Annotated in this window: 92 protein-coding genes, 2 tRNA genes and 1 pseudogene; 49 read left to right on the top strand and 46 right to left on the bottom strand. The window is 68.4% G+C overall.

Annotation, left to right across the window (positions count from 1 at the left end):
- Positions 1-217: 217 nt before the first annotated feature.
- Positions 218-538, bottom strand: coding sequence for an undecaprenyl diphosphate synthase family protein (locus G4D83_RS47330; protein ID WP_163869390.1), 321 nt, complete (start codon positions 536-538; stop codon positions 218-220).
- 317 nt (positions 539-855) lie between these two features.
- Here G4D83_RS47330 and G4D83_RS35485 point away from each other — a divergent pair, with 317 nt between their 5' ends.
- Together G4D83_RS35485 and G4D83_RS35480 are read left to right on the top strand one after the other, a co-directional pair.
- Positions 856-1,338: a hypothetical protein gene (locus tag G4D83_RS35485; RefSeq protein WP_163869324.1), complete on the top strand. Its 483-nt coding sequence runs from the start codon at positions 856-858 to the stop codon at positions 1,336-1,338.
- A gap of 244 nt (positions 1,339-1,582) precedes the next feature.
- On the top strand, positions 1,583-2,290 hold the full coding sequence (locus G4D83_RS35480; RefSeq protein ID WP_163869323.1) for a hypothetical protein: 708 nt from the start codon (positions 1,583-1,585) through the stop codon (positions 2,288-2,290).
- 99 nt (positions 2,291-2,389) lie between these two features.
- Here G4D83_RS35480 and G4D83_RS35475 read toward each other — a convergent pair whose 3' ends face one another.
- The 3 genes from G4D83_RS35475 to G4D83_RS35465 all read right to left on the bottom strand — a co-directional run bounded on the left by G4D83_RS35475 (position 2,390) and on the right by G4D83_RS35465 (position 4,572).
- Positions 2,390-2,692 (bottom strand): hypothetical protein, encoded by a 303-nt coding sequence (locus tag G4D83_RS35475; RefSeq protein WP_163869322.1) that lies wholly within the window; start codon positions 2,690-2,692, stop codon positions 2,390-2,392.
- Positions 2,693-2,900: 208 nt separating this feature from the next.
- Positions 2,901-3,713 (bottom strand): protein kinase domain-containing protein, encoded by an 813-nt coding sequence (locus G4D83_RS35470; RefSeq protein ID WP_163869321.1) that lies wholly within the window; start codon positions 3,711-3,713, stop codon positions 2,901-2,903.
- Between the two features lie 178 nt (positions 3,714-3,891).
- Positions 3,892-4,572, bottom strand: coding sequence for a DNA-binding protein (locus G4D83_RS35465; RefSeq protein ID WP_163869320.1), 681 nt, complete (start codon positions 4,570-4,572; stop codon positions 3,892-3,894).
- Between the two features lie 223 nt (positions 4,573-4,795).
- On the opposite strand from G4D83_RS35465, the gene G4D83_RS35460 reads away from it, so the two are divergent.
- Positions 4,796-5,260: a hypothetical protein gene (locus G4D83_RS35460; RefSeq protein ID WP_163869319.1), complete on the top strand. Its 465-nt coding sequence runs from the start codon at positions 4,796-4,798 to the stop codon at positions 5,258-5,260.
- An 88-nt stretch (positions 5,261-5,348) separates the two neighbouring features.
- Here the strand turns inward: G4D83_RS35460 and G4D83_RS35455 are convergent, their stop codons facing one another.
- On the bottom strand, positions 5,349-6,281 hold the full coding sequence (locus G4D83_RS35455; RefSeq protein ID WP_163869318.1) for a type VI immunity family protein: 933 nt from the start codon (positions 6,279-6,281) through the stop codon (positions 5,349-5,351).
- 136 nt (positions 6,282-6,417) lie between these two features.
- Here G4D83_RS35455 and G4D83_RS35450 point away from each other — a divergent pair, with 136 nt between their 5' ends.
- From G4D83_RS35450 to G4D83_RS47110, 3 genes are all read left to right on the top strand, one after another.
- Positions 6,418-7,713 (top strand): AHH domain-containing protein, encoded by a 1,296-nt coding sequence (locus G4D83_RS35450; RefSeq protein WP_240356996.1) that lies wholly within the window; start codon positions 6,418-6,420, stop codon positions 7,711-7,713.
- 46 nt (positions 7,714-7,759) lie between these two features.
- Positions 7,760-8,485 carry a hypothetical protein gene (locus G4D83_RS35445; protein WP_163869316.1) on the top strand — a complete coding sequence of 242 codons (726 nt, stop codon included), beginning with the start codon at positions 7,760-7,762 and terminating at the stop codon, positions 8,483-8,485.
- Positions 8,486-8,736: 251 nt separating this feature from the next.
- Positions 8,737-10,050, top strand: coding sequence for a M57 family metalloprotease (locus tag G4D83_RS47110; protein ID WP_338041959.1), 1,314 nt, complete (start codon positions 8,737-8,739; stop codon positions 10,048-10,050).
- A gap of 274 nt (positions 10,051-10,324) precedes the next feature.
- Here G4D83_RS47110 and G4D83_RS47325 read toward each other — a convergent pair whose 3' ends face one another.
- On the bottom strand, positions 10,325-11,428 hold the full coding sequence (locus G4D83_RS47325; protein WP_420826684.1) for an FG-GAP repeat domain-containing protein: 1,104 nt from the start codon (positions 11,426-11,428) through the stop codon (positions 10,325-10,327).
- A gap of 51 nt (positions 11,429-11,479) precedes the next feature.
- Positions 11,480-12,460: pseudogene (locus G4D83_RS47320) on the bottom strand (trypsin-like serine peptidase); the annotation flags it as partial.
- 482 nt (positions 12,461-12,942) lie between these two features.
- Between G4D83_RS47320 and G4D83_RS35430 the strand changes: the two are divergent.
- The 4 genes from G4D83_RS35430 to G4D83_RS35415 all read left to right on the top strand — a co-directional run bounded on the left by G4D83_RS35430 (position 12,943) and on the right by G4D83_RS35415 (position 18,019).
- Positions 12,943-13,671: a hypothetical protein gene (locus tag G4D83_RS35430; protein WP_163869313.1), complete on the top strand. Its 729-nt coding sequence runs from the start codon at positions 12,943-12,945 to the stop codon at positions 13,669-13,671.
- Positions 13,672-13,759: 88 nt separating this feature from the next.
- Positions 13,760-15,040 carry an alpha/beta fold hydrolase gene (locus tag G4D83_RS35425; RefSeq protein ID WP_240356994.1) on the top strand — a complete coding sequence of 427 codons (1,281 nt, stop codon included), beginning with the start codon at positions 13,760-13,762 and terminating at the stop codon, positions 15,038-15,040.
- A gap of 143 nt (positions 15,041-15,183) precedes the next feature.
- Positions 15,184-17,067: a hypothetical protein gene (locus tag G4D83_RS35420; RefSeq protein ID WP_163869312.1), complete on the top strand. Its 1,884-nt coding sequence runs from the start codon at positions 15,184-15,186 to the stop codon at positions 17,065-17,067.
- A gap of 325 nt (positions 17,068-17,392) precedes the next feature.
- Positions 17,393-18,019, top strand: coding sequence for a hypothetical protein (locus G4D83_RS35415; protein WP_163869311.1), 627 nt, complete (start codon positions 17,393-17,395; stop codon positions 18,017-18,019).
- Between the two features lie 141 nt (positions 18,020-18,160).
- Here the strand turns inward: G4D83_RS35415 and G4D83_RS35410 are convergent, their stop codons facing one another.
- Positions 18,161-19,030 carry a DUF1003 domain-containing protein gene (locus G4D83_RS35410; protein WP_163869310.1) on the bottom strand — a complete coding sequence of 290 codons (870 nt, stop codon included), beginning with the start codon at positions 19,028-19,030 and terminating at the stop codon, positions 18,161-18,163.
- 171 nt (positions 19,031-19,201) lie between these two features.
- Positions 19,202-19,627: a hypothetical protein gene (locus G4D83_RS35405; RefSeq protein WP_163869309.1), complete on the bottom strand. Its 426-nt coding sequence runs from the start codon at positions 19,625-19,627 to the stop codon at positions 19,202-19,204.
- Positions 19,628-19,802: 175 nt separating this feature from the next.
- Here G4D83_RS35405 and sitA6 point away from each other — a divergent pair, with 175 nt between their 5' ends.
- The 4 genes from sitA6 (at position 19,803) to G4D83_RS35385 (ending at position 23,162) form a co-directional block, all read left to right on the top strand.
- On the top strand, positions 19,803-20,522 hold the full coding sequence (sitA6, locus tag G4D83_RS35400) for a SitA6 family polymorphic toxin lipoprotein (protein ID WP_163869308.1): 720 nt from the start codon (positions 19,803-19,805) through the stop codon (positions 20,520-20,522).
- Positions 20,522-21,274, top strand: coding sequence for a SitI6 family double-CXXCG motif immunity protein (gene sitI6, locus G4D83_RS35395; RefSeq protein WP_163869307.1), 753 nt, complete (start codon positions 20,522-20,524; stop codon positions 21,272-21,274). The genes sitA6 and sitI6 overlap by 1 nt, the downstream gene beginning before the upstream one ends.
- 52 nt (positions 21,275-21,326) lie before the next feature.
- Positions 21,327-21,935, top strand: coding sequence for a hypothetical protein (locus G4D83_RS35390; protein ID WP_163869306.1), 609 nt, complete (start codon positions 21,327-21,329; stop codon positions 21,933-21,935).
- A 333-nt stretch (positions 21,936-22,268) separates the two neighbouring features.
- Complete coding sequence (locus G4D83_RS35385) at positions 22,269-23,162, top strand: 1,4-dihydroxy-2-naphthoyl-CoA synthase (RefSeq protein WP_163869305.1); 894 nt, start codon at positions 22,269-22,271, stop codon at positions 23,160-23,162.
- A 69-nt stretch (positions 23,163-23,231) separates the two neighbouring features.
- Here G4D83_RS35385 and G4D83_RS35380 read toward each other — a convergent pair whose 3' ends face one another.
- Positions 23,232-23,621, bottom strand: a complete 390-nt coding sequence (locus G4D83_RS35380) for a VOC family protein (RefSeq protein WP_240356993.1) — start codon at positions 23,619-23,621, stop codon at positions 23,232-23,234.
- Positions 23,622-23,700: 79 nt separating this feature from the next.
- Between G4D83_RS35380 and G4D83_RS35375 the strand changes: the two genes are divergently transcribed.
- The 4 genes from G4D83_RS35375 to G4D83_RS35360 all read left to right on the top strand — a co-directional run bounded on the left by G4D83_RS35375 (position 23,701) and on the right by G4D83_RS35360 (position 30,825).
- Positions 23,701-24,651 carry a hypothetical protein gene (locus tag G4D83_RS35375; protein WP_205522798.1) on the top strand — a complete coding sequence of 317 codons (951 nt, stop codon included), beginning with the start codon at positions 23,701-23,703 and terminating at the stop codon, positions 24,649-24,651.
- A gap of 160 nt (positions 24,652-24,811) precedes the next feature.
- A complete protein-coding gene (locus G4D83_RS35370; protein ID WP_163869302.1) occupies positions 24,812-28,129 on the top strand; it encodes a C45 family peptidase in 3,318 nt (1,105 codons plus the stop codon).
- 199 nt (positions 28,130-28,328) lie between these two features.
- The gene (locus tag G4D83_RS35365; protein ID WP_163869301.1) at positions 28,329-30,458 is read left to right on the top strand and encodes a M13 family metallopeptidase; all 2,130 of its coding nucleotides are present in this window, start codon (positions 28,329-28,331) and stop codon (positions 30,456-30,458) included.
- Between the two features lie 145 nt (positions 30,459-30,603).
- Positions 30,604-30,825 (top strand): hypothetical protein, encoded by a 222-nt coding sequence (locus G4D83_RS35360; RefSeq protein ID WP_163869300.1) that lies wholly within the window; start codon positions 30,604-30,606, stop codon positions 30,823-30,825.
- A gap of 6 nt (positions 30,826-30,831) precedes the next feature.
- Here G4D83_RS35360 and G4D83_RS35355 read toward each other — a convergent pair whose 3' ends face one another.
- Both G4D83_RS35355 and G4D83_RS35350 read right to left on the bottom strand, forming a co-directional pair.
- On the bottom strand, positions 30,832-31,305 hold the full coding sequence (locus G4D83_RS35355; RefSeq protein WP_163869299.1) for a GNAT family N-acetyltransferase: 474 nt from the start codon (positions 31,303-31,305) through the stop codon (positions 30,832-30,834).
- A 9-nt stretch (positions 31,306-31,314) separates the two neighbouring features.
- Positions 31,315-32,949, bottom strand: a complete 1,635-nt coding sequence (locus G4D83_RS35350) for a fumarate hydratase (RefSeq protein ID WP_163869298.1) — start codon at positions 32,947-32,949, stop codon at positions 31,315-31,317.
- Positions 32,950-33,159: 210 nt separating this feature from the next.
- On the opposite strand from G4D83_RS35350, the gene G4D83_RS35345 reads away from it, so the two are divergent.
- From G4D83_RS35345 to G4D83_RS35335, 3 genes are all read left to right on the top strand, one after another.
- Positions 33,160-34,485: an OmpA family protein gene (locus G4D83_RS35345; RefSeq protein ID WP_240356992.1), complete on the top strand. Its 1,326-nt coding sequence runs from the start codon at positions 33,160-33,162 to the stop codon at positions 34,483-34,485.
- Positions 34,486-34,550: 65 nt separating this feature from the next.
- Positions 34,551-36,002: an SPFH domain-containing protein gene (locus G4D83_RS35340; protein WP_240356991.1), complete on the top strand. Its 1,452-nt coding sequence runs from the start codon at positions 34,551-34,553 to the stop codon at positions 36,000-36,002.
- Between the two features lie 84 nt (positions 36,003-36,086).
- Entirely contained in the window at positions 36,087-36,914 is an 828-nt protein-coding gene (locus G4D83_RS35335) for a zinc metalloprotease (protein ID WP_163869296.1), read from the top strand.
- 21 nt (positions 36,915-36,935) lie between these two features.
- Here the strand turns inward: G4D83_RS35335 and G4D83_RS35330 are convergent, their stop codons facing one another.
- Genes G4D83_RS35330 through G4D83_RS35310 form a run of 5 tightly spaced genes read right to left on the bottom strand, consistent with a single transcriptional unit; the run spans position 36,936 to position 43,377 of the window.
- Positions 36,936-37,697 (bottom strand): L,D-transpeptidase family protein, encoded by a 762-nt coding sequence (locus tag G4D83_RS35330; RefSeq protein WP_163869295.1) that lies wholly within the window; start codon positions 37,695-37,697, stop codon positions 36,936-36,938.
- A 25-nt stretch (positions 37,698-37,722) separates the two neighbouring features.
- Entirely contained in the window at positions 37,723-38,748 is a 1,026-nt protein-coding gene (locus G4D83_RS35325; RefSeq protein ID WP_163869294.1) for a DUF2071 domain-containing protein, read from the bottom strand.
- Positions 38,745-39,359, bottom strand: a complete 615-nt coding sequence (locus tag G4D83_RS35320; protein WP_163869293.1) for a hypothetical protein — start codon at positions 39,357-39,359, stop codon at positions 38,745-38,747. Before G4D83_RS35320 ends, G4D83_RS35325 begins: the two co-directional genes overlap by 4 nt.
- Positions 39,356-42,496, bottom strand: coding sequence for a tetratricopeptide repeat protein (locus G4D83_RS35315; RefSeq protein ID WP_163869292.1), 3,141 nt, complete (start codon positions 42,494-42,496; stop codon positions 39,356-39,358). The genes G4D83_RS35320 and G4D83_RS35315 overlap by 4 nt, the downstream gene beginning before the upstream one ends.
- Positions 42,497-42,501: 5 nt before the next feature.
- The gene (locus tag G4D83_RS35310; protein WP_163869291.1) at positions 42,502-43,377 is read right to left on the bottom strand and encodes a sigma-70 family RNA polymerase sigma factor; all 876 of its coding nucleotides are present in this window, start codon (positions 43,375-43,377) and stop codon (positions 42,502-42,504) included.
- 326 nt (positions 43,378-43,703) lie between these two features.
- Here G4D83_RS35310 and G4D83_RS35305 point away from each other — a divergent pair, with 326 nt between their 5' ends.
- The 3 genes from G4D83_RS35305 to G4D83_RS35295 all read left to right on the top strand — a co-directional run bounded on the left by G4D83_RS35305 (position 43,704) and on the right by G4D83_RS35295 (position 47,631).
- Positions 43,704-45,284: a right-handed parallel beta-helix repeat-containing protein gene (locus G4D83_RS35305; protein ID WP_163869290.1), complete on the top strand. Its 1,581-nt coding sequence runs from the start codon at positions 43,704-43,706 to the stop codon at positions 45,282-45,284.
- Positions 45,285-45,404: 120 nt separating this feature from the next.
- The gene (locus tag G4D83_RS35300; protein WP_163869289.1) at positions 45,405-46,064 is read left to right on the top strand and encodes a hypothetical protein; all 660 of its coding nucleotides are present in this window, start codon (positions 45,405-45,407) and stop codon (positions 46,062-46,064) included.
- Positions 46,065-46,155: 91 nt separating this feature from the next.
- Positions 46,156-47,631 carry an amino acid permease gene (locus tag G4D83_RS35295; RefSeq protein ID WP_163869288.1) on the top strand — a complete coding sequence of 492 codons (1,476 nt, stop codon included), beginning with the start codon at positions 46,156-46,158 and terminating at the stop codon, positions 47,629-47,631.
- A 12-nt stretch (positions 47,632-47,643) separates the two neighbouring features.
- Here the strand turns inward: G4D83_RS35295 and G4D83_RS35290 are convergent, their stop codons facing one another.
- On the bottom strand, positions 47,644-48,114 hold the full coding sequence (locus G4D83_RS35290; protein WP_163869287.1) for a carbonic anhydrase: 471 nt from the start codon (positions 48,112-48,114) through the stop codon (positions 47,644-47,646).
- Between the two features lie 205 nt (positions 48,115-48,319).
- Here G4D83_RS35290 and G4D83_RS35285 point away from each other — a divergent pair, with 205 nt between their 5' ends.
- From G4D83_RS35285 to G4D83_RS35275, 3 genes are all read left to right on the top strand, one after another.
- Positions 48,320-50,689 carry an arylsulfatase gene (locus tag G4D83_RS35285; protein ID WP_163869286.1) on the top strand — a complete coding sequence of 790 codons (2,370 nt, stop codon included), beginning with the start codon at positions 48,320-48,322 and terminating at the stop codon, positions 50,687-50,689.
- A gap of 83 nt (positions 50,690-50,772) precedes the next feature.
- Entirely contained in the window at positions 50,773-51,849 is a 1,077-nt protein-coding gene (locus G4D83_RS35280; protein ID WP_163869285.1) for an MBL fold metallo-hydrolase, read from the top strand.
- 108 nt (positions 51,850-51,957) lie between these two features.
- Positions 51,958-52,554 (top strand): hypothetical protein, encoded by a 597-nt coding sequence (locus G4D83_RS35275; protein WP_240356989.1) that lies wholly within the window; start codon positions 51,958-51,960, stop codon positions 52,552-52,554.
- Between the two features lie 90 nt (positions 52,555-52,644).
- Here the strand turns inward: G4D83_RS35275 and G4D83_RS35270 are convergent, their stop codons facing one another.
- The 7 genes from G4D83_RS35270 to G4D83_RS35240 form a co-directional block, all read right to left on the bottom strand.
- Positions 52,645-56,046, bottom strand: a complete 3,402-nt coding sequence (locus tag G4D83_RS35270) for an Ig-like domain-containing protein (protein WP_163869284.1) — start codon at positions 56,044-56,046, stop codon at positions 52,645-52,647.
- Positions 56,047-56,294: 248 nt separating this feature from the next.
- Positions 56,295-56,948 carry a tetratricopeptide repeat protein gene (locus tag G4D83_RS35265; protein WP_176435504.1) on the bottom strand — a complete coding sequence of 218 codons (654 nt, stop codon included), beginning with the start codon at positions 56,946-56,948 and terminating at the stop codon, positions 56,295-56,297.
- Between the two features lie 519 nt (positions 56,949-57,467).
- Entirely contained in the window at positions 57,468-58,199 is a 732-nt protein-coding gene (locus G4D83_RS35260) for a DUF7873 family protein (protein ID WP_163869283.1), read from the bottom strand.
- Between the two features lie 76 nt (positions 58,200-58,275).
- Positions 58,276-58,914, bottom strand: a complete 639-nt coding sequence (locus G4D83_RS35255) for an immunity protein Imm33 domain-containing protein (RefSeq protein ID WP_240356987.1) — start codon at positions 58,912-58,914, stop codon at positions 58,276-58,278.
- A 41-nt stretch (positions 58,915-58,955) separates the two neighbouring features.
- A complete protein-coding gene (locus tag G4D83_RS35250; protein WP_163869282.1) occupies positions 58,956-59,747 on the bottom strand; it encodes an enoyl-CoA hydratase/isomerase family protein in 792 nt (263 codons plus the stop codon).
- A gap of 76 nt (positions 59,748-59,823) precedes the next feature.
- Positions 59,824-60,732 (bottom strand): hypothetical protein, encoded by a 909-nt coding sequence (locus G4D83_RS35245; RefSeq protein ID WP_163869281.1) that lies wholly within the window; start codon positions 60,730-60,732, stop codon positions 59,824-59,826.
- A 218-nt stretch (positions 60,733-60,950) separates the two neighbouring features.
- The gene (locus G4D83_RS35240) at positions 60,951-61,157 is read right to left on the bottom strand and encodes a hypothetical protein (protein WP_163869280.1); all 207 of its coding nucleotides are present in this window, start codon (positions 61,155-61,157) and stop codon (positions 60,951-60,953) included.
- Between the two features lie 107 nt (positions 61,158-61,264).
- On the opposite strand from G4D83_RS35240, the gene G4D83_RS35235 reads away from it, so the two are divergent.
- Together G4D83_RS35235 and G4D83_RS35230 are read left to right on the top strand one after the other, a co-directional pair.
- Positions 61,265-62,089, top strand: a complete 825-nt coding sequence (locus G4D83_RS35235; RefSeq protein WP_163869279.1) for an SDR family NAD(P)-dependent oxidoreductase — start codon at positions 61,265-61,267, stop codon at positions 62,087-62,089.
- Between the two features lie 33 nt (positions 62,090-62,122).
- Entirely contained in the window at positions 62,123-63,592 is a 1,470-nt protein-coding gene (locus G4D83_RS35230) for a pyridoxal phosphate-dependent decarboxylase family protein (protein WP_163869278.1), read from the top strand.
- Here the strand turns inward: G4D83_RS35230 and G4D83_RS35225 are convergent, their stop codons facing one another.
- The 3 genes from G4D83_RS35225 to G4D83_RS35215 all read right to left on the bottom strand — a co-directional run bounded on the left by G4D83_RS35225 (position 63,593) and on the right by G4D83_RS35215 (position 67,254).
- Positions 63,593-63,979 carry a hypothetical protein gene (locus tag G4D83_RS35225; RefSeq protein ID WP_163869277.1) on the bottom strand — a complete coding sequence of 129 codons (387 nt, stop codon included), beginning with the start codon at positions 63,977-63,979 and terminating at the stop codon, positions 63,593-63,595. It lies immediately after the preceding gene.
- 23 nt (positions 63,980-64,002) lie between these two features.
- Positions 64,003-66,177: a methyl-accepting chemotaxis protein gene (locus tag G4D83_RS35220; protein WP_163869276.1), complete on the bottom strand. Its 2,175-nt coding sequence runs from the start codon at positions 66,175-66,177 to the stop codon at positions 64,003-64,005.
- Positions 66,178-66,465: 288 nt separating this feature from the next.
- Positions 66,466-67,254, bottom strand: a complete 789-nt coding sequence (locus tag G4D83_RS35215; RefSeq protein WP_163869275.1) for a hypothetical protein — start codon at positions 67,252-67,254, stop codon at positions 66,466-66,468.
- A gap of 309 nt (positions 67,255-67,563) precedes the next feature.
- Between G4D83_RS35215 and G4D83_RS35210 the strand changes: the two genes are divergently transcribed.
- From G4D83_RS35210 to G4D83_RS35200, 3 genes are all read left to right on the top strand, one after another.
- Positions 67,564-69,531, top strand: a complete 1,968-nt coding sequence (locus G4D83_RS35210) for an APC family permease (RefSeq protein ID WP_205522797.1) — start codon at positions 67,564-67,566, stop codon at positions 69,529-69,531.
- A gap of 428 nt (positions 69,532-69,959) precedes the next feature.
- Positions 69,960-71,519, top strand: a complete 1,560-nt coding sequence (locus G4D83_RS35205) for a DUF6923 family protein (protein ID WP_240356985.1) — start codon at positions 69,960-69,962, stop codon at positions 71,517-71,519.
- Between the two features lie 13 nt (positions 71,520-71,532).
- A complete protein-coding gene (locus G4D83_RS35200; protein WP_163869273.1) occupies positions 71,533-72,057 on the top strand; it encodes a hypothetical protein in 525 nt (174 codons plus the stop codon).
- Positions 72,058-72,108: 51 nt separating this feature from the next.
- On the opposite strand, the gene G4D83_RS35195 is transcribed toward G4D83_RS35200, so the two are convergent.
- From G4D83_RS35195 to G4D83_RS35175, 5 genes are all read right to left on the bottom strand, one after another.
- Positions 72,109-73,482: a serine/threonine-protein kinase gene (locus tag G4D83_RS35195; protein WP_163869272.1), complete on the bottom strand. Its 1,374-nt coding sequence runs from the start codon at positions 73,480-73,482 to the stop codon at positions 72,109-72,111.
- A 209-nt stretch (positions 73,483-73,691) separates the two neighbouring features.
- Entirely contained in the window at positions 73,692-74,312 is a 621-nt protein-coding gene (locus tag G4D83_RS35190; RefSeq protein WP_163869271.1) for a hypothetical protein, read from the bottom strand.
- Between the two features lie 325 nt (positions 74,313-74,637).
- On the bottom strand, positions 74,638-75,705 hold the full coding sequence (locus G4D83_RS35185; protein WP_240356983.1) for an endonuclease: 1,068 nt from the start codon (positions 75,703-75,705) through the stop codon (positions 74,638-74,640).
- 296 nt (positions 75,706-76,001) lie between these two features.
- Complete coding sequence (locus tag G4D83_RS35180; RefSeq protein WP_163869269.1) at positions 76,002-76,538, bottom strand: DUF4833 domain-containing protein; 537 nt, start codon at positions 76,536-76,538, stop codon at positions 76,002-76,004.
- Positions 76,539-76,758: 220 nt separating this feature from the next.
- On the bottom strand, positions 76,759-78,210 hold the full coding sequence (locus tag G4D83_RS35175; RefSeq protein WP_163869268.1) for a hypothetical protein: 1,452 nt from the start codon (positions 78,208-78,210) through the stop codon (positions 76,759-76,761).
- Between the two features lie 187 nt (positions 78,211-78,397).
- Here G4D83_RS35175 and G4D83_RS35170 point away from each other — a divergent pair, with 187 nt between their 5' ends.
- Positions 78,398-79,159 (top strand): hypothetical protein, encoded by a 762-nt coding sequence (locus G4D83_RS35170; protein WP_163869267.1) that lies wholly within the window; start codon positions 78,398-78,400, stop codon positions 79,157-79,159.
- A 288-nt stretch (positions 79,160-79,447) separates the two neighbouring features.
- The gene (locus G4D83_RS35165; protein WP_163869266.1) at positions 79,448-80,704 is read left to right on the top strand and encodes a glycosyltransferase family 4 protein; all 1,257 of its coding nucleotides are present in this window, start codon (positions 79,448-79,450) and stop codon (positions 80,702-80,704) included.
- A 138-nt stretch (positions 80,705-80,842) separates the two neighbouring features.
- Here G4D83_RS35165 and G4D83_RS35160 read toward each other — a convergent pair whose 3' ends face one another.
- The 4 genes from G4D83_RS35160 to hrpA all read right to left on the bottom strand — a co-directional run bounded on the left by G4D83_RS35160 (position 80,843) and on the right by hrpA (position 86,853).
- Positions 80,843-81,190: a hypothetical protein gene (locus G4D83_RS35160; protein ID WP_163869265.1), complete on the bottom strand. Its 348-nt coding sequence runs from the start codon at positions 81,188-81,190 to the stop codon at positions 80,843-80,845.
- Between the two features lie 193 nt (positions 81,191-81,383).
- On the bottom strand, positions 81,384-82,178 hold the full coding sequence (locus G4D83_RS35155) for a tetratricopeptide repeat protein (protein ID WP_163869264.1): 795 nt from the start codon (positions 82,176-82,178) through the stop codon (positions 81,384-81,386).
- A 66-nt stretch (positions 82,179-82,244) separates the two neighbouring features.
- A complete protein-coding gene (locus tag G4D83_RS35150) occupies positions 82,245-83,087 on the bottom strand; it encodes a class I SAM-dependent methyltransferase (protein WP_163869263.1) in 843 nt (280 codons plus the stop codon).
- Positions 83,088-83,142: 55 nt separating this feature from the next.
- Positions 83,143-86,853 (bottom strand): ATP-dependent RNA helicase HrpA, encoded by a 3,711-nt coding sequence (gene hrpA, locus G4D83_RS35145; protein ID WP_163869262.1) that lies wholly within the window; start codon positions 86,851-86,853, stop codon positions 83,143-83,145.
- Between the two features lie 150 nt (positions 86,854-87,003).
- Here hrpA and G4D83_RS35140 point away from each other — a divergent pair, with 150 nt between their 5' ends.
- Positions 87,004-89,337 carry a DUF1588 domain-containing protein gene (locus tag G4D83_RS35140; RefSeq protein ID WP_163869261.1) on the top strand — a complete coding sequence of 778 codons (2,334 nt, stop codon included), beginning with the start codon at positions 87,004-87,006 and terminating at the stop codon, positions 89,335-89,337.
- A 5-nt stretch (positions 89,338-89,342) separates the two neighbouring features.
- A complete protein-coding gene (locus G4D83_RS35135) occupies positions 89,343-90,740 on the top strand; it encodes a DUF1552 domain-containing protein (protein ID WP_163869260.1) in 1,398 nt (465 codons plus the stop codon).
- A gap of 113 nt (positions 90,741-90,853) precedes the next feature.
- Here the strand turns inward: G4D83_RS35135 and G4D83_RS35130 are convergent, their stop codons facing one another.
- From G4D83_RS35130 to G4D83_RS35110, 5 genes are all read right to left on the bottom strand, one after another.
- On the bottom strand, positions 90,854-91,621 hold the full coding sequence (locus tag G4D83_RS35130; protein WP_163869259.1) for an immunity 52 family protein: 768 nt from the start codon (positions 91,619-91,621) through the stop codon (positions 90,854-90,856).
- A 12-nt stretch (positions 91,622-91,633) separates the two neighbouring features.
- The gene (locus G4D83_RS46995) at positions 91,634-92,890 is read right to left on the bottom strand and encodes a Tox-REase-5 domain-containing protein (protein ID WP_275902412.1); all 1,257 of its coding nucleotides are present in this window, start codon (positions 92,888-92,890) and stop codon (positions 91,634-91,636) included.
- Positions 92,891-93,439: 549 nt separating this feature from the next.
- Positions 93,440-94,804: an IS701 family transposase gene (locus G4D83_RS35120; RefSeq protein WP_163869257.1), complete on the bottom strand. Its 1,365-nt coding sequence runs from the start codon at positions 94,802-94,804 to the stop codon at positions 93,440-93,442.
- 457 nt (positions 94,805-95,261) lie between these two features.
- A tRNA-Glu gene (locus G4D83_RS35115) sits at positions 95,262-95,334 on the bottom strand.
- 13 nt (positions 95,335-95,347) lie between these two features.
- Positions 95,348-95,420 (bottom strand) — tRNA-Lys (locus tag G4D83_RS35110).
- Between the two features lie 193 nt (positions 95,421-95,613).
- On the opposite strand from G4D83_RS35110, the gene greB reads away from it, so the two are divergent.
- The 5 genes from greB to G4D83_RS35085 all read left to right on the top strand — a co-directional run bounded on the left by greB (position 95,614) and on the right by G4D83_RS35085 (position 99,776).
- A complete protein-coding gene (greB, locus tag G4D83_RS35105; RefSeq protein ID WP_163869256.1) occupies positions 95,614-96,156 on the top strand; it encodes a transcription elongation factor GreB in 543 nt (180 codons plus the stop codon).
- 8 nt (positions 96,157-96,164) lie between these two features.
- Positions 96,165-97,112 carry a deacetylase gene (locus G4D83_RS35100; protein WP_163869255.1) on the top strand — a complete coding sequence of 316 codons (948 nt, stop codon included), beginning with the start codon at positions 96,165-96,167 and terminating at the stop codon, positions 97,110-97,112.
- 157 nt (positions 97,113-97,269) lie between these two features.
- Positions 97,270-98,589: a PhoH family protein gene (locus G4D83_RS35095; RefSeq protein ID WP_163869254.1), complete on the top strand. Its 1,320-nt coding sequence runs from the start codon at positions 97,270-97,272 to the stop codon at positions 98,587-98,589.
- A 33-nt stretch (positions 98,590-98,622) separates the two neighbouring features.
- Positions 98,623-98,928, top strand: a complete 306-nt coding sequence (locus tag G4D83_RS35090; RefSeq protein ID WP_163869253.1) for an HP0495 family protein — start codon at positions 98,623-98,625, stop codon at positions 98,926-98,928.
- A gap of 86 nt (positions 98,929-99,014) precedes the next feature.
- On the top strand, positions 99,015-99,776 hold the full coding sequence (locus G4D83_RS35085) for an SAM-dependent methyltransferase (protein ID WP_163869252.1): 762 nt from the start codon (positions 99,015-99,017) through the stop codon (positions 99,774-99,776).
- A 49-nt stretch (positions 99,777-99,825) separates the two neighbouring features.
- On the opposite strand, the gene G4D83_RS35080 is transcribed toward G4D83_RS35085, so the two are convergent.
- Entirely contained in the window at positions 99,826-100,920 is a 1,095-nt protein-coding gene (locus G4D83_RS35080) for a diacylglycerol/lipid kinase family protein (protein ID WP_163869251.1), read from the bottom strand.
- A gap of 397 nt (positions 100,921-101,317) precedes the next feature.
- On the opposite strand from G4D83_RS35080, the gene dnaK reads away from it, so the two are divergent.
- The 6 genes from dnaK to G4D83_RS35050 all read left to right on the top strand — a co-directional run bounded on the left by dnaK (position 101,318) and on the right by G4D83_RS35050 (position 110,246).
- Positions 101,318-103,222, top strand: coding sequence for a molecular chaperone DnaK (gene dnaK, locus G4D83_RS35075; protein ID WP_163869250.1), 1,905 nt, complete (start codon positions 101,318-101,320; stop codon positions 103,220-103,222).
- A 367-nt stretch (positions 103,223-103,589) separates the two neighbouring features.
- Positions 103,590-104,351: an SRPBCC family protein gene (locus G4D83_RS35070; RefSeq protein WP_240356981.1), complete on the top strand. Its 762-nt coding sequence runs from the start codon at positions 103,590-103,592 to the stop codon at positions 104,349-104,351.
- A gap of 28 nt (positions 104,352-104,379) precedes the next feature.
- The gene (locus G4D83_RS35065) at positions 104,380-104,784 is read left to right on the top strand and encodes a thiol-disulfide oxidoreductase DCC family protein (protein WP_163869248.1); all 405 of its coding nucleotides are present in this window, start codon (positions 104,380-104,382) and stop codon (positions 104,782-104,784) included.
- 27 nt (positions 104,785-104,811) lie between these two features.
- Positions 104,812-107,343, top strand: a complete 2,532-nt coding sequence (locus tag G4D83_RS35060) for an AAA family ATPase (protein WP_163869247.1) — start codon at positions 104,812-104,814, stop codon at positions 107,341-107,343.
- A 40-nt stretch (positions 107,344-107,383) separates the two neighbouring features.
- Positions 107,384-109,663, top strand: a complete 2,280-nt coding sequence (locus tag G4D83_RS35055) for a vWA domain-containing protein (protein WP_163869246.1) — start codon at positions 107,384-107,386, stop codon at positions 109,661-109,663.
- A 16-nt stretch (positions 109,664-109,679) separates the two neighbouring features.
- Positions 109,680-110,246, top strand: a complete 567-nt coding sequence (locus tag G4D83_RS35050; protein WP_163869245.1) for a hypothetical protein — start codon at positions 109,680-109,682, stop codon at positions 110,244-110,246.
- 68 nt (positions 110,247-110,314) lie between these two features.
- Here G4D83_RS35050 and G4D83_RS35045 read toward each other — a convergent pair whose 3' ends face one another.
- Positions 110,315-111,196 carry a DNA integrity scanning protein DisA nucleotide-binding domain protein gene (locus tag G4D83_RS35045; protein WP_163869244.1) on the bottom strand — a complete coding sequence of 294 codons (882 nt, stop codon included), beginning with the start codon at positions 111,194-111,196 and terminating at the stop codon, positions 110,315-110,317.
- 125 nt (positions 111,197-111,321) lie between these two features.
- Between G4D83_RS35045 and G4D83_RS35040 the strand changes: the two genes are divergently transcribed.
- A complete protein-coding gene (locus tag G4D83_RS35040) occupies positions 111,322-111,684 on the top strand; it encodes a TraR/DksA family transcriptional regulator (protein ID WP_163869243.1) in 363 nt (120 codons plus the stop codon).
- Positions 111,685-111,756: 72 nt separating this feature from the next.
- On the opposite strand, the gene G4D83_RS35035 is transcribed toward G4D83_RS35040, so the two are convergent.
- Positions 111,757-112,524, bottom strand: coding sequence for an FHA domain-containing protein (locus tag G4D83_RS35035; RefSeq protein ID WP_176437580.1), 768 nt, complete (start codon positions 112,522-112,524; stop codon positions 111,757-111,759).
- Between the two features lie 113 nt (positions 112,525-112,637).
- Here G4D83_RS35035 and G4D83_RS35030 point away from each other — a divergent pair, with 113 nt between their 5' ends.
- Positions 112,638-114,326, top strand: coding sequence for a serine/threonine-protein kinase (locus G4D83_RS35030; RefSeq protein ID WP_163869242.1), 1,689 nt, complete (start codon positions 112,638-112,640; stop codon positions 114,324-114,326).
- A gap of 42 nt (positions 114,327-114,368) precedes the next feature.
- Here G4D83_RS35030 and G4D83_RS35025 read toward each other — a convergent pair.
- Positions 114,369-115,343, bottom strand: a 975-nt coding sequence (locus G4D83_RS35025; protein ID WP_163869241.1) for an FHA domain-containing protein, incomplete at its 5' end; no start/stop codon positions are given.

The following is a 115,343-nucleotide window of genomic DNA, read 5'->3' as shown; positions in this document are numbered from 1 at the left end:
TCTTGGTTTCCGGTCTTCTTGATGTCAGGGTGTTCCGCGACGCACAGGGGCAATTCCATGTCACCGCCTGATTCGCCGACATCGAAATACATCTACATGCCAAGCGATCTGCGCCGCAGTGGGAAGAAAGTTGTACTCCATGAGGCGCTGAAGGCTCATCTCGTCACGGACCAGGCCCATTTGTCGGAGCCATGCGACATGTTCGGCGCGAATCAGGTCAAGCTGGGAGTATGTCTCCGATGGAAAGTGGTGTGCCTGCCGCGGCGTGTTCTGCCAGCAGTGCACGCATGGCGCAGGCAATCTCATCTCGTCCACTAGAGGCGACCGCGATATTCACATTCATGCGGATGGCCTGTTCCGTGCGTTGTGTCGCCGATGTCAGTGAGTCCGCGACAGTGGCGGGCCGCATCGAGATGTCGCCAAGAAGCCGTATGCGCCAGCGCCCATCGGCTGCCAGCTCATCAATCAGGTTCGTGATCGAGACGAGCAGCCCGCTGAGTTCGGTGGGATCTCGACGCAGGTTCTCTAGCGATAGAATCGGCTGGACCCAGTGGGTCTGCCCCTATGAAGGTCGCACGAACCTGCGGAACGGCCCGGAAGAGGACGGGACGGCAGGGGACGCGGAGGGATGCCGCAGTGGAGTCGTTCCGGGCGGGTGCGAGGTAAGGGCGCGAATCTACTGGGCTTCTGCACCGTCCATACGAGGGCTCGGTTCCTTCTGCCCCCCATCCAGCGATCAGCGTCGCGAGGAGCGCTCGGCCGCGAGGAGGTCGAGCGCGCGGTCGACTTCCGCGGGGCAGAGGAAAGCGCATTCTCTGCTCCGGCAAACGGCCGTCGAAGGGTATGAGGAACACCATGAGCGCCGAGAGCACACCTACCGAGCCCGAAGTGATGGAGCCTACGTTCTGGCGGAAGAATGGCTGGTCGGCCCGGGTCATCAAGTACGAGGATGATGACGGCTGGGCCGTGGAGATCCGCAAGCAGGGGATCGCCGAGCCCGTCCTCATCAGTCCGTGGGTGATGGGCCGCGACAAGAAGAACCCCAAGCCCTTCGATGCGCCAGCGTTCGCGACCTTCGTGAAGACGGCCTCGGAGGTCCTCGACCGGTCCGCGCGACAGCGCGACCAGGCCATGACGCGGAAGCTCTCCATCGCCTGGGAGGGCCGCTGGTACGAGGTCCGGCTCGAGCTCGTGGCCGATGAGTATGATCCCCACGCGCTGCTCCTGGCCATCGACAACGCGGGCGCGACCGTCGCGAAGCATCGCGTGCCCACGAACTTCAAGTTCAGCAGAGACGTCGCCAACGAGTGGGTGCGCGAAGGCTTCCCCGAGCCCTGAGCTGGCTGTCCTCGACGCCCGGAGTGGTCCCCGGCCACTTCAGGGCTCCGGCGGGTAGAGACTCGCGCGTGGAGGAAATGGCAGTGCGATTTCCGCAAAACATGCGGAATCCGCATCCACGCACTTCCCCGCAGCACGGTCTGTCATGAGGACACGCGGCGCGGACGCGAGGTTCCGGGGGCCCCTCCGCTCGAAAGCCTGACGTGCGACGAGCCTGGAATGACAAATGCTAGGGAAACCTCCCATGAAAATCCAAGCATGGGCCCTGGCGGGCATGGTGATTCTGGGCAGCGGCTGCATCTCCAGCATTCGGACCAGCAGCCACTCATTCCTGGATGCGAAGGAGTCCGAGGCGCTCCTCCAAGGAGGCACGGATGACGCCGCGCGGCGCATCACGGAGTTGATGAGCAAGCGCGGCTTCCCGGTGACGGAGAAGCAAGTCCGCAAGGACAGGAGCGTCGTCTATGTCTTCAAGGGACAGCGCACGGCGTTGACCACGGTGTCGGGGACCAAAATCGTCAGCGGCTCCACGAACACGGTGGGGTCCGTGTTCTTCGTGCTGCTGACGCCCCGCGAGGACGGCGTCACCCGGATGGACTTGATTGGCAAACCCACCATGGACGGCCGCGCGGTGTGCAGTGACGCCCCGCCCGCCTGGGTGCCGAGCTGCGACAAGAATGTCATTACCGGCTCGCTCTGGCACGGCCGGGACCAGATGACCGGGAAGGAGGAGGCGGAGGCCATCCGCGGCATGCTGCTGGAGCTGGGGTTGGGACAGACCAGCGGCCCTGGTGCGTTGATCGCCAGGCCGGAGGCTCCGCCCGAGGCCCCCACCCAGCCGACCTGCGTCGCCTCGGAACATCCGGATTGGGCGAGCGCCTCGGCCGTCGAGAAGAAGAAGCTCCTGGAGATGTGCCGCGCGCCGGCCGCCCAGTCCGCCGACGCGACCTGACACCCGGTCAGTTGAGCGCCGACAGCTCCGCGGTGCTTCACCTCGCCCTCGAACTCCGGGCGCCACGCGCACCTTGCGCGCGTGGCCCCGGGGACCTCCCTACCGCGCGGAGTCGTCCTGCTCGGAGCACGCCGAGGACGCGTCGACGTCCTCGGAGGACATCAGCTCCTCCTCGATGTCCTCGGCCGTCAGCGTGGGCACGCACGTCGTACCCGAATGATAGAGGTCCGCCCACATTCCGCAGGTGATGACTCGCGAGGTCCAGGGCACTGCACACTTGAGGCTGCACGACTCGAACTCTTCACAGGCGATGTCACAGTCCAGCGGCAGCGCCGACGCGGACAATGGAGCCAGCACCAGCGCCAGGACACCCGCGAACGACGACTTCGAGATGAGTTTCATGTGGTCTCCGCGACAGGACTTCGGGTTGAGCAAGCCGTGCCACGTCACACGGCGGCGCAATTATCCAGCTTAAGCCGGAAAACATCAAAGTCAGTCATGCCGGGTCGGGCGCCACTCCCCATGAATGGACGGAACACCGGGCGACGCGCACGCGAGCGCCATCGGCGGTGAGTCGCTCGGGATGTGGCCCGCCGGGCGCGGCGGTGGCTCACGGCGCTTCCAGCACCGTCTCCTGGTTCGGGAGGCCCGCGCGGGGTTCTCCCATCGCGGTGCGCACCCACCGCGCCAGCTCCAGCGGGCCTGCGTCCGGGCGTGCGCGTCGCGGTGGGGTGAGCATCCGGTGCAGGGCCTCGGCGGAGGCCACGCGGTCCTCCGGTCGCCTCGAGAGGCAGGTGTGGCGCACGGGCCTCAGGTCCTCGTCCACGTCGGCCAGGGCGCCGAGCTTCGCCTCGCGGATGTTCTCCAGGGTCTCGAAGGGCGTCTCCCCGTCGAAGGGCCTGCGCCCGGTGAGCAACTCGTGCAGGAGGATTCCGAGCGAGAACAAGTCACTGGTGGCGCCCAGCACTCCGCCGCGGGCCTGCTCCGGGGACATGTAGCCGTAGGTTCCCTTGCGCACGCCGGAGCGCGTCTGGTCCTTCGGCAGGGTGGCCTTGGCGATTCCGAAGTCACCCAGGTCGTGCACGCCCACGAGGTTGCGGTGGCTGAGCCTGGCGCCCAGCCTGCGATGTGCCCCACGGCCGCGCCTCGGGGACTCAGGGCGAGCGCCACCAGGGTGGAGCTCATTCCACGCAGGGCCCCCACGCCGCGCGCGCACGGTGCGCGGGGCAAGTCGTGCGCAGCCGAGCAGCAGGTTCTCCTCGGAGCTGAGCTTCGGGAGCGGCCGGTGGGGCCATGTGGTCTCCGAGTCGCGGGCCACCCCGTCCGCGACGACGAACAACCCCAGGTCTCCCCGGCTCACCCAGGCATCCTCGTTGTGCGCACGGCGCCCCACGTGCGTCCATCCCGCGCTGTCGATTCGCATGGCCTGCTCCTCCAGTGCCCCGCTGCATGGGCAAGAAGGAGTCCGCCGCCAGGGCCCCGAAACGACGTGGGCGCCTGGGGTGTGCGGTCCCCAGGACGCCCGTTCGGCGCTCCCTTCACTGGGGAGCCTGGACCCCAGGGGGGGCGCCGGAAAAGGCAGACGCCGTTGATCGTCGGAATCAGGGCGCGACGGTCAGGTCCCCGGGAGACCGGGGCGCCACCTCGTAGGTGGTCTCGTACTGGGCGGCCAGTCCCACCACGGTGAGGGTGTCTCCCAGCTTCAGCGCCTGCAGCCCGCTCGCGTCGAAGCCGGCCGAGACGTGGACGAACACCTGCACCTCACCCGAGCCGTCATTCACGTAGAGCTTGTAGCCGTAGGGCGAATCGTCCTGGAACGTCTGCGTCACGTCGCCCGTCACCTTGATGATCTGACCCTCGACGGACTCGTTGACGGCGCCGGTGGTCACCGTCTTGGCGGAGACAGTCTGCGAGCCGCTCAGCAGCTCCACGTCCTCGGGATTGGCCTTCAGGATGCGCAGCTTGTTCTGCTCGTCGAGCGTCCCGGTGACGCGGACGCGGGAGCCCAGATTGAACGACTGCTTCTGCTCCATCTTGACGTAGACGCCGCTCGTGGCGTCCTGCAACGCGAAGCCCTCGTCGCCCAGGGCCGAGGCGAACGCTCCGGGCTGGACGCTGACGTAGCCCTCGATGGTGGCCTGCGTCCCTGTCGCCTGCGCGCGCGCCTCGGCGATGGGAGTCGAAGTCGACTCGTCCGAGTCGTCACAGGCGGCAATGAAGACGCACAGCGCGGTGAACAACGCACGGGAGAATCGCGGAAAGCTGCTTTCGAATGGGGTCATGCCGCCCCTTAACGCGGAGCGGCTCTCGTGAGCAAATCAACAATCAAAAGGATTCCGCGCGGCTTTGGCGGGCTCGGTGGGGACAGCCCGGGCGGATGCGTGAACAGAACGCATGTGAAGCACCTTACAGTCGGCGCCAGCATGGCATGGAGCCCTCCCAATGTCGGGATGTTTGGACTGAACTTCCCGACGTTGCCATTCACTCGTCTGGGAGGACGACGCCATGAAGAACTCCATGACCCTGGATGCGGGGCTCGAAGCGATGGGCGAGGCCACCGCGGCTCGGCTGAAGCTGACGCCCGAGCAGCGGGTGCTGCTCGCGAATCATGTCGACGCCGAGGGAGATGAGGCAAAGGCCTCCATGGTGCTCGGCGAGGCCGTCGACATGCCCTTCAGCATGCCCATCGTGGGAGGGATGGGCTCGCTCACGACCGAGAGGCAGATCACCGCCTGGGTCAGCCTCTCGGGCTATTTCCAGGTCGCCGCGCCGCCGGAGGGGACGTGGAGCATCCGGGTGACCGACATGGCCCGGAGCGGTCGACTCGTCCTGGCCGCCCAGGGAATCCCGTGCGGCCAGCAGGTCCCTTTCTCATACAGGACGGGAATCACGTGCCAGCTGAGGTTCTCCGTCCAGTGGAGCCAGGCGGACGACACCACGCTCCAGGGGCAGGTCCACACCCGCTACTGAGCCACCTTCAACGGGCGGCTCGCCGGAGCGCGGTCTCGAAATGGGCGGTCACGCAGCCGGAGCTGCTCGCTCGGGCTGCCGCGTCTCATCATCCGCCCAGCCTTCGATACCATGCGTCGGTCCGGGCAATGGCATCCTTCCCGATTCTCAACGCCATTGACTGCTCCGCCGCGATTTCAATCCAGGGTGCCAACAGCCGATGGACCTCCCGGTAGAGAGGGAGCGTGTCCCCTTGGCCGACATCTCCGAACAGGGGCCTTGGCCCCGCCTGGATGAGGGTGCCATGGCGACACTCAATCAGCTCGATGTCGCTCGGAAGCAGGCGCCGTAGGACCATGGCGCCGCCGAGCTGCTTCAATCTCTCGGAGTCGATCATCGTCAGCCAATTCACTCCGGGGATGCCATCACCGCCGGCCGCCTTGGCGTCGAAAGGGATGCGGACGATGTTGATCCCTGGATGACGCATCGACATGTCCCACGCATGTGTTTCGCTCGCCTGCTTGTCGTAGCGCGAGCACTCGAAGGTGAAGCCCGCGAGTCCACTGCGGAAGGGAAACACATCAGCCAGTTGCCGCACGAACGCGAGCATCTCGCCCGGCGTTTCCTGGGCGGCTCCCGCTGGGAGCGCCAGTGACAAGATGTTGGCCTGGTTGCTCGCGTCCACGTTCCAGATTTCATACTTGGCGACAGGCGCCTCCTCGGGGCCCTGGCTGGCCTTGAGTTCCAGCGCGAGGTAGTTCTTGCGAGGCGTCGTCGGCGCAAGCCACGCGCCGAGCAGGCCGAGCACCCGCTTCGTGACGGGCTTGTGGGCCTTCATGGTTTCGGTGGCGTGAAACGTCAGCCTCTCGGGCGGACACCGGGCCAGGAACAAGTCCCAGGTGGACAGCAACCCGGCGGCCTCGTCATAGAACGAGCGATGGGTGTACAGGTTGATGCCGAAGACCAGTGAGGTCAGCCTGATGTCGCCCTGAATGAGTTCGAGGCCCTCGGGCATGAGGGTGGGGGGACGTTCGGTGACCATGGAGTTCCGGGAGGCTGGTGCTGGGGTGGCGTGACGCGGGAGCATAGCCCCTGTCTACCTCCCGGGAGGTAGAGCCAATCCACACCGACTCCTGAGATGAATGGCGTGTCGAAGGCCTTCATCTCCAGGAGTTGGCGTGAACGTTCCATGGGTTGCCGTGCTGCTGATGCTGCCGGCCGGATGTGCGACAGCGCGTGAGGTGCGGCTCGACGTCGGGCGGGGCGAGCCCATCGTCTACACTCCTGTCGAGTCCGACCCCATCGAACTGGATGCGGACGCCTTTGGAAGCGCGCTCACCCGCCTCGCGCTCGAGCTGCAATGGGAGTCAGCGCACCAGGAAGCGGGGCCTGGCCGTGCGGCGGGTCCCTCCGCGGCCTCATCCCATGAGCGCACCTGTCAGCGGCAAGGCTCTCCGACGAGGTGTCTCGGGCTGCTGGCGAGAGGATTCGCGGTGGGCCCCCGGGAGCGACACATGCTGGCCCTCGCGTTCTCCCTCGACCCGGTCTGGAATGAAGTCGAGGATGCTCTCGGCGAGGCGGTGAACCCCCTCGTGTGGCGAGCCATGGTGGCCAGCCTGGTGGAGGCGGTCCTCTCCAGGCCCGAGGAGCGTGAAGCCATCGCGACCGTGGCGACCCTCATCGCGTATCTGGGCACGGGGCCGGTGTGGACGCTCCAGCGGGGCTTCCAGCGCCTCCAGGAGGAATCCCGGGACGCGCGGAGCCTCGAGGAGCTCGAGGGCGCGGGGCACCGCTTCGGGCGCATCCTCGGCGACAGCGGCACGCGGGTCCTGGTGCTCGTCGCGCTGTCGATGCTGGGCGGCGAGAGCGGCATGGCGACCGAGGTGCACGCGCTGCCACGCTTCGCACGGGCGGCCGCGCGAGCCCAGATGGAAGGCGGCTTCCTGCTCCCAGCGGCCTTGCTGGGCGAGGTTCAGTCGCTCTCACTTTCCTCGGCGGGGGAGCTGAACGTGAGGCTTGTGCCCACGGCCGTCGCCGCCGTGGCCCTGGGCTCGGGTATCGGCGTGGAGGCCTGGCCCGCCGCGAGTGTCGTGCAGGGGGACCCGGAGGGTGTCGTCCATCACATCTGCGCGGACGTACACGACGTCGCGGAGATGGCGGGCGACGCATGGGCGCCGGAGTTCGAGGAGCTCTTCGCGAAGGCGGAGATGAAGCTCAGCGCCCCCGAGAATCAGGTCCGCATCCGAGGGCACCGGGGGCCGCACTCCCGCGAGTACCACAACGAAATCTTCAGGCGCGTGGCCCTGGCGACAGGGGGCTGCCGCAACCCCACCCAGTGCCGGCTCGCGCTGACGGACGAGCTGGCGAAGATTGCCCGGGACCTCGTGCATGAGAAGTCCGTCCTGCGGAAGCTCGTGACGAACAAGAGCGTCTCGTCGAGCGTTCAAACCGAGCTGTTGGACGCCATGCGATAACGCGCATACTGCTCTCGTCAGCCGCACATCGGCGAGAGGTGGTTCCGTGAAACATGCGTGCTGGGCCCTCGGCGCCATGCTGGTGATGACCGCTTGCGCGGCGCCCTCGACGCTGAGCCCCATGGCCATCCGGCTGGCGCCCGGGAGCGCGCGGCACGTCACGACGCGCGGCGGGCTGCGCACCGGGCCCCGGTTGACCGTGCCTCTCCAGGAGCCCGAGTCCTTCGAGGGCAACGACAAGCCCTTCTCGTCGCCCCAATGGGCCGTGGCCTACGACTTCGACGTCATGGTGCCCGTGGACGGGCCCACCACCCAACTCCACCTGGGCTTCCAGGGCGAGCTGGGCTGCGGCGCGGACACGGACATCAGCTGTCCCGTGCCCGTGCCTGGCTACGGCCTGTCCATGGGCCTGTCACACCACCTGCGCTGGGGCCGCTGGAGTCTCGCCCCCGCGTTCATTCTCCGCGGTGCCACGGACTTCGGTCTCGGCAGCGAGGGTGGGCCCGGCAGCATGTTGGGCGTGGAGGGGTCCCTCTCCCTGGGCGTGGACCTGGGCGGCGCGACCGTGGGCGTGGTGCCCTTCTTCGGCGTGCACCGACTCATCGTGTCCGAGCGGACCGTCAGCGCCACCTACACGGGTCTTGCCCTGGCGGGACATTTCGCGATGGAGGATGGCTCCTTCCTCGAACTCACCGCGGGGGCTGGCCACGTCAAGGTTCGCGGAGTGGAAGGCTGGTGGGCGCCCATTTTCGGCCTGCGCGGGGGCCCGTGAGCAGAAATTTTTGACAGTGCATGATGTCTTGAATCCCGAGATTCGAGACGGATTGCTCATCCAGAGTTGTCGCTGAGGGTTTGGGGTGGGGGCGCGCTATGAGACATGGCGCGCGGCCACGGTGGGAAGCCCACGCCGGGCGGCGCGTTCCCTCGTAGTCAGATAGACGAGCATTCATGTTCAAGCAGGCAGCAGTCCTCGCGGTGACCGGTGTCGCATGGCTGGTTGGTTGCGGCGGTATGGACCCGCGGATGGAGAACGAGGAGATCATCTCCAACCTCATCGAGGCCGGCTATCCGGCCAGGGACATCCGGGTCATCGACGAGGCTGTTTTCGTGGGCGGAGACACGCGTGTGACGCTCCAGGCCTCCCGAGAGATGCTTCAGGCCCCCCCGGGGAGCGCCGAGCAATACAGCTCGACCAACGTCGTCGGTCCCGGAGTGACGAAGATCTGCATCAACCCCACGGCCGGATACAACAGCTACTCCAATTTGAGCCAGGGGCTCGACCTGGCCATCGCCAACTACAACGAACTCGGTCTGCGATTCACGTTCGTGCGCGGTTCGACGATCGGCTGCTCCGCGACCATCGTCGCGGCGATCTCCATCAAGGAGAACAACTGGGCGGACTTCCCTGCGTTCGGCCTGCCCGGCGGGTCCATCAACATGCTCCCCGCGCTGGACACCTACAACCTCGACATCAACGAGCACATCATCACGCACGAACTCGGCCATACCCTCGGCCTGCGCCACACGGACTACTACAACACCAGCATCAGTTGCCTTCGCCCATACCCCGACCCCGAGTCAGATCCGGAGAATGTGGGCGCCATCCACATTCCGGGGACGCCGACCACCGCCGTCTACGACGGGTCCGTCATGAACGCCTGTTCCAACCTCGGCAGTACCGGCGAGTTCACCAGCACCGACGCCACCGCGCTGAGAGCCCTCTACGGCCCGAGCGAGGTCCCGAACTGCTTGAACGTCGACCTCACGGTCTTCCGAGGGCAGACGGGGGCCCAGGGTCGCTGCACCTGCTCCTCGGGGGGCTCAGGGCCTGTCTGGGGAACGAATCTCTACACCGATGATTCGAATATCTGCACCGCCGCGGTGCACGCGGGTGTCATCTCCACCAGCGGTGGGACGGTGGTCGTCGAAATCCAGCCGGGCCAGAGCACCTACGTGGGGACCACCCGCAACGGCGTCACCACGAACTCCTACGGCGCCTGGGCGGGGAGCTTCCGCCTCATCGGTGCTCAGACGCCTCAGCCGCCGCCGATCTGCTCCAGCTTCAACTTCATGTCCTATCGTGGGCAGAACGGGACGCAATTCCGGTGCAACTGCCCGACGGCGAGCCTCGGAGCCTCGATCTGGGGGACGGACCTCTACACCGATGACTCGGATGTCTGCACGGCGTCCGTGCACGCGGGCGTGATTGCCTCCACTGGTGGACAGGTGACCGTCACCATCCAGCCGGGGCAGGGCGGCTATGCGGGCGCCACCCGCAACGGTGTCACCTCGTACGCCTACGGTTACTGGCCGGGGAGCATCTCCCTCAGCCCGTAATCGCCCCGTCGGCGATGGGCGGCCCGGAAAGCAGTGCTCCGGGCCGCCGCGTTCAATTCGTCCCATTCAATGACAGACTCTGGAAGACCCACGAGGGTTTTCGCCCACCCGGGCCACTTCGAGCCGTGTTGTCCTGCCTGATGGAGCAGGAGCGCCCGCAGACGCCCGCGACCTTCGCGGCTCCGCGCTCCTATTGGAGGCGACAGGACCCGGCTCCTCAAACGGGGCGAGGCCCCTTGAGGGCTCCCGCACCGAAAGCCCCTCTAACCAGCTGTCACCTCGAGAGCCACGCGTCGAAGTAGCCGTTGGCCGAGAGGAAGTCGGTACGGCCATCGCCGTTGAAGTCTCCCACCACCACGCCGTTGCGCGCCTGGCTCAAGCAACTGGAGGCGGAACTGCACCAGCTGGGTGGATGGGCTTGGAAGACAGACGGGAACGAGCCATCCGCGTCGGCCATCCACGTGTCGAAGTAGCTGTTGGCCGAGAGGAAGTCGGTACGGCCATCGCCATTGAAGTCTCCCACCACCACGCCATTCCGTGCCTGGCTCAAGCAACTGGCCGCGGACCCGCACCAGTTGGGTGGTGGCACACCGTAGACGTAGCGGCTATCTCCACCAGGGTTGGCCAGGAAGATGTCGAAGTGCTGATTGGCCGAGAGGAAGTCGGTACGACCATCACCGTTGAAGTCCCCGCTCACCACGCCATTCTGCGCCGAGTTCAAGCAGCCGGACGCGGAACTGCACCAGACCGGGGGTGGCACACCGTAGACATAGCGACTATCTCCACCAGGGTTGGCCAGAAAGGTGTCGAAGTGCTGATTGGCCGAGAGGAAGTCGGTACGCGCATCGCCGTCGAAGTCCCCCACCACCACGCGGTTCAGTGACTGACTCAAGCAACTGGCCGCGGACCCGCACCAGACCGGGGGTGGCACACCGTAGACATAGCCGATAGTTCCATCAGGATTGGCCAGGAAGGTGTCGAAGTACTGATTGGCCGAGAGGAAGTCGGTACGGCCATCGCCGTTGAAATCCCCCACCACCACCCCGTTCTGCGCCTGGCTCACGCAACTGGCCGCGGAACTGCACCAAGGCGGTGGTGGCACACTGTAGGCATGACGGACAGTTCCATCCGGATTGGCCAGCCAGATGTCGAAGTTGCCGTTGGCCGAGAGGAAGTCGGTACGGCCATCGCCGTTGAAATCCCCCACCACCACCCCGTTCTGCGCCTGGCTCACGCAACTGGCTGCGGAACTGCACCAAGGCGGTGGTGGCACACTGTAGACATGACGGACAGTTCCATCCGGATTGGCCAGCCAGATGTCGAAGTTGCCGTTGGCCGAGAGGAAGTCGGTACGGCCATCGCCGTTGAAGTCTCCCACCACCACGCCATTCCGCGCCTGGCTCAAGCAATTGGCCGCGCTGCACCACGAGGGGGGCGGAGATGAAATGGTCGTGAACTTCAGGCAGAGCCGCTGGCTGTCCGCGACGTCGCAGTACGCGTCGATGGCCGGGCGCACGTAGGTGATGTCCTCGCCACGGCAGCCCGTCTCCGTGCAGGTGTTGACGATGTTGCAGCTCCCGTTGGTGACGTAGTCGGTCTCGCCACGAACCAGGATTCCGGCCACCGTGTAGCCCGACGTTTCGTACACGCCCGAGCCGGAGTTGCCACCAAAGGTGTCGGTGTTGGCCACGAAAAAATCCCGCACACCCGCGCGTGCATCGCGGACCGAACCGCCTGAATCAATCTTGAACGGGATGCCACTCCCAGACCCGATGACGGCCAGGCCTGCGCCCACGGCAAGCGCGCCATGGCCCGCGCGAATCGGCGCAGGCGTGAAGCGCGGAGTCGCCGGCCGGTCCAGTCGGATGACAGCGTAGTCCAGATTCTGCCCGCTCACGGTTCCCTGCTGGCGCACGACGATGGATTGACAGGAGAAGACATCCGCCGTGGTGATGGTCTGAATCGAGGTGGCACCTGTCCGGTAGAAGTTGAAGACGAAGCGGGTGTTCGCACAGGCAGAAGAACTGGTGATGCAGTGCCCAGCCGTGAGCACCAGGTCGTCATCGATCAGCGTGCCAGAGCAGAAGGCTGGCGTCGGGTCATTCCGGAATCGCTCTGTCGCGCAGAGGTTCGCGGCCTGGCCCAGCGACGGCGCGTTGAAGGTGACGTTGTTTGGATTGGAAGTGTTGATTCTGGCTGGGCTCATCAGCGCGACGGTGGACTGTTGTGCCCGGGCGCGCAGGACAGTGTCCGCATGTGCGAATACGTCCGTACGGTTGTCGGAGCCATATACCACCGGAGCCTTCTGGGAATTCATCGTGGCGCCAGCGTCCTCATCACCAGGCGCACAACCCCAGGACGTTATCAGCGAGAATGCAAGCAATGCCGCATATGTGCGTCTATTGTTCATGTTCAGCCCCAATGCCAAGTTTATTGGCGGCACATAGACTGGCCCACCTCGCTGTGAGTGGCAAATCTGTTCGCAAGCGTGTCTAGGAAAGGCAAGGACTCGGCACCCAGGACATCCACCCCGGGCCAAGAGCCCGTGCGCATGTGATCCAATGCGGTCATAAATAATCAATAGTAGCTGAATTGCATGTGCGCGAGACAGGCGCACTCGTAGCCTGGCAGGGTGGTCACCATCCGTCTGACTGCCCATGCAGACTTCAGGTACTTCCGCGTCGACCACGTGGGGAGTGCCGGGTCTTGGGTGGTGAGCACCATACCCGTCGCTCCTCATCACCTGGACGAACGGCGATTGACGCGCCCGCAGGACGAGGATGCGGGCGCCGTACGTCACACCCACGCCGAGAAGCGGCCGCCCGTGTCCGCGCCGCGAGACCGGAGGCGCTTGCTCGCGTAGATTGGCGTCCCTTCCGCTGGAGCCGCCACATGCGCAATCTGGATTTCAGTTCCTGGCAGGCGCTCCTGTCGACGCTGCTCGGCCTCGCCATCTTCACGCTGCTCGGCGTCGGCATCCGCCTGCTCGCGATGCAGACGATTCAGCAGCGCCGCGAGCGTGAGAACCGGCAGATCAACGAACGCCTGCGCACGTTGATCGCCGCCTACAAGACGCTCGGCGGCTCGTTCACCGGAGACCTCGCCGTCGACCCGACGCACTTGCGCGAGCTGCGCCAGCGCGCCGCGCTCGCTGGCGCTCCCGCCGCGGCCGTCGCCGAGTCCGTACCGGCGGTCGAGAGTCTTCGTCCAGGCGATGACCGCTCGCGCCGCGTGCGGGACGCAGTCGAGGCGGCCCTGTCGGACATCATCCTGCTCGGGACCGAGGACCAGGTGCGGCTCGCGGCCAAGGCCGCCACCGAGCTCGCCGAAGGTCGCCCGATTCACACGCACGACCTCGTCGTGTCACTGCGCGACTTCATCCGCACGGTGCTCGATCTCGAGCCAGTGCCAGCTTCGCTGGTGATTCCGAAACAAGGCCCAACCCGTCCCTCCGCGGGCGGCGCACGTGGCAAGGGCGAAGGCGCGGGGAAGGACGACGCGCGACAAGGCGGAGGCAAGGGCACGGTTGGAGGGGGTGGTGGCGGCATGGGGTTGGGCATCGGCGCCGGCGCGGGTCTCGGGCTTGGCGGCCACCTGTCTGATGACGACGAACATCGCTAGGGACGCACTGCCCATCCGGGCATCGCTTCGATGAAGGCCTGCATTGGCGCGTCGCCCTCGACCTGTGGTTCGAGACCGTCCCAGCCTGATGTCGTGGCTGCCGGAAATCACCCCTTTGGGGCAGCTCCTCGGCGGCACCCCGTGCAATAGGTGGAGGCGAGCGACGTTGAACCGTCGTGGTTCGGATTTCGGGCTCAGGGGTCCTCACAGGCAACCCGAGCGGAATCGAGGGGATATCGTGAGCAAGGCATCGTGGCTGCCACTGGCGGCGCTGTTTCTGGGGAGCACTCCGGCACAGGCACAGGAGGCGCCGGGTCCGAACAACCGGGCCGAGGCCATCAAGATCATCGCGGGGCTTCGCAGGATCGTGGCGCCGGAGGGGCTGGAGCGCACCGAGAAGCTCCGCATCGGAGGCATCGACCAATGGGTCTCGGTCCGCAGCCGCGACCCGCGCAATCCCGTGCTGCTCGTGCTCCATGGCGGCCCCGGCTGGGTGGCGATGCCGACGAGCTGGTATGTCGCGCACGGCTGGGACGAATTCTTCACCGTCATCCAGTGGGACCAGCGCGGCGCGGGCAAGACGTACGTCGCGAATGACCCGACCACGGTCGCCCCGACGCTCACCGTCGAGCAGATGCACGCCGACGCCGAGGAGGTCGTCACATGGGCGCGAAAGACGTTCCGGAAGGAGAAGCTGTTCGTCCTCGGCCATAGCTGGGGGAGCATCCTCGGACTCACCCTCGCGGAGAGGCACCCCGAATGGCTCCACGCCTATATCGGCGTCGCCCAGGGCATCGACGCACGCGAGAGCGAGCGGCGCGGCTGGGCCTGGACGTTGAAGCAGGCGCGCGCGACGAAGAATGAAGAGGCGATCCGCGACCTCGAATCGATCGCGCCCTATGCCATCGGCAAGACGCCGGTGCCACTGAAGGACATCCAGCTCCAGCGGCGCTGGCTCAACTTCTTCGGAGGGGCTGCCTATCGGCGTCCCGATGCGAGCTTCGAAGGCGCGGCGGTGAATCTGTCGCCCGAATACACCGACGAGGAGGTGCGCCAGGTCTGGAAGGCGGGAGACCTCTCGGCCGAGAGCCTCCTGTCTCCGATCCTGACGACGGACCTGACGCAGGTGAAGCGGCTGAAGACGCCGCTGCTCCTGTTCCTCGGACGCCACGACTACAACGTCTCGGCGACGGTTGCCGCCGAATGGTTCGCGAGCGTCAAGGCGCCATCGAAGCAGCTCGTCTGGTTCGAGCAGTCGGCCCACGAGCTGATGGCCGAGGAGCCGGGAAAGATGCTGCTCTCACTCGTCCGCCATGCCCGTCCGCTCGCCGAGCGCGCCGGCGATGTCGCGTCCGCCAGCCCCCCTTAGCGCGGGACTGTGTCTCCGTCGCGCCGGGTCCGCGCGGAACTTCTCTTGCACGAGTGGTTTTCGTCCTCGGCCGCCGACCTTTATCTCCTCCCTCCGTGCAACCGAGTGGCACCATCCACTCCGCGTCCCGGGGGAGCCCACCGTTGAGAACCTTGCCCTTGCTTTTCGTCGCCACGCTCGCGGTCTCCACGGTGGCCCACGCTGGAGATCCTCGGGGCATGCTCTCGATGTGCCGCGACGACGCGCGCACCGCGCTGCGTCGCATCCGGGAGCGAGGCCGCGCCGAGGGGGCATCCCTGCTCCGCACCGTCGATGAGGTGTGCATCCGGGGGAAGATGGCCCCGGAGATGCGAGGGCTGCCCGGCTACGAGGAGGTCGTCCGCGACTACGAGGAGGCCAGGCGCCTGTCGCAGGCCGCGGTCGACTCGGTGGCGGCGACGAGCCCGGGTGGAGACGCGCAGTCGGTCCGCGCTCGCTGGGAGGCGCGGCCCAAGCGCTGTCAGAACACGCTCGACTGGGACGCGGCGCTGGGAATCAAGCGCGAGGCGTCCTGGAGCAATCCCAGTCGCATCGGGGGGAATCAGCCCATCGCGCCCGGCAGCCTCGCGTTTGGAATGTTCTCCCAGAACAGCGCGCCGAGAGAATCATCCCCCTACATCGGCCCGGACGACCACCTCGTGAGGCTGGCCTGCGGTTACGACGTCGGGGGCGTGGACCCCTCTGCCGCCAGGCGGCCCCGACCTTGGGACGGGGCGCTCCCCGATGGGGACCCTCGCTGGCTGTTCACCCGGGCACTCCAGAAGGGCATGGCTGACCCGGCCCGAGCCACGCTCTACCGCTTGTCCTTGGGCTTCCACTGCTACGACGCCACCGCATGGAAGGTGCCGGCCTTCTACCGTGCGTACCTCCACTGTGACGAAGCCAATGACAAGACAGTCCCCACGCCGGAGGAGGTCGGAGCCGCCGCCGAGGCGGTCTTCCCGGGGCGCTCCTGGGAGAAGGCCAACCTCGTGTTCGCCGCGCAGCGCGCGCTCGAGGCCCGGAAGCGGGTGGACGCCGCCTTCCTGGAGGCCGAGGCCCGGTCGCCTCGGATGAAGGCCCTGTTTCGCGACTCGGCCGACGCCGCGCGGCGCGAGCACGCCGAGTTCCTCGTGCGCTACGAAGCGGAGCTGCGGACGCTTGCGCCCATGACCGCCGAGGCGCTGCGGCCCGGGGCCCACGAGCAGATGCCCGCCGACTGCGCGGAGACCCTGCTCACCCTGCGCTCCAGGCTCGAGGCCGAACTCCAGCCCAAGGACGCCGAGGGTGTGCGGTTCCTGCGCGGCGGCCATTCCCTCGGATTCCAGCTCACCGAGGCGCTCGCCGCCTGCTACCTGGTGCGGGGAGACGTCGCGCGGGCGGAGCTGGAGTCAATGAGCCTGCTGAAGAGCTCGCGCCGGGTGACCGAGGAGGAGAAGGTCTTCTACGCGCGCCTGGATGCGCAGATGCAAGCCCGGCGAGACCTCCCGACGCAGGAGCAGCGCCAGCAGGCCATTCCCAACTGGGAGTCACTCGAGGAGCTGCCCCAGGTCCCCCTGACGCAGAGCGCGTCGTCCGCGCTGATCACCCAAGTGCGCGGCATGGAGGCCTCCACGCTCCTCATCGGCAGCGTCGAGAGCATGCCCGCCGTGGTGGTGTCGAAGCGTGAGTCTCCGGAGGGCGTGTGGATCACCGTCAAGAAGTTCACGAACTCCTATCGTGAGCTCGAATGCCAGGACACCCGCGAGCTGCTGCACTTCAGCGTCGTGGGGCGCACCCTCAAGCCTGTCTTTCGTCAGGAGTGCAGGAACGTAGGTCCGGTGAAGAAGCAGACCCTCCAGGCGCAGCCCGTGCTCCTCTCCAAGGAGGAGGCCAGCCTCGTGAAGCAGGGCATGCAGCTCGAGGTGCTGGTCACCTCGAACGAGCCGGCGGACTCGGTGCTCGTGAACCTCTGGAAGAAGCAGGGGAAGAAAGAGGCGCTGGTCGTCGACGGCATCCGGCTGCGGTGAGCCGCGGCGACCCGGAATGTGGCGAGGGCTCCGTCATCGTCGTCGAGGGCGGCTCCGACCGCATGCTGCTGCACCAGGCAGGACTCCTCGAGCGTCTGTCTCATCTCCACCGTCCTGAGCACGACCCGCCTCGCCCTACTGGTCGCGGCGGGGCACGGGAGCGGGTGCTCATGCTGTCCCCGGACCTCAGGGGCTGCCGCGGCATCCCACTTCGGGTACGTTGGGCCACTGCATTCCGCTTTGCCTCCCAACAGCGCGAGGCGCGCTAGAGTCTCATGGCATTCATTGGGGGCAGGCGAGGCGAATCCAGGAGGAATTCAACGCCATGCGCAACAAGGGACTCGTCTTGCTCGGGCTGGTGCTCGGCTGTGGCATCACGGCCTCAGTCCTCTGTCACAACCTCTGGGGTTACTACATCACGCCGCCGAGTGGCGCGAGCGTGATTGCCGCTTCACGCCGGCTCGAGGCTTTGACCCATTTCAGGGTCGATCCAGAGGGAAGGGTGGAACGCGTTGATGGCTACGCCATCGTTCCGAGCGAATTCGTGGGGTGCACCCTGTTCGATTTCGAGACGCGGTGCATGAACGACAGACTGATGGCCGCTGTATTGACGTTGCCTGGAGATACCGCCCGAACTGAACCGTTGGAATCTCTTCGTCCTCAGATTGAGCGTACCTGTGGCGAATGGTCCACGGCTCGCTGGGGTGTGGCAATCGCGGTGCGGGATGCCGAGGGGCCGGCGCGCCTGATCAGCTGCACAGCCGGCGAAGTGACCAATGATCGCTACGCCCATCGGGAGATACTGTTCTCCGAGAGAGGGGAGCGGGAGGTGGCATTCTTCTGGTACGAAGTCTCGGGTCTTGAGTTCCTCACGGTGACGTTTCTCTTTATCACGCTGATGTTCGCGAGTTGTGGCCTGCTCGCGTGTGGTTGGGTCGCGTGGGGAAGCTGAGGCAGCCCCTCGCCGAACCGACTTGAGAGTGGGTTCCCACATGGCTGGTCCGCCTCGCGTCCCATTGCTGGGCACAGGCTGTCAGCACCGCGCACCAGCCGTCGTGTCGGGGGGACGTGGCCCGCAGGCGCCGCGATGGAATCAACCGGGCTTGGAGGCGACCGGAGCCGAAGGTGCGCGTCCGCGCTCGACGGCGTCCAGGCGGGCCATGGTCTGCGCGTAGAGGTGGTCCAGCTTGGAGTGGAGCTGTGTCACTTCCATGCCGGCGCGGATGTTGGCTTCGTATTCGACGTCGGAGCGGATGCGGTCCTTGGCGGCCTGCCGGCTCTGGCTGATGAGCACGAAGCAGGAGAGGAAGATGGCCTCCAGGCTGACCACCATGGTGAGCAGGCCAAAGGGGAACGGGTCGAACGCGTGGAACGTGGGGACCCAGCCCAGGTTGATGGTGATCCACACCGCGAACCACACGGCGTGCAGCATCATGAAGGTGAAGGTACCGCTGAAGGCGGCCAGTCCATCCGCGAGCCGCTGGATGGTCGTCAGCCGCTCCTCGACCATCTCGTTGGGGCTGAGCGATGGCCGGCTGTGCAGCATCTTGTCCGCTTCGCGCAGTCGCCGGCCGATGGCGGTCAGCACGTCCATGGCGCTGGAGGGGTGGCGCCGGAAGAGGAGCTCGAGGTCCGCGCGGTCCACCTTGAGGGCGGACGTGTCCTGGATGGCGCGGGCATCCGCGCTGCGTGGATCTCCATCCAGCAGGGACAGCTCGCCGAAGAAGTCTCCGCGTCGTGCGGTCTCGAAGACGATGACCTGCCCGGTGGTGTCCTCGACGGAGATTTGAACTTCACCGGAGCTGACGATGTAGATGGCGCCGCCGGGGTCTCCTCGGCTGAAGACCTTCTCTCCGGCGGACAGGCGCACCTCCTCGAGCTGGTTGGCGAGCAGCGCGCGTTCCTCGTCATCGAGGGCGGCGAAGAGGGGCACTTCCTTGAGCAGGGCGACGTCGGCGGGCATGACGCGGAGTTCCTCGCGAAGGGCTGCACCGTGCGCTCCGCAGGCTGGCACCTTCCGCGCCATTCGCCCAGCGTCACCGCGTCACAAGTCGTGGGTTTCTCCGGGGCCGAAAAGTGAGGCCCGGCCGGATGACTGTGGCTCCAACGAGTCGCCGTGCTTCCGCGACGTGGCTCACGGCGAGGGAGGCGCTCGGGAGGCTTTCGGCTCGACGGTGGAGGCGACGTTCTGCGGGGTGCCGTCGGAGAAGGGCCTGACGTCGAACTGGACGCGGACGGAGCGGCCGGGCTTCAGGTGCTCGCGCAGATAGGTCTCGATGTCTTGGTCTCGGGGCACAGTCATGCCGGCGATGCGTGTCTGATGTGTCACGCGGATGGGAATCGCGGCGCCGCTGGGGCCGGTGACGAAGAGTGTTCCGGGTGCGGCTCCCAGCACCGGGCCGGAGAAGGCGCTGAGTGTTCCGGGCGTGCCCTCGGCGTCCGGGGACGGGGCAGGGGAGGGACGGGCCGAGTCCCCGCCCGCCTGCGTGTCCACGGCCAGGGCCATGGGGGGCGTGCTCAGCAGGAGTCCGAGGAGCAGGTGCTGGGTCCATCGTTTCATCACGGGCCTCCTGGGCCGGGCGGAGCAGCTACACGGGGAAACGATGGTCATGGCCTCGCGTGAAGGCAGGGCCTGCTTGGACTGACGGGGGGCATATCTAGAGATGGTAGGGTCGGCTCGGTGCCGGGATGGAGCACGGTGATCAGTTGCTGGCGTCCGAGTGGGGAAGGTCCGCATGCGAATGACAAACTGGGTGACCTGCCTCGGGGTGATTCTGTGGTCCTGCGCGACGCCATCGAGCGTGGAGCTTAGCGGTGCCGCGCCGTTGCCAGTCGATGACGTGTCGGCCGAGGAGTGTGCCGCGACGGCCGGGGACGACAGTGCGTGTGTCGATCTGTCGTGCGTGAGCGGCGAATGCGGGCTGTACCGGTGCGAGGACCTTGCCTCCGCACCGGTTGCCTTCCGTGGGCCGATCCCGGCGCCTGCGGCATCCTCACAGCAGCGACTGTGGGGCATGGCCCAACCGCTCCCAGGTCGAGGCCCCGTTCTCGTCATCCCGTGGAATCGTTCCGAGGAACTGCCGAGCCAGGCGCGACTCCGAAAGGCCTATGCCGAGTGGGCCAGCGTCCCGAAGGAAAAGCACCATATTTTCCCCCGAGCGCTCGAGCAGTACTTCGCCGAACGCGACATCAACGTGCACGAGTTCGCCCTCGCTATCGACGTTCGCCGTCACAGGCAAATCCATGACGGAGTTGACGGCGGTCCGTGGAACGAAGATTGGCGCGCCTTCATCGAGAAAAAGGAGAAGGGGCGACGGAAGGCGAGGAAATGGGAACTGATGGAGCACGCAGGCTTCATGATTCAGAAGTACCATCTGGTGGGGATGCCCATGTCCTACTGGACGAAGCTCGATGAGTTGTTCGCCGTGCCGGTGAGCGGAGCTGGAGGGAAGTGATGCGCTACTACGAGTTGCGTCGTTCGCCGGGGCATCGCGATCCGACCTACTCAGGCGGCTATGAAGGCCGGCACCAATGGGGGCTGCCAGGTGCGGTGTGTCCCACCTGCCATGGCGAGTGGGCCACGCTGGGGCTCGACTATCCAGCAGTCGATCTGAGCTCACTGCCGATTGAACGCGAGTATCGTAAGGCACGGCAGACGATGTGGGACGAGTACGCGCGGCTCCGTGATGCCGTGCTGCCATTGCTGCCAGCGGGTGCGTTGGTGGCGCCAGGTACTCACCTGGGGCCGCTGGTGGGCAGGGCCCGCGGAAACCTGCCGCCTGTCGTCCTCCAGGAATCGTGGAGGCTGCTGGTGCACGGTGACGTGCTCAAGCAACTCGAGGACGCGCGGCTCACGGGAGTCACGCCCGTTGAGGCGCGTATCAGCGGGAGCAAGCGTGGCCCTTTGTACGAACTCGCACTCATGCCGCAAGGGCGCCTGGCGCCAGAGTGCCAGCTGCGGTTCTACGGCAGTGGTCCCTGTGCGACGTGTGGCGAGCAGGAGTACGATATCCCCGAGCCATGGTGGATCGACGCGACGAACCCTCCATCCCTGGATCTGGTCCGCTTCGCAGTGATGCCGACCTTCATCCTGGCGAGTGAGCGGTGTGTCGAGGTCCTCGGCGAGTTGCTGACTCTCAGCGGAGTGATCGCGGTGGAGGTTCCGACGGCGCCCCCGCTTGGTCCTCATCGAGGAGTGCAGCCGTAGACGTCTGCCTGTCGGCGAGCAGCCAGCGGGCTCAATCCTCCGGTGCGGCACCATGGACGCCAAACGACTCGAAGCGCTCTCGCGACAACCCCTGCACGTCGCCGCGCTCGGATGGGCAGGCAGCGAGTGCCTCACCGCGAGGGCCAACTACGTGCGGCTTGAAGTGCGTGACGAGGCCGGTCAGCTCCGACTCGAGCACGACACGTGGCGGAAGGATGGTCGGATCTTGCGCGACATGCGCTTTGCCGGCGCTCACCTCGTCGCTTCGATCGGCGACATCTTCGCCGACGGGCTGCGAATCTGGGACGTGCAGAGCTCGGTCGAGACCTCTCGCGTCGGCCCTTCTTGGCACGTCGAGAGTAGTGGGGTGTTATGGAGTGACCCGGTGCAGCCGCGTGCGCTCGTTCGCAATCGCGCAGGTGTCGCGATACTTGACGCGACGACGTTTGACCTCACTCGCACCGCTCGGTGCGCCGTCGACGGCGGCCCTATCGCTTACGACGCTCTCCACGACGTGCTCGCAGTCGGCGATGGCTTTGATCCGACACAGCTCACGCTGCGCGACTTCGATGGGCATTTCCTCCGGACACTCTTGCTCGAAGGCAGTGAGGTGGATGACCTGCGGTTCTCGGGTGACGGTCGCTTCCTGGCGGTCCAGTAGGTCGGAGGAACATTCGTCGTGAGGGACACGGCGACGCTCGACGTGCGCTGGGAGAGCGCGAGTGAACGGATCTTCGCGGCATCTCCTTGTGGACGCTGGCTCGCCCTTGACCAGGTTCTGGTCGACCTCCATTCGCTCGCCACGGTCCCCCTGCCAGCCGCTGACGGTGCATTGTTCGACCCTCGCGCCGGCGAGCTTGTCCTGGCCGATCCCCAGCGCACCTGGCGCGTACCTCTCCCATGAGCCCATGGGGCCGTGCCGGAGGGATGGACGCTCCCACCGGGCCGGCGTAGGGTCCGCGCCCGTTCCCCCTTTCTCCCGAGTGAGAAACCCATGGTCTCGGCCATCTTCAATCCGGCCCGCTGGACGCCCGTCGAGGGCCACAAGTTCAAGGACATCACCTTCCACCGCGCGGTGGACCAGGGCACGGTGCGCATCGCGTTCAACCGCCCCGAGGTGCGCAATGCCTTCCGTCCCCGCACCGTCGACGAGCTCTCCCGAGCCCTGGAGGCCACGCGCTTCATGACGGACGTGGGCTGCGTCCTCATCACCGGAAACGGCCCGTCCCCCAAGGACGGCGGCTGGGCGTTCTGCTCCGGGGGAGACCAGCGCATCCGTGGCAAGGACGGCTACAAGTACGAGGGCGAGGACGGCGAGTCGGACCCGGCGCGACTCGGCCGGCTGCACATCCTGGAAGTCCAACGGCAGATCCGCTTCCTGCCCAAGGCCGTCATCGCCGTGGTGCCGGGCTGGGCCGTGGGCGGTGGACACAGCCTGCACGTCGTCTGCGACATGACCATCGCGAGCCAGGAGCACGCGGTGTTCAAGCAGACCGACGCGGACGTGGCCAGCTTCGATGGGGGCTATGGCTCGGCGCTGCTGGCTCGGCAGATTGGCCAGAAGCGGGCGCGCGAAATCTTCTTCGTGGGCGCGAACTACTCGGCGCAGGAGGCCTTCCAGATGGGGATGGTCAACGCCGTGGTGCCGCACGAGAAGCTGGAGGACTTCGCGCTCGAGTGGGCGGCGGAGATCAACACCAAGAGCCCCACCGCCATCAAGATGCTGAAGTACGCCTTCAACCTGCCCGACGACGGCCTCGTGGGACAGCAGCTCTTCGCGGGCGAGGCCACGCGCCTGGCCTACGGCACCGACGAAGCCCAGGAAGGCCGCGACGCCTTCGTCCAGAAGCGCAAGCGCGACTTCAAGCGCTTCCCCTGGAGCTACTGAGCCGCGCGCGGTTCCGAGTGACTCGGCCCGCTTCGGAGACACCGGAGCGGGCCGTTCAATGTTTCGTCCCTACGCGGTGAACACCACCGACGGGGCCGAGCGCTTCGCGGGGCCATGGTAGACGGCCTCGATGTTGTTGCCGTCCGGGTCCAGCACGAAGGCCGCGTAGTAGCCCGGGTGGTAAGGCCGCTCACCTGGTGCTCCGTTGTCCTTCCCACCCGCCTTGAGCGCGACCTCGTAGATGCGCTTCACCATCTCCGGGTCCTTCGCCTGGAAGGCCAGGTGGACGCCACGCCCGGCAGGCGCGCCGGGGTCCGCGGTGCTGACGAACAGCTCGTCCGCGAAGAAGTTGTCGGGCCCATGTGAGCCGAGCGGGATGCCCAAGACTTCGAGAATGGCCTGGTAGAACCGCTTGCTCGCCGCCATGTCCCTGGCGCGGAGGTGGACGTGGTCAAGCATCCGGCCTCTGTGAAATTCCATGGTGCTCCTCGCGAAAGTATGCGCCCCTCGGGGGTACGCGTGGAGGCGCGAGGCTGCCATGAAACCCCATTTCCTGACCTTCTTTTGCGAGCTGGCACCAGAGCCGCTTCGCGAACTGTTCAACACCGAAGGCGTCGTCGACGACCTCCAGGCGATGCGCGCCGGGGTGAGCCTGGGCCTCCTCGACTTGAGCGCCGAGCGCGCCGAAGTCGTGCGCCTCCTCAACCGTGCTGGCATCCCCGTCACCGCGTGGCTCCTGCTCCCTGTCGAGCAGGGCTACTGGTTCCATGCGGGCAACGTCCCGCAGGCACGTGCACGCTACGAAGCCTTCAGGACGTGGACGGCCGACGAGAAGCTCCAGTGGGCCGGCGTGGGGTTGGACATCGAGCCCGACATCCACGAGCTGCGCAGGTGGGCGGAGGCGCCGCTGCGGAGCCTCCCCGAGATGGTGTCGCGGCTTCTTCTCCGGGGCGGGCGCACCCGTGAGGCGCGAGCGGGCTACCACGCGCTGGTGGAGCGCATCCGCGCGGATGGATACCGCGTGGACGCGTACCAGTTCCCCTTCATCGTGGACGAGCGACAGGCTCGCTCCTCGGTGCTGCGGCGCGTGGCGGGCGTGGTGGACGTGCCCGCGGACCGCGAGGTGCTGATGCTCTACACCAGCTTCGTGCGCCCCCGAGGGGCCGCGCTCCTGTGGAGCTATGCGCCGGGAACAGGCTCGCTCGCGGTGGGCAGCACGGGCGGCGGTGTGGAGCTGCCGGGCATCCTCGCGTCGCCGCCACTGGACTGGACGGAGCTGTCGCGTGACTTGCGGCTCGCGGTGCGGTGGACGCACGACCTGCATGTGTTCAGCCTGGAGGGCTGCGTGAAGCAGGGCTTCCTGTCCCGGCTGCGCGTGTTCGACTGGGATGCGCCCGTGGACCCGCCGTGGGTGGAGTCGCGGCGCGTGGATGCGGTGCGCCGGGCCGCGCGCGGAGTGCTCCAGGCGTCGGGTCGGTTGCTGCGCTGACAGGGGAGGGGGCGCACGGAGTGTCGGGGCGACCACGGAAGTCGCCTCGCGTCATGGTGCCTTCGCGGGTTTGAAGGGTTGACGCTCGACAGGCGCGGCAGTGTCATGCGCCCGGATTGCCCCCGAGCTGATGCCCCGCCCTGCTCGGGAAGGGAACGACATGACCGACCGCCCCCAGACGTCGAAGCTCCTCGGCGCGCTGCTGTTGTCCGCGAGCCTGCTCCAGGCCGCGCCCGCCGTGGCCGCCACTCCCGTCAACTCCTCGGCGGTGCCGAACGGAAACTTCGAGGTGGCCGGAGGTTCCTCCTCGGTGCCCGCGTTCTGGCGCTCGCAAGGCCCCGGCAAGGTGGCCTCCAGCGCGGAGGGCAAGGTGGAGGGCTCGCGCGGCATGCTCATCGAGAGCCCGCAGGGCGGTGGGGAGACCACCGTCGAGTCCGAGAGCCTCAAGCTCCAGGTGGGCCAGCTCTACCGGCTCAGCGCCTGGGTGCGCACCAAGGGCGTCCAGGTGGACCCGGAGGCCCGCTATCCCACGGCCCACGGTGCCTGCTTCTCGATGAAGAGCTTCCCCTTCACCAACTGCGCGACGGCCCCGGGCGGTGAGGCCGGCACCCGCGCCTCCGTCCTCTTCTTCGCCACGCAGTCCACGGACCGCGTGCAGCTCCACCTGGGCCGCAACGGCAAGGCGACGGGCTCCGTCTGGTACGACGACGTCCGCCTGGAGCCCGTGGAGGATATCACCGCCTATGTCCCCATGGAGTCGGTGCGCTGGGCCGGCAAGGGTTTCCGTTACGACGACGGCGGCTGGATCTACGTCCACATCGAGGGCGAGCCCTACGAGCGCGGCGTCCAGTTCGGCGAGCTGACCTCGCAGGAGATTGTCCGCTACATCGAGAAGCTCGGCATCCAGAAGGACAAGTCGGACGCGGCCAAGGGGTGGAGCCACCAGCGGCTGCTCGCGGACTCGCTCTTCCTGCGCAAGTTCGACGCCGAGTACCTGGAGGAGATGAAGGGCATCGCCGACGGCGCGAACAAGGCCGGCGCGAAGTTCAAGGACCGCGAGCTGGACGTGCTGGACATCGTCACGCTCAACACCGCCGTGGACGCGGGCCAGCTCGAGGAGGCCAACCGCGCCACCTCCACCTCGCTGTCCGGCCGCACCTTCCTCAAGGCCGACGAAGAGGCCGAGCGCGGAGGCAAGGGCGACCACTGCTCCTCCTTCGTCGCCACCAAGTCCGCGACGAAGGACGGCCGCGCCATCATCGGCCAGATTTTCATGTGGAACGGCTACACGGGCGTCCACTGGGACGTGGTGCTGGACGTGCAGCCCACCCGGGGCCACCGCTTCGTGATGCAGACCTTCCCGGGCGGCATCCACAGCGGCGCGGACTGGTTCATCAACTCCGCGGGCATCGTCATCGGCGAGACGACGGTGGGGCAGACGCCGTTCGATATGAATGGCTCGCCGCAGAGCAACCGCATCCGCAAGGCGGCGCAATACGCGTCCTCCATCGATGACGTCGCCCGCATCATGAAGGACAACAACAACGGCCTGTACACCAACGACTGGACGCTCGCGGACACGAAGACGGACGAGGGCGCGTGTCTGCTGCTCGGCACGAAGAAGACGCGGCTGTGGCGCACCGGCAGCAAGGGCAACGCCTCCGACACGCCGGGCAACCTCAAGGACTTCATCTGGGCGAACAACAACAACCGTGACTTGGAGGTCCGCAAGGAGTCCGTCTCCAACCCGGACAACGCCCCCGCGGACCTGGCCTTCAACACCTGGAACCGCGACATCGCCTTCTGGGAGTACTACTCGAAGCTGGGCAAGCAGGGCTTCGACCTGGACTCCGCCACGCGGATGCTGGCCTCCAGCCCCATCAACCGGCCGCACGCCTGCGACGGCAAGGTGACCACGTCGGAGATGGCCGAGAAGCTGATGTTCCTGGCCCACTACGGCAAGACGACGCTGCGCGAGAAGATGATTGGCAGCCGCTTCATGCCGGACCTGCCCGGCGCCACGCCGCACCTGTCGCTGGGCTACACGACGTTCAGCCCCATCTACGTCGCCGCCAAGCTGAAGGAGGCGCGCAAGACGTGGAAGGCGCCGGAGGAGCCCCAGACGACGAAGCGGGACTTCTCGCGGGTGAAGGACACGGTCGGCTTCGACAAGTCGCTCCTGTGGGCCAACACGCTGTTCCCCGCGTCGGATGGAGAGAACTGGCTCATCAGCGGCACGTCCGCGTACTGGAAGCTCTTGCGCGACGTGTCGGCGCACGAGGACAAGCCGGAGAAGGCCTTCGATGCGCAGCGGGACGCGCTCGCGGACCTCAATGACCGCTACCTCTTCACCACCTCGCGCGAGGCGGACGTGCTGCCTGCCTCCGTCAAGACGGAGTACGGCCGCTATGGAACCTACCTGGTGCCGCGCATCAAGGGCACCTTCGCGCTGCACCAGCTCCGGCTGCTCCTGGGCAACGCGGACTTCTCCAAGGTGATGAACGCCGTCCACACGCGCTACGCGAACAAGGACATCTCCACGGCGGACTTCAAGCGCGCCGCGCAGGAGGCGGTGGGCAAGGACGTGGGCCCCTTCGTCGGCCAGTGGCTGGAGCGCACGGGCCTGCCGCAGCCGCGCTTCCGCGCCACCGCCGCGCAGGTGAAGGACGGGTACGAGGTGACGCTCAAGGTGGAGCAGCCCGGACCGAAGCCCTGGCACTTCGTCACGCTGGTGGAGGTGCACACGGCGAAGGGCTCCACGTTGGAGCGCGTGGAGGTGAAGGGCACGGCGAGCGAGACGTTCGTCCTGCGCACCACGGAGGCGCCCGTGCGCGTCGTCTTCAACGCGGGCAACGACGTGCCGGTGCCGCGTGAGCGCTACCAGGTCCTGGCCAACCAGACGGATGCCTGGGAGAAGCTGCTCATGGTGCACGGCACCGCCCGGCAGACGGAGTCCATGCGCACGCTGGTGCTCGGCTACCGCGAGGCGCTGGCGGATGTCTTCACCGAGCGGCTCGTGCCGGTGTCTCCTGACTTCGAGGTGACGGACGCGCAGCTCGCGGAGCGCGACCTGGTCGTCTTCGGCGGAGCGGAGGACAACGCGCTGCTCGCCCGGCTGGCCGCCGAGAAGAAGCTCCCCGTGGAGCTGGGCCGCCGCTTCTTCCGCTGGCAGGGCAAGACGTATGGCCGCCCGGACGACGGCATCGCCTTGGCGCTGCCCAACCCCTGGAACCCCAAGCGCGCCCTGTACCTCTTCGTCGCCAACAGCGGCATCCAGCTCTGGCACATGACGCGGACGTACCAGCGCAACCTCCAGGGCTGGGCCCTGTTCCGAGGCGGCGACGTGTCGACGAAGGGTTTCCATGACCTGGAGGCGTTGTCGCAGGACGTCACGGTGACGCCCGCGCCCGCGCCCGCCGCGCCCGCGGTGCCGGCCCCCGCCGCCCCCGTGCCCGCGCCCGTCATGGGCCAGCGCTGAGCCCAAGGTGGGCGCTCGCGGCCTCGCCTCCTGGACGGGGGCGGGGCCGGAAACGGCTGTTTCCACGGGATTGCAGGGAGGCTTGGGGCCTCACCTGAGGAATAGGGCGCGCGCGCGGGTGTTTTTCCTGCCTGCCCGGATGGACGACGACCATTCGGGTCCGGCAGCATCCCCCGTCCCTTTTTCCTCTCGGAACCTCATGAGCCCCAAGAAGTCCATTGCCCACCGCGCGTGGGCGACCAGCGCCCTCGGAACCCTGTTGCTGACCGGCTGCGCCAGCGCGCCGCGGCCCGCGCCCACCGAGGCGCCCGCGCCTCCCGCCGCGTCCGCATCCTCGACGACGCCCGTCGCGGAGGCCGTGTCGGAGGAGACCGTGCGCGCGCTCGGCGTCGAGCTGAAGAACCTGGACCGCACCATCCGTCCCCAGGACGACTTCTACCGGTTCGTCAACGGGACGTGGCTGAAGAACACGCCCATCCCCGCGGACCGCGCCCGCTATGGCTCGTTCATCGAGCTGGCGGACAAGTCCGAGCTGGCCCTGCGCGCCATCATCGAGGAGTCCGCCTCCGCGAAGGAGCGCGCGCCGGGCTCCACCGCGCAGAAGGTGGGCGACCTGTACAACAGCTTCATGGACACCGAGCGCATCGAGTCGCTCGGCATGAAGCCGATCGCCCAGGAGCTGGCGCGGGTGAAGGGGCTGAAGGACAAGGCCCAACTGCCGGAGCTGTTCGTGGAGCTCCAGCGCAGCGGCCTCCAGACGCCCTTCACGTTCTTCGTGGGCCAGGACCAGAAGCAGGCCACGCGCTACATCGCGTACGTCAGCCAGAGCGGCCTGGGCCTGCCGGACCGGGACTACTATTCCAAGCAGGAGCCGCGCTTCATCGAGATTCGCGCCGCCTACGTGGCGTACATCGAGAAGCTCTTCACCCTCGCGGGGGAGAAGGACGCGAAGAAGGCGGCCGAGGCCATCCTCGCGCTGGAGACGACGCTGGCCGACAAGAGCTGGGACCGGGTGAAGAACCGGGACCGCGAGGCCACCTACAACCTCAAGAGCGTCAAGGAGGTCGAGGCGCTCACCCCCGGCTTCTCGTGGACGCGCTTCCTCAAGGCGGCGGGCGCCCAGGCGACGCCCGGCGTCATCGTCCGTCAGCCGGCGTACTTCGAGGCCGTGGCGGGGCTGTTGAAGACGACGCCGCTGCCCGTGCTCAAGCAGTACCTGACGTTCAAGGTGCTGTCCGGCCGCGCGCCCATGCTGTCGAGCGCCTTCGAGCAGGCCTCGTTCGACTTCTACGGCAAGACGCTGCAGGGCCTTCAGGAGAACCGTCCGCGCTGGAAGCGTGGCGTGGGCGCGGTGGAGGACTCGCTGAGCGAGGCCGTGGGGCAGCTCTACGTGGAGCGCCACTTCAGCCCCGCGTCCAAGCAGCGCATGGTGGAGCTGGTCAACAACCTGCGTGAGGCGTTCCGTCAGGGCATCGACGGGCTGGACTGGATGAGCGCCGAGACGAAGGCGCAGGCCCAGGCGAAGCTGTCGAAATTCAACGTCAAGATTGGCTACCCGGACAAGTGGCGGGACTACTCGCGCCTGGAGATTGTCGCGGGCGACCTGTTGGGCAACGTGCGTCGCGGTGATGCGTTCGACTTCCAGCGGATGGTGGACAAGCTGGGCAAGCCGATCGACCGCGAGGAGTGGGGCATGCCGCCGCAGATGGTGAATGCCTACTACAGCTCCACGATGAACGAGATTGTCTTCCCGGCCGCCATCCTCCAGCCGCCGTTCTTCAACCCGGACGCGGACGACGCGACGAACTACGGCGCCATCGGCGCGGTGATTGGTCACGAAATCAGCCACGGCTTCGACGACCAGGGCAGCCGCTCGGACGGCGACGGCAACCTGCGCAACTGGTGGACCCCGGAGGACCAGGCGGGCTTCAAGCAGCGCACCGCCGTGCTGGTGGAGCAGTACGCCGGCTTCAGCCCGCTGGAGTCCATGAAGGTCAACGGCGAGCTGACCCTGGGTGAGAACATCGGCGACGTCAGCGGCCTCGCGGTGGCCTACAAGGCCTACGTCCAGTCGCTCGGAGGCAAGACGGCGCCGTCCATCGCCGGCTTCACGGGCCCGCAGCGCTTCTTCCTCGGCTGGGCGCAGGTCTGGCGCGGCCTGTACCGCGACGACGCCATGCGGCAGATGCTGCTCACCGACACCCACTCGCCGCCGCAGTACCGCGTCAACGGCGTGGTGCGGAACATGGCGGAGTTCTACGAGGCGTTCGGCGTCAAGGAGGGCGACGCCGGCTGGCTCGCCCCCGAGAAGCGCGTGAAGATCTGGTAGTTCCCTGACGCTCCCACCGTCCGACGTGGACGGTGGGACAGGGTGGGGCGCTTGCTTGGCCCCTCCCTGAAGGGCCTCGTGAGGCTGGCTGGACAGGGCCCGGCGGATGTTTACGCTGGGCCATCCCGTCACCGAGGTCCCTCGCGTGAACTCTCTGTTGCTTCGGTTGGTCTGTGGTCTGCTGTTCGCCGCGCTGGTGCTGGGGGCCGTCGTTCATCCTCCCGACAACCTCACGCAAGGACTGGGGATGATGCTCCCCGCGAGCATGCTCCTGGGCGTGGCCCTCAAGGGCCCCCGGCGCAACCTCATCCCGAAGAAGAAGTCCGCCGTCCCGGTGCCCGCGTCAGAGGCGCCGCCCTCCGTCTGACACGCGTCAGGCGCGCCACTCCAGCTCGATGTCCGCGCGCTCGTAGCCCGCCTCGCGCGACACCTCGTCTCCCAGGCGCGTCGTCACGAAGCCGTGCTTTCGGTACAGCCCGAGCGCGGGCGCAAGCTTCGTGTTCGACACCAGGTACACGCGCCGGGCGCCCTTCTCGCGAGCGACGCGCAGCACCGCCTCCATCAGCACGTCGCCCAGCCCGTGTCCCCGCGCCTGGGGAGACACGGCCATCTTGCACAGCTCGAACGTGTCCGGGTCCTCGCGGCGCAGCGCGCACGTGCCCAGCACCTGGCCGTCGACGAGGGCGAACAGCACCTCGCCGCCGGGCGCGACGAAGGTGCCGTGCGGGTCCGCGAAGGAGGCCAGGTCCTCCGGCTCCAGCCGGAAGTGCGTCTCGATCCACTCGCGATTGAGCCGCGCGAAGTCCTCGCGGAACCGCTCCTGGTAGGTCAGCACCTCGGCTGGCATGGCGCGCGCTCAGCCCTTCTTCGCGGAGGGCTTGTTGAGGTGGGCGAAGAAGTCGTTGCCCTTGTCATCCACCACGATGAAGGCCGGGAAGTCGACCACCTCAATCTTCCACACCGCCTCCATGCCCAGCTCCTCGTACTCGAGCACCTCCACCTTGGTGATGCAGTCCTTGGCCAGACGCGCCGCCGGGCCGCCGATGGAGCCCAGGTAGAAGCCGCCGTGCTTCTTGCACGCGTCGGTGACGGCCTGGGAGCGGTTGCCCTTGGCCAGCATCACGAAGCTGCCGCCCTCCGCCTGGAACTGGTCCACGTACGCGTCCATGCGACCGGCCGTCGTCGGACCGAATGAGCCAGAGGCATAACCCTCCGGCGTCTTCGCGGGGCCCGCGTAATAGACCATGCGGTCCTTCAGGTACTGCGGCATGCCCTCGCCCCTGTCGAGCCGCTCCTTGAGCTTGGCGTGGGCGATGTCGCGCGCCACCACCATGGGCCCGGTGAGCGACACGCGCGTCTTGATGGGGTAGCGCGACAGCTCCGCGCGCAGCTCGCTCATGGGGCGGTTGAGGTCCAGCTTCACCACCTCGCCGGCCAGGTCCGCCTCCGTCGGCTCCGGCAGGTACTTCGCCGGGTCCGCCTCCAACTGCTCCAGGAAGACGCCGTCGCGGGTGATTTTTCCGAGCACCTGCCGGTCCGCGGAGCACGACACGGCGATGGCCACCGGGCACGAGGCGCCGTGGCGCGGCAGCCGGATGACTCGCACGTCGTGGCAGAAGTACTTGCCGCCGAACTGCGCGCCGATGCCCATGCGCTGCGTGAGCTTCAGCACCTCCTGCTCCAGCGCCACGTCGCGGAAGCCCCGGCCCAGCGCGTTGCCCTCGGTGGGCAGCGTGTCCAGGTAGCGCGCGGAGGCGTACTTGGCCGTCTTCAGCGCGAACTCCGCCGACGTGCCGCCCACGACGATGGCCAGGTGGTACGGCGGACACGCCGCGGTGCCGAGCGCGCGAATCTTCGCGTCGAGGAAGGCCATCAGGCTCGTCGGATTGAGCAGCGCCTTGGTCTCCTGGAACAGATAGCTCTTGTTGGCCGACCCGCCGCCCTTGGCCATGAACAGGAACTTGTAGGCGTCACCGCCCGTCGCGTAGAGCTCGATTTGCGCGGGCAGGTTGTTGCCGGTGTTGGCCTCCTTGTACATGTCCAGCGCCGCCATCTGCGAGTAGCGCAGGTTGGACGTGCGGTAGGTGTCGAAGACGCCGCGGGACAGGGCCTCCTCGTCGTGGCCGTCGGTGAGGACGTGCTGGCCCTTCTTGCCCATGATGATGGCGGTGCCCGTGTCCTGGCAGGACGGCAGCACGCCACCGGCGGCGATGTTGGCGTTCTTCAGGAGCTCCATCGCGACGAAGCGGTCATTCGCGGAGGCCTCCGGGTCCTGGAGGATGGCCGCGAGCTGCCCCAGATGGCCGGGGCGCAGGAGGTGCGCGATGTCCCGCATGGCCTCCCGGGTGAGCAGGGTGAGCGCCTCGGGGGCCACCTGGAGGAAGGTGCGTCCGCCGGCCTCGAAGGTGGAGACGTGGTCCTTCGTGAGCAGCCGGTAGGGCGTCTCGTCCTTGCCCAGCGGAAGCATTTCCTGGAACTGGAAGTCGTTCATCGCGCGCGGCCTCTTCGGGGGAGTCTTCGGCGCCCAGGACTAGCGCCCTTGGCGGCGGGATGGGAGCCAAAAACGTGGCGGGGCCACACGCAAGGGCCCTGTAGCGCCGGGACATGGGGTGAGGGGAGGGGGGGCGACGGTCGGATGGTGGTCAGCTCGCCCGGCTGACAACTCGCGACGGGCCCAGGTTGTGCGATGCTGTGAACCCCCGTGGCTTCTTCCTCCGTACAAGCACTGTGGCTCTGCATCCTGGCCCTCGTCGGCGCCACGGCGCGGGCGGCTGAACCCTCCACCGTCGAGCAGCGGGCCCGCGAGGACCTGGACCGCCAGCTCCAGGCCCTGGTCAAGACGCCTCCCCCAGAGGTCGTCATCACCTACGAGGGCCTGCCAGGAGAGGGCACCGCGCGGCCCTACAAGCTGCTGGAGGTGGACTTCATCCTCAACGGTCAGCCCCTGGCGGTGCCGGGGTTGGACGTCATCTCCGGCCCGGGCATCCATCGCCTCGCGGCGCTGAAGGTGGAGGAGGGCTCCTACACGCTGGTGTCGCGCGTCACCTATACGAACAGCGACTCGTGGAGCCTGTTCAGCGAGGAGAGCGGCTTCCTCTGGAAGATGACGGCCTCCGTCACGTTCCAGGCGCAGAAGGGGCTGCGGATGCGGGTGAAGGTGGTGCCCAGCATCAACCCCAACGCGCCCGACCCCCGGCTCAAGCTGAAGCTGTCTCACGATGTCTCGGCGGAGATGACCGCGCCGCTCGCGGACGCCACGCTGGCGGAGGGCCAGGACGCGGGCCCCCCTCCCGTCGTGGTGGCGCAGGTGCCGCCTCCCGTCACGGCTCCGCCTGTCACGGTGACGCAGGTGCCGCCGCCCACGAAGCCCCCCGACCAGGGCCCGGTGGCTCCGGGACGACTGCTGTTGAAGGTGCTCGCGGGGAAGAAGCCCGTGGCCGCCACGGCATACGTGCGAGGCGGCCGGGGCGCGCCGCAGCAGGTCCTGTTGGACAAGGCCGCGCGCAAGCCGGCGGCGGTGATGCTGCCTCCGGGTGAGTACACGGTGGACGTGCTCTCCAAGGGATTCCTGGCCCAGACGCGTCAGGTGAAGGTGAGCCGCGAGCGCGAGGCCACGGTGGACTTCGTCCTGGCGCCCGCGCCGGCGAAGAAGGACCAGCAGGCGCAGGTGAAGGACGAGCGCGTGGAGCTGCCCACGCCTCCGGGCTTCGAGGAGAAGCAGGCCGCGCCGCGCAAGGCCTCCACCTCGGACCTGGCCCTGCTGGTGGACATGATGGTGCGGGACGAGACGCTGCGCCTGCGCCTGGAAGGTCACACCGACAACCGCGAGGCGCCGGCGCCGGCGCGACAGGCGCTCTCCGAGGCGCGCGCGAAGGCCGTCGCGGACCTGCTGGTGAAGGCGGGGCTGAACCCGTCGCGCATCGACGCCTCCGGGCTGGGAGACACCCGTCCCAAGGCCCCCAACCTGATTCCGCGCGGGCGCGAGCTGAACCGCCGCGTGGAGATCGTGCTCGTCAAGGGCAAGTAGAGGGCCCGGCCTCCTCGGGGCTCCTGACGTGTGCTTGGATGAGCCTCCTTTCAGGGGGAGCGTCCATGTCGTCCCAGGATCCGGTGAAGAACACGTATCTCGACCAGGTGCAGGAGCAACAGCAGCGCCTGGAGGTGGACCTGCGGGCCCGCAAGCAGATGGTGGCGCCACCCACGGTGCAGGCGGCGCGCGCGGCCCGCGCGGGGCCGCTCCAGGGCAGAGGAGGCGGAGGCGGTGGTGGTGCGCCTCAGGGCAACGCCGTGGACGTGCGCATCACCGGCTTCTGGCGCTGGAAGACCGTCGTCGTTCCGCCCAATGCGTACGTGGTGCACACGCGTCGCGGACACGCGCAGCCGCTGACGCTCGGGTTGGGGGTGTCGTTCGGTTATGACCCGGCGAAGGACTCGTTCCTGGTGGTGCCGGGGGCGATGCAGACCATCCTCATCAACGCGCACTGCATCTGCCGCGAGCTGCAGGGCCTGCTGGTGCAGGGCTACGTGCAGTGGATCATCGAGGACTTCGGCACGGCCTACCGCAAGCTGGACTTCACTGACGTGGAGGATCCGATGCGCGTGGTGAACGTGCAGCTTCGCGAGCAGGCGGAGGCGGCCATCAAGGACAAGGTGGCCACCATGACCATCGACACGGTGCTGTCCGACAAGCAGCCCATCATCGAGGAACTCACCGCCCGGCTGCGGCACGTGGCGGAGGGCGGCGGAGGCACCGACAAGGGCCTGGGGTTGCGCATCGTCACGGTGCAGATCAAGGAGGCGGTGGTCAGCTCCGCGCGCCTGTGGGAGAGCCTCCAGACGCCGTTCCGCGCCGAGCAGGAGCGCATCGCCCGGCTGGCCTCGCTGGGGAAGGAGGAGTCGCTGGCCCAGCGCGAGCTGGAGGTGGAGCAGACCCGCGAGCGCATGCGGCTGGAGAGCGATGGCGAGCTGTCCGCGCTGAGGGCGAGCAAGGACGCGCAGGCGTATGACCGCGAGCAGTCCGAGCGACTGCGGCGACAGCAGCGCGAGGAGGAGGACGAGCGCAGGCTGGCCACGGAGCGGCAGCAGACGGTGCTCCAGTCCGCGGAGCTGGAGAAGGCCCGGCTGGCCGGTGAGGCGGAGCTGGCGCGGCTGCGGCAGGAGGTGGAGGCGGCGAAGCTCAAGCGCACCGCGTTGGCGAACACGGACGCTCGCGACGTGGAGCGCGCCGCGGCCAACCGTCAGGCCCGCGCCGAGCTGGAGCACCTGGAGTTGCGCCAGCAGATCCTCAACGGCCTGAGCGCGTCCAACGTGCAGGCGCGGCTCGTGGAGCTGCTGCCCGCAATCGCCGAGAAGCTGCCGCAGCCTCGCGAGCTGCGCTCGGTGTCCATCGGCGGCACCGGGGGCGTGCAGGACGGGCAGGGGCTGACCACGCTGGTGGCGCAGATGATGGCCCTGGTGAACGTCCTGAAGACGGAGCCGCCCGTGGCTCCAGTCGCCCGCGCCCCCGGCCTCACGCCGGACGTGGAGCACCCCACGCCTGATTGAAGTTCGGCCCCCGGCTCCCATCCTTTATCCTGATTTGCTATTATTTCAGGTTGGGCGGCTTTGGGAGCCACCAGAGGGGGAGTCATGCGAAATGTCTGTTTCGTGGGGTTGTGTTTCGGAGTGTCCGTCGTGCTCTCGGCGTGCGGCAGCGTCGAACTGGAGTCGGGAGGTGCTCCGTCGAGCACTCCTGATGCGTCCTTCGAGGAGTTCAAGGCGCGGGCGTACAAGGAGCCCGACTCGAACGTCCATGTCGTGCCGCCAGATTTGGCTTTCGAGGGCGACGCGGCGCTGCGCGCGTATCACGACCGCTACGTGCGACAGGACGGACTGGGGACTCGCGAGGATGCGCTGGCCGTGGGGTGCCCCAACGGGGTCCTCGTCATGTGGAATTCGACCGAGGTGCGCGACCTGCGGTACTGCGTCAGCACGGCGTTCGGTTCACGCCATGCCGCCGTCGTCGCGGCGATGAACGGCGCGGCGGCGGACTGGGAAGCCATCGCGGGCGTGAACTTCATCCATGAGAGCTCGTTCGACGGGGCCTGCAGTGCCTCCCAGACGGGCGTCGTCTTCGACATCCGTCCGATCAACTCGAGCGGCAGCTATCTGGCTCGCGCGTTCCTCCCGAATGCGTCCCGTGCCTCGCGCAACCTGCTCATCGACAACACCGCGTTCGGGACCATCGCTCCACTCACCCTCAGGGGCATCCTCCGGCACGAGCTGGGACATGTGCTGGGCTTCGTGCATGAGCCGGTTCTCATCGGGCTCTGCCCGAAGACCACGGGCGCGTGCCTGCTGACGGACACCGCGGATACCAACTCGGTGATGGCCAACTACGCGTGCGGCCGGCGGGCGGGAGACCTGGTGTTGAGCGCCCAGGACCAGACGGCGGCGGCGTTCCTGTACCCGCTGTGACGTGTCGCGCCCTTCGCGCGGTCATCGTCCCGCGCGAGGGGCCTTCGTCGCCGGTGTCACGACGTAGGCGCCTGTCTTCGCGACGACCGAGGTGCGAGGCACCTGGCGGCCCTCCTCGAACAAGGCGTACGCGGGCTGGAGGCTCTTCCAGAAGGTGAGCAACTCCGCGTCCGTGCCGGCCTCCTTCTCCATCGCCGCCATCCCCGCGGCGTCGAGCCTGCGCGGGAAGATGTGGATGGGCGCGTCCCGCTTCGTCCGGGCGCGCGTGTCCAGCGCCATGAGGTACAGCTCCTCGATGGGCCTGTCCTCGATGGCGATGCAGCCGATGCTCACGCAGTTGCCGTGGACGAAGATGTTGCCGCCCAGCCGGACGCCCGGCTTCTGGTGGTGCTTGTCCGCCGCGTTGGGATAGCTGACCCGCACGGAGAGGTGGAAGTTGCTCACCGGGTTGAAGAGGTCGAGCGTGTAGAAACCCTCGGGGACCTGGAGGTCGCCCTCGCGACGCTTGGGCCCCAGCTCTCCCGAGGCGGCACAGAAGGGGTACGTCTTCACCTTCACCAGCGGCCCGTCCTTGGGGCCCGCCCAGACCTCCAGCTCCTGCTCGTGCTTGAAGGCCCGGACATAGAGCTGGTCCGTGGGCCAGGGTGTCCCAGCGGTGGCGAAGAGCGCCGTGACGTCCTTCATCCGCGACGCGCGGGCGGTGGCGACGCGGTCCTCCGCGTGGGCGCTCAAGGACAGAAAGGCGCCAAGGAGGCAGGCGACGAGTGCGAGGGGGGTCTTCATCGCGCGTTGGACTCCGCGGGGCTGCTCATGGTTCCAGGGTATGTCGCTCCTTGCGAAGAGGGCGCCAGCGGTAGGCGCACTCCGTGAGGTGGAGCACCGAGTCCAGCCGGGAGCCCGGGGCGAGCGGCCCCTCCTCGAAGTATTCGCAGTACAGCTCCACCGGGGTGCAGAAGCGGGCGTTCCACGGCTCGCGGTCGATGGTGAGCACATAGACGAAGTCGCCCGAGACGCCGAACGCGTCGTAGCACTCCACCAGCGGCTCATGCAGGTCCTCCAGCCCCGTCCACACGCTGCCCGGCGGGGGACGCGTCTGGGGCCGGGTGTCGAACACGCCGACGAGGCGTCCTCCGGGAAACCCCGCGTCCGGGTCCGCCGCGAGGGTGAGCAACTCTCCCTCGCGAGCCATCACCATGTGCGCCTCGCCGAACTCGTGGAAGCGGAACTCGTCCAGCGTATTGCCCACGCGGCGCATCACCGGGTCGTTCGTCTCGCTGCGCACGAAGTAGCCGCCACGACGCCACTCACCGCGCGCGTTGCGGTAGCGCACCGACGCCCGATAGCTCACCTGGTAGAAGCACACACCCAGCAGCGGAGACACGCCCTGGGGGCGCATGTCGCGCAGGGACGACATCAACACCTGCACCCACGCGGTGCCCCGATGAATCTCCGGAACCAGCGGCGCTGGCAGCAGTCGCGCCAGGCGCTCCGCGTCCACCGCGTAGTTGAGCGACACGGCCTCCACCCAGTGCGTCTGTACCTGGGTGAGCCAGGGCACGGACGGGCACTCCTCCATGCCAGGAGGAGAGGGGCTCGGGTCCTGGCTGCTCGCGAGCAGCAGGTGGGCCTCTCGCAGGGCCTCGTGCCCCAGCGGTGTGGGCACCCAGCGGCGGCGCTCCTCACGAGCCAGGCCCGCCACGGCAATCGCACGCAGCGCCGACGCGGGGTCCGTCACACCGGCCACCGTGAGGCGCGAGTGAAGCTCCGACTCGTCCAGCCCCCAGGGCTCGGTCGCGAGGGCCACCAGCGCGGCGAGCGACTCCGGCTTCATCATACCAGCCGAGCCTCGGGCGTCCGGGCCGCGAGCCTTCTCAAGCGGGCGCGGTGGAGCGCGAGCCCGCCGCCGAACTGCACCGCGAACCAGAGGGCCGCCAGCAGGCTGAAGCCGTGCTCCGGCAAGCGCGTCATCACCAGCGAGACGACCGCGAAGAAGGCGGCCACCGTGAACCACACGCGCCCCATCAGCGCGCCCATCATCGAGAAGGCGGTGGCGAACAACACACAGGCCACCGCCGGCATGAACAGCCGGTCCAGGCCCAGCAGCCAGTTGATGAGAGCCACCAGCCCCATGCCGCCCATGAACGTGGTCCAGATGGCCCAGATCTGCCGCTCGACGAAGGAGCGTGCGCCCGCCGTCTGGCCGCGCTTGAGGATGAAGATGGTGGAGATGTTGAACGCGAGCACGACGCACCAGAGGACGGCGTAGGCGCCGGGCGTCCGGTCCCCACGATTCCAGAGCCACTGCGTGGTGGTGAACCCCGCGGCGTTGGTGAAGGCGTGGAGCATCCAGATGACGCCCCAGTTCTGGAGCGCCGAGTCGTCACGCGCCTGTGTCACGACCCGGCGGATGAGCTCCAGGGCCTGGTTCGCTTCTTCACGGTTCATCGTGCCGCGGAGTCTACGCGACCCTCTGAAAGGAAGGCGTCCAGTTCCTCCAAGGGGAGGCTCCTGGGCGGCGGGCTCTGGGCCACGGCGTCCCTCGCGGAGAGCGCCAGGGTTCGCGCCCGCTCGGGCTCGACGCTCGAAAGCCTGAGCGAGCGGGCGAGCGCGAAGCGTGTCGAGGCGAGGGTGAAGGCACTGGCGCCTTCCTTCTCCCAGCCCTCCAGGGCCTGCTCCAGAAGCGTGCGGGCACCCGTGAGGTCTCCGCGCGCCAGCAGCACCTGGCCCAGCAGGGAGCGGGCCTCCGCGACTTCTTCCGCGTCCGGTGTCGTCGCTTGTTCGCGCAGCTTCAGTCCCTCGCGGGCCGTGCGCTCGGCCTCCGGGAGTCGGGCCTCGCCGAGCAGCGCCTGGGCCCATCTGCACAGGGGAGTGGACAGCTCGTCCTGGGCGCCCAGCTCGCGCAGCAGCGCCACCGCCTTGCGTGCCTCGTTGGCGGCGGGCTCGAAGCGGCGGACCCGCAGGAGGATCTCCGCGACGAGCGTGGACAGCTCCGCGTGGCGTCGGCTGCGACGTCCATCGGACCGCGCCGCATCCAGCTCCCCGCGCACGGCCTCCACGCGCGCGAGCGCCTCGTCCACGCGACCGAGGTCCGCGAGCGTCACGGCGAGGTGTCCCGAGATGAAGGCCCGGTCCGGGTGCCCGGGTGGGCGGCTGCCCTGGGCCAGTGCCCACGCGCGCTCAAGAGCCACGCGCGCCTGCTCGAAGTGGCCGCGCGCGCGATGCACCGCTCCGATGTTCGCATTCAGGTTCATGAGATAGCTGGCCGGCTGGCCCGCGCCATGGATGCGCTCGAAGAGCTGGATGCTCTCCTCGAAGGTCGCGAGCGCCTCGTCGAAGCGGCCCATCTTGACGAACGTGGAGGCGATGTTGTTGAGCGTCATGGCCACGAAGGAGTGCTCGTGTCCCACGTGCATCACCAGCAAGTTCCGGGTGCGCCGCTGGGTGGCCAGGGCTTCCTCGAAGCGGCCCAGTCCGCGCTGTGCGGTTCCGAGTGCGAGGAGCGCATCGACCAGGACGTAGGCGTCCTTGCCGTGGGCTCGCTCACGCAGGACGAGGCTCTTCTCGAGAAGCGGAACCGCCTCCGCGTGGCGTCCCTGGCGGGTGAGCACCATGCCTTGGGTGAAGGCGAGGTTGGATTCAAGCTGAGCGTCGCCACCGATGCGCTCCAGGAGCGATTGCGCCAGCTCGCGCCAGAGGTCGGCCTGCTCCGGGCGCTCCGCCAGCTCGCCCTCGACGTAGACCAGGTTCACCATCGCCTCGATGGCATGCTCGTCATCCCGTCCCGCCTGGGAGGCCAGCGCGGCGCGCCGGAGCAGTTGCCGGGCCTCCTTCTCGTCGCGCTCATGGAGCCGGATGCGGCCCTGGGCGAGCAGCGCCTCCCCGAGCAGCGGTCTGTAGTTCGTCGCCAGGGCCTGGCTCTCCACGGTGGTCGCCAGCTCCAGGGCCTCCTTCCAGCGTCCGGCATGGTCTCTCGCCCTCACGTCCGCGAGCAGCTCCTGGGCGGCGCGCACCTGCTCTCGCTCCTGGCCTCGCGTGGGAGGTGGCACGGGCCGGGCGAGCGCCTCCACGTCCGCGCAGCGGGAGGTGGGCACCAGTCCACGCACCATCTGCGGCGCGTTCGACACCTCGCTGGCGCTGGCGGTGTTCAGCACGTCCACCATCGCGTGCAGCTCGCGCTTGCGGCGCTCCAGGCAGTGCATGCGCAGGTCCATCGCCGCCTCGGATTGCTCATGGCGGACGAGCGTCGCCTCGCAGGCCTCGCGGTGGGCCTCCATCCACTGGCCGGCGTAGCCATCCAACGAGCGGACCAGCGTCGCGTGCAGGGCCTCCGCGCCGGGGGAGCTCGTGGCGAGGAAGGCGTCGCGGAGCGCCAGCTTGCGAGCCGCGTCCCACACCCCCACGAGTCGCGAGGGGCTGTCCGCGCAAGGTTGGGGACCTCGCACCACGAAGAGGAGGGTGAGAGCCGCCGCCACGCCCAGGCCCGCACCCAACGCTCCGAGCCAGCGCGAGGTCCTGGGAAACGCCGCGCGTTCCAGCGCGGTGAGCAGCGCGTCCATGGAGGGGAAGCGGTCCTCCGGCGACCGTGCGAGGCCTCGCTGCACGGCGGTCTGCACCGCGCGGGGGACGGACGCGCGGTTGAGGGGCTCCCGCTCGCCGGGCTTCGCCCCGTGCATCCCCTCGAAGAGCGCGACACAGAAGCTGAACTGGTCCGAGCGCGCATCCACGCGGCCTCCCGCCAGTCCCTCGGGAGCGATGTAGCCCGGCGTGCCCGCGGCGGCCGTGCTCACGATGCCGGGAGCGTCCGGTCCGACGGCGAGCGTCTCGGATGCTCCGGGGGATGACGCGGTGGACTCCGCGCGGGCGGCGAGGCGGGCCAGGCCGAAGTCGGTGACCTTCACGCGGCCTTCGCGGTCCACCAGGACGTTGTCCGGCTTGAAGTCGCGGTGGATGACGCCCGCGGCGTGAGCGGCGGCGAGACCTCGGCCCGCCTGGAGGTACAGGCGCAACACGCCTCTCCACTCCGGCTTCGTGGTGGCGAGGTGCTGGCGCAGCGTGCCGCCTTCCACCAGCTCCATCGCGATGAACACCCGGTCATCGACCCTGCCCACGTCATGCACGGCGACGACGGCGGGGTGCTGGGTGCGCGCGGCGGCGCGGGCCTCGCTCAGGATGCGGTCGGTGGAGTCCACCGCGCCTGGTGCGGCGTGCACCAGCTTGAGTCCGATGCGGCGGTCGATGCTGGGGTCATAGGCCGCGTACACCACGCCCATTCCACCGGCCCCGATTCGCTCCAGCACCACGTAGCGTCCCAGCAGCGTGCCCCGCTCCAGCGCGGCCATGGGGATCCCCTTCGCGGCGACCGTGTCCTCCACCAGGGTGGAGGGCGTGGGCGAAGGCTCCTGGCGTGGCGAAGGGGTGGACGGCGCGCGAGCCACGAGGAAGTCCGCGAGCTGGGCCTGGCAGGTGGCACAGCCATCCAGGTGGGCCTCCGCGCGTGCGCGCAGTTCCCGCGAGGCCACGCCATCCGCGAGGTCGAGGAGCTGGGGTTCGTCGAGGCACCGCGAGTCGTTGGACGGAGCCATGGCACTCATCCTTCGTCGAGCAGGGAAGACAGGCTCACCGCGAGGCTCGCGTCCATCACCCGCAACAGGCTGTCGAGCTGGGAGACATTCAGCGTCAGTCGCCGCGAGAGTCCGGCGCGAGTGCCTTCCAGCAGGGACTGGCGGGCGCGCGTGAGCCAGCGAGACACCGTGGAGGCGTGGACCTGGTGGAGCGTGCCCAGGGACTCCACACCCAGCCCCTGTCCCAGACTCAGTCTCAGGAGATTCCGGTCCCTGGGCGAGAGCTGCGACAGCGCTTCAGCGAACGCGGCGCGGAAGGCGGGGCGATAGCGTTGCTGGATGAGCGCGAGCTCCGGGTCCGCGCCGTGGAGTTCCGACACGAGCGGCGCGTCGTCCAGGGACACGGCGCGAGGCGGGCCGCGCTTGAGGGACAGGGCGACGCCCACCGCGATGGCCTCCGTCCAGCGGCGAAGCGTGCCGCGTCCGGCGTACTCGGCGAGGCGCGGGCCCTGACGGGCGCTGCCCACCAGCAGCTTCAGGCGGGTGAGCTGGAGCACCTCGTCCACGAACGTGTCCGAGCGGTCCACCCGGCGCACGGCGCGGGACATGGGCAGGAGCACCACGCGCTGGAGGGCCTCGAGCGCGGCGCGGTCTCCGTCGAGACAGGCGCGGGCGAGGTAGAGGTCCTCCGCCTTCAGCGCATGCAGGCCCTCCGTGAGGGGCAGCTCTGGAGGAACGCGCTCGCCCAGGTGGCGTGCGAATGTGTCGCCAGACAACACGACGCCCGGCCACGCTTCGTGGCTGCGGTCCAGTGCTTCCCCCAATCGCCCTGCCAGGACTTGTGACTCGTCCGGGCCACACGGACGCGACGCGCCCGCGAGAAACGACAGCACGAGCTCCATTGTGTGCGGGACTCTATCGGATTCGAGGCTCGGCGCCGGAGGCGTCGATGTGCGCCTCGTGTCAGCGCGTCGTCGGAAACCAGACCTGATGAGTCATCCGGGGTGGGAAGCGTTGTCGAGCGCGGGTGCGGGGAGACAGGCGTGGAGCTTCCGCTGGATGGCGTGGAGCGCGAGACGGGAAGCCTGACCGTGGGGGTGGGGGAGTGCTCGGCGCGGGATGGAGATGCACCTTCGTGCAGGGCATCGGTCCGACGTCGAGGCGGTGGAGCATGGGACCCTCATGCAATGGTGGCTGACACCTCTTCGTGTTACCTCCCAACCCGCCCATGAAGACACCTTCGTCCCCCTTCTTGATTGTCAGCGTCGTGTTCGTGTCCCTGTCGTTGAGTGTCTTTGCTTGTTCCGGTGAGCCCTCGTCGACGGACCAGGACGAGGACGGCGTCGTGCCGACCAAGGACGGCGGTGGGCCCGAGCGTGACGACGGTGGAGACGGGCCTGGACGCGAAGACGCTGGCGGCCCCGGTCGAGATGACGGAGGCGAGCCCGGTCGTGAGGATGCGGGCGGGCCCGGACGCGAAGACGCGGGTGCACCGGGGCGTGAAGACGCGGGCGGGCCCGGACGCGACGATGGTGGAACGCAGGAGGCCGATGGTGGAACCACGGAGCCGCGAGATGCGGGCGGCTCGGGGTCCTCGGATGGTGGCGACTCCGGCACGGACGGTGGCCGCGGTCCGGACCCCATCGACGCCGGCCCCGCCGATGCGGGGACACCCGATGCCGGGCGGGACGCGGGTTCCATCGAGGTGCCGACGGATGGCGGCACGCTCATCACCGGTACGTTGTCGGGGACTCTGACGGCGGCGGGCTCGCCCTACCGGGTCATTGGCAATGCGCAGGGCGTCGTCACGATTCCGAAGGGACAGGTCCTCAAGGTGCAGCCTGGCGTCCTCCTCGACTTCAAGGGGCGTCCGGAGGTGACGGAGGCCGATGTCGCGGCCGGGGCGCCGGGCAGCGTGATGAACCACCAGAAGGGCCGCGTGGAGCTGCGCGTCTACGGCGGCATCCAGGTGAGCGGCACGGCGGAGAAGCCCGTGGTGCTCACCTCGACGAATCCGTATGGCTGGTGGGGGATGAACTTCTACGGAGACAACTCGGTGGGAGATGGCCACCCCGTCTTCGACCACATGATTTTCGAGAAGGTGCGCAAGAACGAATACAACGGCGACCGTGACTGGACGCGCGGCGCGCTGTGGGCCTACTACCCGGGGCCGGTGACGATTCGGAACTCGCTGTTCCGGGACAACCTGTCCGCGGCGAAGTGCGGCGCGCTGGACCTGATGTTCACCGTGGGCTCGCGCGTGGAGAGCACGGTGTTCGAGGGCAACCGCACCTCCGACATCGACCGCTTCGCGCAGGCCGGCACCTCCTCCATGGCGGGCGGCGGAGCGATGTGCGTGACGCACGGCCGGGACTCCGTGGTGCGCGGCAACACCTTCCGGAACAACGGGCTGGAGGCGTTCCGGGGCAGCCTGTGGAGCAGCCTGGTGGTGAGGCCCCTGCTCGCCTGGCCCAACTCGCAGAACATCTACGACCTGGGCGGCGGCGCGGCCCTGCACTACTTCCAGCCGAACAACGACCTCATCGAAGACAACCTCTTCGAGGACAACTTCGTGACGAAGGGCCCGGCGGCGGCCATCTACCTGGAGGACGTGGGGACTCGCGCCGTCACCGTTCGACACAACCGCTTCGTGGGCAACCAGGCGGGGGCGGGAGGCGTCGTCGTCTGCAACCGGGGCAACGGCGGGGTGGAGCTGGTGGTCGCGAGCGACAACGTCTTCGAGGGGAACGTGGTGAACGGCGCCCCCGCCCCGAACGTGACGGGCGACTGCACGGTCGCCGCCCAGTAGTCGGCGCGAGTCCTACCTTGTCGCCATCCGGGGGGCCGGGGCCTCGAATAAAGTGGCTCCGGGCGCGTCAGGAGGACTTGTACACACCAGCGAGCTTCGCGCTCACGAGGACCCCCCACCATGAACGCTTTTTCATCCGCCGTGCTCGCGGGACTTCTCTTCGCGGGAAGCGCCCAGGCCCAGTCCCGCGCCAACCAGTGGGAGCGCGCGCAGAACCGCTACGAGGCGAATGAGGACCGCCGCGAGCTTCGGGACGACCGGATGGACGTGGCGGAGCTGAAGTCCGTCCTGGCACGCTTCGACAAGTCCTGGGCGCGTCGTGACGTCCGCGAGATGGATGCCGTGGAAGCGCGGCTGCGCCAGCTTCTCCACGCGGAGCTGATGGAGAGCCGCAATGAGTTGTCGTCCTCGCAGCGGGAGGCCCAGCGCAGCCAGCGCGAGGTGCGCGCGGAGCAGTGGGAGGTCCGTGACGATGCGGCCTGGGGTCGCCGGGCCGCGTACGTCAGCGACAAGAGGGATCTCCGCGATGATCGGCGGGATGCCCGGGACGACCGTCGCGATGTGAAGGCGGAGGTCGCCACGCTGCGCTCGCGGCAGGTCATCGCCCGGGAGCTCGCGGAGCTGGAGGGCCGCAGGGCTGGAGGCGCGCTGCACCGCAAGCGGGACCTCATCCAGGAGCTCATCCGGCTGGCGGAACGCGAGGTCCGCGAGGGCAAGCAGGAGCAGCGCGAGGACCACCGCGAGCGGCGCGAGGACCGCCGCGAGCACCGCCGAGGCTGAGTCCGGCGATTCGCTCGCCGGGTGACACTTGCCGCCAATCCGTGTCGTCCAGGCTTTCGCGAGGGACGCGGGCCGGCGTTGACTGCCGGCCGTGGGAATCTGGTCGAAGAAGAGCCTCGCGAGGCTCCAGAATGAGGATGGCGAGGGGCACGAGCTGCATCGCACCCTCAATGGGCTCCAGCTCACGCTGCTGGGAATCGGAGCCATCATCGGCGCGGGCATCTTCGTCGTGACGGGGACGGCGGCGGCGCAGCATGCGGGGCCCGCCATCGTCCTGTCGTTCATCCTGGCCGGGCTGGGCTGCCTCTTCGCGGGGCTGTGCTACGCGGAGTTCGCCTCGATGATTCCCGTGGCCGGCAGCGCGTACACGTATGGCTACGCCACCCTGGGCGAACTGGTGGCGTGGATCATCGGCTGGGATTTGATGCTGGAGTACCTCTTCGCGTCCTCGGCCGTGGCGGTGGGGTGGTCCGGTTACCTGACCGCCTTCCTTCGCGACTACGCGGGCTGGGAGCTGCCCGCGGCCCTGGCGAATGCCCCGCTCGGCACCACGCCAGACTCGCTCGTGCCGCACGCCACCGGAGCGCTCGTCAACCTCCCGGCGGTGTTGCTGGTGGGCGTGCTCACGGCGCTGCTCGTCGTCGGCATCCATGAGTCCGCGCGCGTCAACAACATCATCGTCTTCGTGAAGGTCGCCATCGTCCTGCTGGTCATCGGCTTCGGCGCCTTCCATGTCGAGCGCGAGCACTGGACGCCCTTCATCCCTCCCAACACGGGGCGCTTCGGGGAGTTCGGCTGGAGCGGGGTGCTGGCGGGGGCGGGGGTCATCTTCTTCGCGTACATCGGCTTCGACGCCGTCTCCACGGCGGCGCAGGAGACGCGCAACCCGTCGAAGGATTTGCCCACGGGCATCCTCGGCTCGCTCATCGTGTGCACGGTGCTCTACGTGCTGATGGCGGCGGTGATGACGGGGCTGGCCCCGTACCGCACGCTGGACGTGCCCGAGCCCGTGTACGTGGCCATCTCCGAGGGAGGTCCCGCCTTGCAGTGGCTTCGTCCCATCGTCGGCGTGGGGGCCATCGCGGGCCTCGCCTCGGTGGTGCTCGTCATGTTGATGGGGCAGCCCCGCATCTTCTTCGCGATGTCGCGCGACGGGCTGTTGCCGCCGTTCTTCGGTCGCATCCACCCGCGCTACCGGACGCCCTATGTGTCCACGCTCATCACCGGAGGCGTGGCCATGGTGGTGGCGGGGCTGTTCCCCATCGGATTGCTCGGGCACCTCGTCTCCATCGGGACGCTGTTCGCGTTCGTGGTCGTCTGCGCCGGCATCCTGGTGTTGCGCTACACGCGGCCGGACCTGCCCAGGCCCTTCCGGACGCCCTTCGTGCCCGTGGTCCCCATCCTGGGCATTCTCGTCTGCACGGCCCTGATGCTGGGCCTGGGCACGGAGACCTGGATACGGCTCATCCTCTGGCTCGCGCTGGGGCTGGTCATCTACTTCGGCTATGGCCGCAAGCACTCCCGCGTCGGGCGCGAGGAGTCGGCCACGCGGACGGACCCGCGCTGAAGTTCTGTGCTCTCAGTCGTGGAGGGCCACGGGCTTGAAGTGGATGCGCTCGGCCTCGGGGTGGACGTAGAAGGGGCGCACGCGGATGCCGGTGTGCTCCTTCTGGAGTTCCTCGGCGGCGTGGCGCAGGTCTTTGACCTGTTGCTCCGCGATGAACTCCGGCCCCATGGTTCCGTGGCGGGAGTGGTAGTAGCCGCAGTTGGCGTGCGCGAGCAGGAGCACTTCCTCGATGTGGTGGCCGATGATGAGGAAACGGGCCGCGCGGGTGATGGTGTCGCTCTCCAGATAGTCGGCCGTCCAGCGGTTGAGCAGCGCGGGGCCGCCCGGAATGGTCAGGGTGTCGATGCGCTCGTGGCCCAGGTGGGTGGCCAGGTCCTCCACGGCGTCGGTGAAGCGGCCATCCGAGCAGTAGATGGCGAGCACCGTCGGGTGGTGGTGCTCGTAGCGGTGGCGGGAGACGAACGGCTTCTCGTCGTCGATCATGGGCGCACCCTACCGGGTTTCCCCTCGGGGGGTTCGAGCGGATGCGTGCTCGACCGTCCCTCCCTGTCGTCCAGGGGCTGGCGCGTACCCGGTGGGTTCGGTGGCGCCAGGGGGCGGCTTGATGGCGGGTCCAGGGAGGCCCATCTGTGTCCGTGGTGCCGTGCCCGCTGTCTTCTCCGCGCCCGGCTCAGCAAGGACTCGTGCCATGGCCAGAAAGCCTCGGTTCCCTCGGAGGGTGGATCGTCACGTCTACCCGGCCCCTGAGTACCGCTTCTCGAAGGCGAAGATAGGGCTGACCTACCGGGACTCGAAGCCGGACTTCCCGCGCCAGCCGTCCGCGCCAGAGCGAGCGCCCAACGTGCTGCTCGTGCTGCTGGACGACGTGGGCTATGGCTGGTCCAGCGCGTTCGGCGGACAGGTGGCGATGCCGACGGCCGAGCGGCTCGCGCGGAGCGGGCTGAAGTACTGCCAGTTCCACACCACCGCGCTCTGCTCGCCCACGCGGGCCGCGCTGCTGACCGGCCGCAACCACCACAGCGCCGCGTCCGGAGTCATTGGGGAGATTGGCACCGGCTACCCCGGCTACACGGGCATCATCCCCAAGAGCTGCGGCACCATCGCCGAGGTCCTCCAGCAGAACGGCTACGGCACGGCGTGGTGGGGGAAGAACCACAACGTCCCCGACAACCAGACGAGCGCGGCGGGGCCGTTCGACAACTGGCCCACGCAGCGGGGCTTCGACTACTTCTATGGCTTCATCGGCGGAGAGACGGACCAGTTCCGTCCCGCGCTCCATCGTGGCACCGAGCCGGTGGAGGCCAGCCGGACGCCCGAGGAGGGCTATCAGCTCACGAGAGACCTCGCGGATGACTGCATCGGGTGGATGCGCCAGCAGAAGTCGATTGCCCCCCAGCGTCCGCTGTTCCTCTACTTCGCGCCCGGCGCGGGCCATGCGCCGCACCAGCCACCGCTCGACTGGCGTGGCCGGCATCAAGGCCAGTTCGACCAGGGCTGGGACGCCTACCGCGAGGAGGTGTTCAAGCGGCAGGTCGAGCTGGGGGTGGTTCCTCCCGACGCGAAGCTCACCGAGCGCCCCTCGGAGATTCCAGCCTGGGATTCCTTCGATGACGAGCAGAAGCAGCTCTTCAGCCGCATGGCGGAGAACTACGCGGACTTCCTGTCCCACGCCGACCACGAAGTGGGCCGGGTCGTCCAGGCCCTCGATGACCTGGGCGAACTGGAGAACACGCTCGTGCTCTACATCATCGGGGACAACGGCTCGAGCGCGGAGGGCACGCTCACCGGCACCCTCAACGAGATGCTGACGCTGGGGGGCTATCCGCCGGACCTCCAGCAGCTCCTGGACCGCAAGGAGGAGATAGGTCTTCCCGGCACGTCGCCGCACTACCCGGTGGGCTGGGCCTGGGCGGGTGACACGCCGTTCCAGTGGACGAAGCAGGTGGCCTCGCACTTCGGTGGCACGCGCAACCCGATGATTGTCTCGTGGCCTCGCGAAATCACGGAGGGCGGGGGCTCGCGCTTCCAGTTCCACCACGTCATCGACATCGCGCCCACGCTGCTGGAAGTCATTGGCATCACCGAGCCGACGATGTTGAAGGGCACGCCGCAGAAGCCCATCGAGGGCGTCAGCCTCGCGTATACCTTCGATGAGAAGGGCGAGGACGCTCCAAGCACCCGCACGACGCAGTACTTCGAGATGTTCGGCAACCGGGCGCTGTACCGCGATGGCTGGATGGCGTCGTGCAGGCATGGACGGTTGCCGTGGCAGACGGTGGGGACGGCGGACTTCGCCCAGGACCGGTGGGAGCTCTACGACCTCCGGGGAGACTACAGCCAGGCGGTGGACGTCGCGGCCCGGCATCCGGAGAAGCTGCGCGAGCTCCAGGACCTGTTCATGGTGGAAGCGGCGAAGTACGGCGTGCTGCCCCTGGATGACCGGTTCATCGAGCGCGCGGACGTCTCGCTCCGCCCGAGCTGGTTCTATGGGCGCAAGCGCGTCACCTTCTACTCCGGCATGACCTATCTGCCGGAGGGCAGCGCGCCCAAGACGAACAACATCAGCTACACCCTCACCGTCGGAGCGGAGCTGCCCTCGGAGGGCACCGAGGGCGTGCTGGTCTGCGTGGGCGGCGACATGGGTGGCTGGTCGCTGTACGTGAAGGACCGGCGGCTCGTGTACCACTACAACTTCTTCGACATGGAGCGGCACGAGACCGTGTCGGACATCGAGGTCCCCACGGGGCGGGTGGAGCTCAAGCTCGCGTTCACCAACGAGTCCGACACGCTCGGTGGCCCCGCGTCGGCGCGCATCTTCATCAATGGCCAGGACGTGGGGCAGGTGGCCATTCCGCGTCAGTGCCGCGGGCGCTTCAGCACCGAGTGCATGGACGTGGGGATGGACTCCCGTTCGCCCGTGAGCCGCGGGTACCTGGATCGGGGGACGTTCCCCTTCACGGGGCGCATCGAGTACGCCACCTTCGACTTCGACCTGGAGGTCGCCAACCGCGAGCTGACGCCCGAGGAGCGGCTGGAGCAGCACGTCCGTCTGGACTGACTTCCACCCACCGGGAGGGCGGCCAGTCGTTCGTCCTCCTGGTGGGGTGGCCAGAATCGGGCCAAGGCGTTAGACACGAGCGCATGTCTTCTTCCAGCCGTGGTGGGCACATCTCAGGGCTGCGACTCGAGCGGGTGAGGGCGTCCCGCCAGTTCGCCGAGGGTCGGTTTCGCAACACCGCGCCCGTTCACCCTGGCATCCAGGGCAACCCCTTGCCGTTGTTGGGCGAGTACTTCTGCGGGGGCGAGCAGCGCACGCCGCCGGGGCCGTTGCCCCTGGAGAATCCGTTGGAGGCCTGGGGGCGCAAGCCCGACAGCGGTCTGCGGGTGACGTGGCTGGGGCACAGCACGATGCTGCTGGAGCTGGACGGCGCGCGCATCCTGACGGACCCCGTGTTCGGCGAGCGCGCCTCGCCCATTTCTTTCGCCGGGCCTCGTCGCTTCCACGAGGCGCCCGTGTCCCTGGATGCGCTGCCGGAGCTGGACGCGGTGCTCCTGTCGCACGACCACTATGACCACCTGTGCCGGCCCACCATCCATGCGCTGGCGAAGCGGCGTGTGCCGTTCGTCACGGCCCTGGGCGTGGGCGCCCACCTGGAGGCCTTCGGTGTGGCGCCGGAGCTCATCACCGAACTGGACTGGTGGGAGCGGACCACGGTGGGGCCGGTGGCGCTCACCGCCACGCCGTCGCAGCACTTCTCCGGGCGCGGGCTGGGAGACCGGAATCGGACCCTCTGGGCGTCGTGGGTGCTGGAGAGCGACAAGCACCGTCTCTTCTTCAGCGGCGACACCGGACTGACGGAGGAGCTGCGCGAGGTGGGGCGGCGCCATGGTCCATTCGACCTGGTGATGCTGGAGGTCGGCGCCTTCCACCCGAGCTGGGGCACCATCCACCTGGGCCCGGAGAACGCCCTCAAGGCCCATGAGATGTTGGGAGGTGGCCGGCTGATGCCCGTGCACTGGGGCACCTTCAACCTGGCGCTGCACGCGTGGGACGAGCCCGCGGAGACGCTGCTCCGCTTGGCCACCGAGCAGCAGGTCCGGCTCTTCACGCCCCGCCTGGGGGCCGCGAGCGAGCCCCTGCGGCTGGAGCAGGCCACGCCCTGGTGGCGGGAAGTCCCGGTGGGAGCGCCCTCCCCGAAGCCGGTCCTGGCCGGGTAGGCGGGCGCTCCATCGACCGGGCGACGGGGCTCCACGGGGCCCCTGAGTCGATGTCTTGGAACGCGGGCGGGGGGATGGGCATCTCTCCTTCATCGGGTGGACTTCCCCATGACCATGCCCCTCATCGCGCTCGCGGCAGTCGGTTCAGGTGCGCTGCACGCACTGGCGGGACCGGACCATCTGCTGAGCCTGGCACCGCTGTCGGTGGGGCGTCGACGGGGAGCGTGGCGGGTGGGGTTGTTGTGGGGGTTGGGCCATGGGCTCGGTACCCTGGTCGCCGCGGGTGTCCTGTTGGTGCTCCTGTCCGCCGTGCATCTCGAATCCATTGACCGCTGGGCCGAGCGCATCGCGGGTCTCGCGCTGCTGGGCATGGGCGTCTGGGGGCTGCGGCGGAAACTGGGCGTTGGTGATGCGAGTCAGGCCTCCCGAGGCGTGCTCGCCGTGGGTCTGGTGCATGGGCTCACCGGGGCGTCCGCGCTGTTGTTGCTGCTGCCCGTCGCTGTCTCGGGCACGGGGCCGGAGCAGGCCCTCTACCTGGGCGGCTTCTCCGTCGGCAGCACGCTGGCCATGTCCGCGCTCACCGCGGGCATCGCCGCCTTCTCCCGCATCCGTCAGGTCTCCTCCAAGTTCGCGACGCACGTGCCTCGCGTGGCGTCCACGGTGTCCATCCTCGTGGGCAGCGCGTGGATGCTCGGGAGCTTCTGAGCTCGTGCGCAACGCCTCGGACACGACTCGGGCCGGACTCCCCGCGCGTTCGTGGAGCCCGGCCCGTTCACTTCGCGTGTCCAGCGTGTGTCAGTGGACGCGGCCCGGAGGCAGGTTCGAGCGAGGCGGGAAGCCCGGCACGGCCGCGTCCAGGTTCTTCGTGCTGCTCAGTGAGCGCGGCGCGAGCAGCGACTCACCCACGGAGCCCGTCAGCGCCTGAAGGCTCTGCGGCGCTCCGCACACCAGGTTCTCCAGGTCGTCGTCCCGGCGGCCCAGGTCGTTGAAGACGCGCGGAGTGCCGGTGATGGGGTCCGGCGTCGCGCCCTGACCGACGAGGAAGAAGGACGGGCCCGAGGCGCTCCCGGCCGAACGCGGGAAGACGTGGAGGAAGGGGGTCTGCGTCTCTCCCGCGTGACAGCCGTTGCACGTGTTGAGGGAGAAGCGATGCCGCGCCTCGGGGTCCGCGCCCGGCGCGTTCCAGAAGAAGAAGAACGGAGTGAGCGCGGAGCCCGCGAGGAAGGGCTGCCCCTCGAAGAAGGCCGGCACCTGATGCGTGCCGCTCATCAGGGGCGCCAGGTTCTGCTGCACGTAGTTCGTCACCAGGGGCGAGCCGGAGTGGAAGAGCTCCGGCGTGAGGGCCACGGGAGCTGGCGCCAGTCCGGTGGGGCCGAAGTGGAACTCGCGCAGCTCCCACAGCGGGTCCAGCGCGTTCTCGTTGGTGCGCACCTGATGGATGGCGCTGCCCATGAAGTGTCCCGGTGCCACGAAGGACTGGGTGAAGCGGTCCGTCAGCGCCTGGAGCTTCGTGTTGTACGCCGGCGTGCCGAGACTCAGCGTGCCCAGCTCGTGCCAGTCGCGCGCCCAGCGCTGGATGTCCTCCGGCCCGTCACCGGGCAGCATGTACTCCAGGATGACGGTGAACGGCAGGGGCTGGCCGCTGGGCGTGGTGACGCCGAAGACGAAGCGGCCCTCACCCGAGTGCGTGCCCTCGCTGCGCAGGTCGATGCGGTTGACGATGGCGAGCAGTCGGAACGGCGCGGTGTTGAAGTCGAGTGGCGCGTTGGGACCACCGCTGCGCGTCTCCCAGGGCCCGAGCACGTCGGGACGGATGCGCGGGCGCGCGCCGACGAACGAGGCCTCGATGAACTGGTTCTCCTCCCACGTCTTCAGCCAGTTTCGCACCAGCTCGGAGGGGCTCTGCCCGCCGTTCATGCGGCGCATCAGCGTGCCGAACGTCCAGACGCCGTTGCCCGTGGTCCGCACCGGGTCCTCCACCACGGACAAGTCGGTGATGAGCAGCTCTCGCTCGGGTGTCACCTGACACACGCCGGGGCCGCAGGCCGTGGAGGACTCGCAGCCGTTGACCGCGTCGCCGTCGCAGTCGAAGGTGCCCACCGCGCAGCCGAGGCCACATGTCCCCGCGCCACAGACGCCACTGGCCGAGGCCGCGCCACCGCACACGGTGCCGCACGCGCCGCAGTTCGCCGCGTCGTCCATCCTCGACGTCTCACAGCCGTTGCTTGGATTGCCGTCGCAGTCCAGGAAGCCCGCGACGCAGGTCTCCGTGAAGGACGTGCAGGCGGACTGATTGCCCGCCGCGTCCCGGGCCCTCGCGAAGACGGTGACACCGACCTGGTTGGCGAGCAGCGGCACCAGCGCACCGCCGGCATTGTCCAACGGCACCTCCGTGCCCATGGGCGTGGTGCAACCCGCGTCGGAGAAGAGGACCACGCGCGTGAGGGGCTCGCCCTGCGCGCGCACCGCGCTGACGAAGGGCGCCTGTGGGAAGGGCACCAGTCCCGGCGTGAAGAGGGGCGGCGGCGGCGCCAGGTTGTCATGCGTGTACGCCACCGACGGGGAGCAGCCGGACAGGTTCCCCGCGGCATCCACGGCGCGCAGCGTGAACGTCGTCACGGCGTTGGTTCCCACGGACAGGTTGAAGCTGAAGTTGCCGGTGTTGGCGTTCGCCGTGGTGGTGGTCAGCGGCGTGCCTCCGCAACTGGAGTTCTGGAAGACGCGGACGAGCGCGCCCGCCTCGGTGCGGCCGTTGAGCTGAGGCGTCAACTGGGTGCCCGCGGCGCTCGGGACGAAGGCGAGTTGGAAGGGGGTGGCGGGGGCCAGGTTGTCGTGCACGTAGCTGATGGGCGCCGAGCATGCGGAGACGTTGCCCACGGCGTCCTCCGCCTTCGCGGAGAAGGTGCTCGTGGTGTTGGCCGTCATGGTGAAGGCCCGGGTGAAGGTGCCCGTGGCGTTGGCCGTCACACTCGCGATGGCGGTTCCGGCGCAGGTGCCTCCGGAGAAGAGGCGCACGGTGGCGCCCGCCTCGGTGGTGCCCGCGAGGGTGGTGCTGGTCTGCGTGCTCGGGGATGCCGGCGTGAAGCCGGTGAAGACCGGCACGAGGGGCGCCACCGTGTCGCGCACGCAGCCGAGCAGCTCCAGCCGCGCCAGGGAGATGACCTCGACCCCGGTGCGAGCGTCATTGTCGTCCGTCACGTTCAGCCGGAACTTGCTGAACGTCTTCGGGCTGGTGAGCGTGTACTCGCGGCGCTCCGAGCCCAACCAGTTCATCTCGTCGACGCGCGTGTCGACCGTCACCCACGTGCTGCCGTTCCAGCCCTGGAAGGTCCAGTTCTTTGGCGCGCGCGTGGTCAGGTCGCCGTTGGTGAACTTGAGGGCATATCGGCTGATGATGCGCGGACCGTCCGGCCACTCGTAGGCCACCCAGGCGGGGGTCTGCGTGACGGCGGAGATCCACATGGAGGCCGCCGTGTCCACGCTGTCGAAGGCCTTCCATGCATCGTAGCTGGCGCTGTAGGCGCCCGACGCCGTGACGATGCCGGAGGGCGCGGTCGCGCTCGTCATGTCCGGCACCTGGTTGACGTTGGTGGCGCAGGCGCAGTTGTAGAAGCTCAGCTTGCCGATGGAGAGGACGTCCACGCCCGTGCCGGCCGCGTTGTCCTCCGTCACCATCAGGCGGTACTTGCTGAAGGCCGTCGGAGTCGCGACGGCGAACTCACGCAGCTCGCTGCCACCCCAATTCGTCTGGAGCGTGCGCGAGTCAACCGTGGTCCACGCGGAGCCGGACCAGCCCTGCAGCGTCCAGTCCCTCGGCGCTCGTGCCGTGAGCGAGCCGTTGGAGAACTGGATGGCGTAGTGGGTGACAGTCCTCGGTCCGTTGAAGAACTCGTAGGTGAGCCAGGCGGAGCCCTTTCCGCTCGCGGAGAGCCACGGGGTGGTGTCACTGCCGTCGAGCGCCATCCAGCCGGGGTTGGAGGCACTGAACTGGCTGGAGGCGATGGCGAGCCCGCTCGGGGCGTCGCCGGCCGTCATCGCGGGGATGAGGCTGTCGCCGCAGGTGAGGCCCTGGGTGGCGGCACCCAGCGGCTCGGGAGGGGAGTCAACGGGCGGCGGGGCGTCCTGACACCCGGGCACGAAGGCCAGGGTGAGGGCGCTCGCCAGGAAGAGGCTTCGGACGGACATCGGGCGATGCATGGACACGCTCCTCGCTGCGGGCCGCCGGCGAACGCCGGAGGCACTGGAGGACCGTGTCGTAGCGGGACGTGTCGAAGGCGAGGTCCGGCATGTGACGGAAGCGCCGACGCCGGTGACGAGTCGTCCTCCGCGCGGGACGAGCCCGGGGCCTGTCACCGGGGACCGGCCCTCCTGTCCTGCCTGGTGGCGGTGGGGATGTTCATGCTGGCGTGGGCCTGGTGGCGTCGCTGGCCTTCAAGGGCTGACGCTCAGCGGCCCAGCAACGCCGCGCGCAGCCACGCGGCGAATGTGCCCACGCCCGGCGTCACCTGCGCCTGCGTCCACCTCAACCTGCGCACGTGACGGCGGCTCTTCGCCTCCGAAGCCAGGGGCCCCAGCACCGCGAGCGCTTCGTCCCGCTGCTTCTGCCGCGCGAGCAGCAACGCCAGGTCCAGCTTCACCTCGAACAGCGTCGCGTCCAGCGCCAGCGTCTCTCGCAGCAGGAGGATGGCGCCCGTCCGCTCGGCGCTTCGACGGAAGTGGAGCCGGCCCCGGAGCAGCGTCTTCACCGCCTCCGCGCGGTGTCCCTTCACGACGTGGAGCTGAGACACCTGTCGCCAGAGGTCCAGCTCCAGGGGGAACAGCTCCGCCGCCTGCGCATACACGGCGAGCGCCTTGTCCGCGAAGCCCTTGTCCAGGTGCGCCTGGGCCGCCGCGCGGAAGCTCTCCAGCGCGGCCTCCGGCTGTTTCACCCGGGCCAGCAGCGGCGCGAGCTTGCCCAGCACCACCGCGTCCTTGGGCTCCAGCTCCAGCGCCTTCCTGTACCCGGAGATGGCCTTGTTCAGCCGGCCCTTCGAGCGCGCCACGTCCGCCTCGGTGACGAGCTCCGAACGGGACGGCGGAGTCTTGCTTCCGAACAGCATCGCGACTCCGCATTGAAGTCGCCTCGCGCGCGGAGAGCAACCCCACGTGAGCCGCCAGGGTGGGACGTGTCAACCAGATGAAACAGCCGCGCTGGAAGTTTCGCCCGTGAAAACAGGTGAGCCCGATCAGGGTGTCCTCCTGACCGGGCTCGGGGTGCTGCCATTGATGAGGTCCGCACGTTTAAGACTTCGCCTCAGTGTGATGCCCCGTGTCCTGCGATTGAACGACCGCCGCGCAAGCAGGTGAAGCGGCGGGCTGGAATTGCACCAGCATCTCGGGGAGAAGGGCGAAGCCGGTAGATCGGACCTGCGACAGCGAATGCTGAGTCTGGAGTGAGAATTTGAACGTGGGGTGCTTCGCGGGCCCTTGATGTCGCTTGCCTCTACCAGTTGGGCTACCCCGCCGCAGAGCGTGGCGGGGGCAGGGTTTGAACCTGCACTGAAGGCGACCGGGGAACGCTCGGCGTCAACTTGCTGCTGAGTTTGAGTTTGTACTCCGAAAGGACTGCGCGGCTGAGTCTAACCGAAGAGATAGCCGAGGAGAACCTCGCCCGACTTCATCTCCTCCACCTCCACGGCGTTGGCTTCCTCGCGCGCGAACTTGACCGCCTGCTGGAGCTTCTCCACCCGCTCCACCAGCTCATTGACCCGGACGGCGGGGAGGGCGCCCGAGTACTTCACCGTCTTCCAGTAGCCGACGACGATGTCCTCGTAATAGACCTCCACCTGGGCGGGGTGCTTCTCGGTGGCCTCGGCCTTCACGTGGTTGCGGGGGACCTTCTTCGTCTTCGCCGTCTGCACGGGCTCCGTGGCCCACAGGCCCTGCGCCGGGTCCGGAACCCAGGACTCCGACGGGTCCAGCGTGGGCAGCTTCTTCACGAAGGTCTGCAGGTCGACGAGCTGCTTCTCCAGGAAGAGCAGGTACGTGGCGGGGGCGCCCTTGAGGAGCACCTTCCCATCGACACGCACGTCCGCCTTGGCGTGACAGTTGGTGAGGTCCTTGGTGGCGGTGACGTCGAAGAGCCGGGTGAGGATCTCCTTCGTCTTCTTCAACACGTCGTCGGAGCGCACCTGCACGCGCGTGGACTCGGGGGGGAAGCGCTCACCCTCTTCGTCACGGGGCTGATAGGTGCGGGAGATGCCGTTGAGCAACTGCGGCTTCTGGAGGTCGTGGTGGGCCTGCGTCAGCTCCTGCTGGGAGCGGTTCTTGACGCCCTTCTCGACGGCGATGATCTGATTGAGCTTGGTCATGATGTTCGGGTCTTCGAATTTTTGAGTGGGGGCCAGGACGGTGTGCCCGGAGCGTACCTGACGCCGGCGCCGGTTCTCAGTCGGGCTTTCCGTAGCCCACGAGCGTGTCGTCCTCGAACTCCGCCACCCATCCCCCCGGCAGCGCGAGCGCGCTCATCAACGCGGGGCGACGACGCAGCAGGGAGTACACGGGGAAGGTCTCGAAGGTCTCATCGCCCGGGGGGCCAGGGGGGACGATGAGCCAGCCGGAGTCCGTGCCCTCGGGGGCCCGGGCGCGCGCCATGGCGACGCGGGAGCTCCTGTCCCATCCGGGCACGGCCGCGACCTTGTCTCCATAGCGAGGAAACAAGGGCTCGGTGCCTACCGTCTGCGTCGTCTCGAGCATCCGCCCCTGGATTCGCAGCGTCACGGTGATGTCGTCGCGCCAGTCGTTCAGCGGGTCGCCGTCGAAGTCGGGCTCCGTCACCACCAGCGAGTCCCCGCGCGGGTCCAGGCGCAGGCTGGACCAGCCGAAGCGCAGCGTGCGTCCGGGGATGAGGCCGCCGGGCGGCAGGCGCGTGAGCACGCTCAGCACCCACTCGGCCTGTTCCTCCGCGTCATCCGCGCACATGAGCACCACGTGCACCCCGTGCAGATGTCGCTCCAGTCGAAGCTGTCCCATCTCCATCCCTCCCGCCTCGGCCTCGCGTCCACCGCGAGGGCCGCCGGGCAGCATGTCGCGAACCCTCGCGTCGAGGAAGCACGGCGGTGGGCGGATTACCGTCCCTGGAACACCGGGGGCCTGCGCGCCGCGGCCGCCGCGAGCCCTTCGCCCAGGTCCGCGCTGCCGTAGCTCTCCGCCTGGAGTCGGGCCTCTTCCTCCAGTGCGCGCTGGAGTCCCGCGCGGTCCAGGCCTAGTCGCTGCTTGAGTCCACGCGTCGCCAGCGGTGCGTTCGCCGCGATGTTGGTCGCGAGCGCGCTCGCGCGGGTCCGCGTCTCCGTCGCGGCGGTGGCCTCCAGCGCCAGTCCGAGCCGCACCGCCTCGCGGCCATCGAAGCGGCGGCCCGTGAGCAGCAGCTCCGCGGCGCGCTGGGGGCCCGCTCGCATCGGCACCAGGTACGTGGCGCCCATGCCGGGATGCAGGCCGAGCTGCACGAAGTTGAGGGCCAGCTTCGCGTCCTCGGAGACGATGCACACGTCGCACGCGAGCGCGACGCACAGCCCCGCGCCAATGGCCGCGCCCTCCACCGCCGCCACCGTGGGCACGGGCAGGTCGAGGATGCTGAGATAGCGCGAGTAGAAGTCGAGCATGAAGCCGCGGGCCTCCTCGAAGGAGACCTGGCGCAGTCGCTCCAGCATCTGGAGGTCGCCGCCCGCGGAGAAGGTGCCGCCCGCTCCGGCGAGGACGACGGCGCGCACGTCATCCCTCCGGCGCAGCTCCTCCACTCGGGCCCGCAGCGCGTCTCCCAGCTCGGGAGTCATCGCGTTGCGGCGCGCGGCGTCGTTCAGCGTGAGCGTCGCGACGCCCCCTTCAATGTCGAGCAGTACGCCCGTGGCCTGGACAGTCATGGGCGGACTGTAACCGCATCCACCCTCGCGCTCGGCGCCAAAGGCACGGCGAACGCGAGGGCAGGGGCCGTGTCGGCTAGAACGCCCGGTTCACGGCATAGCCGCAGATGCGGTGCTCGGCCTTGTACGTGTTGGGACCGGGAATCCCGTCGATGGGGCCCGTGTAGCCGAACTCCCGGCCCACCGTCTGGACGCGCTGCCAGTAGATGGCGCCCGGGATTCCATCGTCCTGTGCGGAGGTGCGCGGGCCGCCCCGGCGGTTGAGCTCTCGCGCCGTGATTCTCACGCGGATCTTCTCCGTGACGGGCCCGGTGACACCGTCGATGGGGCCCGTGTAGCCGAAGTCCCGTTGTCCCACCGTCTGGATGCGCTTGTAGTAGATGGGACCAGGGACTCCATCGTCCTCCGTCGACGTCCGGGGAATGCCTCCGCCACCACCACCGGGCAGGGGGCCATGGTCTGATATGACGCTGCCCGCGTAGTCCAGCGACCAGCCGAGATACCGCGCGCCCGAAGCCGACGAATACCCGGACACGCTGTTGATGCCGATGGCGTTGCCCCAGCTCTGCGACAGCTTCCGCGTGGCCATGAAGACCGTGGTGCCACCGCCGTTGAGGTCCAGGCCCACGTGCCCGAACGAGCCGATATCCCACCAGTGGAACGCGCCCGCGGGTGCCTGGGCGGCGGAGTACGGCTGCCGTGTCGACGCGTGGTAGGCCTCGATGGCCGACGGCCGCGCGGAGGACTCGGGGAACCCGCCGAAGCGCCACATCAGCGACGCGCACCACTGGTCCCACGTGCCGCCGTCTCGCGTGGGATGGGCCGACGCGTAGGCCCGCGCCCGGTTGTAGATGGAGGTGTTCAGCTCAGCCGTGCTCGTGTCGAGCGCCTCGGGCACGTCCGCCACCACCTCGCCCTCGCCACCACATGCGGAGAGCCCCACGAGCAGCAGGACGAGCAACGACGACATCCGTTTCGTGTGCATCTTTCTTCTCCAGGCGGGTTGTCCCCGCGAGCAGTCCTCGGGCCGCGCGCGGCGAGCCTGTGTCTCACCGCGATTCGACCCCAGGGGTCCACACGTTGTCGGCCCAGGGCTGTCCGGAGTTTCTGGTTAATCGAAACGCGGTAGCTCCTCTGCGGGCGCGAAGCCGAACCCCGCACGAAGCCTCCGCTCCTCCGCTCCTGCGGGTTTGATGGCGCGGCCTACGTCGTGGGCGCTCCACCGTCCATCAGCTCCAATTGGCCCGCCGCCTCGACCTTCACCGCGTTGAATCCTCTCATGTGTCTTGCTTTGCCCGCACGCGCGGATGCGACGGCTTTCTTGTTTGGATGATATGGGCTCGGGACGGCCAAACTGTTATTGACTGACGGGTGGTGGCCAATCGCAGTGATGTCCAGATTCGTCATCATGGCGCGCGGCTCTCCAGAAGCCCATTCACGGGCCTCCGAGCTTTTCACGAGATGAATCCAACCGGGGAGGAAATGGTCATGTTCGAGCAGTCTTTGGGGGCGGGCCAATGAAGCCGTCGAGCGAAGCGGGGCGGGCACGTCGGACGGTGTTGGTCACCGGTGGGTCCAGCGGCATCGGAGCGGAGGTGGTGAGGGCCATGTCGGGCCAGGGGGACCGGGTCTGGCTGACCTACCATCGAGGCAGGGAGCGCGCGCTGGCGCTGCTCCGGGAAATCAGCGCAGACGAGGACCGGGGACATCTGGCCCTGCCGTTGGACCAGTCCAACGCGGCCCAGGTGCAGGCGCTGGTCAGCGGCCTTCCGGGCCCGGTCGATATCCTCATCAACAACGCCGCGCTGGGGACGGAGACCGTCAAGGCCGAGGGCGGCGGGTCGGCGTTGATGGAGGATGAGCTGTTCTTCCGGGTCAACTGCCTGGGCCCGCTCTGGCTGACCCGCATGCTGGTTCCGAAGATGCTGGAGCAGGGGAGTGGCACGGTGGTGATGCTCTCCAGCGTGGATGGCGCCTTCGCCGCCTTCCCGGGGTTTCGCGCCGCGGACGGAATGAGCAAGGCGGCCATCGCCTTCCTGACCCGGCAACTGGCGGCGGAACTGGCTCATGAGCCCGTGACGGTGGTGTGCGTGGCGCCCGGTGCCACCGACACACCGATGTTCCGGGCGAGCACCTTGGCGCCCCTGAGCGACCACGCCCGGCGCGCGCTCATCGCACGACTGCCGAAACAGCGATTGATTGAAGCGTCGGAGATCGCGGAGCTGGTGCGCTGGCTTTGCGAGCCCCAGGCCCGTGTTCTCCATGGCGCGGTCCTGGATGCTTCCCTGGGGCTGGGCGTTCATCCAGGGCTTTTGACAGGTCGTTCCCTCTCCTTGGATTGATTCCGGCGGAGCGCGCCGGGGAAGGCTGTTGCCATGGCAAAGGAAACCGAAGCGTCGTCGCCGCCAGGCGACAGGTCGTCTGATGGCGTCTGGAACCTGGAGGAGTGGGACCAGGCGGTGGACGTCACGGTGCGGCGGCTCCGGGACTACGTGGACACCAGCCAGGGAGGGCACGCGCGGGTGACGGCGCGGCGCCCTCCCTCCGAACTGGCGCGGGAGCTGTCACTCCACCGGTGGATTCGGGAAGGGGGCATGGACGCACAAGCGCTCGATGACTTCCTGAAAGCCTATCTCTCGGAGGGGACCCGGCTGCACCATCCGGGATATCTCGCGCACCAATGCGCGACGCCTGACCTGCCGGCGGCGCTGGCGGACCTGGTCCATGGCGTCACGAACAACGCCATGTCCCTGTATGAGATGGGGGCCTCGGCCGCCACCGTCGAGCTCACCGTCATCGACTGGATGCTGGAGAAGGTGGGGTGGCGGGGTGGCGTTTCGGGGGGCGTGCTCGTTCATGGCGGCTCGCTGGCCAACCTCACGGCGCTGCTCGCGGCGCGGGCCCGGGCCTTCCCCGGGGCCTGGACACAGGGAGCTCCTCGCGAGGCGGTCATCCTGGCGCCGGCCTCGTGCCACCTCTCCATCAGGCGAGCCGCGGCCATCATGGGTCTCGGGTGCGATGCGGTGGTGGGGCTGCCCTGTGACTCACTCGGGCGCGTCGTCGTCCAGGGTGTCCACGAAGGCCTCGCTGCCCAGGCGCGGCGGGGACGCACCGTGGTGGCCGTGGTGGCCAATGCGTGTGCTCCCGCCACCGGGCTCTATGACGACCTGGTGGGCGTGGGCCAGTGCTGTCGCGAGCGGGGGGTCTGGTTCCACGTGGACGCCGCGCATGGAGGCTCGGCCCTGTTGGATGAGGTGCTCAAGTCCCTGCTGAAGGGAATCGAGCAGGCGGACTCCATCATCTGGGATGCGCACAAGATGATGAGGACGTCGACGCTGGCGGCGGCCGTGCTTCTGCGTCGGAAGGAGGACCTGGACCGGGCGTTCCGCCAGGAGGCGGACTACCTCTTCTTCGAGGATGAGCGCGGCGGGCCGGACTTGATGCAGCGGACCGTGGAGGGCGCCAAGGCGGAGCTCGGACTGAAGCTCTTCCTCAACCTGGCCTGGCGGGGAGAGGCGGGGCTCGCCCGATACGTGGCGGGTCGTCATGCCACCGCGCATCGCTTATGGGCGTTGCTGTGCTCGCACGACGACTTCGAGACGCCCTTCGAGCCGCAGAGCAACGTGGTGTGCTTTCGCCACCGTGACGCGGCGGGAGACTCACGGCAGGTCGCCATCCGGGACCGGCTCATCTCGGAGGGCCACTTCCACCTGGCGTCCTCCGTCGTCTCCGGCACGCGCTGGCTGCGGGCGACGGTGATGGCGCCCGCCACGGATGAGCAGACGCTCCACTCTCTGCTGGACGCGGTACGGCGGGCGGCCCGGGACGTGGGCACGAAGGCGTAGTCAGTAGATGGTCAGCGACAGCTCATCGCCGGGGCGGACGGACATCTCCTGCTCGCTCTCGAAGGTCCTGTCGCTGCCCAGGCTCTTGTGGCCCAGGGTGCCGATGATTTCGATGCCGAAGCGGATGCGGTCCGTGGTGCCCACCAGGTCGGGAGGCAACACGAAGTTGCGCGTCGTCATCCCCGGCACCGTCCCCAGCCGCAGCCGCCGCGTCCCCGTCAGCGCGTAGAGGTTGACGTCCACGAGCTTCCGGCTCTCCACCGCCACCGTCGTCTTCGGGGGGGGGGGCCGGTTCGGGTCCGCGGCCGCCCCGTGCGCCCCTCCACACGCTGAAGCCACGGCAAAGAGCACGAGCAGCAGGGTGGGAAGGGCGGACTGGGTACGCATGGGAGCTCGCTTCCGGGGAAGGACTACCGGGGCGTTGAGATTTGCGTGGAGCCTTCCGCCCGGAGCGACTGGGTGGCGAGGCCGGACATGCTCTCCGCCAGCCCCTGGACGGAGCGGGTGGCTTCCTGCGTCTCCTGCACCGTCTTCAGGGTGCGCTGCATCTGCCCGGACAGCTCCTGGATGGCCATGGCCATCTGCTGGGTGCCCGAGTCCTGCGCGCTGACGGCGGCGGTGATCTGCCGCATGCTCGCGCTGGAGTCGCCAATGAGGATGGCCAGCTCCTGGAACTGCGCGCTGGATGTGCGCACGGCATCCAGGCTCTGCCGGACGCGCTCGTCGCCCTTCTCGCTGAACTGGGCCGCCTCCCGCATGCTCGCGCTCACGCCGTTGAGCACCTCGCGGATGCGGTGCGTGGCGCGGATGGACTGGTCCGCCAGTCCGCGCATCTCTCGCGCCACCACGCCGAAGCCCCGGCCGCTCTCTCCGCTGCGCGCCGCTTCAATCGCCGCGTTGATGGCCAGCATGTTGGACTGGTCCGCCAGGTCCTTCACCGAGTCGACGATGCCGGACACCTCGCGCGTGCGCTCGTCGAGCGCGAGGATGCGACGGGCCATCTCCGACACCTCGGAGCGAATCGCCGCCAGGTCCGCCAGCGTGCGCTCCAGCGCGGCGCTGCCCTCGCGGCCCACCTGCTCGGCGCCCTCCGCCGACGCGGCCAGCGAGCTGGCCTTCTCCGCCGTCATCTGCGACGAGCGGCGAATCTCCTTCACCGTCTGCTCGGCCTCCTGCAGCGCCGCGGCCTGACGGCTGACGCCCTCGGTCTGCTGGTCGCTGGTGGAGCGCAGCTGCTGCACCACCGTGGCCAGCTCTCCGGCGCCGGTGCCCATGCGCTCGGCCAGGTTGCGCACCTCCAACTGCCGCTCCTCCAACTGCCGGGTGTGGGCCTCCAGCGAGCGCACCACCTCCATGGAGCGTCGCGCGACGATGCCCAGGAGCGACAGCGTCAACGCCAGGTAGCCCCAGTGCGACACGTTGCCCAGCGAGAAGGGCAGCACGCCGATGACGGGCAGCACCGTGAGCGCGAGGAAGAGGACGAGCCCCGCCAGGCCCGCCACGAAGATGCGGGCGTCGGGGTTGCCGCGCCACGCCTCCGTCGCCGCCACGCTGAAACAGATGAGCAGGATGGAGAACGAGAAGGGCAGGAAGGGCACCAGGATGCGCTGCGCGGTGCCCAGGTCCGCGAATACGAACAGGGCCGCCACCACGCAGAGCGCCGAGTAGCCCATGGCCCCCATCCGGAACCAGCGCCGCTGGTTGTTGAGGAGCGCGTCCGACACGAACTCGATGAGGCCCGACACGAGCAGGAAGATGCCGAGCACCGTGAAGCGCGTGGCGGTGATGGGCGCGTCCCACAGCGCGTTGGGCATGCCGCTCAGGCCCAGCAATACGAAGCCGCCGCTGGCGGAGAACACCGCCAGGCCCGCGAGCATCCGCCGACGCCAGTGCAGCAGGAACGCTCCACCGGAGCCCACGGCCACCGCGAGCAGGAGCATGCCCATGACGAACGGCGCCTGGCCCTCGCGCGTCACCTTGGCGAGCAGTTGATGCCTCGAGCCGATCAACGCGCCTTGCGCCACGCCGATGTTCGGGTTGCTCGACTGGACGCGCAGCAGCAGATGCCCACCGAGCGCGGTGCGCGGTACCGGCACCACGTGCCAGGCCATGTTGTCGGACAGCTCCGCGCCGGACGTGTTGAGTCGTCCGCTCACATAGACGCGCTGACCGTTGGCGTAGGCCTCCACGGCATTGGTGACTTCACCCAACATGACCGCGGGCTCCGCCCAGGGGCCTTGCGGCAGCGGGATGCTGATCCACAGGAAGACGTTGTTGCCGCGTCCAGGTGGCGGCTTGAGCGCTTCCATCGTGCGCCACTCGTCCGCGATGTTCGCGGTCTGTGCCCACAGGGGAATTCCATCCGCGCCCTGGGGCGAGTCACCCCAGCGGAAACGCCAACCCTCCAGCACCGGGACGGCGGAGCTCGGCTCCTCCTCCGCTCGGGCCGTGGGGGCATGGACGAACGCGATGAACAGCGCGCAGCCCAGCAGCACCAGACGCGCGGCTCGGCGCGACGGTGCGTGAAGCCTCACGAACGAGGCAAGGCTGTCGAGGGGTGTCGGGGAAGGGCGGTAGGCAGCCATGAGGTAGCCAATGCTCGACCGCCAGCGCATGGCTGTAAATAGGTCTGCATCCCCTGACATGTAGGAAAGGGTTCGGAAGGGGCTGTAGGGAAGTGGGAGTGAAACTTTCTCGACGCGCCACGCCACCCATTGGGAGGGGCGATTGTGACCCAGATGCACATGTCTCGGGACATCGTGTCAGGACTGGACGAAAGGGAAGGCTTTGGCGGGTGAGGCGTGTCCTGGGCCGGGCGGGCCGTCGTGGACGACTCGCCCGGTCTTCCTCATGGAAGGGCTGACGCCTTGGCCTCAGAAGGAGCGGAAGATGCCGCGCACGCCCAGGGTGAAGAGCGCGTGGAAGCCGTCATCCACGGCGGAGACGGGAGACGTCTGCGCGGGCAGGCCGGTGATGTTCACCGTCTGGTCGCCGGTGCGCACGGTGTAGCTGCCGAGCGACGCGGTGACGATGGGGCCGACGGCCAGGAATCGCGAGACGCGCACGTCGCCTCCCGCGCTGAGGCGCACGAAGGTGGGGCCCCGGTCCGTCACCTTGGTGTCGATGCGCGCGGGCACGGTGCCTCCGCCCGGCAGCGGGACGACCGTGTCGCCCTTCACGTGGCTCTTGAGGAACTCCATGCCCACGGCCAGCCCCACCCAGGGGTCGAAGCCCGACTCCGGCTTGATGTGGAAGCGCAGCTCGGGGCCGAAGCGCCACTGCCAGGTGTTGCAGTCGAAGCCCTCCGGACAGGAGATGTCGTTCGTCTTGGTGAAGACCGGCTCCCAACTGCCCCAGACGCCCGCGTAGACGCGGGGGTTGATGCGATAGCCCAGCTCCAGGAGGATCGGCAGGGATGCGCTGGCGCCGTCGGTGATTTTCAAGTCCTCGCGTGTCCCGGTGCGCGACGTGCCGTCCTTGTAGACGTACCCCGCGCCCAGGCCCAGGTTGACGCCCAACGCGAGCTGGAAGCCGGACATCCCGTGCTCCGCGCGGACATCCATTTTCACCTCGCTCGACTCGCGCGTCTCCGATTCCTGCGCCACCGCCGTCCCGGAGATACCCAGGGTGGCGATGACAGATAGCGTCCAGCAGTGCCTCATGGCCATACGAGCTGCCTCCAATGCGTTTTTGCGGGGGTGGGGCGAGAAGTGACCAACGGGGGTGGCCTCCGTGAAGCGGACTCCAGGGCCGAGCGTCCGGGGAGGACACAACCTCCCCCGGGGTGTTGGCCGCCCATCACCCCGGAAGGGGTCAGGTGTCCACGCGAAGTCACGAGCCGACCTCCCAGGTCGGTCTCCTTCGACAAGGAGTCACGCGCCTGGAGCGCCGCCCGCTCCACCCGGAGCCAGGCATCCCCAGGTTGCCCGTGAGGAATCTCGGCGCGGGTGGCCAGATGAAAGAGGGGCGGCATGGAACACGCCAGGGAAGGCCGCTGGAGCTGGATGGACGTGCTGCTCGGAAAGCCGCTCACCACCGCGCAGGCGTCGCACGAGCAGGTCGGAGTGCTCGCCGGCGTGGCGCTGCTCGGGCTGGATGCGCTGTCGTCCGCCGCGTATGGACCGGAGGCCGCGCTCACCATGCTGCGCCCGCTGGGCCCCTCGGGCGTGAAGCTGTTGTTTCCCATCACCGCGTGCATCGTCGGATTGCTGGTGGTGGTGGCCGCCTCCTATCGGCAGACCATCGCCGCGTATCCGCGCGGAGGTGGGTCCTATACGGTGGCGCGTGAGAACCTGGGCCGGCGGGTGGGGCTGCTCGCGGCCTCCGCCCTGCTCCTGGACTACCTGCTCAACGTGGCGGTGGGCATCTCCGCCGGCGTGGGTGCCATCGTCTCCGCCTTCCCCTCGCTGGGGCCGCACACGCTGGGGCTCGCGCTGGGGTTGCTGGGCCTGCTCACGCTGGTGAACCTGCGAGGCGCGCGCGAAGCGGGGGCGCTCTTCCTGCTGCCCACCGGGATGTTCATCGGCTCGCTCTTCATCCTGCTCGCCGTCGGCGCCTGGCGGGCCTTCGCGCAGGGTGGGGCGCCAGCCATCGACGTTCCTCCGCCCGCGCTGCCCCCGCCCTCGGCGAGCGTGGGGCTGTGGCTGGTGCTTCGGGCCTTCGCCAGCGGCTGCACGGCGATGACGGGCGTGGAGGCGGTCAGCAACGCGGTGCCCATCTTCAAGGCGCCGTCCGTGAAGCGCGCGAGGCTCACGCTGTCGCTCATCATCCTCGTCCTCGTGCTGTTGCTGCTGGGCGTGGCCGCGCTGTGCCGCGTCTATGGTGTGGGCGCCACCGCGCCCGATGGCCCGGGCTACCAGAGCGTCCTGTCCCAGTTGCTGGCCGCGGTGACGGGGCGGGGTGTCTTCTATTACGTGGCGATGACGTCCATCCTCGGCGTCCTCGCGCTGTCGGCCAACACCAGCTTCGCCGGCTTCCCTCGCGTATGCTGGCTGCTGGCGCTGGACCGCTACCTGCCCGTGGCCTTCGTGCACCGGGGGCGGCGACTGGCGTATTCGCGAGGCATCCTGCTGCTCTCCGTGCTCGCGGGGCTGATCATCCTCGCCGCGGATGCCATCACCGACCGCCTCATCCCCTTGTTCGCCATTGGCGCGCTCCTGGCGTTCACCCTCTCGCAGACGGGCATGGTGGTGTACTGGACGCGTCGCCGCGAGGCCGGGTGGCGGTGGCGCCGCGTGCTCAATGGCGTGGGCGCCCTGCTGACGGGGCTGGCGTTGTCCATCGTCATCGTCGCCAAGTTCACGCATGGCGGCTGGGCCGCCGTCGTCATCATCCCGCTGGGCGTGCTGCTCTTCAGCCGCGTCCACCGGGCCTACCTGCGTGTTCGCGAGACGACGGGCCTCAGGCGTCCCATGGCGTTGGAGCCGGGCGGGAGCATGGTGGCGGTGGTGCCCATGAGCCGCTGGTCCCATGCGTCGGAGACGGCCCTGCGCTTCGCGCTGGGGCTCTGCCACGACGTCCGCGCGGTGCACGTGCGCACCGACGAGGCGGAGGACGCCCCAGACGCCCTGGCCGAGCAGTGGGCCACCCTCGTCCAGGAGCCCGCCATGCGGGCCCATGTCCAGGTGCCGAGGCTGGAAGAGGTTCCTTCTCCCTACCGGGGGCTCGTGCAGCCCTTGCTGGACTATGTGGACGGGCTGCTCGCGGAGGACCCGCGCCGCACGGTGGCCGTCGTCCTGCCGGAGCTGCTGGAGAGCCAGTGGTACCGCGCCGTCATGTATGGGCGTCACTCCGAGCTGCTGCGAAGCACGCTGCTGCTGTCCGGAGCCCGGCGTCTGGTGCTCATCAGTGTGCCCTGGTACCTGCGCACCGAGGACCAGGCCCAGCCCGGCTCCGCCCTGGGGCCCACCGGGGAGTCCGAGCCCGTGGCTCCCGCCTGAGGCGCGCGGCTTCCTCACGTCTCGACTGAAGTTGTTGCAGGGCTCCTTTGTCAAAATTTTCCGTGTAGGTTGTTTCCCGCGCGTTCTGGCCCGCAGCCTTCATCGCCCCCGGGGATGGAGGCCGAGCCATTCATTCATCAGACATCGCCTCTCGGGCTCCCGGCATCCGAGAATGCATGTCTGCTCATGCCTCCTGGCCAGCAGACATCAAGACTGGCGGGCATTCCCAGACGCCAATCGGGATAGTTTGGGAACCAAGCCAAAGCAGGCACTCTCCGTGCAGGACGTCGGGCGTCCCTGGCAGCAACCCCCATGGGCGCGGAGGCGCAAAGATGAATCGCAGATGGTTTGGAGTTCTGCTCGGTGGAGCGTTATGGGCCCCTGGTGTGTGGGCCCACGATTTCCGAGCGGAGAAGCTCGTGAACGGCGTGAAGCTCGCCACAATCAACACCTACCCCAACACGCTCACCTTCACGTTCAGCGCGACGAACATCCATCCGACGCTGGAGTCGATCCTCCTGTTGGCGGAGGACCCGCTCCTGACGGCATGCACCCTCACGCCCGCGCCGCCGCTGGCGGTGCCGGTGGGTGGCAACATCACCTATCAATGCACGTTCCCGGTGCCCAACTTCGAGGCCTGCGAGGCGCTGGGCCTGTTGGACTCGAATCCGTCCACCCCCGATGACACCGTGTCGTTCACCAACGTCTTCAACATCGGCTGGGACAGTGGCTCCGCCCAGGACACCGTCAACGTGCTCTGTGCCCAGGAGCGCATCCTGTCGTGTGATGACACCGTCTATATCTCGACGGCGTCCTCCTCCAGCTCCGGTCTGCCCGTGGGGCCCTCGCGCCTCTACGTGTTCGACCCCGCCTCGGCGACGCTGGCGCTCCAGGGGTCGACGTCGCTGCCGTACAACGCGCTCGCGTTCAACCATGTCGATGGCTTCCTGTATGCCATCAACTCAGACGGCGTGAACGCGCCCAACCTCATCCGGGTGGATGCCAACGGCTCGGGGAACATCATCGCGCCGCTCGTCACTGGCGCCGCGAACACGGCCCTCTGGGGCGCGGGCGCCATCCTGGGGGATGGCTCCTTCCTCGGGTTCGAAATCACGAGCAACCACCTGGTCCGCGTCAACACCACCACGGGCGCGACCTTGTCGGATGTCGTCGTGGGCACCCCCGCGAATTTCCGGGTGGCCGACTTCGCCGTCAATCCCATCAACGGCCTGCTGTATGGCTTCAACAGCGCCACCCAGCGCGTCACCATCATCAATCCGTTGCTGGGCACCCACACGGACTTCGTCCTGCCCACGCGCATCAACGGCGTGCTGTCGGTGGGCAACTCGATGGTCTCCGCGGTCTTCACCTCCGCGGGGGAGCTGTTCTTCTACGGCTCCACCAACGCGAACGTGAACCTGGCGAATACGTTCTATTCGGTGAACCTGGTGACGGGGGCGTTGACCACGGTCTCCACCGGTCCCACCACGCAGTTCGCGGACGGCGCGACGTGCGCCTTCCCCCCGCCTCCGCCCGTGGGTGGGAACGGCACGCCGATGCTGACGAGGGATCACGGCTTCTTCGGCTCCAGTGAGGAGGCCCTGAGCCAGTGTCTGGCGCAAGGCCCCATCTCGCTGGGCAACCTGGGCACCGTCACCACGATGGAGAACGCGCTGGGCGTCCTCTGGGCCAACCCGGGCATCGCCCAGAATGGGGAAGTCCGCTCTGACTTCGAGGCCCTCAAGGTGAGGGTCGCCCGTGAGCTGCTGACGGCCACGTGCAACGAGCGGTTCTTCGGTGCGAAGGCGCCGTCGCTGACGGGCATGGAGGCGTGGGTGGCGCCCAGCCGGATGATGCTGGAGCCGGCGCTGAAGCTGCTTGAGAAGCACAACCGCTCCGGGCAGCGCAGGGCGGTGCCGCTGAACAAGAAGATCTGGAAGCTGGATCCGCTGCTGGGGCAGGAGCGGGCCGTGGAACCGCGGTTCTGAAAGGGGGGATGACATGAAGACGAACTCAAGATGGATGGCCTTGTCGGGGATGTTCCTGGCGCTGACGCTGAGCGCGTGTGATGGCAACAGCGGGACGGACCCGGTCGACGTGCCCGAGGGAGACCGGTTCGAGCTGCGGCTGCTTGGTCAGGACGCGGAGCTGTACGAGAAGGTGCTGCTGGGCGTGGGGCGCATCGAAGTCATCGCGCAGGGCAAGTCGCTGCCGTTCCAGCTCTCGCCGTCCGCGCGGTCGATGGACCTGTCAAAGTCGGACCAGGCCCACCTGCTGGGGTATTTCTACCTGCCGGCGGAGGCGGACACGGCGGATGTGCGTGTGCACTTCGATGACGTGGGGGCCTTCCGGGAGTCCGGTGCGCCGGGCCTCATCAACGCGCGCTCGGGTTCCATCCTCTTCACGACCAAGCGGGCGGAGCTGGAGAAGCGCAAGCACGTCGTCATCCAGTTGCACCTGAAGGACAGCCTCTTCCAGGGCCGCGGCTCCAAGGTCCTGCTCCCCTCGACGTTCATCGTCCACTGAGGGTAGGGCGAGCGGGGGCGCTTCGGCGCTCCCGCTCTCGGAGCAGAGGTCTCACGCCATCCCGAGCGCCGCGCCCACGGCGACACCGAGCAGGGTCGCTCCGACGAGGAGGAGCCTCTCCTTCAGGGCGGAGTAACGACGGTGGTGGGGCGCGGGCGACGGAGGCGGCGCGGGCTTCGGCGGCGCGCTGATGGCCACGGGCGCGAGGTACGGCAAGAGGGCGGCGTCGAACTGAGTCGCGGGCTCGGCGTCGAGTTGGGGCGCGAGCGCGGCGTCGAACTGAGTCGCGGGCTCGGCATCGAGCTGGGGCGCGAGCGCGGCGTCGAACTGAGTCGCGGGCTCGGCATCGAGCTGGGGCGCGAGCGCGGCGTCGAATCGGGTCGCGGGCTCGGCATCGAACTGGGTCGCGGGCGCGGCGTCGAATCGGGTCGCGGGCTCGGCATCGAACTGGGGCGCGGGCGAAGAAGCAGCCCGTGTGGCCAGCAGGGTCTTTCGCGCCGGCGCCGGCTCGGCCCGCTGTGCGAGCGGCTGGGTGACCTCGTCGTCCAGCGCTGTCTCCGTGTGAGCCTGGGCCGCCCATGGCCTCAGCGCGCTCGCCATCTCCCCGGCGTCGGCGAAGCGCTCCGCGGGACTCTTGTGCAGGGCGCGCGCGAGCACTCGCGAGAACTCCTCGGGCACCTCGGGCCGAAGCGTGGAGGCCAGCGGCGGCACCTTCTCCACGATGGCGGAGAAGAGGGCCACCGTGTCGGCGACGTCGATGGGCTGCCGCCCCGTCACCATCTGAAACAGGCACGCCCCCAGCGAGTAGAGGTCCGCGCGCGCATCGACCGGCTGGCAGCGGACCTGCTCGGGCGCCATGAAGGAGGGCGTGCCCACCCACGCACCCGCCTCCGCGCCCACCGCCGAGGCATCGTCCTCGTGGAGCAGGCGCGCCACTCCGAAGTCCAGCACCTTCACCTGGTCACCGGCCTCGCCCGACACGATGAAGAGGTTGTCCGGCTTGATGTCGCGGTGGATGACGCCCGCGCGATGCGCGGTCTCCAGCGCGGACAGCGTCTGGATGGCGATGGCCACCGCGCGCTCGAGCGGCAGGGGACCTTGCTGCTTCAGCAGGAGCCTGAGCGTCTGGCCGTGGAGCAGCTCCATCACCATGAACGGAGGCTCGTCCGGATTGCACTGGAAGTCCTTCACCTCCACGAGGTGCGGATGCTGCAGGCCCGCGATGGCGTGCGCCTCGCGTCGGAACCGCGCGATGACCGCCTCATCGTCGACCAGGTGCTGCTGAAGCACCTTGATGGCCACCGCGCCATCCTCGTCGACACCGGCCGCCTCGTAGACGATGCCCATTGCCCCCACGCCAATCCGCTGACGCAGTTGATACTTCTGGCCCAGCAATGTCCCGACCGAAGCTGACGAGCGGCTCATGTCATCACGGGTATATCGAAGGCGCCCACATGGCGAGGGGTATCCGCCCGATGACGTATGTCCCAGTCGTTGATACTGGGAAAGCCCAGATGACTCCGACGGAGCGAGGCGGAGTCACCCTCGACTCCGCCTGGGGATGTCTCGGCAGGTGAGTGGATGGTTCTCAGCGTGAGAGAGGCTTGCGTGGCCCGTGTACCGCGACACTGGATTCAAAAGGTGATGCCCAGGCGAAGCAGGTCCAGGTTCAGGTCGGTGACGGCGCCATCCGAGCGTTTGTCCGCGAAGGAGGAGCCGTACGTGTAGCGCACGTCGAGCGGCTGGCGTCGCTGGTTCACCCCGTAACCCATGCCGAGTCCGAAGACGGGCTCGAAGAAGAAGCCGGAGCGGCGCGTCACCACCCTGTAGCCCACGTCCAGCCCGAGCGTGGCCTGGAAGCCGTGCTCCTCTTCATAGGTCAGCGCGAAGGCCCTGCCCGACGGACGGAAGCGTTGGGTGTCGACGCTCCACATGCCGGTCAGCCGGGGCTGGATGAAGAAGCCTTGTCCACGCGCCTTGGGCCACGGCTTCCACGCCACACCGAGAGAGACCTTGAGCTGGCGCAGCGACGCGCAGCGCATGGACTCGCGACGACAGGTGGTGCGCGTCAGCATGGGGGTGACCTCGAGCACCGCCATGGTCGAATCCGACAGGTTGCGGCCCACGCCGATGGGCACCGCGACGTGGAGCTCCTCCGAAATCAGGCCGGACGACAAGAACACCAAGGCATGCAACACAGGCGACAGCCAGATGGACGTCTTCGGGACGTCCTCGGACCGCACCACGTCGGGCATGGGGGCATCCACCTCGGCATGGACCGCGGGCGCGAGGAGGAGCAGTGCGACGAGGGCTGGGCGGATCAGACAGTCGCTCCTGTGGCTGAGTGGCGATTGTCTCCAAGCAACAGCCATGCCTCATCGCGCCGCCCTGGACGGTGTGAGGGGGCGGGCCTTTCAGCGCGACACGGCTGTCATTCTCCCCGCGCCCGGATTCGTGGCGGTGATGTCGTGGTGGGGAGTCCTGGCTGACCACCGCGAAGCCCGGGCCCGCAATGTGAAAGGGGTTGGACGGCCCGCGCCATCCAACCCCTTCTTGCTGCCCTGGCGGTCTGGCGACGGACTAGAAGTCCTTCACGCGGTCCGCGAGGTCCGCGTTGTCGATGAACGCGTTGGTGTTGCCCTGGATGTTGGCGACGCGGCGGTTGCGCTCGATTTCAGCGGCGTCGACGCCGTCCAGCTTGTTCCACGCCTTGAGGGCGGCTTCCTCGTCGGCGGGGATGGCCTTGTTGTACGTGGACGAGAAGTAGAACATCGCGCGCGCCACGTTGCCCTTGTGGGAATCGGGCGGCTCGAACACGGTGTTGCCCTTCGCGTCCGTGCCCAGCTTGGCGCCGTTGTGGCTCCACTTCACGTTCACCACTTCGCCGAACGGGAAGCTGCTGCGCCGCGAGTTGGCCTTGCTGTCGGTGGGGAACAGGTGGTGCAAATCGCTCTTGGCCGCGCCCGTGGCGCCCTTCGACTGCGGCCAGGTGTGCTCCACGTTCATCACGGCGTTGTTGGGAATCTTCCCGCCCTTGGTCTCCACGCCCGTGTAGACGCACTCCACGTTGCCGGCCGCGTTCACGTCCAGGCTGGAGAAGATGATGTTGCGCGCCTCGTTGTAGCTGACCACCTTCTTGCCGGAGGACGCGTCCCTCACGGCCTTCAGCAGCGCGTCGTCGCGCAGGCCATCGAACGGGTCATCCGACGGCTCGGGGTCCGGCTCGGGCGCCTTCGTCTCGGGGACGATGTTCATGCCCCACTGCTTCAGCGTGCCGACGTCGCCCTTGGCGCTGTCCCGCACCTCCAGCTTCCAGGTGCCCTTGGTGGACTCGCCCGCGAACTCCTTCAAGTCGAAAGAGCCCTTGAGGTCGTCCGCCGAGCCGCCCGCGCGGTTGGACACCACCGCGGTCTTGCCCGACGGGGACGTCAGCGTCACCGTCAGGTCGCCCCGGTAGGTGTGCGCGATGTCCAGGTCCAGCTTGAGCGACTCCACCTTGGCGTCCTCGGCGACGTCCAGGGTGCTGGTGACGGTGGCGCTGTCCTTGATGGCCGCGTTGGGGCTGGTGCTGGGCGTCAGCGGCGTCGCCACCGCGCCAGCCGCGGCCTTCAGGTTCGTGGCCGCGGCGTCCGCGACGGTGGGCGCCACGGGAACGAAGACGGCGCCGAGCTTCGTCAGCAGGGAAGGAGTGAGCCCCTGTCGTGCAGGCTCGAAACCGGTGCGCGCCTGGGCTGGTGCCCGGGGTGAAGATGTTTCACGCGCGGTTTCAGTTTCAGTCGGGCGAGCAGAGAGGGGCGAGCGGCGGGGGCCGACGACACTGGTCATGCGGGTATTATCGGCCCCGTCGCCTCGGAGGTTGTTACTACCGTGTGGATTTTTTGACGCAGCCGGAATTGCGGGAAATTCCAGCGGTGTCGCACCGGTGTCCCGGGGTGGGGGAGCCCCTACCGGCGGATCAGCTCGGAGAGGGGCTGTCCCTCCGGACCCACGCCATCCAGTCGCACGAAGTCCACGGAGAAGGGCCAGGACGTCTTCACGAAGATGTGCTCGAGCTGGGCCAGGTTGGCGCCGAACTTCGTCCACGCCTGCACCACGCACCGGCCTCGCACCTGGGCGGTGGTGATGTCGACGGGCCGCCCGGGGAAGGACTTCAGCCGGAGGTGCACCCGCCAGCCGTCGGCGGTGGCTTCCACCTGCTGGGCGTCCTCGAGGCCATACGCGGGTTGCTCGATGCCCAGGAGCTCCTCGACCTCCGCCTCGCCGCGCTCCAGCATCCGCCAGTACACGTGCACGGGGCGCGCGCCGACGGGGCGGCAGCTCTCATCCAGGCTCACGGCGTAGTGGACCTGATTCCGGTTCTCGCTCCGGGAGAGGAAGAAGGCGGACGGCGCCTGGGTCGCGACGGGCTCGGCGGCGACGGCGACGGAGGACGCCAGCAACACGGTGGCGGCCCCTCTCTTGAACCAGGTCTTCGGAAACATGCGGGTCCCCCTGTCTCGGCGGAGTGCCTGGGTCTGGGATGCTGGGAGGTTGAACACCCCAGGTCTCCCAAGCTGTCACTCGTCCGAGGTCCTTCGGCGGGCGCTGCCTAGCATGGAAGTCGGGGCAGGTCCGCAAATTGGTGTTGGAGAGGCTTCAACGCCTGACAGTCCGGCCCAGGCTCGGAGGGGGGCTGCCCGTTCGGCGCGGACCCGAGAGGCTTCACATTCGTGGGCAGGGGATGAACCACGGCTGATGGGAGCCCGTGTCGTCCACGGCGTGGAAGTAGATGCGGTCGCCCACGCGCGCGAAGCCATCCGCGCGGGACGATGCCGGGCCGGGTCTGATGTCCACGAGGGGCCCGGTCGTCGCGACGCTGCCTCGCGTGAACCAGGGCTCCAGGTCCGCGCCGCTGGTCGTGGCGACGAACAGCGCGTCACCGGCGCCCGTCGGAAACAAGGGCGAGGAGTACTCGTCGCCCAGGCTGAGCGCGTTGGAGAGGGCGCGGGTTCCCTCCGCGGTTCCATCCGAGACCCAGAGGGTCACCTCGCGAGGCGCGGGGCCGAGGGTGGCGATGGCCACGGAGAAGTAGAGCCGGTCTCCCGAGACGGCCATCTGCTGAAGATAGGGGTATGCGGCTTCCTGGCCTGCATAGGGATTGGGGAGCGTCTTGACGGAGGCCTTGCCACCGCCCGCCAGGGAGAGACTCTGGATGCGCATCAGCATCGTCTCGCTGTCCACGGAGGCCACGTAGACGGTGTCGTTCAGCGCCCCGAGCAGGAAGACAGTCTTGCCGAAGGTCTCCAGCCGGACGGTGCCCGCGGCCGTGCCGTCCGTCTTCCACACCTCCGTGTTCGCGCCGTCGTTGAACAGGAACAGCCCCACGGCTCCCGCCTGTCCCGTGTTGCTGAAGAAGTAGACGACCTGGGCATCGAGCTTCTTGACGAGCTGGGTTCCGCTCGCCGTTCCATCGGTGCGCCAGAGCGCGGTGCCTTGCTCCGGTGAGGCGAGGAAGAAGAGCAGGTTGTCGCCCACCCGCAGCGTCACATTGCCGAGCATCGATGTGGTGCCGAGGTTCGCGAACCGCACCGTGCCCGCGTCCGTGCCATCCGAGCGCCACAGCTCCACCTGGGGATTGCCGGGGGCAAAGCCCCACTGGCGCAGGAAGGTGAGCTGTCCGCGCTGCGCCGCGACGGCCGCGAGATGGGTGCCGTCGGGGCCCGGAGTGAGATCCTTGACGAGGTGGGTTCCCGCCTCGGTTCCGTCGCTGACCCACAGCTCCTCGCCCGTCCCTGGCTCATCGAACTGGAAGAAGAGCTGGTTGCCCACGGGGAACAGGGTTCGGAGCGCGGGGACGCCGACGGGCGCGGCTGGGAAGGTTTTGACGGGGACGGTGCCTGCCTCGGTGCCGTTGCTTCGCCACAGGGTCGCGCCGCCGTCGGACAGGTTGGTGGCGAAGTAGAGCGTGCCGAGCATGTCGACGAACGACTCGGGGAAGGGGCCATTGCTGGATGCCCCGGACCCTGGCGGGATGACGACCTTCAGTCGGGACGCTTTTCCAGGACAGGCATGGAGCGGCGCCTCGCGGATTCCCTCGTCCGTGCGGGGTGCCATGGCGGCTGCCTGACCCGCGAGTCCCAATCCCAGCAGGAAGTACCAATGCCTTGCTTGCATGTCTGTTTCCTCTCCGGCCCAGAACCGACAGAGGGTGGGATGTTCGGCCCCGTTCGCCAATCCGGCTTCGAGACGAGCGCCTATTCGGGAGTGGACACGGGGCGCATCGTCTGGCGGGGCGCTCAAGGGCTCCAGCACCTCGACACCTCGCGCTGAATCCACTCTGATGCCCGGCGAGGTGGAACACATGAGGAAGCGGAGTCCCTTCATCGCGGTCGCATCGACGGCCGTCCTCCTGGCGACCACGGGCCTGGCGCGTGACACGAAACCCGCGCCGGAGGACGGGGTTGCCTGTGCAGGGGCGGCCCCACTCACCGAGCAGCTCGTCAACGACGCGGCACAACTGGGGCTCAAGGGCGTCGCGACACGCGGTGACCTGCTCGTCGGCAAGCTGAGCTACCTGCGCGAGCCTCGGGAAGCCGCTGAAGCCGCGAGCGGGATGGTGCTCTTCATCAAGGGGCCGAAGGGCTGGCGCGCGGTGATTCCCCGTCATGAAGAGGAAGAGGTTGGCCTCTACGTGACACCATCGAGCCGCAAGGTCATCGTCATCACCCAGCGACAGATTGGCGACCCGGGACAATCGTTCACCGTCGTCCGCTCCGACGACGACTTCGCCACCGCGACGTGCGCGACGCTGGGCTTTCCCAGGGATTTGAACCAGCCCACGTGGAACGGTGAGTATCTGGAGGTCCACGACCTCGACATCAGCGCGAGGGGGCGCGGAATGCTCGTCGGCTCGGCGGGGCTGGAGCGCACCGACGAGAAGCCTCGCACGCTGTGGTTCTCCTATGCCACGCGCGATGACGGCCGCTCCTGGGGACCACCGCGACGGCTGGTGAAGCAGCAGGAGGCCCCCAAGGGCATGCTCGTTCCGGCCAGCCTCGTGGAGGCCACGGCCCTGGAGGCGGACCTGCGCGCCTTCGTGTCGCGGGCCCGCGCCGAGCCATAGAGAAGCTCCCGCTCACGGAACGAGCGGGTGGACTGCCATGCGCCTCAATAGGAGGCGCAGTCGTTGAGGTCGTCGCTGGTCGCGGCCGATGCATAGTTTTGCAGTGCGCCTGGAGTGGACTCCCGTGCACTGAATGCCCTTTCCTTCGTGTGTGAATGGTCCGCGAACTATTACGGGCGCGGAAAAGGCACGCTACTGGCGGCTTGCTCTGCTCACTTCTTCACCTCTACCAGCGCGCAACGCCTGGGTGGTTCCAAGTCCAAGACGCTTTTGGATAGAACCCCTGCCATGACAGTCGCCGCCTTTCGTCTGGGCATGCTCATCCCAGAGTTCCCCACGCAAACGCACGCCTTCTTCTGGCGGGAGATCACCGCCTTGCGTGCCGCTGGGGTCGAGGTGCACATCTTCTCCACGAGGCGCCCCGTGGAGGGCTGCCCTCACGAATGGGCGGAGCGCGCGGCCTCGGAGACGACATACCTCTTCCCGCCTCGACTCTCGTCCGCACTGCTCTCGCCGAGGGACTTCCCGGGCATGGCCCAGGCGCTCGCGTATGTCTCCAAGCTCTCGGTGAGCGTGAAGCAGAAGGCGCGAGCTCTGGGGATGCTGGCCTGCGCGGTCGACTTCCTCCATCACGCACGCGAGCGGAAGCTGGACCATATCCATGGTCATTCCGCCGCGGACGCCGCGCACGTGCTCGCGCTCTGCAGGATTCTGGGTGGTCCTCGCTACAGCTTCCACCTCCACGGTGATCTTCCTGTGTATGGAACAGACCATGCCGCCAAGGCCTGGGACGCCACGTTCGTGGCAGCCGCAGCGCGCCCCATGCAGCGTGAGCTCATCAAGGACGTGGGTCTGCCGCCGGAGCGGACCTATACCCTGTGGATGGGCGTGGACACCGACCGCTTCACCCCTCCGGCCCAGCGCGCGGAGTCTCCTCGGGGCCTCCACCTCGCTTCCATTGGACGGCTGCATCTCTGCAAGGGTCATGTCCATACCTTCGCGGGACTGCGCAAGGCATTGGACCGGGGCCTGAAGGCCCACCTCACGTTGGGGGGAAGGGGGCCTCACGAGCAGGAGATCCGCCAGTCCATCGCCCGCTTCGGATTGCAGTCGCATGTGGACATGGTGGGGCCGCTCGGAGAGGCAGCGGTGATTGACCTGCTGCACCGCGCGGATGGCTTCGTGCTCTCCAGCATCGGCCTCGGCGAGGCCTCTCCCGTCGCTGTCATGGAGGCGATGGCCTGTGGCGTCCCTCCTGTCTGCTCCATCATCGGGGGCACGCCGGACATGATTTCCGACGGGACGGAGGGATTGCTGGTGGCCCAGGGGGATGAGGAGGGATTGGCGAATGCCTTCCTCCAGCTCGGGCAGGACGCCGCGCTGCGCGAGCGGATGGCCAGTGCCGCACGCGAACGCGCCGTGCGCTCCTTCGACTATCGAGAGACAAGTCGCCGATTGCTGGAGGCCATCCAGGTCTCGCGCGCGCCCCTGCCTCAGTCCGCGTCGCAGGGGACGGCCCCCCGCTCTGATCAAGCGGCGGCCTGAAGACGTCCGCGACTCGAGAAGGCCGGCGCGTACTGGAGGCTGCCCGGCATCGCCTGTCAGTCGCGGCGAGGTGAGAGGCGTTGCCCCCGTGTGAATGCGGCCCGCCCACGCATGAGCGTTGGGCGGGCGCGCGGGGGACTACCGCGTGCAGGTATAGCGAACGATGCAGCCGCCCACGTACACCGGGGTGATGATGCCGTCCTCACAGAACCCAGGGCCCGGATAGACGGGGTTGGGACAGATGGCGTTGGCGGTGACGTCGGGAACGCACTGGAAGCCGACGAGGCACTTGCCCGAATAGATGGGATAGAGCTCGCCGTTCTCGCACAGCGGATACATCACATCCGGGCAGATGTGGGACGGGATGGGGCTGGCGGCCTGCTCCTTGGTGGCCTCTCCCGAGGTCTCCGTGACAGGGGCTTCCGGCCCACAACCGACCAGCGCAAACAGACCGCACACCACAGCGAGGCGTCCAAGGCTGTTCATCTAGGGTCTCCGTGACAAGCCCGCCAAAGCGGCGGGAGTGCGGAGCGTCTACCAGTCCCGGAGGGGTCCGGCAAACCCAGGTGAGCTGGACGTGTATGCGGCCTGCCGACGAGGGGGGCGCCACCCTGTGGGGCATGCTGGTGACGGCGGCTTCGACTGACTTGGCGAAAGGTCGGTCGCGGACCTTTGAGCGCTAAAGACAGTCGCCGCTCAGTGGCCCAATGCTCAGCGGGCCCGTCGTCCAGCCGGAATCCGCTGGAGTCGTTTCTCCGTCTGGCTCGAGCCGTACCTCGAAGAAGAAGCGCTTGCCCTGGTCGAAGTAGTACTTCCCCGCCAGCAGTTTCCAGGCCCGCGCCGGCTTCTTCTCCGGCGTGATTTCCACGCCACTCCTCAGAGGGCGCCACTCGCCCGTCGGGTACGCGTACGTGTCCTGCTGGGTTGCCATGACGCGCTTGTCCGCCGCGAGGGTGATGCTCTCGGGAATCTGCCCGGGTTGCAGGAACCACCAGTCCGATGTGGCGCCAAGCACCTTCTCCTTGATGCCCTTCTCATTCACGAAGACGGAGATGGCCTTGCGCCATTTCTTGTACTCGTCACTCGCCTTGAGTGCCTTCAACCCCTTCGAGTCTTCGTCAATCTTCGGAAGGAGGGCCTGGGCATCCTTCTCCACGGCCACCGACAGGTCTGCCAGCGCCAGGTACATCCAATTGCTCTCGAAGGCGCAGTAGTCGAAGTCGTCTGCGTCCTCTTTTCCCTGGTTGAGCAGCGTGGTCGTCCGCGCCCGGTTGAGGCGGGCGTAGGCATTGGAGGGGTCCTGCTTCAGCGCCTTCTCGAAGAGGGCATGGGCTTTCGCGTAGTCCCCCTTGTTGTACGCCGCGAAGCCCTGGGCGTTGGCATCGGGCGCCTTGGCCAACACGGGCCCGGTGATTCCCAGACAGAGGACCAGGAGCAGCGGAACACGGGGGGACGAGGTCAGAAAGGTAGCCATCACATCCGTGGTTTCTAGCACACCCCGTGTGTCCCGGATTTCGCCTCTGGCGTTGCCCTGCTGGGGCTAGGTCCTCCTCGCGACGGCGAGCCAGGTCACACCGCCGAGCTGGACCTTCCCGTCCCGTCGATGGTGCTCGCATTCACGGGCCACGCCCTCTTCCCAGCTGCGCTGCTCCTCGGGCGTCAGCTCCGCCACGAGCTTCGCGACGGGCCCTCCGAATTCTCGAATCCAGCGCGCGACCTCCGCGCCGTCCGCGGCTTCCATCACGGGGATGTGCATCGCCTCGACGTGCTCCAGCGTGAACCCGCTGTGTGCCAGGACCGTGCGCAAGCGCTCAGGGTCGGAGAAGCGGAACACGCCAGGGGCCTCTGAATCGATGGGGGGAGGCTGGCGGAAGGGCTCAATGCTCTTGCGTGGCAGGGACACGTACTCCACCTGCTCCAGGCCCGCCCAACATGCGCACACCAGGCGTCCGGAGGGGCGCAGCGCGTGCCATACCCGCGCGAGCGCGCGCTCGGGCCGGGCCATGTACATCAGCGCCCAGCGCACGGTCGCCGCATCGAAGGACTGCTCCGGCAGGTCGAGCGCCTCCGCGTCCACGGCTCGAAACTCGATGTTGGAAAGGTTTTGGGCTCGGGCCTGCTCCCGCGCGGCCTCCAGCATGCCGTCGACCAGGTCCGTGCCCAGCACGAAGCCCGTGGGCCCCACCCGCAACGCGGCCCGGAGGGAGGGCTCGCCCATGCCCGAAGCCAGGTCGAGCACCCGCATCCCGGGTTGGAGGCACGCCAGGTCGAGCATCCGCTCGCTGACGGACGCGGTGAGGCGGGACTCCATCTCATGGTACCGGCGGACGATGGCGACGCGCTCGGACCAGGGGGACTGCCGCGGGGGGCTGGGGGCTGTCATGGGATTGTTCGGGCAGGGTTGAGAATGGCGCGACCGGCCCTAGAGCCTCTCGCATCTAGCGCAGCGCCGCGAGGGCCGCGCTGACCTTCGCCACCGTCACCGACACGGGCGTCGTCACCTCTGGAGAGAAGATGGCCACGCGGAGCTCCTCGAAGGCCCATCTCAACTCCTGTGCCGCCTCCTGGTCTCGCAGGGTGGCGCGCCTCGCGAGGAAGGTTTCCCACAGGGGGGTGAAGGGCGCCGCCTTCCCTTCGTCCTTGGCGGGGTTGTTCACCGCACGCGACAGCCGTGCCTGGGCCGCGCGGAGGTAGCGCGGGTAGTTCATCAGGCGCACGAAGGGAATCCACTCGATGAGGTTCGCGGGGAACAGGTGCCCGAGCTGCGCGCGGATGTCCCGCACGGCCGCCGCGCCGCTCGGCCCCTTCGAGGCGGCTTTGAGTGCGGCGAGCGTCGCGGCGAGCTCCGAGGAGGTGACGACGACGGCGTTCGCCCAGTCCCGGGCCGTCGGCTCGATGCGCGGTGAGCCCGCATGGACCAGCGCCTCGAAGGCCGCCTTCGCGCGGGGCAGCGGCGCACCCGGTGCGAGCTTGAACGCATCATCGACGCCGCGTGCGAGGACGAGCGCCCGGAAGGCGTCGGCCTGGCCCCGCGCGGGCGGCGCGCCGTCCAGGGACGGGAAGGGCGGCGGCATGCGCGAGCCGCTGACGGCCACGTGTCCGCGCGCGGCGAGCATCAGGAGCCGGCGGACCCCCGTGCGCGTGGCCGCGTCGGCGGCGGAGGCTGTCTCGAGCAGCACCAGGTCCACGGCGGCGCCCCGGTCGACGAGCGCGGGATAGCTGCTGACCTCGAGCCCGCCGACCCGCCGGGTGACCACGGCGGGCAGCTCACCGAAGGTCCAGGCCGTCAGCCCCTTGCGCTCCCAGTCCGAAGTCGGCGCGGCGCTGCGCAGCGCCGCCCGTGCACGTCCCCCGTACTGCTCGAGCAGCGCATCGGCGTCGCGGCTCCGCGCGAGCTCCTTTCCCCGCTCGTCGAGCACCCGGAGCGTGATGCGCAGGTAGGGCACCACGGCATCCGCTCGGAGGGACTCCTCGGGCACGTCCACGCCGCACAGCCGGGACACCGCGCGCGAGAGTGCTGGAATCATCGGCCCGCGGAAGGGCACGAGTTCCTTCACGAGACGGTCGACCAGGGCGGGCAGCGGCCCCAACGACTTGCGTTGGGCACGGGGGATCTGCTCGAGCAGCGCGGTGAGTTTCTCCCGCTGCCACCCGGGGATGGTCCAGTCGAGCTCACCCGGGACCAACTGGGCGAGCAGCAGCAGCGGCACGCTCAGGGTGATGCCGTCGTCCTCGGCCGAGGGGTCGAAGGTGTACGTCACCGGCACGGAAGCGCCGTTCAGGGTGATGGCGTCCGGGTAGTGCGCCGGGGACAGGCCCGGGTCGTGCGAGAGGGCATCCTCCATCGAGAGGACGAGCACGTCGGGGTCGGCTGCCTCGGCCTTGCGGCGCCAGGCCTCGAAGCTCGCTCCGTCCATCACGTCCGCTGGGAGGCGCTCGTCGAAGAACGTCAGCAGCGCCTCGTTGTCGAGCAGCTCGCTGCGCCGTGCCTTGTCCCGCAGGCGCGCCACGCGCTCCAGCACCTGGCGGTTCTTCTCCTGGAATGTCCCCCGGGTGCGGTACTCGCCGCGCACCAGGGCATGCTCCAGGAACATCAGCCGTGCCTGGGCGGGGTCCATGCTGGCCAGGGGTACGGGGCGCTCCTTGAAGACTTGAAGCCCGAAGAGGGTCGCGTTCTCCTTCACCACGGCGCGTGCGGACTTCTCCGACCAGTGCGGGTCGGAGTAGCTGCGCTTGAGCAGGTGGGGGGCTGCCGCCGCGAGCCACTCCGGGTCGAGCTTCGCCACGGTGCGCGCGAACAACTGGGACGTCTCCACGAGCTCGAACGCCATCACCCAGGCCGGGGGCTTCTTCGCGAGCGCCGACGAGGGGTGAACCATGAAGCGCGTCTGCTTCGCACCCGTATAGACGCGCTGCTCCGGATTCCACTGGCCGATGCGGGACAGAAGCCCGGTGAGGAGCGCCTGATGCAGGAGGTCCCCGCGCGCCGGGGCGCCCCGGCCCTTGCGTGGCAGGCGCAGCTCGCGGACGGTCTCCTCGAGCTGGCGCTGGACATCCCGCCACTCGCGCACCCGGAGGAAGGACAGGAAGTTGTCCCGGCACACGCGCCGCAGATGGGACGTCCCCCGGCCCTCGGCCTCGCTCACGAACGCCCACAGCTTGAGGAGCCCGGTGAAGTCCGAGTGCTCGTCACGGAAGCGCCGGTGCAGCTCGTCCGCCTTCTGCGCGAGCTCCCGTGGCCGCTCGCGCGGGTCCTGCAGGTTGAGCGCCGCGGCGACGATGAGCACCTCTTCCAGGCATCCGTATTCGGCGCCGGCGAGAATCATCCGCGCGATGCGAGGGTCCACCGGGAAGCGCGCGAGCTGGTGCCCGAGCGGCGTCAAGGTGCGCTCCTTGCCCTCGATGGCCCCGAGCTCCTCGAGCACCCGCCAGCCCTCGGCGATGGCCCTCGGCTGGGGCGGATCGAGGAAGGGGAAGTCCTCGACGTCACCGAGGCCGAGGGACTTCATCCGCAGGATGACCCCCGCGAGCCCCGTGCGCTTGATTTCCGGGTCGGTGAAGGCGGGCCGGGTGGTGAAGCTCACCTCGTCGTAGAGGCGCACGCAGATTCCCTCGCGCACGCGTCCGCAGCGCCCCTTGCGCTGGTCGGCGCTGGCCTGGGAGACCGGCTCGATGTGAAGGCGCGTGGTGCCCGAGCGTGGGTCATAGCGCGACAGGCGCGCCACCCCCGTGTCCACGACGTAGACGATTCCCGGGATGGTGACCGATGTCTCCGCGACGTTGGTGGCGAGGATGACCCGGCGCTGGGGGATGGTGGCGAAGACGCGCGACTGCTCGGCGGCCGACAGGCGCGAATACAGGGGCTGCACCACCGTGCCGCGGAGCGAGCGCGCGTTCAGGGCATTTTCTGTCTCTCGGATTTCCCGCTCGCCGGGGAGGAACACGAGGACGTCCCCGTCCGGGTCGAGCGTGAGTACGTTCGCCACCGCATCGGCGACGGAGTCGGTGAGCTCGTCGTCCTCGGGGGGCGGCTCGTAGAGCACGTCCACCGGAAAGGTGCGGCCCTCGACCTGGATGACCGGAGCGCCCCCGAAGAACTGGGAGAAGCGCTCGGTCTCGATGGTGGCCGAGCTCACCACCACCTTGAGGTCGGGGCGCTTGGGGAGGAGGCGCTTGAGCCACCCCAGCAGGAAGTCGATGGTGAGGCTGCGCTCGTGGGCCTCGTCGAGAACGATGGTGTCGTAGCGGCGCAGGAGCGGGTCGCTGTGAATCTGCGCGAGCAGGACTCCGTCGGTCATGAACTTCACGGCCGTCTGCCGGGACGAGCGGTCCTCGAAGCGAATCTGGTAGCCGACGTCCGTGCCCAGCTCCGTGCCGAGCTCGCGGGCCACGCGCGCCGCCACGCTCGTCGCGGCGATACGCCGGGGTTGGGTGACGCCAATCTGGCGCGGGCGGCCGCGCCCCATGGCGAGCAGGACTTTCGGCAGCTGCGTCGTCTTCCCCGAGCCGGTGGCCCCCGCGACGATGACCACCTGATGGGCGGAGATGGCCTTGGTGATGTCCTCCACCCGGCTCGAGATGGGGAGCTCGGGGGGGAAGTGCAGGGTGGGCAAGCCGCCGGGGGCGGGGACGGGTGAGTCGCCGGACATGGACGCATGGCCTAGCACTGAAGCGCACGCTCCGCCCCTGATGAAATCTTGTGGGCACCGGCGCGCCCTCACAGGTCGCCCGGCAAGGACTGAGCCCCTCCGGCATGGCCTGCTTGCCATCCCACCAGCCGTCCGTGGCAATCTGGCCGGATGAACCGCGTCCTCCTGCTGGCCGGACTATTGAGCCTCGTTGCGTGCAAGGGCTCCATCGGGTCCAACGACACCAACGACGGAGGTCCCAACAATCCAGGGGGACCCGATGGTGGACCCGGGGGGGACCTGGCCGCCGCGTGCGTGGTGCAGTCAGTGCTCGCCGCTCGCTGCGCGAGCTGTCACGGCGCGCTGCCGACCCAGGGGGCGACGATGCCGCTGCGCGCCCTGCACGACATGCGGGTGAGCTCGGCGACGGATGGGAGGCTCAGCAACGCCCAGCGCGCGCTCATCCGCATGCGCGACAACGCGTCTCCGATGCCGCCGGTCCCTCATGAGCGCGCGAGCGCAGCCGAGCTCACCGCGCTCGAGACCTGGATCGGGGAGGGGATGCCCCTCTGCAATGGCACGGACGGCCCGCCCGCGACGGTGGTGCCCGAGCCCAACCTGCTCGATCAGTCCGCGCTCTTCAGTTGCACCGAGGGCGTGCGCTCGGATGCGCCGACGCGCATCCGCCGCATGAACCGGCGCGAGTTCACCCGCAACGTCGGCGGCTCGGTGGAACGCAGTTGGACCGGGTTCAGCTTCTACGACAACCCGCTCGACCCGAGCGCCATCGAGCAGTACAGCTCCTGGGCCACGGACGAGACGCTGGACGAGGCCTCGGTGGAGCTCTTCCTGCCGGTGGTCGGCGAGGCCGCCGCGCCGTGGACGATGAACTACCCGGATGGCAACCGGATGGAGCGTGTCTTCACCGACAGGCGCTTCAACTGCATGTTCGTCGAATCGAACCCGAGCGACTCCTGCAAGCGGTTCCACCTCGGACAGATGCTCGAATTCGGTGTCTTCTTCCGCCCACCCACCGAGGATGAGCTCACCCGCCTCACCGCCTTCGCGACCGCGGTCATCGCGCAGGAGCCGAGCAACTCCCCGCAAAACCGCGCGGACTCCATCACGCGGATCTCCAACGCCGCGTGGATGATGACCGGCGCCATGTTCCGCCGCGAGATGGGCGGCGCGCCGGCGGACGGTCGCGTGGAGCTGACGAGCCTCGAGCTCGGCTCGCAGCTGTCCTACGCGCTGGCGGGGCGCGCGCCCTCGGCCACGCCGAGCTTCGTGTGGCCGCATTACTCGGCTCCCCTGGAGGGGCATCTGGCGGACGTGGCCACCGCCGCGAAGGACGGCTCGCTCATGCAGGATGCGACGACCACCGCCCTGATCCAGAAGCACCTGGGCGGCGTCGACGCCCTCCAGAACGGGACGCCGCGCTTCGACCTGGTGCAGGACTACAACGAGGATCAGCGCTCCAAGCGCGGGCAGTACTGGCTGGGTGACGGAGTCGCGGGCTTCTTCCGCGAGTGGCTCGGCTACGGGCACGTGTCCGCGGTGTTCAAGGAGTCCCCGGCGGCGACCTCGCGCTTCGAACTCGAGGGGCTCGGCTACATCAGCGCGGTCTCTTACGACAACCTGCTCACCAACTTCCATCCGCTGGAGCCGACCTTCATCCAGCAGTTCGATGATCTGATCGCCCGGGTGGTGGTCGAGGATCAAGACGTGCTGGCGAACCTGCTCACCACGCGCACGTTCTACGTGCCCTCCATGCAGAACGCGGCGTACGACTCACACAAGGGCCTCTCGCACCCCTACAACGTCAGCGAGATCCTCCCGGCGACCGTCGCGGGCCGCTGGAAGGCGCTGCCTGCCGCCGAGCGCGCGGGCGTGCTGACCCATCCGGTGTGGCTGGCGGCGCACGGCGGCAACTTCGAGGATGACCCGTCCATCGTCCACCGCGGCAAGTGGGTGCGCGAGAACCTCTTGTGCGGCTTCGTCCCGCCGCTCAGCAGCGTGCAGGTGGCGGCACAGGTCGGCGCTCACGCGGCCGACAAGAATGCGCGCCGCCGCCTGCAGGAGGCGACCGCTGGAGCGCAGTGTCAGGGCTGTCACCGCCTGATGGAGCCGCTCGGCCTGCCCTTCGAGATCTACAACCACGCGGGCTTCCTGCGCGCTCGGGACCACTCGACCAGCGGAGGCTGGACCACGCCGGACGGAAGCTCGACGCTCACCTCGATGCCGGACCCCGCGCTGAACGGCGCGGTGCGCGACGCGGTGGAGCTGAGCGAGCGCCTGGCGACCTCGCCGCACGTGAAACGCTGCTTCGTGCGACAGGCCTTCCGCTACTTCATGGGACGCCCCGAGAACCCGAGCGACGCCTGCACGCTGACGCGGATGGAGCAGACCTATGATGAGAACCATGGCTCGTTCTCCAAGATGCTGACCACGCTGATGACCAGTGACACCTGGAAGACGCGGCGTGTGCCGCAGGCTGGAGAGTGACTGCCATGTTCTCGCGACGAACCGTCCTGAAGGGCATGGCCGCCGGCCTCTTCGCGCCCTACTTCCACGACGTCTATGCCCAGTCGCCAGCGTTGCCGGCGCGCCTGGTGCTGGTCCTCGAGTGCAATGGCGTCTACCCCCGCGCGCTCCTGAGCACGGGCACCCGCGCGGCGCTGGGTGGACGCGCCAACACCTCCGACCGCCTCTTCTGGGACGCGTACAAGGACACGCCGCTGGTGCGTGAGGGCGACAATCTCGCCAGCGCGATCAGCCTCGGGCCGCTGGCGGCGTCTTCCGGCAACATCGACCTGGTGAATCGCTCCGCCGTGCTGCTGGGGCTCTCGAACCTCATCGCGGGCGGCGGGCACTCCAGCGGGACGGGCGGGCTGAGCTGCGCGGTGAACGGCGCGGGCGCGACCTTCGACGCCGTGATTGCTCCTCGCCTGCGCCGGGGTGCACCGTTCGACGTGCTGCGCCTGGGCACCAGCTCCGCGCGCGTGTCAATCGTGTACGAGACCTGCGCGCTCGGACCGCGCAAGCCCGCGGGCATCATCGTCAACCCGTCGCTCGCGTTCGACAGCACCTTCGGGTCGCTGCTCGGTGGTTCGACGAATGGGCGAGACCGCAAGATGCTCTTCGACTTCGCGTTGGCCGACTCGCGGAAGGCGCTGGCGGAGTTCCGCGGCAACTCCAACGAGCGGCTGAAGCTGGAGCGCTACGTCTCCTCGCTCGAGTCGCTGCGGACGCGGGAGGACCAGCTCGCGGGCATGGCGGACCGCGTGCGGCCCTACCTGCCGCTGGCGCCGAAGGACAACCCGCTCATCACCGGCGCGGGCTCACCGCCCGACTCGCTGAAGTGGTTCGAGGCGCAGTTCCAGATCGCCACGGCGTCCCTCCTGGGCGGGTTGACGAACACGGTGGTGCTGGCGACGGGCACCTCAGGTTTTGACGTGGCCTACGGCCCGGATGTGACCGACATCCCGCGACACAGCCTGCAGCACGGCCTGGATGCGGGGCAGAACTGGGATCGCGTCGCCGAGGTCACCCGTCGCCACGTGCAGTTGGTGGCGAACCTGGCGAGGACGCTGGCCGCCACGCCCGAGGTCGGCGCGAGTGGATCGATGCTGGATCACACGGCGATTGTCTTCATGTCCGACAACGGCGAGCAGCACCACTCGACCTCGCGTGAGTGGCCGAAGCTCGTGGTGGGCGGCAACGCGCTGGGCCTGAAGACAGATGGGCGCACGGTGGTGTACCCGAAGTACGACGCGGCCCGGAACCGGCAGGTCTCCAACCTCTTCAACACGCTCGGCCACGCGTTCGGAGACGCGGACTTCAATACCTTCGGGCAGGAGGGCAGCACGCGAATCGCTCCGGGTCCGCTGAGCGAGCTGTATGGCTGAGCCTCGGGTTCGTCATCCCGCCCCGTCCCATGCTGTTTCCTGGTGTGCCTCTCAATCCTCGCTGGAGGGGCACACTGGGGGCACATGGCGGCTCTTTCGCTCGGTCCGGAGTGTCAGGCAGGTCCGTCCAGCACCGGCCGCAGGAGACCTGCCCTCGAAAGCAGCTCACGCACTCGCTTCGCCAGCGCCAAGTGCTCGGGGTTGGTCACCGTGAAGCGCTCGGGGGTGAGGACCACCAACGTACCTTTGCCTTCGACCTGCTGAATGCGCACGGGAGCCGGCAGCGGTGGCACCGTCCCACGTCGCAGGGACAAGTATGTGACCCAGCCGACGAACGTCCCTGTCCTGGCCTCATCCGAGAGCTTCTCGCGATGCTCCCACGAAGTGGCGAGCGCCCAGTCCGCATCCCAAGCCGATGCCATGCAGCTCACCACATGGGGCAGCACGGGAGCCGCGATTATCCGTTCCGCGTTCGGTCCATGCTTTGGGAGCGTCATTACGCACGAGTTGGGAACCGCCTCCGAGTAGGCGCCACACGTGAGTCGCAGATCCACACCATCCGCACCAGCTCCCCCGTTGCCGAACCAGAAGCTGAAGCCCAGTTGCTCGATGACCGGGCCACCTCGTTCGTGGTTGACGCCACGCCGGAACTGCGCGGCAAGAGTCGGCACGTCTGGCGGCATCAGCGGGTACTTTTGCGCGTCCTTGCGTGACTTGGTGGGCTTGTACCAGTGAGCAAGAAGCGGGTCGCACTCAGCCATGAGGTTGAGAAAGTTTGCCGTGCGCAAGGCACAATCTTCGGGGGACTCCTTACGAGGCCCCCAGTAGGCGCCGGCATAGTAGGTCTCGGCATGCGGAGCGGCCTCGGGTGTGGTGGCCATGTTGTTCTCCCCTCAGAGCGCCGGAGTGTGAAGGACATTTATGCCCTCGATACCCGCGCCGTCCAAGAGCCTTCGGAATGCCGTAGCTGCATTGGCTTCGGCGACATGCCATTCAATCAGGATGCCCAGGCCACGTACCTTCGTGGTTTGCCGCCTTGCTTGTTCAACGAGCCCCTGTGCTCCGGAGTACCGGAACCATTCCTTGGGCTCCATCCCGTCGAAGAACTTCGCATAGCCCGGCCCTTTGGCCTCCAGTAGTACGCGGTTCTTGAATCCGTCGAACTTCACGCCGCCGGCCTGCGTGCTCATGCCGCCGACCCAGTAGGCATCATCGGCAGAGTGGCCCGTCACCTGTTCCTGGTAACGACGGGCAGGCGCCTTCATGGACTCCTTGGCCGGCCCCCACTGCCCAGGCCCCTTGGAAGGTCCCCCTTGCTTCGCGGCCGTGCTCGCCCTCTGAAGGATGATGGCTGCGCCAGGCCCACCGCTCAGCACCGCCGCCGCTCGCCCCACCGGCACCGCGACGCGCCCCATGACGAGTGCCCCCTGGGCTGACAGCGACAGTACCGGCACCTCGGCTGTAGTGAGCGTCGCACCTGTCAGCGTGCGCGTTGCGGCAGCCGCCGTGCCCCAGGTGGCGATCAGGTTCGTCACCATCTTGGAGACGGCCTGCACCTGCTCGCCGCGCGGCATGTACTGGAAGCGCTCCAGGTACTCGGGCGATGAGGCCAGCAGCGCCGCCACGGCGGCAGGCATGTGTCTTAGCGCCGCGAGGGTGTCCCCTGGGGACGTGGAGAAGAGCTGCCCCACCGCCAGCGCCAGCCCGACGAAAGCCTCTTCGGCTCCGTCCAGGGTGCGGCTCAGGTAGTCGGCATCGTCGTGGACGTCAGCGAAGGCGCCTCCTCCGGTCTCCTCCAACCGCACGTTCAGTTGTCGGAAGACACCGCCCTTGCCCGAGTAGAAGACGCCCAGCTCGAACTGGCCGGCCCGGAAGGCACCGTCCTTCCACTCCACGGTGCCCACGCGCTGCTGGGTCTGCCCGCTGCGTACCCACGCGAGGCAACCGTCAGGACGGAGGACCGCCAGTTGAGTGAAGCGCCCGACTCGCCGCACCAACTCGGCCCGCGACACTTCGCCCGCGTCGAGCACCTCGCGCAGCATGAAGCCCACCGCGACGCGTGCCGGGAACTGCCCCAGCGTCACGTCCTTGACGGTCAGCGCCTTCAGCAGTCGCGCGGCGTGTGTCGGCGTGAGCGAACTGCCTGACACGGGACGTTCGTCTTGGTCCCCGAGCCCCGCGTCACGAAGCAGCGCATCGAACGCATCGCTCCTCTGTGCTCGGGGGGGCCCTCCTTCTCCGAATAGTGCGGAACGCTGCTGGAAGGTGCCCCTGCGCGTCGAGGGTTCAACGCCAGCGCATCCCGTCACGGAGAGAACGGTGCACAGTATCCAGAGGACAGAACGCATTTTTCACCCTCATGCCTCTCTCAAAGGAAGGCAAGCGGGTTGAATGCTGGCATTTCCGTCTGACAAATAACTGGGAATCGACTGCGCGGCGGAATCTTACAACGTCACCCCGACATGCATCGAGGTCCCGTCAGGGGCGTGTTGTAGTTGCAGGTGGCGAGACTGCTATCTCTCGAAAGGAAGCAATGATTCGCAACCATAAGATTGTGTTTTCCATTCTCTCGATTTGCCTTTGCTCGCTCGAGGCCCTCTCTGAAGACAAGGTAAAGTCCGCGCCGACTCAGGGCGCTGTTGATGTGAAGAAATTGGCCACCGCATTCCCCGACTCAGCAAAACGAGATCCGCTTAATACTACTTGATCAGATGCGGGACGGCCCGAGAGGAGGAGCGTGAGCTCCGAGTCTGCGGAGGCACAGCGGGCAATGGCCGATGCGGCGCAGCAGCAGGTGCTGAAGGCGACGTCGAACCTGGGGCAGCGTCCACGGCGTCTTGCTCCGGGGGGGAAAGCGCTCTTCGGAGCGCGAGGAAACCGTGGGCCACCATGCACAGCGTGGCGTGGTGATGAAAGCCTCTCCAAGTGCGGCCCTCGAAGTGGTCCAGCCCTACTTCGCCCTTCATCTCCTGGTAGTCCCGCTCCACGCGCCAGCGCAGCTTTGCCAGGGTGACGAGGCGTTTGAGAGGCGTGTCCGCCGGCAATGACGAGAGATAGAACTTCGTCGGCGCGGCTTCCCCCTGCGGCCACTCACACAGCAACCATTCGGGAGTGCCTGGCGCTTTGCGGACGACGTGGCCTTCGGCGACTTGGATTCGCACCGCGGCGAAGGTGGAGGACTGTGTGCCACGACTGCCCTCGCGCCAGCTGACACGGCGGTACTCCTCTTCGGGCAACTGGCGCGCCAGCTCTTCAATCGTCCAGGGCTGCACGCCGCTGTCGGTGACGAAGCGCGTCCGAGGGCGCCCGTACTCGCCCGCCTTCTTCACGGGCAGGTGCGGCGCAGTTCCTGGAGGCCATACCTTGTGTTGCCCTGGCACGCCGACAAGGTAGGGCAGTCTCCGAGCCGTGAGCCCTTCGCGGAACTCTCGGCAGTTGCCATACCCCGCATCCGCCAGGACGACATGCCGCCGCACGCCCCATTTCAGCGCGTCATCCAACTGCTCCAGCGCAAGCTCCCATTTGCGCGCGGCTCCCACCGTCTCGGGGACACCTACCGCCTTGCGCCGCGCCGTGTCCCTCACCCAGTCCTCGGGCAGGTACAGCCGCATGCCGATGCATCCGCTGCCTCGCGGCCCCGCCAGATGCAGGCTGACGGCCACCTGGCAGTTGTCCGTGCGCCCCAACGTGCCCGAGTACTGCCGGGCCACCCCCACCGAGTGCTGCCCCTTCTTGGGAAACCCCGTGTCGTCCACCACCAGGGCCTCCAACTCCGGCACCTCGGTTTCCAGTTTCCTCGCCAGCCGTTCTCGCAGCGCCTCGTCACTCCACGTCCCCTGCGAGACGCACTGCTGCAGCCGCTGGCGCATCGCCTCCACCTCGCGGGTGTCCTCAACCAGTCGGGACGCCATCGGCTCGATGCTCTTGCGTTCCCCGTCCAGCAGCAGGCCCGTCACATAGGCCTCCATGGCCCGGCGCCGCTCCAGCCGCCCCATGCCGACCACCATCTCATCGAGGTAGGCGCTCAGCGCCTCATCCAGCTTGCGCAGATGTTCGGGTGTCATCCCGACCGTAGATCATGACCGCTACCTGGATTCAAGTGACCGAGTAGTCCTAACCACTCCCGGAATCCGCACGCATTTACGTGCGGGGCAGCGCACTTCACCGCTGACTCGGCCCAAGCCGAAGGGCCCACGTAACCATGAGCAACGCACTCACGAGGACTGCCACCGCGCAGGCTGAGGCTGGCGGGCGCGCTATCCGCCCTTCGGGAACTACCTGCTCGACGTGGCGGTCGTCCGAACGAAGGAGGGCTTCAAGTGGACTTGACCCGGCGTAGGGCCATTGCAAGGCGCACGTGTCCGGAAGCTGTGCGACCAAACTCGGCCTGATGATGACCGCCCGTGGAGAGTCCCGTTCATGGGCCGCTGGCGGCGTTGTTCCGGCCCAAAGGAGCAACACGGAGCGGCCAAAAACGAACGGGGCTGGACGGTTTGCACCGTCCAGCCCCGCGTTCCTACTTGTCCCCGACGGGATTCGAACCCGTGTTACCGGCTTGAAAGGCCAGCGTCCTGGGCCTCTAGACGACGGGGACGTCGCCACCTACATGAGTCGCGGGGGGATCGAACCCCCGACCCTCGGCTTAAAAGGCCGGTGCTCTACCATCTGAGCTAGCGACTCGCACTATTCTTTTGTCCAAAATCCACGTGCGGCCCTCCCGGGCCTCGGAGGCAGGCGCTTCCTACCCGAACTCCTTCGCGCTTTCCACTGGCGAGCGCACGTCCCCCTTCCTGACGATGACTCCCCGACTCCCGGTGAACGCCGGGGGCCCCGTCCCCACGCCGTCGTCAGGCATCGGCGGTATACAGAGGGCATGGCCCACCAGGACCTCCCCCCTGAAGAACACGAAGACCTGGAGGCCGAGGACGGCGAAGAGAAGGCCCCGTTCCGCCGCTACCTCACCCGCTCGGGCGCCGAGCGGATGCACCGGGAGCTCATCCGCCTGCTCAACGTGGAGCGCCCCAAAGTCACGGCCGAGGTCTCCGCCGCCGCCGCCCAGGGCGACCGCTCCGAGAACGCCGAGTACATCTACGGAAAGAAGCGCCTGCGCGAAATCGACCGCCGCATCCGCTTCCTACAAAAGCGCCTGGACACCGCCACCATCGTCACGCCTTCTGAACAGAGTGACCGTGCACACGTTTACTTCGGCGCCACGGTCACCCTCGAGGACGAGGACGGAGCTCGCACGACGTACCAGATAGTCGGGTCCGATGAGATCGATGCCGCCGGAGGTCGCATCAGCGTGGAGTCCCCCATCGGGCGCGCCCTCTTGCGCAAGAGCGTGGGCGACTCCGTCGAGGTGCACCGCCCCCGGGGCGACATCGAGCTGACCGTCATCGACATCCGCTACGACTAGGAGGCCCCATGCCTCGGACGCTGCCCATCAACACCCGCTTCCGCCGCATCTATCAGCACCTGAGCGGGGCGGACCTGGCCGCGCCCGATGTCGAGGAGCTCTCCCTCGAGGACCTGGGCCTGGGCGACTCCCAGAAGACCCGCGTGGGCCTCCTCTTCGGCACCTACAGCCACCAGGGTCTGGAGCGGGTGCTCCGCGCCTACGGCCTGCTCCAGCGCGCCGAGGAGCGCGTGGGGCCCATCGAGCTGCGCATCCAGGGCGAGGACCCGTTCCGCCCCCGCGTCGTCCTGTGGAGCCGTCGCTTCTATGCCCCCGTCGCCGACCTGTCCCTTCGCATGGCCACCGGCGCCGAGGTCGGCCTCGGTGACGTGCTCGCCACCGTGCCCCTGCTCTACGTGGACGCGCTGCTGCTCCAGAACCCGGGCCGCTCCTTCGACTGGCACCGTCCACCGCTGCCAGGACAGAGCCACCCCGGGCTCGCGCTCTCCGCACCCCTGCTGGAACTCCTGATGCTCATGGCCCGTCGCATCGGCGCGGAGGCGCTGGCCCTCACGCCTTCGACCTTCGCCGCCGCGAGCGTCTATGACCGGCGCTTCCTCTTCGTGGACGGAGCGGCCCAGGGGAGATTCCTCGCGCTGCGCGGCGCTGGCGGGAAGCGGCCTCGCTGGCTGCTCGCGTGGGCCGTGGAGCTGGGCTGCATGCGCGACGCCGACGGGCAGCACATCCCCTTCACCCCCATGCCCATGCTGTCGCCGCTCAGTCGCAGGTTGATCCGCTCGTTCGACGCCAAGGCCTGGGCCGAGGCCCGCGAGCAGACCGGCCGGCGGGTGCTGACGCTCGACGAGGAGGCGCTCCAGCAGCGCTTCCCCTGGGAGCGCATGCCCCCGGGGCCACCACCCGAGCGACTGGCGGAGCTCTTGGGGTACGACCCGCTCGCCCCCGTGCTCGCGCACTGAGGGGAGTGGCGTGGGGTTTCGAACAGCCCGCGCCTCCGACACCATCCTGGCTGCTTCCGTCGGAGCCCCTGTCTATATTGGAGTGGGCGTCAGGCTCAGCCACGTCGCACGGTCCCCAGCGGTCGCACCCGAACCAATCAGGTCGCGCGAACCCACGATGCGAAAGAACTTCATCCTCGATACCAACGTCCTCCTTCATGATCCGCGCAGCATCTACGCGTTCGAGGACAACAACGTCATCATCCCCATCTACGTCATCGAGGAGATTGATCAGTTCAAGAGAGATCTCTCCGAGCTGGGTCGCAACGCCCGCATGGTGGCGCGCTACCTGGACACGTTCCGCGCGGAGGGCTCGCTGAAGGAAGGGGTGCCCATGCCCAGGGGCGGCATGCTCCGGGTGTGCTTCACGGAGCGCGACCTGCCGCTGTCCATGGCGGACAGCAACCTGATGGACAACCGCATCCTCGCGGTGGCCATCGACCTGATGGAGCAGGAGCCCGACACCCAGGCCGTCTTCATCACCAAGGACACCAACCTGCGCATCCGCGCGGATGCGTTGGGCCTCATCGCCGAGGACTACGACACCGAGCGGGTGGAGATCACCGAGCTGTACACGGGCTTCACCGAGCGGCTCGTCCCCAAGGAATTGGTGGACCAGATGTACAAGCCCGGCGCGGAGGTGGAGCTGCCGGACGTGGACACGCTCTTCCCCAACCAGCTGGTGCTGCTCAAGGACGAGACGAACCCGTCGCACACCGCCATGGGGCGGCTGCACGGCCTGAAGAACCGGCTGGTGCCGCTGCTCCGCCAGAGCAAGGAGGGCACCTGGGGCATCCGCCCGCGCAACATGGAGCAGGCCTTCTGCCTGGACCTGCTGCTCAACGACGACATCAAGCTCGTCACCATCGTCGGCAAGGCGGGCACGGGCAAGACGCTGCTGGCCATCGCCGCGGGACTCCAGAAGGTGACGGAGGAGAACCTCTACCAGAAGCTCCTGGTGAGCCGTCCCATCTTCCCCCTGGGACGGGACATCGGGTATCTGCCCGGCAGCGTCGAGGAGAAGCTCAACCCCTGGATGCAGCCCATTTTCGACAACGTGGAGTTCCTGATGAACCTCAGCCGCGCGGACAAGAAGGCCGGGCGCGGCTATCACGAGCTCCTGGACCTGGGGCTGATGGAGATTGAACCGCTCACGTACATCCGTGGCCGGAGCATCCCCAACCAGTTCATCATCGTGGACGAAGCGCAGAACCTCACGCCCCACGAGGTGAAGACCATCATCACCCGCGTGGGAGACAACACGAAGATCATCCTCACGGGGGACCCGTTCCAGATCGACAACCCCTACGTGGATTCGACCAACAACGGGCTGGTGCACGTGGTCAATCGCTTCAAGAGCGAGAAGATCGCCGCGCACATCACCATGGCCAAGGGCGAGCGCAGTGCCCTGGCCGAACTCGCCGCCAACCTGCTCTAGGCACCCGCGGGTGCCTGTTCGAAGAGACGTGTCATGACGACCGACGGCCCTGGAGATACCCCTCCGGAAGACGGAGAGAAGAAGCCCCTCATCGAGTACCCCTCGGTCTACACCTTCAAGGTGATGGGCCTGCAGGGCCCCGGCTTCCCGGAGCACGTGAGGGACTTGTTCCGGAAGATGATGGGCACCGAAATCTCGCCGGACTCCATCCGCGAGCAGCCCAGCAGCAAGGGCAAGTACCTGTCCCTCAGCGTGTCGGTGTACCTGCTGTCCGAGGAGCAGCGGCGCACCATCTATGAACACCTGAAAATGGACCCCCGCATCGTCTACTACCTGTGACGCCGGACGCGCGCGGCCTCCTCCCCCGGGTGGGAGGCCCGCGCCGTCTCTGGAAGTCCGGGCGGGGTTGGGTATATGAGGAGCCCATGAGCCCGGCAGACTCCTTTCCGCTGTACCACCCCGCGGACGCCCGGCGCGCGTTCAGCTCGGACGACGTGACTCGGCGGTTCGCCAAGGTGGCCCAACTGGAGCCTGGCGCTCGGGTGCTCGTGCTCGGGTGTGGCGCGGATGGCGCCGCGGCGCTGCTGCTGGCCCGGGAGATGGGCTGCTCCGTCGTCGCCGCGGACATGGACGAGTCCCTGGTCTCCGCCGCCCGCGAACGCGTGCGCAACCAGGGCCTGACCGACCGCATCGACGTGCGCGGCGTGTCCCTGGATTCGCTCGGCCTGCCGGATGGAGCCTTCGATGCCATCCTCGTCCAGGGCCGGGTGCTGTACACCCTGCGCGGGACGCTGGCCGCCCTGAGGCCGCTGCTGGCTCGACGAGGGCGGCTGGGGATGACCTTCCCCGCGAGGGTGGGGCGCTTCCTGCCCAAGGCCGCCGCGGAGCTGTGGGAGCGCCGTCTGGGCGCGCCCCTGTTGCTGCCGCGCGAGCTGCTCCAGTCGCTGGAGCTGAATGGCTTCGAGCCGGAGTCGGCGGAGTCGCTGCACGACGTGGAACTCGACGACTACTACCGCGAGGTGGAGGCTTGTCTGCGGCCCACGTCCGGCCCCCAGGCATCCCCGCTGCGCGAGGAGCTGGCGCTGCACCGCGAGAGCAACGGCAAGGCCAGCGTCAGCTACGCCTTCCTGGTGGGACGCCGCAAGGAGCCGGGCGAGAAGCCTCCGGCCTCACGCGACAGGGGCTGAGCGGAAGTGAGGGGAGGGCGGCAATCGCACCGTCCCCCCGCGGCGCGGGCTAGTTCAGCGCGCCGTTGAAGTCGACGAGCTCGATGGACTCGGGCGCCACCGACAGCGACACCTGGTCCCGATATCCGGCCGCGTCGCCGCCCACCTGGAAGGGCATGGGGCGCGCGAAGCGGATGGTGGCCTCGCGGACGTGGAAGTCGTGCAGGCCCTCGGGGAACCAGCGGCCGTTCCACAGCTTGGGCAGGTTCGCGAGCACCTGCGTGGGCGTCACCTGGCCCAGCCGCAGCTGCATGAAGCCGCGCCGGCCACACGCGAAGGGGAACATCCGGAAGCCATAGCCGTAAAAGGGCATGGTGCCCGCGGCGGCCATCATCGTCTTGCCCCGGAAGATCAGCTCGCCAGGGGCCACCGGCTCACCCGTGGGCTGGCCGTCGGGACCCAGCCGGTACGCCTCGCCCGCCTGGCCGTTGACGACCTCGCACTCCACCCACGTCGAGTGCGTCAGGTAGTGCGGCACCGTCTTGCAGGCCACCGCGGAGAAGTACCCGCCGCTGCCGGACAGCATGCTCTTGAAGAGCCCCTTGCCCAGGTTCTCCTTCACCCAGATGTAGTCGTTGAGCACCTTGCCATCCACGCCCAGCCCCGCGAAGGGCGCGCGCTGGCCGTCCACCATCAGCAGGTCCATGGGGCGGAAGCCCGGGACTTCACCGGTGCGGGCGCGCAGCACGTCGTTGAGGATGCCGTCGCCCCGGGTGCCGGAGGCGTTGACGTGGGCGGCGATGCCATTGCCCGTGCCCAGCTTGAGGATGCCGAAGCGGGGCGCCTGCTGACCGGCGAAGCGGCCTCGGGCGCCGACCTGCTGGAGGATCTCGTTGACGAAGCCCATGAAGGTTCCGTCGCCGCCGCCCGTGAAGACCATGGGATAGCCGCGCTCCAGCACCGTCTGGGCGATGCGCCGGCCGTCCAACTGCGAGCGGGAGAGGAACAGGTCCTGCTCCGGCACCACGTGCGACAGGGACTTCACCACCCGGGCATCCACCTTCCGGGCGTTGGCGTTGAGGAGCACCGCGACCTTGGGTTCGACGGACGCGTCCGCCGACGGGGAGCGGCGGAGGTCCGGAGAGCGCAGGGGCTGAACCAGCATGGGGACAGGCTCCAGGGTAGGTGCGGGTGGGGGAACCCGACATCGACGCGCTGCCGCAATGTGCACTTTCATTGCCAACGGGTGACGCGGGGCGTCAGCAGGCGGGCAGGCATGTCATTCCAAGGGGTTGCAGCGTTGGTTGCAGTGCGGAAGGTCGCCCGGTTGCTACCTGGGGGTGGCGGGGGTGTAGAGCGCGTTACGCACCCGTGTCGTGAAGGTGGCGATGGCGTGACGCGGCAACCAGCCTCGTGCGCACTGCGCTACGCACCCGGGAGCATCACCTTGTGTCAGAGGGCCCGACGTCGCCTCCGGTTTGACACAGGGGGGTGGGTGGTTACGTTGGGCATACATCAGGAGCTTTCGCAGAAAACGCAGTTATTTCCGGAGGATACGAACCGTGGGCAAGATTATTGGGATCGACCTGGGCACCACGAACAGCGTGGTGGCGATCATGGAGGGTCGCGAGCCCAAGGTCATCGTCAACGAGGAAGGCAGCCGCATCACGCCCTCGGTCGTCGCGTTCACGAAGGACGGCGAGCGGCTGGTTGGTCAGGTGGCGAAGCGCCAGGCCATCACCAACCCGGAGCGCACCATCTACTCCAGCAAGCGCTTCATGGGCCGGCGGCATGACGAGGTGACCGAGGAGGCCAAGCTGGTCCCCTACAAGGTTGCTCGGGGGCCCAACGGCGACGCGCGCATCGAACTGGACGGCAAGCAGTACAGCGCCCCGGAGATCAGCGCGCAGGTGCTGTTGAAGCTGAAGCGCGCGGCGGAGAACTACCTGGGTGAGAAGGTGACGGAGGCGGTCATCACCGTCCCGGCGTACTTCAACGACGCCCAGCGCCAGGCCACGAAGGACGCGGGTGAAATCGCGGGCCTCACGGTGCGGCGCATCGTGAACGAGCCGACCGCGGCGGCGCTCGCGTACGGCCTGGACAAGAAGAAGGACGAGAAGATCGCCGTCTACGACTTCGGCGGCGGCACGTTCGACATCTCCATCCTGGAGGTGGGCGAGAGCGTGGTCGACGTGCTCGCGACCAACGGCGACACGCACCTGGGCGGTGACAACATCGACCAGCGGATCATGGATTGGCTCATCTCCGAGTTCAAGAAGGACACGGGGTTGGACGTCCAGAAGGACAAGATGGTCCTCCAGCGCCTGAAGGAGGCGGCGGAGAAGGCGAAGATCGAGCTGTCGAGCGCGACGGAGACGGACATCAACCTGCCGTTCCTCACGGCGGACGCGTCCGGTCCGAAGCACCTCAACCTGAAGCTCACGCGCGCCAAGTTCGAGGCGATGATCGATGACCTCATCGAGCGTTCGCTGGAGCCGTGCCGCAAGTGCCTGAAGGACTCGGGCGTGGACCTCAAGGACCTCAACGAGGTCGTGCTCGTGGGCGGTACCACGCGCATCCCGAAGGTGCAGGAAGCGGTGAAGCGGCTGTTCGGCAGGGAGCCGAACCGCTCCGTGAACCCGGACGAGGTCGTCGCCGTCGGCGCGGCGGTGCAGGCCGGTGTTCTCTCCGGCGAGGTGAAGGACATCCTCCTGCTGGACGTGACGCCGCTGAGCCTGGGCGTGGAGACGCTGGGTGGGGTGATGACCAAGCTCATCGAGCGCAACACCACCATCCCCACGCGCAAGTCGGAGACGTTCTCCACGGCGGCGGATGGCCAGTCGCAGGTGGAGATCCACGTGCTCCAGGGTGAGCGCGAGATGGCGAACGACAACCGGAGCCTGGGCCGCTTCCACCTGACGGGCCTGCCGCCCGCGCCGCGTGGCGTGCCGCAGATCGAGGTGACGTTCGACCTGGACGCCAACGGCATCCTCAACGTCAACGCCAAGGACAAGGCGACGGGCAAGGAGCAGAAGGTCACCATCACCCACTCGTCCGGTCTGGCGAAGGACGAGGTGGAGAAGATGGTCGCCGACGCTCGCTCGAACGAGGCGGCCGACAAGGAGCGCCGCGAGCTGGTGGAGCTGAAGAACCAGGCGGAGGCCCAGTCCTACGCCGCGGAGAAGCTCGTCAAGGAGAACAAGGAGAAGCTCACTCCTGACGTGGCGAAGGCGCTCGAGGACAGCGTGGCGGAGCTGAACAAGGTCCGCGAGGGTCAGGACAAGGACGCCATCAAGTCCGCGCTCGAGAAGCTCCAGGCCGCCAGCTACAAGGCCGCGGAGGAGATGTACAAGGCCACGGGTGGTGCGCCGGGTGGCGAGCCTCCTCCGGGCGGCGGCGCTGCTCCCGGGGCTCAGCCGGGCGCGAAGAAGGACGACGTGGTGGACGCCGAGTTCCGCCAGTCGTAGCCCCCAGGGCCCCGTGAGGCCCGGGTGGTGAAGCAGAGGGCCGGTGCTCCCGCCACACGCGGGGCGCCGGCCCTTCTGCGTTTCCGGGCCCGAGGCTCCAGGCTTGGAGTTGGGGGCCTCGGGATGTTCCGAAACGCTGGATGGCCGTATGCGAGGCGGGACGAGGGGTGGGCGGCAAGGGGTTGAGGGGACTGGGACGCGTGTTGGTGATGGGGATGCAACGGGGCGGGGGCTCCACGTCTTCGTGTGAGGTGCCCGCATGACTCGCGTCGCGTCCCCGCTGTCCTCCGCCACATCCCTGCCTGTCGAAGGCGAGGTCGGGGCGGCTTCCCTCGATTCCGTTCCCGCCCGTGGCACTCCGCCTCCGATGAAGGGCACTTCGGCCAGCACGCTGGAGGTGTTCCAGGGCCAGGTGCCCGGAGGCTCGGGAGGCTTCCTGGTGCCGGGGCCTCGCTGTGGGCCCAGGACGGGCGGGTCGAACGACTTCGACTTCGCGGTGGGCGGCTCGTTTCCTCCTCGGCCCATGGGGAGCGTTCGGGAGCAGATGAAGCAGGGCGCCTTCACGCTGGCGCAGTCCGAGGCGGCCACCGCGAGCCTGGCGTTGAGGGGCGGAAGCGTGGTGGAGGCCTATGCACGGGGGCACCTGCGGCTCCTGGAGCCCAGCCCTCCCATCCAGGGGGCGTCCACGTCCCTGACGGACTACACCAGCGCGCTTCCCGGTGTTCCACCGGAGGCGGCCTGGGCCTACTTCGTGCGCAACCCCGGGCCCGTGTTCGAGTCCGCGGGCATCCGCCTCCAGCCGCCCACCGGGACGCTGGCGGATGGGGCGAAGGTGTTCCTGGAGGAGAAGGGGCCTCCTCCGGTCTGGGCCCCCGTGGCGTTCCAGTTGGAGGCCAAGACGCTCACCGTGCACATCACCACCCTGGACGGGCACCCGCTGCGGGGGACGAACCGCTTCGTATTCGAGGAGGATGGGGCGGGTGGAACGCGACTGCGCCAGTACTCGGCCTTCCAGGGCAGCTCACCCGCGACGACGGTGGGTCTCAAGCTGATGGACCCCATCGAACGGCAGCATGACATCTGGCGCGGTGTGCATGCGCATCTGCATGACACGCTCGTATCCCGCTGACATAGAACCCAGGGTGGAGGTGACGCGGATGGTGCTGAGGACGACGCCGCCGGGAAACGATGTGATCCTCTACGACGGGCATTGCCGCATCTGCAGCGGCGCGGCCCGCGAGTTCCAGAGGATGCTGGGGGGCCGGGGGACGCAGCTTCGCTCGTTCAGGGACGAGGGCGTGTTGGAGGCCTTCCCGGGCATCAGCGCGGAGCGGTGCGAGAATGCCATGCAGCTCGTCCAGGCGGATGGGCGGGTGCTGGAAGGGGCGGAGGCCATCATCAGGGCGCTGGGCAGGCACCCCTTGGGTCGGCTGCTGTACGTCTATTACGTCCCCGGGCTCCGTCAGCTCTCGGACGTGCTCTACCGGGCCTTCGCCCGCTACCGGTTCAAAATCGCCGGCCGGACCTGTTCGGACGCGGGTTGCGCGGTCCACTTCAAATAGACAGAGGGCGGCGGGTAGCATGGGTTCGTGCAAGCCCATCCGCCGCCCTATCTCCAGGCCGCTCGCGCCTTTCGCCACTTCTTCAGTGAGCTGCGGGACGTCTACCTGGAGCGAGAGACGCTCTTCACGCAGCTCGAGCTGGCCCTCCTGAGTCGGGAGCATGTGCTGGTGATTGGGCCCCCCGGGACGGCGAAGAGCGCCATCGCCAGCGCGGTGCTGGGGCGCATCATCGACGAGCACACCGGCCAGCCCTCGCTGTTCTCCAAGCAACTCGCCGAGTCCACCGTGCAGACGGACCTGCTGGGCCCCGTGGACTTCAAGGTCCTGACGGAGACGGGGCGCACCGAATACCTCACCGACGAGGGCATGCTGGGCTCGCAGCACGCGTTCCTGGATGAGATCTTCGACGGCCGGGACATGCTGCTGCGCTCCATCCTCAACGTGCTGTTCGAGCGTGAGCTGAAGCACGGCCGGCGGGTGACGGCGGGGCGCACCGAGTGCGTCATCATGACGAGCAACCGGTATCTCTCCGAGGTGCTGGCGCGCTCACCCGAGCTGTTGCTCGCCTTCGCCGACCGGCTGAGCTTCATCAGCTTCGTGCCCAAGTCCTTCGCCCGGAAGGAGAGCCGCGCGGCCATGCTGCAGCGCTTCGCGCAGGGCGCTCGGGCGGACCTGCGGGCCCCGCTCTCGTTGCAGCAGGTGGACCTGTTGCAGGACGCCGTGTCGAGGGTGAAGGTCCCCAGTGAAGTGCTGGAGGGCGTGGAGCTGTTGGCGGAGGCCCTGGAGCGGGCCCTGACGGCGCAGGTCTCCAAGCTGCCCGACTACGTGCCCACGAAGTACTTCTCCCAGCGCTCCGCCGTGAAGGCGCTGTGGGCACTGAAGGCCGCGGTGGTGAGAGATCAGATCTACCGGCGGCCGGAGCGACCGCTGGAGGCCACCGTGGAGGACCTGGACGCGCTGCGCTGGTTCTTCCTGCTCGGCGGTCCCCCGTCGGCGGAGACGGAGGCGCTGCTCAAGTCGGTGGTGGATCCCCGAGAGCGTGCTCAGCTCGAAATCGTCCGGCTGGAGCAGCGCACGTTCGACGAGGTCATCGCGAAGGTGCGGCAGGACTTGGGCGGGGGACAGGAACGCGAGGCCCAGTCGCTGGGCTCGTCCGACGAGGCGTCGGCGGTGGAGGCGCTGTCACGCAACTGGCAGCCGTCCATCGCGTCCACCTCGGCGCGCGGCCTGCTGACGAAGCTGGTGCCCGGCCCTCGCCATCCTCAGAACCGCGCCCCGCTGCTGGTGTCCGCCCGGGCGCTGGTGGCGGCGATGGACCAGCGGCTCGCGCGAGGCCTGGCGGGACAAGGCGAGGGGCGGGGAGGGCTGGCCCTGCTGACCTCGTTCCAGGACGTGCTGGAGCTGTGCCGAGTCATCCCCGAGCTGAAGGTCGGTCTGGCTCCACTGGGCGAGTCCACCGCGCGCTTCCTGGATGGGGCGCTGGAGATGATTGCCCTGACCGCGGAGAGCGCGGACTTCGAGGAGGGCCTCAAGCTGGAGGGGTTGGTGGGGCTGGCGGACAACCTGGAGGAGGAGCTTTCCAGGACCGCCGACCTGGTGGGCATCCTCGGCGAAGGTGCCCCCGTGGTGGTGGAGCGGCTGCGCAAGGCGGAGGCCGACGCGCGAAAGCGGGTGGTGGGTGCGTTGCGGCGCCGGGCGACCGTCGCGTTCCAGGGGACGTCCGCTCGGGGCCGCAAGGAGCCGCTGGAGACGCTGGCGGCGGACTCGCGGCGGCTGTCCCAGTTGGAGCAGTCGCTCGTCGCCTTGGACCCGACGCAGCGGAGCTTCAAGGAGGAACTGCTGCTGCCCCTGGGCCTCGCGTATGCGCGCGAGGTGCTGGCCTCCACTCCGTTTGACCGCATCGAACAGTATGGGCGCGCGGTGCAGGCCGTGGCGGAGAACCTCCGGCGCGAGGGCCTGCCCGTCGACGTGGTGATGGGGGAGTGTCAGGGCATCCTCGACGGTCGGCTCCGCGAGCACGCCCGCCACCTCACGCGCGATGGGACGGCCCCGTCCCCTCCGGCCGCCTCCGTCCTCAACGGCGATGCCTACGTCTTCTACCGGGGAGAGTTCTCCACCAAGGCGCCGGATGGCGAGCTGGCGGCGTTGCTGGGCCTGGATGGACAGCTCGCGTTCACCCGGGGAGGCTCTGCCTCGGCCTTCTTCTCCGAGAGCGCCCGCGCGGCGGTGGCCCAGGCGGAGCTCACCTTCATCCACACGCGCGTGAAGTACCTGCGAAGCTGGCTCACGCAGCTCCTCACCTCGCTGCCGACGCCCGAGTCCTTGACGGAGCGGCCCGACGTGGAGCGCACGGTGGACCGCCTGGTGCGCAGTCGCTTCCCGTTGCTGGCCTTGAAGGAAGGGGAGCTGGTGCGCCTCAAGGGCGTGCTGTCGCTGCTCGCCGCCATTCCAGGCGACGTGGGCGAGAGCGCGCAGCGGCTCGACGTTCAACTGCGAGGCATCGACGAGGACTTCGGACGATACAGCCGACAGGTGCTGGAGCGGCGGTCCGCCGCGTGAGCACGCCCTCGTCGGATAGGGCGCGGAGGGACGGCTGAGCATGCTCTCCCGGCGGCTCACGGACTTGAGACGGCGCCTGGATGCGCTCCGCCAGCCGGTACCTCCAGCGAGCGGGCCGCGCTGGTGGACCTTCGGCCGCAAGGTCACCGGACACGGCGACCTGGCCCTCCCCGTGCTCGCGTTGCTGGACCGGGAGCTGGACAAGGTGGGCGTCCACACCTCCGCGGATGCGCAGTTGCTGCGCGAGCTGGGGGCTCGTCGTGGGCTGGCGGGGGCCTTGTCCCAGGGGCTCCGGTCACGGGCCGGGCAGGCCCTGCAAGAGATGGAGGAGTGCGTGGAGCGCGTGGAGCGCGCCTGGCGTGCGGGAGTGATGCCGCCAGGAACCGTCACGGTGATCGAGCGCGCCTTCGTCCAACTGGCGCGGGCCGTGAAGGTGGCCGACGTCTTCGCCCGTCCGCCGTCGGCGCCCGTCGATGACGACGAGGACTTCGTCGCCTTCGAGCGCCCGGCTTCCGCGCGGAAGCAGCGGCCGCCCAGCAGCTCCCGGATGGCCGTGGCCGAGTACTTCGCGCTGCGCGCCCAGGAGAACGTCGTCGACGTCGTGCAGAAGCGCAGGGATCTGGACCTGGCCCACGAGATGTTGCTGCGCCTGGGCGCGGACCATGACCGCGAGCGCGGCCTGCCGTTGCGCCGCGAGGTGGCCGAGGCCCGCGAGCGCACGCGCGCCGTGCCGGCCGTGCGCTCCCTGGAGGAGTTCCTGCGCCACGTGCGTCACGCGGCCCGACATGACCCTCAGGCCGCATACCGTTCCCTGCGTGGCCTCTATGAGCGTGCGCTGGAGGCGGGGGACCTGGAGCTGGCGGCGTCCGCGCGCTCGGCGCTGGAGCCCCTGTTGCCCTCCCGCGCCCACCTGACGGACCTGGTGGAGCGCGCCGAGCGAGAGGCGCTGGCCCACTGGTTCGGTGAGTCCGCGCCCAAGGAAGCGCGGTCAGAGACAGCGGCTCCTCGCCCGGACGAGCTGCTGGCGGACCTGGCGTTCTCGCTGCGGCCCGAGCAACTCGCCACCTTCGAGCTGGCGGCGGGGTGTGCCCGCTACTTCGATGTGGAGGACGCGCTCTCGGAGGAGATCGTCCTGGCGGAGACCCAGGTGTCACGGCCCGTGCCCCGGCGCGTTCCCTATCCCACGCAGACCATGACTTTCGAGGTGACGGGCGGCTTGCACGAGGTGAACAACTTCGTGCTGACGGACCCCCGGATGCTGCTCAGGGACCTCGCGGCCAACCGGCAGCTGGTGCGCGCCTATCTGGAAGAGGCGCCGCCGCCGCAGTCGAAGAAGGTGAAGCGCACCGCCGTGCGCGTCTATGTCTGCGACGCCTCCGGTTCCATGCACGGCGCCAGGGCTCGCTTCCGGGACGCCCTCATCATCGCCGAGCTGAACAACCTGCGCGTCAAGGCTCGACGAGGGGAGACGTTCGACCCGCTCTACTTCAGCTTCTTCAACGACGTGCCCACCGAGCTGGCCCGCGTCGACACCGCCACCGAGGCCACCCGGCAAATCGAACGACTCTTCCGGGACTCGCCGGCGGAGGGCCAGACGGATATCTCCCTCGCGTTGATGTCGGCCTTCGACTCCATCCGCGCCGCGCAGGGAAGGGACCCATACCTCGCCCGCGCCACCGTCGTCCTCGTCACGGATGGAGAGGACCGCGTGGACCTGGACCTCATCCGCCGCACCCGCGCGCCCATGGGCTCGCTGGACATCGCCCTGAGCTTCATCTCCCTGGGAGAGGAGAACCCGGACCTCCGCTCGCTCGTCCGCGAGCAGCGCGCCTCCGGCATCCGCGCCTTCTACCACCACCTCTCCGACGAGGAGATTCAGTGGGCCCGCACCGAGTTCGACACGCCCTGGCGCACGCTGCTGCCCCGGGATGTGCCCGCGACGCCGGACGCACTGGACAAGCTCGCGCCGCACCTGGAGGCGCTGGAGCGCGTCGCCACCGGGCGGAACACCGTGGCCCCCGTCGCCGTGGAGGCCTCGTTCGAAGCCCTCTTCCCTGAAGCTCCGCCGCGCCCCGAGGGCGGACAGGTGCCCGGCCCCGACGTTGTGGGACGCGTGGTGGACATCCTCGGCGCGCTCGTCGAGGCCGCCTCGCTTGCGCCCGCCGACAAGCGCGCCACGGAGAGCGTGGTGCTCCTCCAGCACCTGCTGGCGGTGTATGGGCTGACCCCGGCGCGGTACCTCGCCGCGCTGTCCGTGGGAGGACCGTCGGTGGCGGACGCGCTCACGCGGGTGCGGCTGTTGTGCCGGCCCTTCGGCTAGGCTTGCGTCCAACGCCATGTTCTTCGGCCTCTGGAAACGGAAGAAGGAGCGCGCCCGTCCGGCGGACCCGCTCGTCGCCTTCGACGAGCTGCTCGAGAACCTGGACCGACAGGCCGCCGAGCTGCGCAAGTCCGCGGCCACGTTGCTTGCCCTGAAAGGGGACCTGGCTCGCGCGGTGGAGCGCTACTCGCGCCGTCTGGACGAACTGGCCTCGCGCCATGCCACCGCCGCGTCGCGAGGGGACTCGAAGGCCGTGGCGGTGCTCACGAAGGACCGCACGCAGGCGGAGGCCCTGTTGGCCACCACCCGCGAGTCGCTGGAGCGCGCGGACTCGGACGGCAAGCTGCTGCTGGAGGCCGCAGCGGAGCTGGGAGACCGGGTGGAGGAGCTGCGCCGCGAGCGGGAGAGCGCCTCCGCGCGCCTCACCCTGGGCGGCATCGTCACCGACGCGCTGAAGGAGCAGGTGGCCCGCTTCGAACATGCCCTGGTGGTGGACGCGGCCCGCGACGAGGTGGAGCGCGCGCACGCGCTGGCGGAGGTCTACCGCGAGGAGCGCCAGGTGAAGGTGGAAACGGCGGACTGAGCTTTCGCGCTCAGGTGCGGCGCGCCGTCTGGTTCAGCGCCAGGACAAGGCGGACTGAGCTTTCGAGCTCAGGTGCGGCGCGCCGTCTGGTGCAGCTCCAGGACGATGTTGCCGCCCTTGAAGAGGCGCACCGCGCCGGACGTCTGGCTCACCACCAGCGCGATGCAGGCCGTGGAGGAGGTGATTCCCGCGGCGGCCGCATGCCGGGCACCCAGACCGAGCGGAATCTTCACCAGCTCGTCCTGCGCGGACAGGTAGCGTCCGGCCGCCAGCACCACGCCGTCCTCGCGGATGATGAAGGCGCCGTCCAGCACCGAGAAGTTCTTGATGGCTTCCCGAATCTTCGGGTCCAACACGTTCCGCTCGGCCTCGGACAGGCCCTGGAACGGGTTGATGGTCATCTGCCGGCTCTTCTCCAGCACCGTCGTGTGGTCGCCGATGGTGATGATGGTGCCGATGGGATGGCCCTCGAAGCCCTCCTGGCCAATCTGGAGCGCCAACTGGATGAGCGCATCCACCACCTGGGAGTTAAACTCCTCGCCCAGTTTCACACCCTCAATCGCGAGCCGATCATCCAGCGAGCCACCAATCCGCATCTGCATCAGGGTATCGGGAGCCCGACCCACACGGCCCGTCATGCAGAGCACCAGGTCGCCTTCCTTGAACGCGCCCTGCGAGAGCGCGGAGACGAGGGCGACCTTCACCCGCTCGGTGCGGGAGTAGTCGTAGGCGGGGATGACGAGCGCACGGACCTTTCGAAGCAGGTGCTCCTGTGCCAGCTTGTCCAGCGTCACCGCATACACGAGCTTCTTGCGAGCAGGCCGGCCCCGGAGTTCCTCGGGAGGGATGGGCGTGTCACAGATGTAGAGGAAATGATCCACATCGCTCTTGGCGGCCAGCGAGAGGGCCGAGCGCAGGAACTCCCGATCAAACTTCGTGTTCTCGCTCAACCGCCCTCCCATTCACCCGCAGTCGTGACTGGGTCAGCTTGACACCGACGGCTCCCTGAATAAAGCTTTCGGGCCCTTTTTTTGGGGGACAGGGCCCAAAACCCTCGCGCACTGGAGCGAAGGCTGTGAACCAGAAAGATCTCAAGCGTTACAAGAAGATGCTCGAGGACAGCAAGACGAGCCTGCTCGAGAACGCCAAGAAGACCCTGCTGGAGGAGGCGAGTTTCGACACGGACGACCTCCCCGATGAGATCGACCTGGCGTCTTCCGAGTACGCGCAGTCGATGCAGTTCCGACTGCGGGACCGGGAGAAGTTCCTGCTCACGAAGATTGATCGGGCGCTGGCCCGCATCGAGGACGGCACGTTCGGCATCTGCGAGCGTTGCGAGGAGGACATCTCCCCCAAGCGGCTGGAGGCACGTCCGGTGACGACGCTCTGCATCCGCTGCAAGGAGGAGCAGGAGAAGAAAGAGAAGTCCTACGGCTGAGGTCGTGGGGGCCCAGGGCCGCGCGGGAGTTCCCCGTGCGGCCCGGGCGCGAGTACCGGGGAGGGTGCCGCTTCAGGCCAGCGGCGCCTGGATTTCGACCCGGAGCAGCTGCCGGCCGATGAGGTAGTGGTCCCCGTTGTCCACGAAGGTCGGGCCGGCCAGGCGCATGAACGTGCCGTTGGACGAGCCCACGTCCCGCACGGTCAGCCGGTCCTGGCGGACCTGCAGCACCGCGTGACGTCCGGAGACGAAGCCGTCGGTGGGGAAGGTGAGGTCGCCCTGCTCGCGTCCCAGCAGGTTGTCGCCCTCGCGCAGCGGATACGCCGCGCCCCGGAGACCGCCCTCCAGCAACTGGATGAGCCGCAGGCGGTAGCCGGGATCCGGCGAGCCCCAGATCTGCGTCCCCCCGGGACCTTGCGTCGCGGTGGGGATGGGCTCCAGCACCAGCCGCTGGCGGCCCAGGCGCAGCTCACCGCCGGGGGACAGCTCCCGCTCCTGGCGCAGCCGCACGAAGACGCCGTTGGCGCCGCCCACGTCTTCCACCGCCAGCCTGGAGCCGGAGAAGAAGAAGCGCATCTGGACGGGCATGATGAAGGGGTCGTCCGGGAGGGAGATCTCCCCCTGCTGGCCGCAGGTGAGGGTGTCTCGCTGCATGCGGACGACGGACTCGGGGCCTCCGTCGGCCCGCACCACGCGGATGGAGACCTGGGGGCGCGTGGACAGGCTGGCCACGGCCATGACCATCGTCCCGGAGCGCAGCGGTGAGCCGCACGCTCGGCAGACGGTGGCATCCCGGGGGTTTTCGGCGTCGCAGCGGGGGCAGTATTCCATCGCTTCCATGAGGGCTCCGCGTTTCTACCAGGGGTCAAGCACGGTTGCTCGTCTTGCGAACGGCTTGCTCAGCACCCGAGCGACGTGGTGAACTCCGCCCCCCACCCTTCGGGGAAGTTGACTTGCACTGCCCCTCCTGCGGCGCTGACGCCCAAGAATCCTCCCGTTTCTGCCCGGCCTGCGGCGCGACACTCGTGCGCGCGCCGGATGCTGACGACTACGTCGGCCTGACGATTGCCCAGAAATACCGGGTCGAGGCCCTCATTGGCGAGGGCGGCATGGGCCGCGTGTTCCGAGCCCGGCAGATCTCCCTCGACAAGGTGGTGGTGCTCAAGGTCCTCCGGCACACGCTGCTGTCGGACGAGCGCACCGTGGCGCGCTTCCAGCGCGAGGCCAAGGCCGCCAGTCGTCTGAACCACCGCAACTCCATCAGCGTGCTGGACTTCGGCCAGGCCGAGGACGGCGCGCTCTACATCGCCATGGAGTACGTGGCGGGGCAGGACCTGCACCAGATTCTCAGCCGCGAGTGGCCCCTGGGCGAGGGGCGCGTGGTGCGCATCGTCAGCCAGGTGCTCGGCGCGCTGTCGGACGCGCACGGCGCGGGCGTCATCCACCGGGACCTCAAGCCCGAGAACATCATGGTGGAGCAGCGGCGCAACGAGCCGGACTTCGTCAAGGTGCTCGACTTCGGCATCGCCAAAATCACCGACTCCACCGACGACGGTCCCGCCCTCACGCGCGCGGGCTTCGTCTGCGGCACGCCCGAGTACATGTCCCCGGAGCAGGCGCGCGGCGCGACGCTGGACCACCGCTCGGACCTGTACGCCGTGGGCGTCATCCTCTACCAGCTCATGACGGGCCTCCTGCCGTTCGAGTCGGACTCGGCGGTGGGCTTCGCCACCAAGCACCTCACCGAGGAGCCGCCGCCCCCCACTCGGCGCCGGCCCGACGCGCGCATCTCCCCGGCCATGGAGCGGCTCATCCTGCGCACGCTCTCCAAGAGCCCGGATGACCGGCCCGCCAACGCGGAGGCGTTTCGCGCGGAGTTGATGGCGGTGGAGAAGGAGCGGCGTCGCACGGAGTCGCCCTCGCGGCGCCCCCAGCCGTCGGCGGTGCTCGCGCCGCTGCCGCGCAAGTCGTCCACCGGACGCAACGACGACGCCACGGCGCCGGAGTGGGGCAACGAGATGACGGTGGAGGCCACCGTCCGAGCGCTTCCGGACGTGCTCTCGCCGCTGCCCTCCAACGCCGACGCCATGCCCGCGACGCGGGAGAAGACCGACTCCATCATCCCCACGCAGCCCGGGGTGGGCGGCGGAGGGCTGGGCTTCTTCTTCAAGTCGCTCACCGTGCTGCTGGTGCTCGGCGCGGGCCTCTTTTTCACCTACTTCTATTACTTCAACGGCGGCGGGAAGACGGGCCCCATCTCCCCCTTCGCCATTCCGCGCAACGCGCCCGTGCCCGGCAAGGTGAGCACGTCGGCGGGCGACGCCGAGCAGCAGCTGTACGAGAAGCAGATCCTCGCGACGAACCGCAACCTGGAGGAGTCCCGCATGCACGTGCAGGCGGGAGATCTCGCGCTGGAGCGCGGAGACGCGGGGCTCGCCATTGCCAAGTACCGCGAGGCCTTCGAGAAGAACCCGGACCCGGAGCTGGCCCTCAAGCTGGGCGAGCTCTACTGGCAGAAGGATCAGCTCGAGGAGGCGCGCGGCTGGTGGTCGCGGCACCTGCGCGATGTGGCGGACTCGAAGGCCCGCGCCCTCATCGAGCAGCGCCTGGGTGGCGCGGTGGCCCGTCCGTCGAGCCCGTAGCGCGCGTGCCGGGCGAAGTGCCCATGCGCTCGCGCTGACTGACTAGCCGAGTGTCTCCACCTGGAGCACGTGCTGGCCCAGGCGGACGCGGTCTCCCGGACGCAGGGGACGCTCCTCGCCCGCGGGGATGCGCACGTAGGTGCCCAGGCCGCCGGACAAGTCGCGCAGGAGCGCTCCGGTGGGAGTGGGGGACAGCTCGCAGTGGCGACCGGCGAGGCCCTCGTCTCCCGGGAAGCTCAAGTCACAGTGCGCCTGTCCCAGCGTGAGCAGCGGGGCGGCCGTCACCACCGCGCGGCCTCCCCGGCCACCGAAGATGACCTCCTCGACGCCGTACACGGCCTGGCCCAGTGGCACCGGGGCACCGTAGACGAGGGGACGACCGGGCACCGGCACGGGCGTCTCCAGCCGGCCCGTGAAGCGGAACAGCCGCTGCCCCGCGCTGAAGTGGGTGCGCGCGGTGATGGCCTCCGTGCCCGCCACCGTGACGAACACGCCCGAGGCGCTGGACTCGTCTCGCACGAAGAGCGCGCCGTCCTTCACCAGGAAGGTGGCATGCAGCGGCGACACGAAGCCGTCGTCGGGGAAGAGGATGGCGCCGCGCTGGCGGCCGACGACGCAACCCGTGACAGGCAGCTTGTAGCGCTGGCCTCGAGTCGAACCCGCGATGACCGCCAGGCCGAACCGCGACGCGGCGGGGGCGGGACGGGGGGCGGCGACGGGAGGGGCCGTGGCGCCCGTGCGGCCGGGCAGGGCGGCATCCGGCACTGGAGGCGGCGGCCGGGTGTTGGCGGGCCCCGCTGGCGCCGAGCCCCGGGGAGCCAGGGAGGGCGGAGTCGCGGGCTGGCGGGTGCTGGCGGGCCGCTCCACCATCATCCCGGCGGCGGCCGTGGGGGGCGGCGTCCGAGCCGAGGGGCGCATCCCCGGAGGGATGGCGCTGGGCGGGGGCGGAGTGACGGGGGGGCTGGCGGGCTCGCCCGTCTTGGAGGCGGGGCCCGGGAAGGAGGCCACCGCGGCGGG

Source organism: Myxococcus eversor, assembly GCF_010894455.1.
GTDB lineage: Bacteria > Myxococcota > Myxococcia > Myxococcales > Myxococcaceae > Myxococcus > Myxococcus eversor.
The sequence above is the reverse complement of the archived record's forward strand: the minus strand, read 5'-3'. Positions and strand labels throughout refer to the sequence as shown.

Excerpts from the sequence above, each read along its gene's own strand:
- G4D83_RS35135 (WP_163869260.1), top strand. The coding sequence starts at position 89,343 with ATGTTCTCGCGACGAACCGTCCTGAAGGGCATGGCCGCCGGCCTCTTC.
- G4D83_RS35220 (WP_163869276.1), bottom strand. The coding sequence starts at position 66,177 with ATGGCTGCCTACCGCCCTTCCCCGACACCCCTCGACAGCCTTGCCTCG.
- sitI6 (WP_163869307.1), top strand. The coding sequence starts at position 20,522 with ATGCGCTACTACGAGTTGCGTCGTTCGCCGGGGCATCGCGATCCGACC.
- G4D83_RS35285 (WP_163869286.1), top strand. The coding sequence starts at position 48,320 with ATGGCCAGAAAGCCTCGGTTCCCTCGGAGGGTGGATCGTCACGTCTAC.
- greB (WP_163869256.1), top strand. The coding sequence starts at position 95,614 with ATGGCCCACCAGGACCTCCCCCCTGAAGAACACGAAGACCTGGAGGCC.
- G4D83_RS35315 (WP_163869292.1), bottom strand. The coding sequence starts at position 42,496 with ATGGCTCCGTCCAACGACTCGCGGTGCCTCGACGAACCCCAGCTCCTC.
- G4D83_RS35410 (WP_163869310.1), bottom strand. The coding sequence starts at position 19,030 with ATGCCCGCCGACGTCGCCCTGCTCAAGGAAGTGCCCCTCTTCGCCGCC.
- G4D83_RS35165 (WP_163869266.1), top strand. The coding sequence starts at position 79,448 with ATGACAGTCGCCGCCTTTCGTCTGGGCATGCTCATCCCAGAGTTCCCC.
- G4D83_RS35175 (WP_163869268.1), bottom strand. The coding sequence starts at position 78,210 with ATGCAAGCAAGGCATTGGTACTTCCTGCTGGGATTGGGACTCGCGGGT.
- G4D83_RS35455 (WP_163869318.1), bottom strand. The coding sequence starts at position 6,281 with ATGGTCACCGAACGTCCCCCCACCCTCATGCCCGAGGGCCTCGAACTC.
- G4D83_RS35260 (WP_163869283.1), bottom strand. The coding sequence starts at position 58,199 with ATGACCAAGCTCAATCAGATCATCGCCGTCGAGAAGGGCGTCAAGAAC.
- G4D83_RS35150 (WP_163869263.1), bottom strand. The coding sequence starts at position 83,087 with ATGACAGCCCCCAGCCCCCCGCGGCAGTCCCCCTGGTCCGAGCGCGTC.
- G4D83_RS35485 (WP_163869324.1), top strand. The coding sequence starts at position 856 with ATGAGCGCCGAGAGCACACCTACCGAGCCCGAAGTGATGGAGCCTACG.
- G4D83_RS35230 (WP_163869278.1), top strand. The coding sequence starts at position 62,123 with ATGGCAAAGGAAACCGAAGCGTCGTCGCCGCCAGGCGACAGGTCGTCT.
- G4D83_RS35055 (WP_163869246.1), top strand. The coding sequence starts at position 107,384 with ATGCTCTCCCGGCGGCTCACGGACTTGAGACGGCGCCTGGATGCGCTC.
- G4D83_RS35270 (WP_163869284.1), bottom strand. The coding sequence starts at position 56,046 with ATGCATCGCCCGATGTCCGTCCGAAGCCTCTTCCTGGCGAGCGCCCTC.
- G4D83_RS35250 (WP_163869282.1), bottom strand. The coding sequence starts at position 59,747 with ATGACTGTCCAGGCCACGGGCGTACTGCTCGACATTGAAGGGGGCGTC.
- G4D83_RS35300 (WP_163869289.1), top strand. The coding sequence starts at position 45,405 with ATGAACGCTTTTTCATCCGCCGTGCTCGCGGGACTTCTCTTCGCGGGA.
- G4D83_RS35235 (WP_163869279.1), top strand. The coding sequence starts at position 61,265 with ATGAAGCCGTCGAGCGAAGCGGGGCGGGCACGTCGGACGGTGTTGGTC.
- G4D83_RS35330 (WP_163869295.1), bottom strand. The coding sequence starts at position 37,697 with ATGAAGACCCCCCTCGCACTCGTCGCCTGCCTCCTTGGCGCCTTTCTG.
- G4D83_RS35100 (WP_163869255.1), top strand. The coding sequence starts at position 96,165 with ATGCCTCGGACGCTGCCCATCAACACCCGCTTCCGCCGCATCTATCAG.
- G4D83_RS47110 (WP_338041959.1), top strand. The coding sequence starts at position 8,737 with ATGGAGAACGAGGAGATCATCTCCAACCTCATCGAGGCCGGCTATCCG.
- G4D83_RS35090 (WP_163869253.1), top strand. The coding sequence starts at position 98,623 with ATGACGACCGACGGCCCTGGAGATACCCCTCCGGAAGACGGAGAGAAG.
- G4D83_RS35080 (WP_163869251.1), bottom strand. The coding sequence starts at position 100,920 with ATGCTGGTTCAGCCCCTGCGCTCTCCGGACCTCCGCCGCTCCCCGTCG.
- G4D83_RS35465 (WP_163869320.1), bottom strand. The coding sequence starts at position 4,572 with ATGACCCCATTCGAAAGCAGCTTTCCGCGATTCTCCCGTGCGTTGTTC.
- G4D83_RS35385 (WP_163869305.1), top strand. The coding sequence starts at position 22,269 with ATGGTCTCGGCCATCTTCAATCCGGCCCGCTGGACGCCCGTCGAGGGC.
- G4D83_RS35140 (WP_163869261.1), top strand. The coding sequence starts at position 87,004 with ATGAACCGCGTCCTCCTGCTGGCCGGACTATTGAGCCTCGTTGCGTGC.
- G4D83_RS35365 (WP_163869301.1), top strand. The coding sequence starts at position 28,329 with ATGAGCCCCAAGAAGTCCATTGCCCACCGCGCGTGGGCGACCAGCGCC.
- G4D83_RS35470 (WP_163869321.1), bottom strand. The coding sequence starts at position 3,713 with ATGCGAATCGACAGCGCGGGATGGACGCACGTGGGGCGCCGTGCGCAC.
- G4D83_RS35370 (WP_163869302.1), top strand. The coding sequence starts at position 24,812 with ATGACCGACCGCCCCCAGACGTCGAAGCTCCTCGGCGCGCTGCTGTTG.
- sitA6 (WP_163869308.1), top strand. The coding sequence starts at position 19,803 with ATGCGAATGACAAACTGGGTGACCTGCCTCGGGGTGATTCTGTGGTCC.
- G4D83_RS35245 (WP_163869281.1), bottom strand. The coding sequence starts at position 60,732 with ATGCACACGAAACGGATGTCGTCGTTGCTCGTCCTGCTGCTCGTGGGG.
- G4D83_RS35255 (WP_240356987.1), bottom strand. The coding sequence starts at position 58,914 with ATGCTGCCCGGCGGCCCTCGCGGTGGACGCGAGGCCGAGGCGGGAGGG.
- G4D83_RS35190 (WP_163869271.1), bottom strand. The coding sequence starts at position 74,312 with ATGCCCGACGTGGTGCGGTCCGAGGACGTCCCGAAGACGTCCATCTGG.
- G4D83_RS35155 (WP_163869264.1), bottom strand. The coding sequence starts at position 82,178 with ATGGCTACCTTTCTGACCTCGTCCCCCCGTGTTCCGCTGCTCCTGGTC.
- G4D83_RS35325 (WP_163869294.1), bottom strand. The coding sequence starts at position 38,748 with ATGATGAAGCCGGAGTCGCTCGCCGCGCTGGTGGCCCTCGCGACCGAG.
- G4D83_RS35065 (WP_163869248.1), top strand. The coding sequence starts at position 104,380 with ATGGTGCTGAGGACGACGCCGCCGGGAAACGATGTGATCCTCTACGAC.
- G4D83_RS35225 (WP_163869277.1), bottom strand. The coding sequence starts at position 63,979 with ATGCGTACCCAGTCCGCCCTTCCCACCCTGCTGCTCGTGCTCTTTGCC.
- G4D83_RS35405 (WP_163869309.1), bottom strand. The coding sequence starts at position 19,627 with ATGAAACGATGGACCCAGCACCTGCTCCTCGGACTCCTGCTGAGCACG.
- G4D83_RS35380 (WP_240356993.1), bottom strand. The coding sequence starts at position 23,621 with ATGCTTGACCACGTCCACCTCCGCGCCAGGGACATGGCGGCGAGCAAG.
- G4D83_RS35415 (WP_163869311.1), top strand. The coding sequence starts at position 17,393 with ATGCGCAACAAGGGACTCGTCTTGCTCGGGCTGGTGCTCGGCTGTGGC.
- G4D83_RS35130 (WP_163869259.1), bottom strand. The coding sequence starts at position 91,621 with ATGGCCACCACACCCGAGGCCGCTCCGCATGCCGAGACCTACTATGCC.
- G4D83_RS35180 (WP_163869269.1), bottom strand. The coding sequence starts at position 76,538 with ATGTTTCCGAAGACCTGGTTCAAGAGAGGGGCCGCCACCGTGTTGCTG.
- G4D83_RS35350 (WP_163869298.1), bottom strand. The coding sequence starts at position 32,949 with ATGAACGACTTCCAGTTCCAGGAAATGCTTCCGCTGGGCAAGGACGAG.
- G4D83_RS35035 (WP_176437580.1), bottom strand. The coding sequence starts at position 112,524 with ATGGAAGCGATGGAATACTGCCCCCGCTGCGACGCCGAAAACCCCCGG.
- G4D83_RS35215 (WP_163869275.1), bottom strand. The coding sequence starts at position 67,254 with ATGAGGCACTGCTGGACGCTATCTGTCATCGCCACCCTGGGTATCTCC.
- G4D83_RS35375 (WP_205522798.1), top strand. The coding sequence starts at position 23,701 with ATGAAACCCCATTTCCTGACCTTCTTTTGCGAGCTGGCACCAGAGCCG.
- G4D83_RS35200 (WP_163869273.1), top strand. The coding sequence starts at position 71,533 with ATGAAGACGAACTCAAGATGGATGGCCTTGTCGGGGATGTTCCTGGCG.
- G4D83_RS35070 (WP_240356981.1), top strand. The coding sequence starts at position 103,590 with ATGAAGGGCACTTCGGCCAGCACGCTGGAGGTGTTCCAGGGCCAGGTG.
- G4D83_RS35480 (WP_163869323.1), top strand. The coding sequence starts at position 1,583 with ATGAAAATCCAAGCATGGGCCCTGGCGGGCATGGTGATTCTGGGCAGC.
- G4D83_RS35335 (WP_163869296.1), top strand. The coding sequence starts at position 36,087 with ATGCGAAATGTCTGTTTCGTGGGGTTGTGTTTCGGAGTGTCCGTCGTG.
- G4D83_RS35160 (WP_163869265.1), bottom strand. The coding sequence starts at position 81,190 with ATGAACAGCCTTGGACGCCTCGCTGTGGTGTGCGGTCTGTTTGCGCTG.
- G4D83_RS35320 (WP_163869293.1), bottom strand. The coding sequence starts at position 39,359 with ATGAACCGTGAAGAAGCGAACCAGGCCCTGGAGCTCATCCGCCGGGTC.
- G4D83_RS35210 (WP_205522797.1), top strand. The coding sequence starts at position 67,564 with ATGGAACACGCCAGGGAAGGCCGCTGGAGCTGGATGGACGTGCTGCTC.
- G4D83_RS35475 (WP_163869322.1), bottom strand. The coding sequence starts at position 2,692 with ATGAAACTCATCTCGAAGTCGTCGTTCGCGGGTGTCCTGGCGCTGGTG.
- G4D83_RS35275 (WP_240356989.1), top strand. The coding sequence starts at position 51,958 with ATGACCATGCCCCTCATCGCGCTCGCGGCAGTCGGTTCAGGTGCGCTG.
- G4D83_RS35425 (WP_240356994.1), top strand. The coding sequence starts at position 13,760 with ATGTCGTGGCTGCCGGAAATCACCCCTTTGGGGCAGCTCCTCGGCGGC.
- G4D83_RS35120 (WP_163869257.1), bottom strand. The coding sequence starts at position 94,804 with ATGACACCCGAACATCTGCGCAAGCTGGATGAGGCGCTGAGCGCCTAC.
- G4D83_RS35095 (WP_163869254.1), top strand. The coding sequence starts at position 97,270 with ATGCGAAAGAACTTCATCCTCGATACCAACGTCCTCCTTCATGATCCG.
- G4D83_RS35390 (WP_163869306.1), top strand. The coding sequence starts at position 21,327 with ATGGACGCCAAACGACTCGAAGCGCTCTCGCGACAACCCCTGCACGTC.
- G4D83_RS35340 (WP_240356991.1), top strand. The coding sequence starts at position 34,551 with ATGTCGTCCCAGGATCCGGTGAAGAACACGTATCTCGACCAGGTGCAG.
- G4D83_RS35170 (WP_163869267.1), top strand. The coding sequence starts at position 78,398 with ATGAGGAAGCGGAGTCCCTTCATCGCGGTCGCATCGACGGCCGTCCTC.
- G4D83_RS35290 (WP_163869287.1), bottom strand. The coding sequence starts at position 48,114 with ATGATCGACGACGAGAAGCCGTTCGTCTCCCGCCACCGCTACGAGCAC.
- G4D83_RS35305 (WP_163869290.1), top strand. The coding sequence starts at position 43,704 with ATGAAGACACCTTCGTCCCCCTTCTTGATTGTCAGCGTCGTGTTCGTG.
- G4D83_RS35280 (WP_163869285.1), top strand. The coding sequence starts at position 50,773 with ATGTCTTCTTCCAGCCGTGGTGGGCACATCTCAGGGCTGCGACTCGAG.
- hrpA (WP_163869262.1), bottom strand. The coding sequence starts at position 86,853 with ATGTCCGGCGACTCACCCGTCCCCGCCCCCGGCGGCTTGCCCACCCTG.
- G4D83_RS35265 (WP_176435504.1), bottom strand. The coding sequence starts at position 56,948 with ATGCTGTTCGGAAGCAAGACTCCGCCGTCCCGTTCGGAGCTCGTCACC.
- G4D83_RS35310 (WP_163869291.1), bottom strand. The coding sequence starts at position 43,377 with ATGGAGCTCGTGCTGTCGTTTCTCGCGGGCGCGTCGCGTCCGTGTGGC.
- G4D83_RS35240 (WP_163869280.1), bottom strand. The coding sequence starts at position 61,157 with ATGATGACGAATCTGGACATCACTGCGATTGGCCACCACCCGTCAGTC.
- G4D83_RS35195 (WP_163869272.1), bottom strand. The coding sequence starts at position 73,482 with ATGAGCCGCTCGTCAGCTTCGGTCGGGACATTGCTGGGCCAGAAGTAT.
- G4D83_RS35460 (WP_163869319.1), top strand. The coding sequence starts at position 4,796 with ATGAAGAACTCCATGACCCTGGATGCGGGGCTCGAAGCGATGGGCGAG.
- G4D83_RS35050 (WP_163869245.1), top strand. The coding sequence starts at position 109,680 with ATGTTCTTCGGCCTCTGGAAACGGAAGAAGGAGCGCGCCCGTCCGGCG.
- G4D83_RS35085 (WP_163869252.1), top strand. The coding sequence starts at position 99,015 with ATGAGCCCGGCAGACTCCTTTCCGCTGTACCACCCCGCGGACGCCCGG.
- G4D83_RS35355 (WP_163869299.1), bottom strand. The coding sequence starts at position 31,305 with ATGCCAGCCGAGGTGCTGACCTACCAGGAGCGGTTCCGCGAGGACTTC.
- G4D83_RS35430 (WP_163869313.1), top strand. The coding sequence starts at position 12,943 with ATGCGCAATCTGGATTTCAGTTCCTGGCAGGCGCTCCTGTCGACGCTG.